This window comes from Gottfriedia sp. NPDC057948, from assembly GCF_042887255.1.
Taxonomy (GTDB): Bacteria; Bacillota; Bacilli; order Bacillales; family Bacillaceae_G; genus Gottfriedia.
This window is the reverse complement of sequence record NZ_JBHVPN010000012.1, coordinates 1-115,343: the sequence shown is the minus strand read 5'-3', so window position 1 is coordinate 115,343 and position 115,343 is coordinate 1. Positions and strand designations below refer to the sequence as shown.

The following is a 115,343-nucleotide window of genomic DNA, read 5'->3' as shown; positions in this document are numbered from 1 at the left end:
TGCGTTCTCGTGATCCAAAAGAAGTAGTAAAACAAGCTACGCAATTAGTTGAATCAGGCTATAAGGAAATTGTTTTAACTGGAATTCACACTGGTGGATACGGTCAAGACATGAAAGATTACAACTTAGCAATGTTATTAAAAGATTTAGAAACAGTTGAAGGATTAAAACGTGTTCGTATTTCTTCAATTGAAGCTAGTCAAATTACAGATGAAGTAATTGAAGTACTTCGTCATTCAAATATTGTAGTTCGTCACTTACACGTACCATTACAATCAGGATCAGATACTGTCCTAAAACGTATGCGTCGTAAATATACAATGGCTGAATTTGCTGAAAGAATTGAAAAATTACGTGAAGTCTTACCAAACTGTTCAATTACATCTGATGTAATCGTAGGTTTCCCAGGTGAATCTGAAGAAGAGTTCATGGAAACGTACAATTTCATTCGCGACAATAAGTTCTCTGAATTACACGTATTCCCATACTCTAAACGCACAGGTACTCCAGCTGCACGTATGGAAGATCAAGTTGACGAAGAAATTAAAAATGAACGTGTACACCGTTTAATTGAATTATCAAATCAGCTTGCAAAAGAATATGCATCAATGTTTGATGGAGATGTTCTAGAAGTTATTCCGGAAGAAAAATATACTGAAGATGGCGCAGAAGGACTATTAATTGGTTACACAGACAATTATCTAAAAGTCGTGTTCGAAGGAACAGAAGACATGATCGGTAAAATTGTAAAAGTTAAAATCGCTGAAGCTGGTTATCCAGTTAATAAAGGTGAATTTGTCCGAGTATTAGAAGATGTAGCTGTTAACTAACGATAAAACAAATAAAAGGATAGATAATCTAGAATTCATCTGGATTATCTATCCTTTTTTGTTCTATTTACTGTTATTTGTCATTTGATAAGAAATTATAAATGTTTGCTTCACCAGAACCAAAAAGTGGATCTTGTCCTTTTTTACCATAATCAAGGGCAGTTTGTCTGATTGCTGCCGCTACTTGAGAAGGATTATATTCAGGGTGAGCTGCCTTAATTACGCCAGCAATACCTGCAACTTTTGGTGCTGCCATAGAAGTTCCATGTAGATATGAATAACCATGCCATTTTCCATCACTAAATTTTGTTGTTGCATTTGTCCCATTGGGATTAGCTGCATTTACACCTACTGGATATGTAGGATAAGTAGATAAAGTACGATATGTATAATCACGTTTATTTAAAAAGTTACCTGTTGGATTTTGACGATATAAACCATCGTATACAGGTCCATTATCTCCACCTGGTGCAGCTACATCAATTACACTTCCATAATTTGAGTAGAAAGCAATACTATCTTTTGACCATTGATTAGACGAAGAAACTGTAATGACACCTGGGATTTGCGCAGGAACAACACGTGAAGGTCCCTTTATATCTAAACCGTAAGTTGTTTTCCAATAATCTTGCATATCGTGTATATTGTTAAAATCTCTTGAGTCATTCCCCGCAGATACAACGACCGTTACACCTTTATTAATTGCATATTGAATCGCTCTGTGATATGCCACCATTGAAGCTGACTCACCTTTTTCATCTAAGTTATGAGCCATCCAGCGCCATCCACCGATTGACATATTAATTACTTCTACTCCATCATTTGCAGCTGAAACAATTGCATCTGTTATCCATGACTGTTCAGCTCCGCCAGTTGCACCGAAAACTCGATAAGCGCGAACTGTTAATTCTGGGCCAACGCCCTTAACTTTTCCATTTGCTGCAATTGAGCCAGCTACGTGAGTTCCATGACCATTTTTATCCCATGCATCGATTGTTCCAGGAACAAATGTTTTTGAACCAGCAAGATCTGCATTAGCTTTTAAATCTGGATGGCTAAAGTCAATTCCAGTATCGATTACAGCGACGACCGTTTTATGGTTTCCTTTATTAATATTATAGGAATCACCATTATGGGTTAAATGCTGCATGTCCCATTGTTTATCCCAGTATGAGTTAGCATTTGCATCAAGAGTTACTTTTTCACCATTCGGAGTTCCTGGCGTAAACTCAATATGATCATCCGGGTCAGCTTCTAAGTATGCTTGAAGCTCTTTACCAGCTGATTGAATGCTAGTATCATTTTTAATATTAGTTAGAAATTCATCATTAGACGATGAAACTTCAACAATTCCTACTTCTGAAATAATTCGTTCAACAGAACCTCCAGCTTTTGAAATTGTATCTGAGAAATTACTTGGTAAATTTCCTTTATAAGCTAAAATATAATGAAGTTCCTCAGATGCAGCATTTGCTTGTTTGGATTGTGTACCAATAAGTAATGAAAAGGATAAAACAGAACAAATCGATAGGGCAGCAATACTTTTTTTCATGAAATCTCTCCAATTTGTATTAATTTACGTATACACGTATTTAACCAAATATTAATAAAACTCCCTAAAAAAACTTGTCGAAATATGAAGTGTAAAATACAAAATTTTTTGACAATTTATCAGGGAATAAATCGATAAAGATCTTCTAACAATACAAATTAAGAGAAAAAACAATATGATATAAACTTTGAACAGGATGTAATAATTCCCTCAAACTACCTGTAATTTAAAGTTACATCTATACACAATATAAGAATAGAGGTGAAATAATCATGTCAAAAGATAATCAATCAAGAAAAACAGATGACAATCATATCCACGTTGCTACCAACTCATACTTAGACACGAGTGAGAGCGATGATTCTAATAAAATTAATTATGACGATGGTGGTAGCCCTTACTTAGATACAAGTGAAGACGCATCTTCAGCAGCCAACACAAGACGAGGAGCTCCATATTTAAATACTTAATGATGAGAGTTTGGGGGAAAGATGGAAAATCTTTTCCCTATACCCTTTTTTAATTAACTCTTTTCTGCAGTCCTATTAATATCTTCAACCCCAATTAATGGTTTATGATAACCAGTTTTTGCAATATTGATCATTGATCGACCAATTTGTTCTGAAGTTGTTATTGAGTTTGGAAAGACTTTTTTTAGCATCGGATAAATAGGTTTCGTTATGTTATAGCCGTATTGATATAGTTTAGTTTTTGATTTTATATCTTTATGTGGAATAATTGCACCTGGTCGAAACATGTATGCAGCTTTAAATGGTAACTTTAACAAGTCATTTTCTGTTTTCCCCTTCACTCTAGCCCACATTATACGACCTTTCTCAGTACGATCGGTACCAGATCCAGTAACATAAATGAAAGTCATTTGAGGATTCAATGTTGATAATGTACGTGCGATGGATAATGTAAGGTCATATGTAATTTTACGATAATCTTCCTCCGTCATTCTAAATGATGAAACACCTAAACAAAAAAAACATGCATCAAACCCAGATAACTGATTTTCAATTGAAGATAAATCAAGCAGATTAGAATGCTTAATTTCATAGAACTTTTCATGTTGAATCCCTGTAATACTACGACCAATCGAGGAAATCGAGCTAACAGAAGGATCTTGTAAGCATTCTCTTAATACACTTTGACCAACCATTCCAGTTGCTCCAAAAAGTAAAACCTTCATATTGTAACCTCCAAAATATATTTTCACCACTTTAGTCTCATGGGCAAATAATAAATGATAAATCATTTTTAAGCAATTTAAAACTGAAAAATAATCGTTCAAAATATGTAAGTGAATAGATAATAAAAACTAATAAAATAGGTCGTTTCTTGAAGGAGGAAATATAGAACGATTACTTACTTTTCAGGTGAAAAATACTTCAAAAAAGTAAAGAGCTAATCAAGTCAACTGATTAGCTCTTCTTTATGACATATTTACAGACTCTTTCTTACTAAAAAATTGGATTGAAAAACCAAAAATAATTATCACAATAGAAAATAATAAACTCAACCAAATACTTTGAAATTCACCTACATACGGCTGAACAATATATGAAAGTATGATGCTGATTACAATACTAATTGGAATGTAATTACCGACTTTACCCTTACTAAAGACAATAACTAAAATTGGAAATAGCAATGCAGAATATACATTTCCTGAGTAAAATAATAGTTCAATAATTTTTTTTGATTGAATAATTGTAGCAATAAAGATGATCGCCCCAATTATCACGGATAGAAGATAAGCAAGCTTTATTTTTCTTTGATCATTTTTTATCGTGTGAAATGGCTCTATTATATTGATAATGATTAAGCTAGCAAGCGAATGTAAAACCGCACCAAATGTTGATGTAATTGCATTAAAAGCACATAAAACAAAAAGTATGAAAAAGAATGGTGTTGTAATTTTATTTGCTAAACCAACTAAAATTGATTGAATATCTGTAAATCCACCTGTGAATATAACGATAATAAAAAGACATGAAAATGAAAGTGGGAAAATACACCATATTAACCCGGAAATTGAGAATGTTAAAGGAAGTTTTTTCGATTCAATCATAAATAATCGGTGCCATGAAGTAATGTCAAAGAAAAACTGACCAAATCCAACTAATAAGCCTGAAAATAAAAAACCCCATAAATCGTAATGATCAATGACTAGCATGTATGGATGGTATAATTTAATCCCATCATATACAGGTTGAACGCCTTCTTTTACGAAAAAATACAACGGAATTAAAATTGCCGCTGCAAACATGGTAATGACTTGGAATCCAGCTAATCCATGTATCATCTTTAATCCACCAAAACCTGCAAAAAGTACACAAAAGCTTATAAAAATGATTATTTCTATGTACAACGGTAAATTAAAAAGAAAATGAAATAACGTAGATGCAGTCATCGACTGTATATATAATATGTGTAAACTAGTTAATATTAAAATACAAATCATAATCCAATAACCAAGTGGGTGTAGTTTCTTCTTCAAATAATCTCCAATTGTTAAACCATCAGGGTACTCTTGTCGAACTTTTTTCCCGATAAAACTAAATACAAATAATGCAATCGCGCCTAAAAATGCATATCCGATTCCACCAAATACGCCATATTTAATCATTGATTCTGGCGAAGATAATATCGTAGTACCTGTTACCCAACGTGCCAAGAGAGAAATAATTCCCATACCCATTCCAATTTGAATAGGACCTTGTACGTATTCTCTAAATGAACGTGAATTCACTGTTTATTTTCCTTTCTCACGATACTCTTTTGGAGTAATGCCCTCAATTTTGCGGAATAAAGTACTGAAATAATGCTGACTATTAAAGCCTGAGTTTTCTGCTACATCGGATATGTTCCAATTTGGATTATTTGTTAAATATCGCTTGGCTGCTTGTATTCTATAGTCTATTAAATATTCTGAAAACGATACTCCGACTTCTTCGTGAAATTTTCTACTTAAATAAGTATGATTTGTATGAACTTCTCGAGCAACGTCAGAAAGAGAAAGTTTTTCAGCGAAATGATCATGTATATATATAAGAGTTTGATGTATTAAACTAGAATATTGGTTTGATGTGTCGGTGTCACTATATTTAGATAAAACTTTATATAATTCACTTTCAATAATTGGCTTAGTTAAATAGTCTAGAACGCCGATTCGGATTGACTGTTGGGCATAATCAAAACTTTGATATGCTGTAACCATAATAATATCTACGTCTTTATTTAGAGCTCTAAGCTCTTCACCAAACTCTAATCCTGAACGTCCAGGTAGATTGATATCTAGAAACGCAATATTAATTTTATGATTTTGATTAATTGTGATTGCTTGGCATGCATCAGCAGCTTTAAAAAACTTCCATAATGGAAACATATTTTTTATCAAATATTCCATCTGTTCAAGCTCTAATGGTTCATCATCTACTAATAATACATTCAATTTATTTTCCCTCCTTTACTCTCATATATAAGTGGCCAAACGACCTTAACGTTTGTTCCTGATTCATTTGAAGTAATCAGTACATGTCCACTGTTGCCAAAATATAGCTGTAATCTCTTTTTTATATTGACTAAACCATGGCCTTCTTCATTAGAAAAAGAATTAGTCATTCCCATTAAACCATTATCAATAACTTCTAAGCAGACTAGCTCGGAATCTTGATAAAATCGAATATGCAGTAAAGCCTCTCCAACTTTTTTTTCTAAACCGTGTTTAAAAGAATTTTCTACTAAGGTTTGCAAAATAAAAGGGGGAACTAGCGCATCATATAAATCTTTTGGACAATCTAACTGTGTTTTAAGACGATCTCCAAACCGTAGATTTTGAATGTCTAAATAATATTGAGTATATTGTATTTCTTGATTTAACGGAATTAAGGGCTCGGATGATTTATATTTAAATTTTAAAAATTGAGAGAACGTTTCTAGGGCACGGATTAATTCCGAAGTTCGATTTAAACGCGCTAAGCTTAATATGACATTAAGTGTATTAAATAAAAAGTGCGGTTGGATTTGCTGATTTAATTTATTGTATTGAGCTTCTTGTAATGCATGTTCTAACCGAATTTCTCTATTTTTATTTTCAAGTAAGTCAATTCTTTTTTCAAAGATAAACAAAAATAATAAAGCAATAGCTCCCATAATAGGAGCTAAAATAAATAGCATAATTAGTAAAGTAAATCCCTCGTAACTAAGCATGAAGAACCTCAAATAGTTTTTTTGATAATATTTTTAATTTTTTTGAAAACTTTGTTTATAAATGGTTGAATTCAAGTAAAGTTGCTCCAATGGAATAGAACGAAAGCTAAAGCATCCTATTGGAGCTTCTTAGAGGAGTCTCTAACCTTCGCGCATTTTACATTGGAGCTTTAGAAAATCTTGATTATCCAATTTTATAAGCAGTTATTATATTGAAGAAAGAAAGAGGATATCTACATGGCAGGGTCAATTCTCTTCATTTTCTTCACATCATGCCTATAAGAATACTATTTAATTAATTATGTGACAAGCAACTTGATGATTTTGCTCAGATATTTTTAATTCAGGTGCTTGTGTTTTGCAAATATCAATCGCGAAAGGGCATCTTGTGTGAAAACGACAGCCACTTGGAGGATTGATTGGAGAGGGTACATCTCCTGTTAACATGATTCTTTCTCTTTGATGTACCGGATTCGGTACTGGAATAGCAGATAATAGTGCACGTGTATAAGGATGCTGCGGATTTTCGAAGATCGATTTTTTATCGGCAATCTCAACAATTTTTCCTAAATACATTACCATTACTCGGTCAGAAATATGTCTTACTACACCTAAATCATGTGAGATAAAAAGAAAGGTAAGTGAGAATTTTTTCTGTAACGATTTTAATAAGTTTAATACTTGAGCTTGGATTGAAACATCTAGCGCAGAAACTGCTTCATCACAAATGATTAGTTTTGGATCAACTGCAAGTGCACGTGCAATTCCGACACGCTGACGTTGACCACCACTAAATTCATGAGGATATCGCTCCATAGCTTCTGGTCTTAACCCGACATGTCCTAATAATTCCTCAATTCTAGCTTTACGTTCTTCTTTTGGAACGACATTTTGAATGGCTAATGCTTCACCTAAAATTTGTCCAATTGTTTGTCTAGGGTTAAGTGAGGCAAACGGATCTTGGAAGATTACTTGTAGATCCTTTCTTATTTTACGCATTTCTTTTTTTCCTAAGCTTAATAAATCTTTTTCCTTAAAATGAATGCTTCCACTTGTAGGCTCGTCCAATCTTAGAATGGCTCTACCAGTAGTAGACTTACCACAACCAGATTCTCCAACTATACTTAAAGTTTCTCCCTCGTAAATGTGGAAGCTAATATCATCTACAGCTTTTACGTGATTAATCGTTCTTCCTAAAATACCACCTTTAATTGGAAAGTATTGTTTTAAATGATCTACATTAAGTAGTATTTTTTTATCCACTAGTTGTAATGCCATTATTCAATCCCTACTTTCTCTTTGATGGTATGATCTGTTTCCCATTGTGATGTGTACATCCAACAACTGACTTCAGTATTTTTGTCGAGTGTTTGTAAATCTGGTACTGATTCATGACACATTGGCTTTGCATGTGCACAGCGTGGTGCAAAACTACAGCCCTTAGGCATATTGAATGGACTAGGTACAGTACCAGGAATTGTTGTTAATTCATCTTGATCCATATCAAGACGTGGAAGAGAGTTTAATAACCCGATTGTGTATGGGTGTTTAGGGCTATTAAAAAGTTCTTTTGCTGAAGTATATTCAACAATTCTTCCAGCGTACATAACAGCCACTCGATCGCAAGTCTCATACACAACGCCTAAATCATGCGTGATTAAGATTACAGCTGTACCTAAATCTTTTTGAAGTGATTTAATTAATTCCAGGATTTGAGCTTGAATTGTCACATCAAGGGCGGTAGTCGGTTCATCTGCGATTAATACTTCTGGGTGACAAGCAAGTGCCATTGCAATCATAACCCTTTGTCTCATTCCACCACTAAGCTCATGTGGCTCTTGCTTTGCACGTTTTTCAGGAGATGGGATCCCTACAAGTCGAAGCATTTCAACTGCTTTCTCCCAAGCTTCCTTTTTGCCTAATTTTTGGTGAAGACGAATCGCCTCTGCAATTTGTTCGCCAGCCGAATAAACAGGATTTAGAGATGTCATCGGCTCTTGAAAGATCATTGAAATTTCATTTCCTCGAATGGAACGCATCTGCTTTTCCGTTTTTGCTAGTAAGTCTTCACCTTTAAAAAGAATACTACCACCAGCTATTTTTCCTGGAGGAGAGGGGATTAATCGTAAAAGGGATAATGATGTAATACTTTTACCACTTCCGGATTCTCCTACTATTCCAAGTGTTTCACCTTTTTTTAATGTAAAGCTAATTCCATTAACTGCTTTACTTGTTCCTTCATCTGTATAAAAGTAGGTTTGTAGATTTTTAACCTCAAGAATTGTTTCATCAAATTGTTTTTTCATAGTAGGACCTCCTTAATTCAAGTCAACTCGTTTATTAAAGTAACGGTAAAGAATATCAACAGCTAGATTCATAAATACAAAGATCACTGAAGCGATTAAAACTCCACCTTGAACCATCGGTAAATCTCTCGTTCTAATTGCATCAACAATTAATCTACCTAGTCCATTAATTGCAAAAACTGACTCTGTTAAAACGGTACCACCAAGTAAAGCACCAAATTGTAGACCAACAACAGTAATAACTGGAATTAATGCATTTTTTAAACCATGTTTGTAAATAATGATATGTTCCTTTAAACCTTTTGCTCTTGCTGTGCGCATATAGTCTTGACGAACAACTTCTAACATACTTGATCTAGTCATTCTAGCTACAATTGCAGCACCACCTGCACCTAATGTTAATGCTGGTAGTACCATATGTTTAAACGTTCCCCAACCAGCAACTGGAAATATATGAAGATTAACTGAAAAGAAGTAGATCAACATTAAACCAAACCAGAAACTTGGTAAAGAGATTCCTAGTAAAGCGACAATCATAATTGAAATATCAGCTGCTGAGTACTGTTTAGTTGCTGATATAATTCCTGCTAGCATACCAAGTACGACTGTAATGAAAATACTAGCTAGTGCAAGTTCAATTGTAATTGGCAAACGAATCATAATCTCATCTAATACTGGACGATTATTTCGAAGCGATTCGCCAAAATCACCTTGTAGTACATGGTATACATAATCGAAATACTGAATCACGACAGGGCGATCTAGTCCAAGTTGATGACGAATCATTTCGATTGTTTGTTTCGTAGCACCTTCACCAGCAAGTAGAGTTGCTGGATCTCCAGGAACCATTTGCATAATTAAAAAAACGACTAAACTTACACCAAGTAAAACTGGAATAGTTTGTATAATTCTTCTGACAATAAATAGAAACATTTACTTTCCTCCTTATTTTTTCATCCTTGGATCAAGAGCATCTCTTAGACCATCACCGAAAATATTAAATCCTAAAACTAATGTTGAAATGGCAATACCCGGAAATAAGGCAATGTGGGGTGCACTAAATAAATAATCACGCCCACTGCTTAACATTGCTCCCCATTCTGGAGATGGAGGCTGAGCACCTAATCCGAGATATGACAAGCCTGCTGCTGAAAGAATAGCTGTAGCAAGTTTTAACGTAGCTTGGACAATTATTGGTGAAAGAATATTAGGGAGAATATGTTTAAAAATAATTGTTGCATCAGTTGCACCTAAAGCGCGAATTGCATCGATATATTCAAGTTTTCTGACGGATAACGTAGATCCTCTAACGATTCGTGCAAACATTGGGACTGAAAAGATACCGACAGCAACCATAACATTAATTAGACTAGGACCTAGTGCACTAATAATCGCAAGTGCTAATAAAATTCCTGGGAATGCAAGTAAAACATCAACAACCCTCATTATGATCGTGTCCATCCATTTTCCGTAATAACCTGCTATCAACCCGAGCGTGATTCCGAAAATTGCTCCAAATAAAACAGATACGAAACCTACAGAAATTGAAAGTCGACTTCCATAAATGATTCTACTTAAAATATCTCTTCCTTTATCATCTGTTCCCATCCAATGTTCTAGTGATGGAGTTTGCAGCTTATGCATTAAATCAATTTCAAAAGGATCCTTTGGCGAAATGAGTGGTGCAAAAATAGCTACTAAAATATAAAAAAGTACAATATAGGCTCCAACTAGTGCTAATTTATTTTTTTTAAACTTCTTATAAAATACTTTCCATCTTTTTAGTTTTTGAGATTCTTTTTTTTCTAATTTGATTTCATTGTTATTCAATACAATCTCTGTTTTCATATTTTTTCCCCCTTTTCTTTGTTTAAATTTATTCAAAATTAGAATTGAAGTAAATATAATGCGGAAAAGCAGTAAAGATAATTAAAAAACGAGTAAAGATTCTGAAAATATAAAATTTTATTTTTTTTTATAATTTGAATAAGCCTACGTACTCAAGAAAAATGGTGAACAAGAGAATCATGGGGGCAAGTATAAGAGGAGGAAGAAAAAAATGAAGAGAAAGACAGCTGGAGTATTATTTGCATCATTATTAACAATTTCTACTGCGCTTGCAGGTTGTACATCAGACCAAACAAGCAGTAGTGCAACAGGAACAAAGGCAAAAGCAGGGGGAACATTGGTCGTTGCTAGACTATCTGATGCTACTACATTAGATCCACATTTTATTACTGATATACCATCAGCAAACGTTGTTTATGAAAAGGTATATGAAACATTAGTTGAACCAGATAAAAATATGGAGCCAAAACCTCTTTTAGCAACAGAATGGAAGCAAATAGATAACGTGACTTGGGAGTTCAAATTACGCAAAGGCGTTAAGTTCCAAGATGGATCACCATTTAATGCAGATGCAGTTAAAACAAATTTTGATCGAGTACTTGACCCAAAAACTGCATCACCTCAGGCTGGTAAATTTGAAATGATAAAAGAAGTTAAAGTGGTAGACGATTCAACTGTTCAATTTATTTTGAAATACCCATATGCTCCACTTTTATCAATTTTAATGAGTAATGAAGGAAGTATTATTAGTCCAAAATCGATTAAAGAAAACAGTGATAAAATTGGGCGGAATCCAGTTGGAACTGGTCCTTATGTATTTAAGTCCTGGAAATCAGGAGAAGAAATAAAAATTGAGAAAAATAAAGATTACTGGGGTAATAAACCTAAAATTGATGGTGTAGTCTTTAAAGTTGTTCCTGAAGATGCTACAAGACTAGCAATGATTGAAACTGGTGAAGCGCATGTAACTGATCAGGTGCCTGTAACAGAAATCGATCGTATTGAAGCTTCTGACACAATGGATTTATACCGTACAGATGGACTAGCTGTTGAATATTTAAGTTTCAATGTTAAGAAAAAACCATTTGATGATGTTCGTGTCCGTCAAGCGATTGCACATGCAATTGAAGTAGATTCAATTATTAAAGGTGTATATAACGATGTTGGAACAAAAGCGAATTCAACAATGAGTCCGAAAGTATTTGGATATGATCCAAATCTTAAAGGCTATAATTACGATATTAATGAATCTAAAAAGCTTTTAAAAGAAGCAGGAATTAAAGATGGCCTATCATTTACACTTACAACTAGTGACCGTAAAGAAAGAATAAATATGGCTGAAGTTATTCAATCTCAATTAAAAGGTATTGGTATTAATGTAAAAATTCAAGTTCTTGAATACGGAGCTTATATTGATGCAATTGCAAAAGGTGAACATCAAGTTTCGATTGGTGGATGGGGAAATGCCACAGGAGATGGTGACTATAACCAATTTAACTTATTTGATAGTAAATCCCAAGGTGCAGCAGGAAATAGTTCTTTCTATAGTAACCCAGAAGTTGATAAATTAATTGAATCAGCTCGTCAAGAAGCAGATGGTGATAAACGTAAAGAACTATATGCTCAAGCACAGGAAATTGAAAACAAAGATGTACCATATGTACCTATTCGTAATTATGAGCATTTAGCAGTTACTGCCTCATCAGTTAAAGGACTTTGGTTAAACCCAGCAAGTTATTTAATGCTTGATGATGTAACAGTGAAATAAAAATTTAGAACTTTGTCCACAAACTGACAGCATAATCGAATTATGCTGTTTTTTTGAGAATATCACAAATTGATGAAAATCAGACTAAAGAATAGGAGGAAAAAAATGATTGATTTGCTTTTAGTTAATGGAACTGTTGTCACAATGGACATAGAAAGAAGAATTATCGAAAATGGCTCCGTAGCTATTCACAATGGGAGAATACTAGATATTGATCTTACCGAAAACTTAAAAACTAAGTATGAGGCGAAAAAAGTTATTGATTGTAGTCATCAGTGTATTTTACCTGGATTAATAGATGTTCATGGTCATGGTGGTCATTCAATGTTTAAAACAATCGCGATGGAGAATATCGATTTTTGGATGCCGATAATGACGAATACGTATAAGCATTATGTGACGGATGATTTTTGGTATTACGAAGGAAAGCTGCCAGCACTTGAACGACTGAAAGCAGGCATAACAACAGGGGTTAGTGTTTTAGGCTCAGTACCAAGATCTGATGATCCAATATTTGCAATAAACCATGCAAAAGCTTACAACGAAGTAGGTGTGCGTGAAGTAGTTTGTACTGGTCCGTGTAACCCACCTTGGCCACATTCATTTAGTAGATGGGTTGATGGGAAGAGAATTGAGAAAGAAGTTACTTATGAAGAAGTGCTAAAAGGAGCAGAAGCAGTTATTGAGGCATTAAATCACGCAAATGATGATCGAACAAGAGCCTTTATTACGCCATTTGTTATTGTAACTTCTGTTGATCCTTCCTATCCGACTTCTCCAGATCGACTATACGGGTTAACAAAACATGATCTTTATCAAGCTAAAAAAATAAGAGAGATTGCTAGGAAATATAATACAAGAATTCATTCGGATGCATTTGGTGGAATGATTCATTTAGCCATTCAAGATAAAGAAAATGCGTTATTAGGTCCTGATGTCCATCTTCAGCATTGTCGAGGAATTTCATTTGATGAAGCCAAAATATTAGCTGAAACTGGTACAAACATAAGTGCTTCTCCAGGTTTTGGACAAGTTAATGCACGTACACCAATTACAGAATTAATTGAAATGGGGGCAACTGTTGCGATTTCTACAGATGGTACCTCACCATCTACAAGCTTTGATTTATTCCAAGCGATGAGGAAGACACAGTTTGTACATCAAGCGGCTCTTAGAGACTACTACTATCTACCACCAGGTAAGCTTTTAGAAATGGTAACAATTGATGCAGCAAAATGTATAGGTTGGGATGATGAAATCGGTTCACTTGAAATTGGGAAAAAAGCAGATGTCATCACAGTTAATCTTCATCAACCACATTTGACTCCAGAGTATATGCATGTTCATCGATTAGTATTTCAAGCTGTAGCAAATGATGTAGACCATGTGATTGTTGATGGAAAACTTATTATGGAAGGCAGAAATGTAAATACCGTTCATGAAAGCACAGTTTTAAATGAAGCAAATGAAGAAGCTTTTGCAACGATAAAACGCGCTGGATTAGAAAAATATATGCAACCTACAAAGTATTTCTGGGGACATGCTCGTGCCTATGTTGACGAGATGAGATATGTTGAAAAATAAAAAAATTTTCAAATTCGAAGGGAGAAAAAATGAAAAAGAAGCTAAAGGGAAGATATGTAATTGGTTTTGACGGAAGTGAACATGTCATATTGGAAAATGCAGAGATTGTATATGAAAAAGATACAATTTTGTTTGTTGGAAAAAACTATACGGAAGAAGTAGATCAAGTAATTGACGTTGGAAATGCGATCCTTAGTCCTGGTTTTATTGATTTAAATGCATTAGGAGACATTGACCATGATATTTTGCATTTAGAAGCGAAATCAAATAGACAAAAAAATCTCCTTTGGTCTGAGGAGTTTGTTAAAAATGGGCATCATGAGCTAATGAGTGAGGAGGAAGAAGCATTTAAATCTCTATATGCATATTCGCAGCTTATTTTAAATGGAATTACTACTGCTATGCCGATTACATCCGTTTTTTACAAAAATTGGGCTGAAACTTTTGAAGAGTTAGAAGCTGCCGCAAATCATGCAGGAAAATTAGGGTTGAGAATTTACCTTGGACCAAGCTATCAGGCTGGAATTAGAGTTGTCGAACCAGATGGAAACATCAAAATTCATTGGGATGAAAAAGCAGGCGAGGAAGGATTAGAAAGAGCAGTAAAGTTTGTTGAAACCTTCGAAGGTGCATTTGATGGATTGGTCAGAGGGATGTTAGCTCCAGAAAGAATCGAATCACAGACTGAAGAAATTTTGATAAAAACAAAATATTATAGTGACAAATTAAACGTTCCAATCAAGCTCCATGCTGCTCAAGGAAGTTTTGAATTTAATACAATTTTAAAAGAACACGGAGTTACACCAATTAAATATTTATATAATCTTGGATTCTTAGGTCCAAATACTGGAATACCACACGCTCATTTTGTATCGGGCTATAGTGGAGCGAATTACAATATTGATAATGACATTTCACTTCTGAAAGAAACAAATACTACTGTTATCCATTGTCCACTTATTATAGGAAGACACGGAGAAGGGCTTGAATCGTATGCAAAATATAGAAAGGAGGGAATTAATATTGCATTAGGTACTGATACTTTTCCTCCAGATATTTTTCAAAACGTACGTACTGGTAGTATGCTTTCAAGACTTGTAGAAAAAGAAGTTGAAGGATCTACATACGCTGATTTCTTTAATTCTATCACTCTAGGAGCAGGGGCATTTCTTAATCGCGAAGATATAGGCCGAATAGCAGTCGGAGCAAAAGCGGATATTATTGCAATTGATTTAGATGGATTCCATATGGGTGTTATTGATGATCCAATTCGAACAATGTTTGTAAGTGGTTCAGGTAGAGATGTAAAACTATCCATTATAAATGGAAGGATTGTGATGAAAGATCAAGTAATTCCTAATCTTGATATGGAGGTATTAAAACAAAAAGGACAAGTGTATTTTAATAAGATGAGAAGAGGATATATGGAAAGAGATTACGAACAACTTCCTGAAAATGAGCTATTTCCCCCATCTTTTAAAAGGCTTGAATCAATTAAAGAACTAGAAGTAAAGTCAAATAATTAAAAAATAAGTAAAGAAACTGAAAAAACAGGTAAAGATATTCAAAAATAATTATCAGAATATTTTATATAATTAGATAAATATTGCAAGACAACTTCAAACAGGGAGGCAGTGCCATTGAAACGAAAATCGGGAATAGGTAAATTTTTTCTAGTACTATTTTCTGCTGTCACAATTACAGGATGTTCATCTAATCAAGACGTAGGTACGAAAGCAAATGGACAAGCAACTGATTCAAAAGGAGGAAGCACGCTAGTAATTGCTCGGTTATCAGATGCCGAAAATTTAGATCAACAATTTATGTCTACAATTAATGCAGCAAGCGTTACCCATCATAAAATTTACGAAGGTCTAGTACAGCGTGATAGTAATAACGAAATTCAACCAATGCTAGCAGAGTCATGGAATCAAATCAATGATAAAACTTGGGAATTTAAACTGCGACATGATGTAAAGTTTCACGATGGTACACCATTTAATGCAGAGGCTGTAAAGAAAACATTTGATCGTTTATTAGATCCTAAAGTTGCTTCACCAAGAGCTGTTGTATTTAAAATGGTAAAAGAAGTTAAAGTAGTCGACGAATATACAGTACAATTTATTTTAAGCGAGCCATTCTCACCACTTCTTTCAGTATTAGCAAATCATGAAGGTGGAATTATAAGTCCTAAAACAATTGATAAATATGGTAAGAACATAATTCAAGAACCAAATGGAACAGGTCCATTTAAATTTAAATCATGGTCTCCAGGACAGGATATTATACTAGTTAAAAATGAAGATTACTGGGGGAAAAAACCAAAGATTGACAAGGTTGATTTCAAGGTTGTTCCAGAAGACTCAACAAGAATTTCAATGATTGAAACAGGAGAAGCTCAAATTGCAGAACCACTTCCAATAGCAGTTATGAATCAAGTTGAATCATCCTCGGCTATGGAAGTATACCGAAGTGAAGGTTACGGAACAGAGTATATCGGATTCAATGTAACAAAAAAACCGTTTAATGACGTACGTGTACGTAAAGCTATCGCTCATGCAGTTGAAATGGATTCGATTATAAAAGGTGTATATAACAATGTTGGTAAAAAAGCGAATTCAGCAATGGGCTCAAAAGTATTCGGATACGATGAGCAATTAAAAGCATACAATTACAATTTAAAAGAAGCGAAGAAACTATTAACAGAAGCTGGATATCCAAATGGATTTGATTCAACGATCCTAACCATGGATAGTAAAGAGAGAGTAAATTTAGCAGAAGTTATTCAATCACAATTAAAAGGAATTGGCATTAATTTAAAAGTACAAGTGATGGAATACGGTTCGTTCGTTGAAAAAGTAAATAAAGGACAATCAGAAATGTTTATCATAAGCTGGAGAAACGCAACAGGAGATGCTGATTACAATCAGTACAACCTATTCCACTCAGACTCACGCGGTGCAGCCGGAAACACATTCTTCTATAGCAATCCAAAAGTTGATGACTTAATTAATGCTGGAAGAAAAGAAAAAGACGAAGCAAAACGTAAAGAAATTTACGCAAAAGCACAAGAAATTGAAATGGATGATTCACCTTATATTCCTGTAAGAGTAATAGAAAATGTCGCTGCAATCTCGAAAAATGTAAAAGGCTTCTCAATCAGCCCTTCAGGCTATTTAGAGATTAACGATGTAACGGTTAAATAATCTGATTTTTCTGCAAGTGAAGGTTCATCCTGATTTAGGGGTGGGCTTTCTTTCTTGTAGACAAAAATACTCATTCAGGTTCATGAGGAAGTAAAACAGCAAAAAAATGAAACTAACTCCTCATAGAGGGTTCATGAGGAAGTAAAACAGGAAAAATGTGAAACTAACTTCCTCATAGAGGGTTCATGAGGAAGTAAAACAGCAAAAAAATGAAACTAACTTCCTCATAAAGGGTTCATGAGGAAGTAAAACAAGAAAAATATGAAACTAACTTCCTCATAGAGGGTTCATGAGGAAGTAAGACAAGAAAAATGTGAAACTAACTTACTCATAAAGGGTTCATGAGGAAGTAAAACAGGAAAAATGTGAAACTAACTTCCTCATAACAGGTTCATGAGGAAGTAAAACAAGAAAAATGTGAAACTAACTTACTCATAAAAGGTTCATGAGGAAGTAAAACAGTGTCTTAAAGATAATCTTTTTCGTGATGAATAAGTTGTTTGGAACGGATGTTGCTCGACTCCTATAGGAGATGCGGGAAACCTGAGACCCCATAGGCTCAAGAATCATGCCCTATGGAAAGCGAGCATCCCGTAGCAACAACACTAGTAATGAAATAGTAATTAGTAAAAATACCTTAAAAATATGTAAACATACTAAAATCAAAATATTTCAAACAGACTTATAATTAATAAAGAATCAAAATTTAATGTGGGATGGAAGGGTGAGTATATTGTCAAAATCGTATTGGTTAACAAATGTGAGTCTGGAAAATGGTTTTACTTATAATGACAATGAAGTAATCAACGGAACTGCAACTGGAAAGTACAATGTTAAAATTGAAAATGGAAAAATTGCTTCGATTCAATTAGTTAGTGATTTAATTACGGATCAATTGCCTCAATATGATGTGCAAGGCCTTCTAATGGTTCCTTCATTTAAAGAAATGCATATTCATATTGATAAAACTTATTATGGTGGACCATGGAAAGCGTGTATGCCAGCAACAAATGGTGTAAAAACACGTATTGAAGAAGAGCAAATTTTATTACCAAAATTATTACCAACTGCTAAAGAAAGAGCAGAAAAGATGCTAGATCTATTATTAAGTTATGGTACGACTCACATTCGTACACATTGTAATATTGATCCAGTTATTGGATTAAAAAACTTAGAAGCAACGCTGCAAGCTTTAGAAGGATATAAAGATAAATTAACTTATGAAATTGTAGCTTTTCCACAACACGGATTATTAAGAAGTCACTCTGTTGAACTAGTAAGAGAAGCGATGAAATATGGTGCAAATCTAGTAGGTGGAGTTGATCCAGCTTCAATTGATGAAAACATCGAACGTTCTCTTGAGACGATTATGGAGATAGCGGTTGAATCTAATTCTGATATCGATGTTCATTTACATGACCCAGATCATCTTGGATTATTTACAATGCAAAGATTAGCAACATTAACTGAAAAAGCAGGATGGCAAGGAAGAGTTACAGTAAGTCATGCAAGTGGATTAGCGGATCTTTCTGTTCCAGATGCTTCTGCGATTGCTGAGAGATTTGCTGATTTAGGAATTTCAATTACTTCTACGGTTCCAATTTTTAGAACAATTCCAATTCCTTTATTAAGTGAAAAAGGTGTAAAAATTGAACTAGGAAATGACAGCATTACAGATCATTGGACGCCATTTGGAATTGGAGATAATCTTGAAAAAGTTGGACGACTTGCTGAAAGATTTAGATATATAGAAGAAAAAACACTCGCTAATAGTCTTGGATTTATTACAGGCGGAGTAACTCCTTTAAATAATGAAGGTGAAAAAGCATGGCCAAATGTAGGAGATGAAGCAAATATCGTACTTGTAGAAGCAACTTGCTCAGCTGAAGCAGTTGCGAGACGAGCAAAGCGAGCTGCAGTTATTTTTAAAGGTAATGTTGTAAGTGGTTCAATTTCAAATCTTGAATCAACAACAGTTTAAGTTTTATTAAAGAGAGTGATGGGATGAATCAATCATATTGGCTTAGGAATGTAAAACTTGATAGCGGATTTGTATTTGAAGATGGAAAAATTGATCGTACTGAGACTACTCTTTACAATTTGCTAATAAATGATGGGAAAATTGAACAATTACAATTGGCTAATGTCCCATTACAAACAGATCTACCAGTTCAGGACGCAAAAAATTTACTGGCTTTACCTGCTTTTAAAGAAATGCATAATCATTTAGATAAGACTTATCTTGGACTTCCATGGAAGGCTTGTATTCCTGCTGCAAATTTAGTAGAGCGATTAAATTTAGAAGCAGCCGAGCTTGTTGAACTAGCTGAAACAGGTCAACATCGTGCTGAACAAATGCTTCATCTATTATTAAAAGGTGGAGCAACCCATGTTCGATCACATGTTAATATTGATCCGTATATTGGCTTGAAAAATTTAGAAGAAATTCAAAAAGCACTTTATACGTATAAAGATAAAATGACCCACGAAATTGTTGCTTTTCCTCAGCATGGATTACTTCGCACAAATAGTAAATCATTTATGAAAACAGCGATGAGAGAGGGAGCAACGATTGTCGGAGGATTAGATCCTGGTGGTATTGATCAAAATATTGAACTTTCATTATTTGAAATGGTTGATCTAGCAGTACAGTTTGATGCTGATATAGATATTCATATTCATGACCCAGGCCATCTTGGTTTTTATACAATACAAAAACTAGTTTCATTTATTGAACAAGCTGGTTGGAATAATCGGGTAGCAGTCAGTCATGCATTTGCGCTAGGTGACGTACCGCAAAATGAATCAGTTGAAATGGCTAGCAAACTAGCAAGCTTAGGCGTATCGATTATGTCGACTGTTCCGATTAACAGAGTAATGCCTCCTGTTGATTTACTCCATGCAAAAGGTGTTCAGGTTGCTTTAGGTTGTGATGGATTCTATGATTCCTGGTCTCCACATGGAACCGGGGATATGTTAGAAAAAGCTGGAAGATTAGCTGAGAAATACAATTGGAAAGATGAATACGGGCTATCTCAAACATTGCAATTTATAACTGGTGGTATAAAGACTCTTGATGAAGAGGGTAATCTGTTATGGCCAAAGGTTGGAGATGACGCAAGTATGGTTTTAGTGGATGCATCATGTTCTGCAGAGGCTGTAGCAAGACGTGCAAAACGTGCTGCTGTAATTGCTAATGGAAATATTGTTTACGGTGGACTGAATTACGAATCAGTTTTGAAATAAAGTAACAATTGATTAAAAGATGGGGTGAAATTCATGAAATCTAGCTATTGGTTAAAAAATGCTCGATTAGAAATTGGGTTTGAAAAAGAAGACGGCAAAGTGGTCGGTACTGCTACTGAATTATTTCATCTTTTTATTGAAAATGGAAAGATCACTCGAATAACAAAAGAAGAAACGGATATTACTAGTGAATTTACTGTTCAAGATGCAGACGGTTTACTAGTTTTACCTTCATTTATTGAAAAGCATGTACATCTTGATAAAACGTTAATGGGTGATGTATGGAGAGCGTGTACTCCAACTTCTAGTGTGATCGAACGATTTGAATATGAAAAAATGGCCTTACCGACGATTGCTTCAAGTACGAAGGAACGTGCAGAAGCATTACTTGATATCCTTTTAGCTTCAGGATCTACACATGTGAGAACGCATGTTGATATTTATCCAGAGGTTGGAATAAAAAATTTAGAGCAAGTCGAACAAGCATTAGCTAACTATTCGAACCGACTTAGCTCCGAAGTTGTAGCATTTGCTCAACATGGATTATTAAGATCAAATGCGTTCAATTATGTGAGAGAAGCATTAAGAAATGGAGCAGGAATTGTTGGCTCAGTTGACCCCGCTATTGTAGACCAAAATATTGAAGAATCACTGTATCAACTTTATAATTTAGCAGTTGAAGCTGATGCAGATATTGATATACATTTACACGATCCTGGTCATTTAGGCTCATTTACGATGAAGCGCATAGTAGAATTTACTAAACAAGCAGGCTGGGAAGGAAGAGTAGCAATCAGTCATGCATTTGGGATAGGAGATATCCCAAGGGAAGAAGCATTTGACCTGGCAAATAGCTTTAGAGACGCTGGAATTTCGATTGTCACAAGTGTACCGATTAATAGACAAATGCCTCCTGTAGATTTACTAAATGAGCGTGGAGTCGAGGTAGCTGTGGGTAATGATAATATTTTTGATGTTTGGTCTCCACTCGGAACAGGGGATATTCTTGAAAGAGCGGGAAGACTAGCTGAACGCTTTAGATGGATTGATGAAGTATCACTAGCGCAAACATTAAAATATATTACAGGTGGAAAAACTCCATTAGATATTGAAGGAAATCAAGTATGGCCAAAAATAGGTGATTCTGCAAATCTAGTTTTAGTTGAAGCAAGCTGTTCGGCAGAGGCTGTTGCTAGACGCGCAAATCGAAAAGCAGTAATTTATAATGGGAAGATCGTTAGTGGTTCCTTAAGTGAAGAAAGATTGATTCGTAAATAAATAGAGCAATTAGAAAGAATAGGATAGGAAAAAGTTAAGTGGGCTTTTAGTAAAACCTACTTAGCTAAGATTAAAAAAGGATGCCAAAAAAGCCTCCCCAAGGAAAATAAACATCCAAACATAGACTTAATACTACCTATCCTGTCCGGAAAAATATGAACAAGGCTTTGTAAAAAGCCTAAAATATTAGAAGAAAAAGGAACTCTAGAATGATCTAGATTTCCTTTTTCATTTTTTCACATTAAGAAAGGTTAAATTGGGAACTAGGAAGATTGTTCGACGTCGTATAAAGAGTCGTCAGTCGACGAGTTTTCTTTAAAATAATTCGAGAAAGCAGGCTGTAAAATGGTTCGTTCTTACCTGTTATTACTTTTTTGTGTAATCTGTTGGGGAAGTAATTTTATTTTTGGCTCAATACTAGTAAAAGAGTTTTCACCAATATTATTGTCAGCGTTAAGATTGTGCTTTATATTACTATTTATGGCTTTCTATGCATTAATGAAGAAAAAGTGGAAAGGGATTAAGAAAAAAGATTGGTTTATGATTATTTTATTAGGATTAATTGGTACTTGTATTAATCAATGGTCATTTTATTCCGCTTTAGAAACAACCCATCCAACAACTTCTGCATTAATACTTGCGCTTGCTCCTCTTACTACATCTTTTTTAGCTTCAATATTTTTAAAGGAAAGACTAACAAAAGGTTTTGTATTAGGTTCAATTATAGCTTTTATAGGTGTCTTTTTTGTCATTACAAACGGACAAAAGCTTCAAATTACAGTTGGCTTGATTTGGATTTTTCTAACGATGCTCACGTTTTCAATTTCAATCATTATGATTAAAAAGCTGACGGAAAACTATGAATCCACCACGATTACGCTTTACTCTAATTTTATCGGTTTTGGAGGTTTATTACCGATTGCGCTTTTTTCAGAAACCACTGCGGCGTTGAGTAAGGAAGTGATGCCTTGGATCCTTTTAATTGTAACAGCAATTGTTATGCATGGGATTTGTACTTTAATTTGGAATCATCAAATTCAAATTGTCGGAGCATCAAAAGCGGCTATGTTTCTAAACTTAGAACCATTTGTTGCAATGCTAGTTGGGTTGATTGTTTTAAAAAATAATATTACTTCATCTCAACTTTTCGGTGGAGCACTCATTATTATTGGTGTTTTTCTTTCAACTTCATTAAAATGGAGAAAGACATTTAATGACCCAGTCTATATAAAAGACACAAAGAATTTTTAAGCAAGAGGAGGAGGAAACTATGAAAAACGTGAGAGTTTCTACTACTCTTTTTTCATCGGTTCAATGGCTATTTTTTATTTTTGCGAATACGATTGTAGTCCCCATATCAATAGGAGCTGCATTTCATTTGCCTTCAGATGTTATTGAAAGTACGATCAGAAGTTCATTAATCTTTACTGGTATTGCATCCGTTTTACAAGGATGGATTGGTCATAAATATCCGGTCATGGAGGGACATTCTGGTTTATTATGGGGAGTTATGCTGAACTTAGGATTATCAGCCTCTGCTTTTGGGTTAAGTTATACAGAAATTGGAGGAGGAATGGCAACAGGATTTATTGCTGCAGGTATTGTTACATTACTTTTATCAGCATTCAATTTGATTTCATTTCTTCAAAAAATCTTTACCCCAATGGTTATGACAGTTTATTTATTTTTACTTTCATTTCAGCTCATATTTGTATTCTTTAAAGGAATGCTTGGAATTACGAGTAAAGGTGAAATCAGTATATCGGTTAGTATACTTTCTTTATGTATCGTATTATTTGTTAGTATTTTAAAATTAAAAGGTTCTCGTATTATCAGCAATTTTTCAATATTAATTGGCATTATCGTAGGGTGGTTATTCTACTCAATATTATTTGGGTCAGATGCAAAAGAAGTAGGGGCAGCAAGTGCGCATTTTTCTTTATTCCCTTTAGGAGCACCAAATTTAGAAATAGGTATAATTGCGATTTCATTTTTTGCTGGAATTATGAATTTAAGTAATACATTTGCATCAATTAAAGCTGCGTCTGATTTATTAAAGGAAGAAGCGAGTACAAAACAATACCGTTTTTCACTATTTTTCACAGGCAGCTTCACAATTATTGCTGCATTATTTGGAATTGTCCCATATACACCATTTACATCTTCACTTGGATTTTTGCAAAGTACACAAATATATGAAAGAAAACCATTTATCTATGGGGGAGCTCTGCTAGCAATAATTGGCGTACTACCACCATTAATTTCATTTTTAGCAACTATGCCTGTAACAGTTGGAAATGCGGTATTATTTGTTGCATATCTTCAATTGTTTGGAACAGCATTTAGTAGTACTAATGGAAAAGTATTTACATCAGATACAATTTTTAGACTGGCAGCCCCAGTATTAGTAGGGGTAAGCTTAATGAATATTGCTCCTGGTACATTTGGAAATCTACCAATGATTGTTCAACCATTTTTAACAAATGGACTGATTATGGGCGTAATTCTTTCAATTTTATTAGAGAAATCAATTAACTGGAATCAGTTTGAGAAGGTAAAAGGATAAAAATGGCTCGAGGAAAATATCCTCGGGCCTATTTAAGTGCGGTATTACTTCTAATCGCTCGTTCCAATTAGATTAAACACCCTTTTGCAACAAACGCATTTGATAATTGAACAAATGATAGACTGTCTTTAATTGGATGGAAAATCGGAGACGTGAGTTATTCACGTCTCTCAGACTTTTGACAAACGCTCGCTTTCTTCATTGCTTCGCCTGTCTGCGGTGCTCATTACCGTCAAAGGTAACTCCGCTCCTCACCAGGCTTCGCGCCTCGAAAGACAAGCGCTTGCAATCAGTCTGAAAATCAATTTTTTTGTATTTTGTCTACACACTGGGAGACGTGAGTTATTCACGTCTCTATTTTTTGTTAAAATAGTTTCACTTCTAAAATCTATTTTATTCTAGGTTTTCCAGTTGAACGTCTAATAATTAAATGAGGTTTAATTGTAGTTGATACAGGATTAATTTGTTTCTCTTTATTTTCAATCAAATTAATTAGATGTTCCATAGCGAGATTTCCTAGAGATTGACTTAAATGAGTTCCCACTGTTGTTAATTGAATAGATGCATGGGCAGAAAACTCGATATTGTCAATTGCACCAATGCTGATATCTTCCGGTATTTTAAATCCTTTACTAAGTAGGAAATCCATACATGTTAAAGCGATTGCATCTGTGGCAGCGACAATGGCTGTTGGATAATCTATACCTGAAAATAACTCTTTACAAGCTTGTACGATGGATTCTACACTTGTATCGGTTGTTTTTATCCAGTCTTCGCGAACCGCTATTTTATGTCTAATAGTCTCCATTTTATATCCTTCTAAGCGACCGTAAAAAGTAGAGGCTTGTAGCGGTCCACCTATATAGGCTATATTCTTATGCCCTATTTCTATCATATGATCTGTAATTAGTTCACCGGCTTTTATGTTATCAATCTCAAAATAGTTTGTTCCACACGAATGCTTTCGATTGAACGTCACATACGGTTTGCCTTCCAAACTTTCTAAGATGGGAAAAATAGAATCATTCAATAAAATAGAGGACATTATGATTCCATCAAAAGGGGCACTTAAAACTTGGTTATAAAGCATATTATCGTTATCTATTTTATGGAAATAAACGAGCACGTTATATCCGTTTTTTGCTGCAATAGTTACAATTCCGCGAGTAGATTCTTCATAAAATGGATCGTGACTATGTCCTGTGATTAACGCAATCATGTTGGTTTTTTTTTTCACGAGATTTCTAGCAATCATATTAGGATGGTAATTTAATTCTTTAATTGCTCTCTCTACTTTCGCTACTGTAGATTGTTTGATATTTTTAGAACCATTTAATACGCGAGAAACAGTAGATTGAGAGACTCCAGCTAACCTCGCAACATCGTGGGATGAAACCAAATAAATCACTCCAAGCTCATAGAATATAAAATTTAAATAATAGTGAATTAATATTAAAAAAGCAATGAATACGGCTGATGTACGAATTCCTCTTACTCCTAAAAACAAAATAAACTGTGGAAGATTTAAGAGACTTTTCCTCATTATAGCAAATAAAAAAGAATTTGATTAGGATTTTCATGAGAATTAACTTGTTTTTTTGACTACGTATTCATAAAAAGGGAATGAATACGGAATGATCATTTAGATTTAATCGCCAAATATATTGATAAAAAAGGATCCGATCAAAGGTGTTCTTACAGAAATCACCATAATTTGCAATGATACTTTGATAATTAGGGAATTTTTTTATGTTTTTTAGTCGGAAGGTAAATATTTATAAAATGCTAAATAGTAAAAATTGTTTGACACTTATTTATTTGGAAGTTTATTATTAATACGTATTCATAAATTAGGAGGGAAACATGAAACAGAATCTTTGGATTAACGGACTACATATGGAAACAGAACATTATTCAGAATTACTTTCTCCCTATTCAAGTGAAAAGATTGCAGACATTTCAATAGGAAATAAAGAGCAAACTCAAGAAGCAATACAAGCAGCTTATGATGCTAAAGAAGTAATGGCTAAAATGCCTGCTCATCAACGAGCTGCCATTTTAGAGAAAGTTTCGCAACTTCTTGAAGAAAATTTAGAAGAAGCGGCGAAAGTAATTGCTCTTGAATCGGCTAAACCGATTATCTTCGCTAAATCAGAAGTAATAAGAACGATTGAAACTTATAAATTTGCATCAGAAGAAGCTAAACGAATTCATGGAGAAACAATCCCCTTTGATGCGGCAGTTAGTGGTGTGGGAAAAATAGGCTACACCGTCCGAAATCCAATTGGTGTTATTGGAGCTATTACTCCATTTAATTTTCCCATGAATTTAGTTGCACATAAAGTGGGACCTGCTATAGCTTCAGGGAATACCGTAGTATTAAAGCCAGCTTCACAAACGCCACTTTCTGCATTTTATGTAGCTGACTTATTTAAAAAGGCAGGTCTCCCTGACGGTGCGTTAAATATTGTCACGGGACCAGGTGGAGTGGTAGGTGACGCTATTGTAGAAAGTGATCAAGTTAGTATGGTGACTTTTACAGGAAGCTCTTCAGTTGGAATTGCACTTCGGGCGAAGGCAGGGCTTAAGAAAACAACTCTTGAACTAGGTTCAAATGCAGCATTAATCATTGATGAGGGCATTGATGTAAAGAAGACTATTGATCGTTGCTTAATGGGTGCATTTTCTAACCAAGGACAAGTATGCATCTCTTTACAGCGTATATATGTACACGAAAAAATCTATGATGAGTTTGTTTCGCAGTTTGCAGAAGCGGCTAGCAAACTTAAACTAGGTGACCCTCTAAATCCTGAAACATATGTTTCATCTCTTATTTCACCGAATGATTTAGATCGTGCTTTAAGTTGGATTGAAGAAGCAAAAGCACAGGGGGCGACTATTGCATCTGGTGGCAAAGCACAGGGTAATATCCTCGAACCGACAGTTATTTTAGATGTAACGAGTAACATGAAAGTATCGTGTAATGAAGTTTTTGCACCAATTGTTTCAATTTGTAAAGTATCATCAGTAAACGAGGCAATCGATGCTGTGAATGATTCCCGATATGGGCTGCAAGCTGGAATATACACAAATAATGTTTCCAATGCACTGAAAGCAGCGGACGAATTGCATGTTGGTGGAGTGGTTATTAATGATGTGCCAACGTTCCGTGTTGATCAAATGCCATATGGTGGCGTAAAAGAAAGTGGAACAGGACGTGAAGGATTGAAATATGCAATTGAAGAGATGACTGAAATGAAACTGGTTATATGGCATAAAGGATAAATCACATGCAACGACTAAAATGAAATTAATTTATTTATCGGTTCTCATACTAAAGTTTGAAATGAGGGTATAGGTAATTATAAATAATGTCATGCTTAAACCCTATTTAAAAAAGATACAGTATTTGAAAAAGCAAATATCAAAGAGAAATTATTATAAAAATGGAGGAATCAAAAGATGGGTAAGCAACTAACCTCAAAAGAATGGCAAGAAAAACGCGATAAATATGTAGTAAAAGGAGTTAGTAATGGAAATCGAGCAATCGCTGTAAAAGGCAAAGGAGCGACACTATACGATTTGGAAGGAAAGAAGTTTATTGACTTCGGTGCGGCGATCGGAACAATTAACGTGGGGCATTCACATCCAAAAGTAGTAGCAGCTATACAAGAACAAGCAGAAAAGGTCATTCATCCTGGTTTCAACGTCATTATGTACCCGTCATACATAGAAATTTGTGAAAAATTGTGTGAAGCATCACCAGGAAATTTTGCGAAAAAAGCAATTTTACTAAACAGTGGTGCTGAAGCAGTTGAGAACGCTGTGAAAATCGCAAGAAAATATACAAAACGCCAAGCAGTTGTCACATTTACTCGCGGATTCCACGGCCGTACATTAATGACGATGACAATGACGAGTAAAGTAAAACCATATAAACTTGGTTTTGGTCCATTTGCACCAGAAGTATATCAAGCACCATATCCATATATGTATCGTAAGCCAGATGGCATGACTGATGAACAATACGAAGCAGATGTGATTGCACAGTTTGATCAATTTTTTGTGGCAACAGTTGCACCAGAGACTGTGGCGTGTATTGTTATGGAGCCGATTCAAGGAGAAGGTGGATTTGTTATACCACCAAAATCATTTGTAAAACATGTGCGTGAATTTTGTTCAAAACATGGTATTTTGATGGTTGCTGATGAAATTCAAACAGGTTTCGCAAGAACAGGAAAATTGTTTGCGATGGAGCATTTTGATATTGCAGCTGATCTTATGACTGCTTCTAAATCTATCGCAGGTGGTATGCCACTAAGTGCTGTTATCGGTAAGGCAGAAATAATGGATATGGCAGATCCTGGTGAATTAGGTGGAACATACTGTGGAAATCCACTTGCTTGTGAAGCAGCATTAGCAGTATTAGAAGTTATTGAAGAAGAACAATTATGTGAAAAAGCAAAATGGATTGGAGAAGTGCTTGAGAGCCAAGTGAGAAAATGGCAAGAAAAGTACAACTTCATTGGAGAATTCCGCGGTCTTGGAGCAATGTGTGCAGTAGAGATTGTAACAGATCAAAAATCAAAAACACCGAATAAAGAACTTACTACAAAAATAGCAAAAGCAGCAAACGAAGCTGGGCTTCTATTACTTACTGCAGGTCTAGATGGAAATATCATTCGTTTTTTAAGCCCATTAGTGATAACAGAAGAGGAGCTTAGCGAAGGTCTTGCCATTTTAGAAAACGTTTTAGAAAACGTATTAGTTTATTGTTAAAATTTTGTTGAAACTAAAACGTTCAATTGTTTTCATATGTTCAAACTTTTAAAGAGTAACTTCCGAATGTGGAGTTTAATAGGACATGCTCGAGTCTTTTAAAAAAAGGTTTTTATAAATAGTTTTATATTAACAAAAAAAGGATAGGGTGAATATGGAGAATCAAAACAAAGGTTTACAACAAAATTTAAAGAACCGCCATATTCAGATGATTTCAATTGGGGGAATCATTGGGGCTGGTTTATTCGTAGGTAGCGGGAATGTTATTCATAGTGCAGGTCCATCAGCAATTGTTGCTTATGTAATAGCGGGAGTATTAGTTGCACTTCTTATGAGAATGTTAGGAGAAATGGCTGCAGAGAACCCAGATAGTGGATCGTTTTCAACGTATGCAAAAGAGTCGATTGGCCCTTGGGCAGGTTACACGATTGGATGGTTGTATTGGTTTTTCTGGTTGATTACAATCGCAATCGAGTCGATTGCAGGTGCAAATATTATGAATTCATGGTTCCCGAGTATTCCATTATGGGGCTGGGCTTTAATTCTTACATTTGTTCTTACACTCACCAATATTTTATCAGTGAAAACATTTGGAGAGTTTGAATATTGGTTTGCCATTACAAAGGTAGTGGCGATTTCAGCATTTATGTTATTAGGTCTAGCGATTTTATTTAAATTTATCCCTACAATTCAATCTCCGGGATTATCAAATTTGACACAGCATGGCGGATTTTTCCCTAAAGGTGTGAGTGCAATATTAGGTGGGTTTATGACGGTTATGTTTGCATTTTTTGGATCTGAAATTGCTGCGATTGCTGCTGGTGAAACAAAAGATCCTCAAAAGTCTGTTGTTACTGCTATTAATTCTGTTGTTTGGCGTGTAGCATTGTTCTACATTGGATCAGTTACTATTTTAGTTCTATTAATGCCTTGGAATGACGCGAAATCGTTAAGTAGCCCATATGTAACGTTGCTTACAAATTTAGGGATTCCTGGGGCTGCAACAATCATGAAGATTGTTGTACTTTTTTCAGTACTTTCTTGTTTGAATTCAGCACTTTACACGAATTCTCGCATGCTATATTCATTAGCGAAGCAAGGAAATGCTCCGAGAATTTTTACAAAAGTAAACAAAGGTGGATCACCATATTGGGCGGTCTGGGCAAGTTCAGCTTTCGCCTTTCTAGCTGCAATTTTTAACTTTATTTCACCAGATAAACTTTTTTCATTTCTACTGAATGCATCAGGTTCAATTGCTCTTCTAGTGTATATTGTTATTGCAGTCTCGCATTTAATAAAGAGAAGAGAAGCTGAGAAAAAAGGTAAAGTATTACGATTAAAAATGTGGGGTTTCCCATATATAACTTACATTTCCATCATCGCAATGGTCGTAATTTATTTCTCGATGTTCTTTATGAGTGGTCTTCGCACACAATTCTATTTAACATCTTTAATTACAGTTTTAGTAATTTCTTCATTCTTCATTTTTAAAGTTGGAAAGAAAGAGAAAGTTGAATCAAAACATGAAGAATTGATTATAAATAATTAATGCATGTGCTAGTTTAATAAGAACGTAAAATGGCTGTCAATATTGACAGCCATTTTTTACATACAAAATATTAACATTTTATTTTAATAGAGCTTTTATACAAAGAAATTAACTATTTTTCGAAGTTCTTTTGTTAATTTAGTGCTAGTAGGACTAAGCCATCTTTTTGGAACAATTAGATGCTTGCAATTCTTACTATTTAAATAACTGTAAATAATTTGAGCTTCGTCGATTTCATCACGACTTACATCTTTAGAAGATTGGTTATGATTATTTTTGAAGTAATCAAGTGAATTTGAATAGATTTGTTCAATCAACTGTTCAACTGAATTTTCTTCAATTTCTACCAATTCACAATGCAATATTTGTGTCCGATAGATTAGAAAGTACTTAAATTTGTTGTTTTCTAATTGTTCAATTGTAATAATATGATGATTTTGTTCAGTAAATTCGATTAGCTTTTCTTTATTAGTTAAAGACTTAACCATTTCAATCCAATCCCTGTATTTTGCCGCAGCCTCAAAATCAAATTGTTCAGATGCTGATAACATAAGCTTTTCCATTTCTTCAAGCAGACTCATGTCAGTACGATTAAGAAATCGAATAACTTTATCAATTATCATATTGTACTCTTCAAGCGCTGGTCCACCTAGACAAACTCCATTACATGTCCCTAATGAATAATTTAAACAAGCGCTATTCTTAACCGCCAGATGGCCACAATTAATTTTAAAGCATTCCTTAATGCCAGTAACTGCTCTTTCAACTGTACTTCTACTTGTAAAAGGACCAAATATTAATACATTTTCACTTTCAATAGGCTCGTAGCTAATTTCAAATGAAGGAACTTTTTTATTTAAGTTGATGACTAAGTAAATAAAAGATTGCGGACTTTTCATCATGCGATTATACATTGGTTTAATTTCTTTAATTAAATGACACTCAAGCATGAAAGCATCGAATTCAGTATCAGTCAATAAATAGTCAAAATCCTTTAAATGGGTTACCAGTTTTTTCACTTTTGGTGAATGTCCCTTTGAATTTTGAAAGTAAGATTGAACTCGTTTTTTTAAGCTTTTTGCTTTTCCGACATAAAGGATTTGACCTTTTGAATCTTTCATTAAATAAACGCCAGGGGATAAAGGTAGATTTTTTACTTTTTCTTGTAGATTAATAGTAGTTCATCCCTTTTCTTGTAAGTATAATCTCATTTTAACATGAGTAATGAATTAAAAGTCAGAACAATTATGCGGAATAACTTCAACAAAACTTTATATAAAAAACATAATTTAAGTCTTTAATACACGCATAAAAGAACGATTACATGCGTAAAAATTGACTACAGATGATTTAAAGGAGAAGTGATCTTTGATGAAAACGATCTATACGACATCCTCTTTCTCCAATTGGATTCTAGCTTGTATTGTTAATGGATTAATAATTTGGTTATGCAGTTTATTTGCTCATCTAGTCGACTGGAAGTATGCTGACATGGGATTCTTCCTATACTTTGTCATTCTAGTATTCTATATTATTTGTTTAAAACTGAATGAAGGATTCCCAGCGCTTTTTCGGAAATTTGTACTCCGCAAAAAATTGGATATAGTTAATGTATCTGCTTATGAAGTAACGATTATTCTAGTAGCTATTTTTCACGTAGTAAGAGCGATTGTGATTTATAAGGATGCTCTTAGTGCCGTATTTTGATTCCATAAAAAACGAGGGAATCCTAACAGTCTAACTAGTTAGGAGAACCCTCTTTTTTTATTTTAATGGGATTTGGAAAGCTATAAAAAAAGAGTGATGAGAAAAGAAGTTTGAGCTGCAAATAAGTCTCTGAGTACAGCAAATAGAGAGCCAATCAGTGCAAATAAACAGCGTGCTGCAAATAACATCTGAGAATCGCAAATAAATTTAATAATTACCTATACTGGTTAGGGTATTTTGATCAGGAAATTGGACGATTGTAGACACCTTTAATATAAAGAGGCTCTTATTCTTACTAAATCGAATAAAAAATTCGTAAAATCCTTTAATTATGGATGGATTATACCAACTACAATAAAAAAAGCAGCTGAGATATCTCAATTTCTGTTTAAGGCAATAATATTTTACTTCCCACAATAAATTTTTAGATAAGGCCATAATTACTATATAATCTTCATAGGTGATGAAAATGTTTTTAAAAAAAATTACACTTTTGCGCGATGATATTCATTCCTTTAGCCAATATCCGTTTTCGATTCCTTCCATTAAATCTTTTGATGAATTGAACTTAAGAAGTAATGTAACCTTTTTTGTAGGTGAAAATGGTTCTGGAAAGTCTACGTTATTGGAAGCTATTGCTGATAAATGTGATTTTAATACGGCAGGTGGGGGGCGTAATAATAATTATGAAGTTTTTGCATCGGAGTCACAGCTTGGAAATTACATAAGACTTTCTTGGTTACCGAAAATTTCGAATGGATTTTTCTTACGAGCGGAATCATTTTATAATTTTGCTACTTACTTAGATGAATTAGAGGATCCAGAAAATGAAAAATATGACAGCTACGGGGGACAGTCTCTCCATCATCAATCACATGGGGAATCATTTTTGTCTTTGTTTTTAAATCGATTTAATGAAACGGCGATCTATTTGTTAGATGAGCCTGAGGCAGCGTTGTCTCCTGCTAGGCAATTATCATTTTTAAAAATAATTCATGATTTAGTAGAAAATGAAAATTCACAGTTCATTATTGCTACGCATTCTCCAATTCTCCTTGGTTATCCAAATGCAGATATTTTAAGCTTTGATCATGGAGAAATTTCTAGAATTGACCTCTAAAAAACTCATTTCACCTATGTGAAACTGAGTTTTTTGTTATTCATGCTCTATTAATTCTTTAGGTAATATAAATTGTCCATTTTCATCAGCGTGAAGATCAACAACTTTAAAGACAGCATCTAAATTTAATGGTCCATAAATATGAGGAAATAATTGCCCGAAGTTTTCAGTATCTTCATAGACGATTTTTGATTTTGTTTTTTCTTCATTAATACAAAGTAAATTTAAATCAGTTGCACCTTTAAAGAATAAGTTTGCGATTTCAACAGTTTGCTGGAGGGTTGAACAATGGATAAAACCCTCGTTGTTTAAACTATCAGGTGAATATGCACCTGAATTCTTTGCATTTTGCCAGTCTTTGTTTCCAATAATATGTAAAATCATTTTGGCTCTCCTTTAATCATCACTCAAAGTATAATTTAATTTTTCTTTTCATCTCTTCTTTATTTTCCGCAAATTGTTTATGTCGATGTCCATTCCCCCCAGATGTATGGGGAAATCCGTATAAAATGGAGTCCGAGTTTAAATAATCATTTGTTGTTAAATAGGTTAAAACTTTTGAAACATTAACTCCTAATGGGATAATGAGGGGACGTTCTAGTCTTATGATTTCCTCTGCAAAGGTATTAACTATATACTTTTTAAGTAAATCAGTTCTTAAAATATTCGGAGTTGAACCATTATAGTTTTTTCCTTTATAGAAAACAGGGTATTTAATCACGGATGTAGTTTGGACTAAATGACTTGCTGTACTAAAAAGTTCGCTAGTTGAATTTAATCCAAGATAATGATGTAATTCTAATTCATCTAACATGGCAATTAAATTTTTTCGCATCGGTCCTTCAAAGCTAGAATTCTTTTTAACTTCATGTAAAATTTCTTCGTCATCCATTTCCTTATCCTTAAGTCTAATCACAGTCGAATAAGATTGTTTCATTTGATGTAAGCCGGGGGTAATCCCAACAATGATGACTTTAGCTCGCTCATTAATGTACTCAAAGGGAGCATAATAAATTTCTAAATTTTTCTTTTCATCTTTATCTACTAGAAATTTTTCACTTTTTAATGCACTAGTTTCAAATGAAGGAGATAAAGAAGATATTAACGTTTTATATTCGTTATATTTTGCGTTAGCTAAGATAGCCATATTTGGTCCTCCATCACAACTATTTATAGTTCATTGTATCGAAAGTTCTCCATGAAATCCAACTATCTACCAACTAGCCTTTCACGTATAAAATAAGTGATTTTTGATAAAACTGATTAGCTGATAGTAAGTTGGAAATTTATGAAAGGCTGGAAGATTAAGTGGATTATTCTAATGAACAAAAGAAGCGTTTAAGAAAATTTAATTTACGTTCTTCCGTTCTTCATACTGAAGGAAATTTAATAGAAAACCTTAACATTATTCAAAGAATCTTTCCTACCTCTGATTTAGTAACAAAAGACTTGATAATTCGAGATAAGAAGGCAGTGCTTTGCTATTTGTCTAGTATAGTCGATGAACAAATAATATCTCAATTTATTAATACAATAAGTTCGAATACAATTGAAATAGAATTATTCATAACGAATAATACTGTTCGTACTAATCAAATCTTAGAAATTGAAACAGCGATATTGGATGGTAAAAGTATTCTATTAGTTGAAGGCGATCCAGTCGCATTTGTATATTCGACGGGAAAATTACCACAAAGAGCTTATACGCCTCCAAGTATTGATAATTCCTTAAGAGGCACAAAAATATCCTTTATTGAAACTGTTCAAGGTAATATTACTTTACTTCGAAGATTTATTAAAAGTCGTGATTTTCAAGTTAAGCAAATTGAAATTGGGAATGAGAATAAAAGTACGGTAGCAATTACGTATATCGATGGATTAGTAGATGAAGATTTATTAACTAGTGTTGAAGAAAGAATATCAAAGATAAAACTTGATTCTATTTTAAATGCAAACCATTTAGCCCAATTAATGGAAAGAAATCCATTTTCGCCATTTCCTCAATATTTAACAACTGAAAGACCGGATGTTGCGGCTACAACTTTACTTGAAGGAAGAGTAGTCCTAATCGTAGACCGTTCCTCTGATGTTATTATTTTACCGATAAATTTTGCAATATTTTTTAAAACGATTGATGATTATTCAGCAAGGGCTATGGTGGCTTCATTTAATCGTTTGCTTAGAGTAGTTGCGTTTTTTTTAACAATCTTTTTGCCGGGAATCTATATTGCAATTATTTCATTCAATTACGAAATTGTTCCTCTAAAATTGCTTCTATCCATCGGGGAATCTAGGGCAAAGGTTCCTTTCGACCCATTATTTGAAGCAATTGTTATGGAGATAACTTTAGAAATGTTAAGAGAAGCAGCGATTAGGCTACCAGCTCCTATTAGTACAACAGTAGGCATTGTAGGCGGGATCGTGATCGGTCAAGCAGCGGTACAAGCAGGAATTGTTAGTAATATTATGGTAATCGTTGTAGCTCTAACTGCTATTTCTTCATTTATTATCCCGCATTATGAAATGGCATCTAGCTTACGAGTCATTCGTTTTCCAATTATGATTATGGCCTCTTTATTTGGTTTAATCGGATTGATTGTAAGTACAATGATTCTCATGATCCATGGTTTGAGCTTATCTAGCTATAACAAACCTTATACATTGCCATTTTCACCAATTAATCTTGATGCATTTAAAGATACAATCATAAGAGTACCTTTAAAGTATCTTTGGAAAAAACAAAATAAACGTAATGAAGAATGAATGTTAGAAGGGATTCTTTCATGATAATTACGAAGTCAAAAATTACACAATTTCAATTTATTTTAATGATTTTTGGTATTCAAGTAGGGATTGGAATGTTGTCACTTCCGAGAGAACTAGCTTTAAAAGGGGGGACAAGTAGTTGGGTTGCAATTCTTTTTGGGGGAATCATTTCAACTTGTATTAGCATTTTATTTGTTAAATTAAGAGAGAAGGCTCCCAATTTAAACTACATAGGTTTTTTTACTTTTTATCTAGGAAAAATTATTGGATCAATCGTAGTTTTGTTACAAGCGAGTTATTTCCTATATGCTGGGTATCTCGTATTATGTAGAGCCATCTTATATATTCAATCCTACATTCTTCAAGAAACAAAAGGCTATATTTTATTAGTGTTATTTCTTTTTCCAACTTATCAGCTGATAATAGGTGGAATTCATCTAATTGGAAAATATATAGAAGCAATTTTTCCAATTGCTTTTTTTACTTTATTCATGCTACTTTTCACGCTTAAAGATGCTGATCTAAATTTTATTTTACCAATTATAAAGAATGGCTGGATGCCGATTTTTAAGACAATTCCATTAACGACAACTTCATTTCTAGGAATTGAGTTAATTCTAGTTTTTTATCCTTATTTAAAGTCGAAAGAAAAGGCAATTAAAGGTGTTATTATTGGAAATGCATTAACAACTTTTACATATATTTTTGTAACAATTATTTGCTTTGTTATTTATAGTCCTTATGAAATCAAAATGACGTTTGAGCCTGTAATCGATATTTTAAGTATAATGGAATTCCAATACGTTGAGCGATTAGATTTCATTTTATTCTCATTATTTTTAATGATTATATCGAAAACATGGGTTACGTATATTTGGGCCGGGATGAATGGATTTTCAGAGTTATTTAAATTTAAACTAAAACCTTTTATTATTATTATTCTTTTTATCGTAATTCTCATACTTACGTTTATTCAAGTACCGACGTTTACAAATACGACTATTCATTTGCATTATATAATGGTGTCTGGTTCATGCATAATAATCGGTATTCCAATCCTCTTATTGGTGGGCGGTTTCATAAAAAATAGGTTAAGTAAGGTGAAAATCAATTGAAATATTTTCAAGTATGTTTGCTTAGTATTTTTTTAGTAATCGGCGTCTCAGGTTGCAGAGGGAAAATTAATATAGAAGATGTCACATTATCGATGATTTTAGGAATCGATGTAAATGATGAAAATAAAGTAGAAGTATATATGGCAAGCCCAGTCTTTAGTGAAGAAACAAAAGAGAAAACTGAACATTTTAGTGTACAAACTCTTTCTATTAAAGAATCAAGAAATTATTTTGATACCCGAGCTAATGGTGTTACTGGTGGTGGTAAAATTCAAGCAATTTTAATTGGATCAAAGGTTCTTGAACATAAAAATTGGTTTTCAATAATGGATATGTTTTATCGAGATCCAAAGTTTCGATTAAATGCCGATCTTATTTTTGTAGATGGTCCACTTTCCGATGTATTTAATTTAAAACCAAAGGATAAACCAGAGTTGCCAATCTATATTCCTCAATTAATACAAACTGCTGATTTTCGAAATGTTGCTTTCAAAACGTCTTTACGAATGTTTCATCAAATGTATTATGAGAAGGGAATAACACCTTTTGCACCTGAACTTACAGTACAAGGTGACCATTTAGTAGTCAATGGAACGACAATATTAACCAAAAATAATTTGTATAATCGAACCCTATCAATGAATGAAACACAAATGTTGAAAATTTTAAAAGATCATTTAGTAGGGCAATTAGTTGTTGCATTGAATCTTAAAAAATTTAAAAGAGATCAAGACGATGTTTTTACTGAAGAAGAAACTAGTTTTTATATTAAAGATGTAAAGCGGAAAATCGATAAAAAATATTCAAATGGTCGCTATACTTTTAATGTAAACTTGACAATGCCGATTATGATTACAGAATCCCCAATAGGATTGACAAATGCAACAGAAAAAGAATTGAAAAATGCAATACAAAAAAAATTACAAAAAGAATTAAATGATTTAGTCCAATCTTTTCAAAAAGATAAAGTTGATCCAGTCGGATTTGGCATTCTTGCTCATTCATTTCAATACTCTGATTGGGAGAAAAATGAGAATCATTGGCTTGATACATACCAAAAATCGAATATAAAGGTAAAAGTAAAAGTTATTGTTATCGATAAAGGAATAACGATGTAAATATAGAAAACCCACCAAAAAAATTGGTGGGTTTAAGCTTATGCGGCTGCATTTTCAATAGCTGTTGCTTTTCTTTGTTTACGATCATGCAATAAATAGTAAATGACAGTCGTTGATAATACAGCAATTGCCGTTATTACGTACATAATATGGAATGATGCTTTCGCAGATACAATTCCAAGTACGTAAGAGCCAATTCCCATACCGGTGTCAAAAAACATAAAAAATGTTGCTGTTGCCATTCCCTTTTTTGCAGGGGCAGCAGTGTTAATCGCTAATGTTTGGAAACTAGGTACGATTGAACCATAGCCTAGACCGATTAAAGCAGCGGAAAATAAAAAGATTGTTGGTACAGTTGAAAAACTCAAGACAACTAGACCAATCGTAAATAAGATGATCCCAGGATAAACAATTATGTTTGCTCCTTTACGATCAAATAGTTTACCAGTGAAAGGTCTTGAACCTAAAATGAAAACTGCATAAACAATAAAAAAGAAACTAGCAATATCTACAAAACCTAAATTCTTTGCGTATAATGTGATAAATGAAATGATACCACTGTAACCAAAAGAGATAATTGCTGAAGTAATTGAGATTGGTAATGCTGAACGCTCAATTAATTGTGATGGTTTAATTCGAGTTTTTGCTTTTAATGTTTGTTTAGGAATCGCAATGAATAGACCGAAAATAAGTGAAATAATTGCGAAGAATCCACAAACAAAAAACAAAATATGGAAGGTGAAATGATTCATTAAATTAATACCAAGATAAGGACCAAATACCATTGCAAGGATCATGGATGAGCTATAATAACTCATACCTTCGCCTCTACGTGATATAGGAACTATTTCAGCAACTATTGTGCCTGTTGCAGTTGTTCCTAGACCAAAAGCAATCCCTTGTGCAAAACGCAATAATAGTAATAATGCAAAATTATTTATAAAAGGATATAAAAATGTTGTTAAAGTAAAGAAAACTAATGAAATGATTAGTATTTTTCTGCGACCAATTGTATCAAGCCAGATACCTGCAAATGGACGAATTGCAACTGAGGCGATAAGAAAGCATGTTACTACAAGACCGACTTTACTATCTTCTTGGCCTAAATTATCAATCACAAAAATCGGCAATGTCGCCATCAACGTATAAAATACTAAAAACACAAAAAATCCACTTAAGCTTACACTTAGAAAATCCTTTGTCCATAAACGCTCGTTTTTCAAACTTATTCCCCCTGTTTAGTAACCTCCGACGCTTTCATATTGTTCATCATTTTTTGAAAAACTTGAAGTGCAATATCAAGCTCTTCATCGGATATATCTTTAATAACATCATTCTCAAATGAGATGATTTGCTCTTTCCAACTATCAAAATGATTTATAGATTTATCAGTTAGATGAATCATTTTTTCTCTTTTATCTGTTCCTTCTTTGCGAACAATTAAGTCTAACGTTTCCATTCTGCGAAGTGTTCGTGTCAGTGTAGGTGGCTCAATATTCAAATTCGAACAAATTGTTCGTTGAGTACATGGTCCATGTAAATGGATGTAGTGAATAACGGACCATTGTGCCAAATACAATCCAGTAGGAACAAGATGCTCATTAAATGATTTCGAAAACTGACGTGTAGTTTGATTTAATAAAAAAAAGAAAGGCTGCTTTTTGCGCATAAAAAAGTCTCCTCGGAAAATTAGTTAGCTAGCTAATTAAAATAGTTGTCTAGCTAATTATATTTGAACAAATTGTGAATGTCCAGTGAATGAACTTAATTAGTATAAATTTAGCATAAGAGCAAATATTAAATGTAGAAAAATTTTACAAAACAGTTAGGACGGTATTTGAGATGGCAGGAGCAATACATGCAACAAACGGTAAATCTCACAAAATGAAGATTGTGCAAAGAGCAATTGCAATGCTAGTTGGTGCTTTACTTGTAGCGACTGGTCTTGAAATTTTTTTAGTTCCAAATGATGTTATCGATGGTGGAATAACAGGAATATCAATTATGTTTTCCCATCTTACAGGACTTCCACTTGGGGTATTTCTATTTGTACTAAACCTACCTTTTTTTTATTTGGGTTATAAACAAATTGGGAAAACATTTGCCATATCAACCATTCTTGGTATTACTGTTCTTTCCTATTTAACAAGTATGTTTCATCATATTCCTGCTTTTACGGAAGATATTCTACTTGCAACAATTTTCGGAGGAATGGTCGTAGGTGTCGGAGTAGGATTAGCCATTCGATTTGGTGGCGCACTAGACGGTATTGAGATTCTTGCGATCATTATAAATAGTAAGGTTCCTTTTTCCGTTGGTGAAATCATTATGGTTTTCAACTTATTTATTTTAGGAGCTGCTGGATTCATTTTTTCTTGGGATCGAGCAATGTACTCAATTATTGCTTATTTAGTTGCATTTAAAACAATTGATATCGTAGTTGAAGGATTAGAACAATCAAAATCAGCATGGATCATTAGTGACAAAAGTGATGATATTGGAGAAGCGATTCTTTTTAGAATGGGCCGTGGTGTTACATATATAAATGGTACTGGAGCATACTCAGGTGAAACTACAAAGGTTATCTATTGTGTTATCACTCGATTAGAAGAAGCGGAATTAAAAACAATTGTCGATGACATTGACTCTACTGCCTTTTTAGCAATTTCAGATATTGCAGAAGTACGCGGTGGAAGATTTAAAAAGAAAAATGTACATTAGGATTGGTTAACAAAAGCATTGAATTAGGAGGAAGGTTCAGGATTGATGGACCTTCTTTCCTTTTATTCTCATGCTATATGCTGTATTATTTAATTGATAACTGAAAATTTAGAAAACTGTTTTTGTAGATAAATTTATAATTTGATAGATTAGAAGGCTTAAAAGGAGGGAGAAGTTGGATGGAGAAGTTCGATGTGATTGTTGTTGGTGCAGGATTGGCTGGTTTAGTTGCAACTGCTGAGATGGCTGATGCTGGGAAAAGTGTATTGTTATTAGACCAGGAACCAAAAGCGTCAATAGGTGGTCAAGCTTGGTGGTCATTTGGTGGGCTATTTTTAGTAGATTCTCCTGAGCAACGTAGGTTAGGAATTAAGGATTCAAGGGAATTAGCTTGGCAGGATTGGCTCGGAACTGCAGGATTTGATCGAGAAGATGATGAGGATTATTGGGGAAAGAAATGGGCAGAGGCATATGTCGAGTTTGCATCAGGTGAGAAGAGGCAATGGCTTTATGACATGGGGGTGAGATTTTTTCCAATCGTCGGTTGGGCTGAACGTGGAGGATATCTTGCAGAAGGTCATGGAAATTCAGTGCCCCGATTTCACGTAGTATGGGGGACAGGTCCTGGAATTGTTGCTCCTTTCGAACGAAGAGTTCGCGAGCATATGAAAAAAGGTTTAGTAGAATTCAGATCCCGACATCGTGTAGATCAACTTCTAACACAAGATGGAGCTGTAGTAGGAGTAAGTGGTTCTTTATTAGAACCAAGTAAATCAGAGAGAGGAGAAGATAGCTCTCGTAAAGTCATTGGTGACTTTCAATATGGGGCAAAGGCCGTTTTAGTATCAAGTGGCGGTATTGGAGCGAACTTTGATTTAATACGCCAAAATTGGCCAAGTCGATTAGGTACTCCGCCGAAAAGGATGATATCTGGTGTACCAGCACATGTTGATGGTCGGATGCTTGCCATTACTGAAAATGCTGGTGGTCGAATTGTTAATCGTGATCGAATGTGGCACTACACTGAAGGCATAAAAAATTGGAATCCGGTATGGAGCAATCATGGTATCCGAATTCTTCCTGGACCATCTTCAATTTGGTTGGATGCCCGAGGACAACGATTTCCTGCACCAAATTTTCCTGGTTTTGATACTTTAGGTACATTACAAGCCATTCAAGAAACTGGTTATGATTACTCCTGGTTTATTTTAACGAAAAAAATTATTCAGAAAGAGTTTGCCCTTTCAGGTTCAGAACAAAATCCTGATTTAACCGGAAAAAGCATAAAACAAGTGATGAAAAGAGCAACTTCAGGGATACCGGCACCGGTAAAAGCTTTTATGGAAAAAGGAGAGGACTTTGTCGTTGCAGACACGTTAGAAGAGCTTGTTGAAGGCATGAACAAGATAACCGGGGAAAATTTACTAAACTATGATGAAATCGAACGTCAACTGATTTCACGTGATCGTGAAATGGATAATAAATTTACGAAAGACTTACAAATTACTGCCTTAAGAGGAGCGCGAAATTATATTGGTGATAAATTAATTCGTGTTGCATCTCCTCATAAAATTTTAGACCCAAAAAACGGTCCGTTAATTGCTGTTCGTTTAAATATTGTAAGTCGTAAAACACTTGGTGGACTTCAAACAAATTTAGATGGGAATGTATTAAATTCTTCGGGTGATGCGATTCCTGGACTATACGCTGCAGGTGAAGTTGCTGGGTTTGGTGGCGGTGGTGTACATGGTTATCGCTCGATGGAAGGAACATTTTTAGGCGGTTGTTTATTTTCAGGTAGACAAGCAGGAAGAGCGATTAGTAGAGATTTAGAATAAACAATTGGAGAACTCCGGGTCATCAACTCAAATAGTTTTAAATGATAAATTGATTAAGGTAGGGAAAGGCTGGAATTTTAATTAGGCTTCTTGTTTTTCCTTATTTATTTTTTCTTGTTGACCTAAACCATAGTTTAGGTCTTATGATATTCATGTCGAGGTAAAAATAAACAGTAAAAGAGGAATTAAAATGAAACTTACAGGAAATACGATCCTTATAACAGGTGGAAGTACTGGAATCGGATTAGCTTTCGCAGAACGTTTTATTAAATTGGGAAATAAAGTCATTGTTACTGGACGACGTGAAAATGTACTTAAAAATGCTAAAGAAAAATTTCCAGATCTTATTACACATGTGAGTGACTTGAGCTCTGAATCAGATCGTGTGTCATTATTTAATTGGGTAACAAAGAATTATCCAGAAGTGAATGTGCTAGTGAACAATGCAGGGATTCAACAACGTTTTAATGTTTTAAATTCAGATGCTCAGAACGATTGGCAGTATTTCAATAAAGAAATCACAACCAACATTGAAGCGCCTTTCCATCTGTCTATGCTGTTTGCTCCATATTTTGCTACAAAAGAAACGGCAACGATTATGAATGTTTCATCGGGATTAGCTTTTACTCCTTTGGTCATTGCGCCAATCTATTCAGCTACAAAAGCAGCACTTCATTCCTTTACAATGAGTTTGCGTCATCAACTTTCTGATACATCTGTGGAAGTAATTGAAATTGCTCCTCCGGCAGTGAATACAGACTTAGGCGGAGCAGGATTGCATACCCACGGTGAACCTTTAGATGAATTCGCCGATGGGATTTTCATGGGATTAAAAGAAGGGAAACAAGAAATTGGATATGGAACTTCAGTTGAACGACTTCGTATGTCACGAGATCAAGTCGATGAGCATGTTACAAATATGTATAATATGTTGAAAAATACAATTCAATAACCATCTATTTAAGCAGTTTAAATTCCAAAAAATATTAAAATTCACTTTGTTTGTTGAGCATAACATTTGAAGGGGAATAAAAATAACAAAAGGGCAAATTCGTTAATTCGAATTTGTCCTTTTGTTGCTTGTATGGGTTTTACATTATTCCTTACTCCAAACAACCGTATAGCCTGTTCGATGAAAGGGTACGAATAAAAAGGGTACTTTAAAAATGAACAAGCTATAAATAGTAGAAAAGGAGAAAGTGTGTAATGGATAAAATGAAGAATACAGTCAGTCCCGACACACATGCTGGTATGACACAAAAAACAGTTGGGCAGTTTTTGTTTGATTGCTTGAAGCAAGAGGGGATTACAGAAATTTTCGGCGTCGCTGGGGACTATAATTTTTCACTACTTGATACTTTGGAGCGATATAACGGAATCCAGTTTATTGAAGGACGGAACGAACTAAACGCGGGTTACGCTTCAGATGGCTATGCAAGAATAAAGGGGATTTCTGCTCTTATTACAACGTTTGGTGTTGGGGAGTTGAATGCATGTAATCCAATAGCCGGAGCCTATAGCGAACATGTTTCAATAATCCACATTGTTGGTTCGCCAAAAGAAAAAGATCAAAAAGAGCACAAGCTAATGCACCACACTCTAATGGATGGGGATTTTAATGTATTTCGTAATATGTATAAACAGATAACGGCCTATAGTGCGGTACTTACACCTGAAAACGCCAAGATTGAAATTCCTGCTGCTATTCGCATTGCAAAAGAAAAGAAACAACCTGTTTACCTCGTTGTGGCTGATGATTTAGTCGATCAGCCGATTATGGAACGGATAGAGCCAACACAACAACTAAAAACGTCAAACTTAAAATCTCTTCAGGCTGCGACAGAGCATGTCCGTCAACTACTAGAAAATGCAAAGCGGCCTGTTATTCTAGTGGATGTAAAAACAATGCGTTTTGGCCTTCAGGCTGCTGTACTAAATTTAGCAGACGCCATGAAGATACCTGTTGCGTCCATGATGTTCGGTAAAGGGGCATTTGATGAAACCCATCCAAGTTATATTGGGATGTACCTAGGCTCGTTTGGATGTTCTGAAGTTCAAAGTACGGTAGAAAATGCAGACTGTATCATTGCGATTGGTTTGGTACCAGCGGACACCAACACAGGGAATTTTACAGCAAAACTGAATTCAATGGTGACTATTAATATCCAATCGGACCTAGTGAAGATTGCTGAGGCGGTATATCCGAACGTTCTTGCTAATGACATGCTTCAAGCAGTACAAAATGTGGGTTATACAGGTCAAGTATTGCATAAAAAAGTGTCATTTCCATACGATCAATACAATGTAAGTAATGAAGAACCACTTAAGGCAGCCGGCTATTATCCACTTTTCCAACGTATGCTGAAACAGGACGACATTATAATTGTTGAGATTGGTACACTCTTCAATGGCATGGCAGAGGTGAGACTGCCTAGTAATATTACATATATTGGGCAAGGAGGCTGGGGCTCCATCGGATATGCAACACCCTCGACGTTTGGTGCCTGTATCGCAGCCCCAGAACGTCGGGTGTTACTTTTTACAGGTGATGGTTCACTACAGTTAACTGCACAAGAAATCAGCTCTATGATATATTATGGCTGTAAACCGATAATTTTCGTCTTAAATAATGACGGTTATACCATCGAAAAATATTTAAATGTAAAAACCAAAAATCAAACATACAACAAAATCCCTAGATGGTCTTACACTAAGCTAGCTGAAGCTTTTGGAGGCAATGCGTTTACTGCTATTGTTCGTACTTATGGAGAGCTTGAACAGGCAATAAACGAAGCTGAAATTGAATGTTCCGAAAGAGTCAGTATTATTGAAATCATTATAAAAGACCCATTGGACGCACCAGAAAATATGAAAAAGATGTACAAGTATTTGGAGAAACAGGCAATGCAACGCAGTCAAAAATAGTCAGTATAAACAAAAAAGTTGGAGTCAATGATCCCAACTTTTTTTGATGTTCATCGCTCTATTATTTGTTCAATATACCGAGTAATGAAAACGTTGATTTGCCTTCTTATAGCTGGCCTGAAATTTAGTTTGATTTTTTCTCTTGACTTGAAATCCATTTCATAAATTAGATTGAAAGTAAGCTGATTTTCAACGGAGGGAGAAAAAATGAACAGAAAAGTTAACTTTCAACATGATGAAAATGTAGTGTCTACCGTTACAGGCTTATTGGAAATCTTTGATGGAACACTAAATATTTACTTTGGAGATTTGTTTTTAACCAATAAAAGATTATATATTGTAAGCACTAAACTAATAAATATGGAAAAATCATTCTGGTTTGAAGGAGAAAAGAAAGATATTGAACATTCTACACTCATTGTAGGAGAACACAGGATTACGGTAAGATGGGCATACAGTGGAAACCTCCTTTACTTTTTAAACGCTTTTTCCGAAAATGAATGGTAATGCATAAAAATCCTTGATAATTCATATATGTTGGAGGTGTGCAATGGCAAATATTAACGATATTGCAAGATTAGCAGGTGTATCAGTCTCTACTGTTTCTAGAGTACTAAACAATTATCAGTATGTTGCTAGTGATAAACGTGAGGCAGTTCTTAAAGTTATTGAAGAAATGAACTATACACCAAATAAAAATGCAATTGATTTAATTCGAGGAGAAACACGGACAATAGGGGTTATTCTCCCATATAACAACAATCCAGCATTTGATCAAATATTAAACGGTATACTGAACAAGGCATTAGAGAAAGATTTTTTGATAACGGTGCTTCCTTCAAATTATCGTAAAGAAAAAGAAATGGAGTATTTGCAAAAATTAAAAAGCAAGCTGTATGATGGCATCATTATCACTTCACGAGCAAATGATTGGGAAACAATCATTCCGTTTAGCGAATATGGTGCAATCGTAGCTTGTGAATATACACAACACAAAGAAATCGGCTGTTCCTATATGGACCGCTATTCTTCTTATCTAGATGCCTTTCAACTATTAAAAAACAAAGGGCATGATGTGGTAGCATTCACAACTGCTAGGCTAGAAAGCAACAGCACGAAGCAAATGATTGCTGCCTATATTGAAATATTTGGTGAACTACAACCTGAATACCATCACACAGATTGTCATTGCTTAGAAGACGGATATGAAGCAGCAAAGAAATTTCTACAATTACAAAAAAAGCCGACTGCTATCTATGCAAATGGGGATGAAGTGGCTGGTGGAATGTATTTATACGCAAAGTCGCAACAATTGAATATCCCTACTGATTTAGCAATCATTGGCCAAGAAAATCAACCAATTGGAATCGGTATGGGAATTTCTACAGTGGATCATCAATTAACAAAAATCGGTGAACAAGCTTGTAGCCTTGTAATAGCGAAATCTAGAGAAAAAGTAAAAATACCATATCGAATTATAGATAGAGATTCTATTTAAAGCATAATGAAAGATAAAAAAATAGAGAAAAATGTGGGGAAAGAAAATGAGTAAAAAATTTATTGTTTTTGATATTGATGGAACATTACTAACGACTGAAATGAAGTTTTTAGACAGTACGAAACAAGCTTTGGTTTCTCTAAAAGAAAATGGACATGAAATCGTAATCGCGACAGGAAGAGACTACACTTCTGCAATATCCATCGTCGACGAACTCGAAATTGATACGTATGTTTTATGCAATGGATCAGTAGGGTTTGTCCGTCATGAAATAGCTCATGAAGAAATATTTTCAAAAGAATCTATAATGGAACTAATTGAAATTGCGATGGAAAACAATGATCAGATTGTGTTCCAAACATTAAAAGGTGTAAAAAGACATTTTGAAGAACCTGGAGAGCCATTAACTAAGTCCTATAAAAGTCTAGGATTGATTATACCTGACTTTGATGAGATGTATTGGAAAGAAAATTCTATTATTCAAGCTATGTTGTTTTGCAAGACTGAAGATCTTCACAAATATGATATCAACGAATTCCGCTATGTTAGTTGGCATCAATTTGGCTCAGATGTCATTCCTAGAGAAGGTTCGAAAGCAAAAACAATTTTGAAAATCGCTAAAGAAAATGGATTTAAGCGTGAAGATATCGTCTTTTTCGGAGACGGAATGAACGACATCGAACTAATGGAACATTCAGGAGTTGGCGTTGCAATGGGAAATGCTGAAATAGCGGTTAAAGAGAAAGCCGATTTAATCACAGATAGTTGCAATGAACATGGAATTTACAATGCTCTTAAGAAAATGTTATTAATCTAATATGTGAACGAATTCTGTCTTTATGTATGATATTTTTTGGAAAATGGAATAATAAGCTTCAGTTAGCTCTTTATCTGGAGGACAAATATGAAGCGCACATTTATAATAATTGGAATATTTTTACTCTTAATGATCATAATTGGTGTTGGATCGATATTTCTATCCCCAAGACCTGTAACCTGGTTTCTGAAAAAGTCTTTTGCCGGTGGTATGGAAGTAGAGGCCGCTGATTATAGTATAGCAAAACAAAAAACTACAATGGATACTGATATTGAATACTCTTCAAAATATAAAAGCAGTACGTTTGATCTGATTAAATATAAAGGTAACCAAAAATACGTTCCAACCATTTTTTGGATTCATGGTGGTGCTTTTGTAGCGGGAGATAAAAATGATGTTCGAAAATATGCTACATATATAGCGAGTCATGGGTATAATATAGTGAATATAAATTACCCTTTAGCGCCGAGTGTTGCTTATCCAATACCTTTACAACAAATTGATCAAGCTTACAAGTTTGTAAAAAAAAATGCTGATAAATATGGACTGGATTTAAACAATATTTATATAGCTGGAGATTCAGCTGGAGCTCAACTTACAGCACAATTTGTAAGCATTCAAATGAATAAACACTATTCTGATACAGCTAAAATAGGTCAGAGCGTTGATCCAAATACAATTCGTGGTGCGATTCTTCTTTGTGGTCCTTATGATATGAAAGAAGTTCGGACACATGCTTCGTCAAAGTTGACGAAATTTGTATTTAAACGAGTTGGATGGGCCTATTTTGGAAAATACAATTGGGAAGATGAAAAGATGACAAAGGAAACATCCCTTTTAAGAAATGTACCGGAAAAATTTGTTTCAACTTTTATAACTGACGGAAATACAGGTTCCTTTGAATCACAAGGTAAAAAATTTGCAGCTTTACTAGAAAAAAGAACAGGTGTTAAACAAGTCTTTTATAGTAAATCAGATGGAAAACTAGGTCATGAATACCAGTTCCAAATGAACACGAAAGCCGCTCAAAATACATTTAATGAATTACTCAATTTTTTAAATGGTACGAAAGTTTCTCAATAAAAAAGCGATGGGATTCATACGATTGCTGCCCATTTATAAAAAAAGAGTCTCATAAGTACTTTCACTTATGAGACTTCTTTTACTTTATAAATTTTTAATTATTTTACACCAACTGCATCAAATGCATTATTAACAGTTGTTACTTCAGCAGAGCCTGCACCATATAAGTCAGCAGCAGATTGTACAAGTGCTGCACGTGCTTGACTAAATGTTGCTGAAGAAGTTAAGTAAACTGTATTTGCGCGATAGAAAATTTTAGCAAGTTTATCATTACCAATGCCTGTTACAGATACACCGTAATGAGTTCCACCAACTGCAATTAAGTAAGCAGCTTTGTTAATGATACTGCTATTTGTATGAACGCCTCCATTATCAGAAGTTCCAGTGTAACGTTTTGAGTAGTGATCTGGATCACCATATTTAGTTGGATCACTCATAGAACGAAGTGAGTCACCAGCAATACCTGGTGTGTAGATATCCTCACCAATCTCGTAATCTGGATTGTTATTATTATAGAACTCAATAACAGTTCCAAAAATATCCGAAATAGCTTCGTTTAATGCACCAGATTCATTTTGATAGATTAAGTTCGAACTTCTTTCTGTAACAGCGTGAGTTAACTCATGCGCTACTACGTCAAGTCCACCTGATAGGTAAGTGAATGTTGTTCCATCACCATCACCATAAACCATTTGAGAACCGTTCCAAAATGCATTGTTATAACTACGGCTATAATGGACAGTTGATTTTAAAGCAGCACCATTACCATCAAATGAATTACGTCCAAATACTGTTTTATAATAGTCGTATGTTTTTCCAGCATAGTAATGTGCATCAACTGCTGCAGCTTCACTTGTGCTATTTAGTAGTGTGTCAGTGCTTGACAAAAGAGTACCAGGAAGAGTAGTACGATTAGCCCCATTATATGTGAAAATACCGTTTCCTCTTGTATTGTCTTGTAAATAATAAGTTGAACCAGATAAAGTCATATTTAATGTTTTTGTATCACCAAGTACACCTTTTCCTGTTGCAGTTACATTTGTACCAGAAACTGTTGGTTTAGCAACTGATGCTCCAGCTGATTTACTAGCAGCATGGATGCTGTCCATTGTATCAATACTATTATATTTATTTAAAATTTTTCCTGTTGAAGCTTCAATGAAATAATTAAAGTTTCCAGGTTTAGGAGAAAGGAAGTTTAAGTTTACAACATAAGCATACGTAGCATTATCACCATTTGTATAAACTACTAGTTGAGCTGTTGGGTCTTTTTCATAGACAGGGGTATATCCAAGGTCTGCTTCTGCGATTTTGATAGATTTATTAGCGTTAACTTTTTTAGTAGATTTTAACCCTTTTTTAGTATCTAAGTTTGGAATAACTGTACCAGAGAAAACATTTAGAGTACCATTATCTCCAACTACAGCCGTTTGAGTAGATCCCCATACAGGAACACCGTTATAAACTTGTTGTAGTCGAAGTGCGGTACCATAAGTATCTTTTTTGCTAGACTCAACAATGAACGACTCTTCTGCGGATTTTGAACCAAGTTTGAACTTATCTTTGTTAGCATTTACATACCCTTTTACAACACTTTCAGCGCTCTTAGCTGATGGTTTTGTCAGGTGTCCAGAAACGAATTCAGGAGATCCTATTGATTTGTTGTACTTGTATTTAGATAATACATTTTTTGGTGCAGCATATGTATTAGTTACTCCTAAACTACTTGCCGCCAAACCTACAGATAATCCAACCGCTAAAACTTTTTTGTTCATTAAAAATTCCTCCCCTTGGTTAACAATGTGGTATTGAGGAATTCATCGTATCATTTCAAAAACTGGTTTATCAAACGACGAAAATCGTCAATTCTTGCATTTTGTTAGGCAAAAATAAGCGAAAATATCGACGAAAAATAAATTCTGAATCTTTAAAATAGTTAAAAAGTAATGAATTTAGTTAAAAAATGGTAAATAAAAAATCGAATTTTATTAAGAATATGTATGATTTTGGTTAAAATTAACTCAAGAAAATGGAGCTTAAAGAGAAAAAAAGCATTGGAATTATTATATTAGAAAATGATTATTTATTATTTTTATAAGAAGGTAAAGTCAGAAATACAAAAAAGCAGAAATTGTGGTGAATTCCTGCTTTCCTGCTTTTAATATTCATTGGATTTTTTTGCGTTATCTTTGCTACATCGAAAGGCCTTTATCAACAATTACAATCTTTGTATTTACATGTATCTTTGAGTCTTTTAAAGCCTCTGGCCATTTTGATTTTACTTTTTTCCATTGTTTATGTTCGTAAGAGCTTGCTAAGATTCCTAGGCCAATCGGATCAACTTCATCAGTTTGTAAATTATGGACAAATTTATTTAAATCCTTTTCCATTGACGAGCTAATGTCCTTACTTAATTTATTAACCATTTTGTCACTTAACGGATAAGGTGATTGGGTAATCATGATAGGGATTGTTAATGATATTTTAAAATCAAAATGGTTGTGAGCAAATTTACAATCTACTTTTCTTTTAATATCCTTTACATTAAAGCTTGTTTGTCTTAGGTTAATTAACTGGTTATTTCCTTGTCCTTTCTTACTACCAGCAGTAGTAATCATTGGGGCCAACTGACCAGTTTTTTTTCCTTGCAGCATGCGTAATAGTTGCGTTTCTTGTATGGAAAGAGTTCTTTTTGTTAAAAAATGTCGATCTAGTAGCGCTACACCGCTAACTTCAAGTTCCCCGTCTTTAACTGACATTTTTGGTATATAGGGCGTTATTCCGCTTTCGAATTCCATCAGATGAAACATTCGAATTGATGTTCGAATGGTAATATTTCGAAAATCAGCAGTCTCGATTAACTGTGGGATAAAAATTGATAATCTCGGTTTATCTTTTTGTTTTATATCAATAAGTTCAGAAACAGATCCATCAAAATAGACAAGATCAGCATTTTGTCTTAATTTTGGATCACGATAGAATAAATCTAATAGGGCTGTCCAAGTTTTGTTTTCAGTCAATCTATTGCTAATTAAAAAAGCTTGTAGCTTTCCTGCTGTAGATACACCAGTTACTCTTGAATCAAATAAGTTACGAGCTTCTCGGACTGATGAAGCATCTACCATAATCTGTTCATTTTTTTCTTCTGCATCTTTACTAAAAACAGGACTGGACATAAAAACTTTGAGTTGTTTGTTTTGTTCATCGGTGTCGATTCCTAATATTAGTCCCATCGTAATATCTTCAATATTTACGGTTTTTTTGCAACCTGTTAAAAGCACAAGAATTAACAAGCTGATCGTTGCGATTTTTAGACTTTTCATCCAATCACCTTATTTCCTAATGAACGAACCCAAATGAATATTAAAATTGTTAACATACCGATCGAACCATATGTAGATAAGAGCTGCATGTAAAGATTATTTTGTTTAAATGTTGGGATGAAAAAACTTGTAAGAAATAAAAAGACACAAGATAGGCCTATGAATAAATAATCAATCCGTTTTTGTTGAAACACCTCCGCCAAATTAGTAACACCAATCCACATATACATAATCCAAGTTTTAGAAATAACCATTAGAAAAAGTGAAAAAAGAACGAAGTCTAATCTTTCAACGTATTGAAATTCAATGACACTTAAAATATCTAATACTGGTTCAAAGATCAACTTGATCTCATCAGGGCTGTATACGACAAAACAAATAATTGAAACGTATAAATAGAGAAAAGTTATCATACCATTTGCAATCATAACACCTTTTAGTGCTTTTTCTTTTTCTTCTAAATAAGGATAGAGTATGAAAATAATTTCTATTCCTAAAAAAGCTGTAACTGTTGAAGGGACAGCTTTAAAAATTGGGCTCCATCCATCTTTTATAATCGGTAAAATAAAATGTATATTACTTTGCTTTAATGTGAAGAGTAGCATAATTAAAAAAAAGATTACGATTGGAAAAATAATCTCAACATATTTTCCAATAATTTGAATGCCACCTGTCACGAATTGATAAGTCGGAATTAAAAACAATACTAAAATAATAAATAACGATGAATCTTGTAAAATATATGATTGGATAAATAGTACAGATCGCAAAAAAACGACAAACCCCATTCCAAGAAAGAAAAGAGTAAAGAAAATGGAAAATATCGTACCGATTACTTTCCCAAAACAATGAGTAAAGTAAGTGTTAAATGAACAGTTGGGGTCTTTTTCACGTAGTTTTACAATCGCAATACTAATGAGTAAAGAGAGTAAACCTCCTATTAATAAAGAAATCCATCCGTCAGTTCCAGCTTTTTCTTCTAATACCCGGGGTAAAGAAATCACCCCAATTCCAACTTGTACACCAAATATTAATAAAATAAATTGAACAAAAGTTATTCTAGGCGTGATCTGTCTCAATGTTATTTCCTCTTTTTTTGATTCGTTATTTGTTGGTTGAAAAGAATTGATAAAGCGCTGTTTTGATATTTTTTCTTTAATTGTTTAAAGCTCATAGGAGAAAACGGTTGACTAAAGGATTCATGATAGCTAGATAATTTCAACCCGTGACCTAAAATAATCATTGTACTTGCAATGATCCCAATAATTCCAAATAATGAAGCCATAATCATTATTGGAAATCGTAAAATACGTAAGCTTGAAGCCATATCATAATTAGGAATAATAAAAGATGAAATAGCAGTTAGCGATACGACAATAACCATAATATTACTCACAATTCCAGCTTGAACTGCGGCTTGACCAATAACAATTCCTCCAACAACCCCTACTGTTGTACTAATTGGAGTCGGAAGTCGAATAGCTGCTTCTCTTAACATTTCAAGGGTTATTTCCATAATGATTGCTTCTACAAGCGGATCAAAGGGAACATTAGCACGGGATTGACCAATCGATATAATTAATTTTAATGGAACTACATCATAATTGAATGACACGATTGAAATATAAATTCCGGGTAAATAAAGCGTAATGAAAAGAGCGATTGCTCGTAGAAAAAAAATAAATAATGAAATAATCGGTCTTGTTGATGAGTCATCAATACTTTTAAAAAAAGAAATAAATGATCCAGGCAAGATAATTACTTCAGACGATCGATCTAAGACGATCACAACTTTACCTTTTTGGATTGATTCAACTGCAATATCGGGTCTTTCTGTAGTGACAAGCTGAGGGAAAAGTGAAAGCGGGTACTTTTCCATCAATTGAGCTAATTGACTTGCATTTAGAATTGAGTCAAATTTAATTGTAGAAAGTTTTGATTCAATCTCTGTAACTAGTTCTGGCTTAACTACACTATTTAAATAAGCGAGAGAAACAGTGGTTTTATTTTCGGAACCAATTTTAGTTTCCTTGAATAGTAAATCGCGATTTTGAATATAACGTCGAAGTAGCCCCAAATTAGTTTCGATCGTTTCCACAAATGAAATTTTTATACCCTTAATCGAATTATCGATACTTGGTGGAGAAAAGTCACGTTTAGGAAAATCCTCAACAGAATATAGAAATGCTTTCACTTCTCCATCAATTAAAATGACACTATTTCCCGCAATTAATGACTGTTCAATATCATCTATTTTTCTTGTAGCAGTTGTATGATTGAAAAAAAATTGAAAGAGATCTTCCTTATATTCAAGAACATTCGTCGCAAACTGTTCAATTTTTTCTTTATTTATTAAGCTATTAAAATAAATGATTACACCTTTTTTCTCCATTAAAGCTATATTTTTTACTTCTAAATCAGAGGTAGGAAATAAAGATTGAAGTAAATCAATATTTGATTTTAAATTACCCTCTTGGTCAATAAAGTTAGAGTGGCGTTCTGTAGTTTCTTTCAATGTATCCACCTCATTCAAAGTTACATTTGTTACCAGTCTTAATTTGCACATTGTAGGCGAATACTATTCTGATATGATAGTTTGCGTAATTTTTTTACTTAAGGATCAAAGCCACTTTTAGAAATGACATCAATTGAAGAATCAGATGCTTCTGTTTGGCGGTATTTTAGAAAGAGGTTGCACGATGAGTACGGGCTATAGAAATATTACGAATGTTATGATCATCTACAGACAAGTATAAAATCACCCTAAAATTACCAAAATAAATAATAAAAACTAGTAAAAGGGTGATAAATTTGAGTATCGAATTCCCGGTCAGAAAAGATTACGAAAATGGTTCAATTAAAGACGTTTTACAAGATTTAGGTTTTCAAGAAGATGGTAGAGAGTTTAAAAAAGACGGAAAGAGATTTAGGTATGAAGGCTGCGATAAGTATCAAAGCTATATCTTTTCTGTGAGGATGAATCAATTAAGTTAAAGTTTTATAGACCTAATTTAGTTTTAATTAGCTATTTATTTAATTCCTATTGAAATGTAAATTTCAATAGGATTTTTTTATTTCAATGACTTTATCTCCAAACTTACACAAATTTTTGCACATTTTTCTATCGAATATAGTCGAAAGTAGTCTTTTTTTATTAAAAGTGTTGATGTTACTACACTAAAATAACCCGTTTGACCTCCGATTGAATTTTCAGAATAATTGATAACGTAGTCAGAAAATAGGAGGAAGAAGATGGGGAGTAATTTACACAAAGGCGATTTTCTAAAAGGTATAACAGTCGTAGCGCTATCATCAAGCTTAATTTTGGCCTCTTTAGGAAATGTTGGTCATATTTCAAAAGCAAATAGTTATTCAAAAGCTGAAGATATTCTTGCAAAATTAACACCAACGCAAAGGGCAGCTTTAATTGAGCTATCAACAAATGAGTCGAAAGGTCTACAAATAACAGATATGGATTTAAATTCCAATGAACAAACAAATGTAATCGTTGAGTTTACTAATAAACCGGCAAAGATTGCTCAAATTGAAGCAAGTTCAGAAGGAAAGCAGCTTTCTAAAACGGAAGCTTTTAAATTAGTAGATCAAGATCATGAAAATTTCCAGGTAGATGTAAATAAGGTTTTAATTGATGGAAAAAAATCAAAAGTAAATTTTAGAATTAATCGTTCATATAAGCATGCGTTCAATGGGGTAGCGATGAGCTTACCAGCAAATCAAATTAAAAACCTTTTAAAATCAAAAGCGGTTAAAGCTGTTTGGAAGAATGAAAAATTTTCAATTGATCCACCTAAACAAGCAGAAAAAAATGAACAGTTAAAGTCTGATGAGAATAATGTAGGTAATTATACACCTTATGATGGATTGGACCGTTTACATGAAGAGGGTTTTACAGGAAAAGGAATCAAAATCGGAATACTTGATACAGGAATTGATTATAACCATCCTGATTTAAAAGACGCTTATAAAGGTGGATATGATTTCGTTAACAATGATAATGATCCGATGGAAACAACGTATGCGGATTGGAAAAAATCTGGGCAACCAGAGCTTTCAGGCTCAAATACATATTACACAGAACACGGTACACATGTTGCTGGAATCATCGGTGGTCGTGGAGTAGCAAGTAGTGAATATAAAACTCTTGGAGCAGCACCTGAAGCAGATCTTTATTCCTACCGAGTTTTAGGACCATATGGTAGTGGGACAACTGCTAATATTATAGCAGCATTAGATAAAGCTGTTGCAGATGGAATGGATATTATAAACATGTCGTTAGGAGCATCAATTAATGATCCTCTTTATGCTACATCAGTTGCTGTTAACAATGCAGTTTTAAGTGGTGTAACGACTGTAGTAGCTGCAGGTAATAGTGGAGATCAAATGTATACACTTGGCTCTCCAGGTTCATCTGCTTTAGCATTAACTGTTGGAGCTTCCTCAACTGCGATTAATATGTTTCAGTTTACTGGATTACAACCTGGTAAAAAATATGCTGTAAGAGAAATGGCAAGAAATTATACAGATGATTTAACTTCTTTAAAAGGAAAAACATTTAAATTAGTAGACGTTGGGCTAGGTAAAGCAACAGATTATAACGGTAAAGACGTAAATGGAAAAATAGCTTTTATCTCTCGTGGAGACACTGCATTCGTAGATAAAATTAAACTAGCGAAAAGTAAAGGCGCAGCTGGCGTAATTATTTATAACAATGAAGTGAATAAAGCAGAAGGACTAATCCAAGCATATTTAGGGGAATCGGTCAATTCAATTCCTAGTTTTTCAGTTTCATATGAAGACGGATTGGCAATTTTAACAGCGATGAAAGCCGGTGATACTGATTTTACATTCGGTGATTTTACAAAAGTAAAAACGGCAGATGATGAATTAGCGGTTTTTAGCTCAAGAGGCCCTTCAAGAGTAAATTATGATATTAAACCAGAGATTACCGGACCTGGTGTTGCTGTACTTTCAACCGTCCCATTTTATGTTAATAATAAAACAGCAGATGGAACTAGACCGGAAGACTATAAAATAGCTTATGAACGCTTATCTGGTACATCGATGGCAACTCCTTTTGTTGCAGGGGTCTCAGCATTATTACTCCAATCTAATAAAGATCTACAACCAGCAGACGTAAAATCAATTTTAATGAATACTGCAGATTCATTATCGAAAGATTATAGTGTTTATGAGATTGGTAGTGGAAGAGTAGATGCTTATGAAGCTATTCATTCAACTGTTGAAATTAGTGTTGTTGATAAAACGCCAATGATTATCGATGGAAAAGAAAAATCTATTAGCGAGTCAACAGGTGCAATGAGCTTTGGTTCAATTAGTTTTAATGATTTAGATCATTCTTCAATACGAAATATTACTTTGAAAAATAGAAGTGAAAAAGCGGAAATCTTTAGTATTGAAGCCAAATTTCAAACTGGACTGAGAGGTTCAAAAGATGCTGCAAAAAATAATGTAACAATTTCAGGTCCTACATCCGTTAAGTTAAATGGCATTAGTTCAAAAACAATAAAAATGAATTTAAACATTCCGAAATCTGCGCAAAAAGGAATTTACGAAGGCTATATTGTTTTTACAAATAATGCCGATCCAACTGAAAAATATCAGATCCCATTTGGAGTACATTATGTAGAAGAAGGCTTTAATTCAATGGCAACATACAATAAGATGCAGACTTCAGACTACAATAATTATTATCCTTTACTAAATTACGCGACAGGTGTAGTTTTTAATACTAGATCGAGTATGAGTACAATTGATTTTGTTTTATTGGACAGTGAAACTGAAAAAGAAATTGGCTATTTAGGAAAACTAAATACGTCTCAGTACAATGAAAATACAGATTATTATATTGATGGTGCTTTTACAGGATACTATTTACCGTTCACTGGAAATCCAAAGCAACCAATTTCAACTACAAAGGTTAAGGTACCGTATGGTCCAGGGCATTATAAAGTAAAAATAATTGGTACAAATCGAGAAGGTAAAACATTTACGATGATCGATCATACAATGATGGATATTACAGGTCCTAAATTTACAACAGATGTAGAAGAAGGTGTTATTGAGTACAAAGCAGGAACGACATCATATCCAATTTCAGGTAGAGTGTTTGATAAAACGCAAGATGACTATCGAAAACAAGGAATTTCTATCGATGAATCTGGTAACTTCGTAATGGAGAAGAATAATAGTTCAATATTTACAAACGGATTTTATGTCGATGCTAACGGTAGCTTCACATACAATATTCCAATAAATACGAAAAGCTTTAATGTAGAACTTGCAGGATATAACTCAGCAGCGATCGGTGACCGTTACAAATACTATACTTTTATTCAAGAAGGCACTCCAATTTTATATGGTAGTGTAAATAAAAAAATTGTGAATCAAGGTGAAGAAGTTAAAGTTACTTTAAAAGCTAGTAATCTAACAGATGCGAAAAAACTAATAACAAGCTTCGGTTTTACGTCTAGCCAACTAGAGTTAGTAGATGTAAAATTGAATCCAGCTATTGAAAAATTCGGAACTGCCAAACTTACAACAACTTCAGTTCCATCGGGTTCTCTAAAAGTAAATGTAGAAATGACAGAAGGTAAAGTGAATGGTGATGTACCTTTTGCAGAAGTCACATTAAAAGTAAAAAATGACTCATATAATATGCTTTCGACTTTCAAATCACCAACAGCTTCTTATGAAAATGATGCAAACCAAACGATCTCGATGTTTTCAGCGATTACTCCAATTTGGAGCCAACCAACCTATTCCAAAATTACTGGAGGTATTGGGGTTCCAGAATCATTGAAAAGAGAAGGGAGAGCTGGTTGGAGGGTAGATCCATCTAAAATCGGTGTAGTGCTTTCTGTAAAAGACCAAAGTGGAAATATATATCCAGGGGTAATCTCTTCATATGGCTCACCAACTGTAGAAAAACTACCAGTTACTATTGAAGAATTGGAAGCGTCACTTGATCTACCTGGTCATTTTACAATGTATGTACCATTCCACGTGGGCTTTTTAAATGACGAAGGAATGCCAACCGCACATTGGAATCCTGATATAAACTTTAAAGCCCCAATTGCAGGAGATGTAAATAAAGACAATGTAATCGACATAAAGGATGCATTATCCATCCAAACATATTGGGGTACGGATAAACGAAGCGCAGACATTAATTTTGATAATATCGTTGATGCAAAAGATTTTTCTTTCTTTGAGAAAAATTACTTAATGCAAAATCCAACGATTGGGGATGCACCAAAACCGGTTAAAAAATATAAGGGTAAAACGATTGATGATATAAAGCTAGAGTTAGGGATCAATTAATTAATTAAATCAGACAAACCCTTCTGTTAGAGGTTATAGATCGGGGGAGTGAATTTTGCTCTCCTTTTTTCCTAATATTTTCCCATAGTACTAATGAATCTTGAAGGTTCAAACAAATAAAACTTTAGAGGTATAATTAGTAGACATGCTAAATAGAATGATACAAAGAACTAGTCCTAAGTAGGTTTTAATAATAGGACTAGTTCTTTTTACGAAAAATCGTTGTTCTATACAAGTAGGAGGGGCAATTATGAACTTTACAGATTATCTAATAAATGTAAAAAAACTCAATGAAGTCAAAGCGAGTCAATATAATCATAGACTTTCAACTTTAAAAAAATATAGAATTTATAACAATGAAAAAGTATTAAGTGTTCATATGTTAAAGAGGATTAAAAGTCTTTCCAAAGATACAACAAAACAATATTTAAGGACGATTAATTATCATATTGAATTTTTGAATGATAACTATAGGATGTAACAAATGTTTTTTACTTCTAAACTAAATAATGTTTGAAAGGGCACTCTAAAGGATAAAATCCAGATAGATTGTCTTTTTTTATTAAACAGTTTTTGAAGGGGATGTAGTAAAAATGAAGAATTTTTATAGAGGAAGTATTTTATTTGTTTTAATGCTTTTTATGATGAGCGGATGTAATGGGAATACACTTAATACAACTAAAATTTCAGATGAGACAAAGGTGGCGAATGTTACAATGAACCCTTCATTTTTTGTAGATCCATCAATCGATTTTTCAACTAATCAAATGACTTCGATTATTATTGAATTCAAAACAAAGCCTGCTGTGGTAGCTGTAAAGGAAGCAGAGGCAGCTGGAAAACAACTAACTTTGGAAGAGGCAACGAAGCAAGTAGAAGAAAGTCATGCAAAATTTCAAGAAGAATTAAAAACTCTGCTAGAGGATCAACATGTACCGTATACGATTAGGCATGTTTATAAGACTGCATTGAATGGTGTATCAATGGAGTTACCTGGTAAGGATATTAAACGTTTATCACAATCAACAGTGATTGCAAGAATCTATCCAAATAAAAAAGTACATATTATGCCTCCTGTTACACCGTATAATCAGAAATAATAATGCATTTGTGAGTGCCTCAAAAGTATATACACTTTTGAGGCACTTTTTTTAGAATGGAAACTATTTCATTAAAAACGATTAATTAATTGTTTTTATTCTACAAAAACAAAATAAATTTGCTATTATGATATAAAAAAGCTAGAAGTGAAGGTGAAAAACACGATGGAAATTCATTTAGTTGCAAAAGATGAGTTAGAAGCTTCAGGGATTAGGTGGGTCGTGGAATCGCACTTTACTGGTATTAACCTTGTTTCTTGGAAAACGATGGGAGAATTTGAAAAGGCTATTCAAAAGCAGCAGCCCGACCTCGTCATATTTGATATGGATCACTGGAAAAATGAGAGTGAAAGATTTGGTGATTTAATCCAAAAATTTTCAATTCGTTGGTTAGGTATTTCATCCGAGCGAATTTTTCAAACTGCTTATCTTGCATTACAATATCGAGCGGAGGATGTATTGTTTCGCCCATTTTCTCCTACTGATTTAATTAAGCATATTCAACAATTACGCTATCAAATTCGTAATAAAGAACGATTCTTTACTAGAAACATTAATGAAGAAATAAGCCCATTTAATATAGATTATCCTGACCTTTTTTTGAATGAACGAATGTATGATGGTCCGATTACGATGGTTGCATTTTTGACACCGAATTCAAGTACACTTCCACTTGTCTATAAAGCATTAGAACGAAATCCCTTTACCGGGAAAAATCGTTTATTCGTAGGATCTGACTTTATTTTAAGTGTACATGAAGTTGATGAAGTATTATTACAGGACGAATATAATGCATTTCTTGCTCGTTGGAAAGAAATGATGGATGAGCCTCTTGCAATCGTAATGAAAGTTGGTGCACAGGAAGAAACATTAAAAGATATATTCGAGCAAACACTTCAGTTAACACGGAGAATCTTCTTTGAAGGTTATGATATTATTTTGGCTGAAAACGATCCAATGCCATTTCAAGAGAAGGATCCCTTCCTTACACCTCTAGAGCAACGCCACTGGATTGAAATGCTAGAAAAAAGAGATGCAAAAGCGATTCGAGACTGGATGGAACTAGAATTTTTAACTTTTCAGCAGCCTTACCCAGATCCAGAAATTGTTCGAATCCGATTAACAAGTGTACTTGCACAAATAAGAAGATATATGAAATCAAATAATCTTCAAAATGCATCATGGGAAGGTACTTATTATGACATTTTCCAAAAAATTGTACATGGACCAATCATCTATCAAATTGTTCAAGAATTGCTTGATTTTACAACAAGTCTATTGCTACAAGGGCATGATTCAACCCAAGAAGGCCATCGTACATTAGTTGAGAAAACAAGGGAGTTAATTGAATCGAATTATTGGGATGCCGGATGGAGTTTAACGGATTGCGCTGATGCACTCCGGATTAATAAAAGTACACTAAGCCGTCGCTTTGCGGCCGAATCAAATCAATCGTTTAGAGAGACGCTCCATGAAGTGCGCATTAGAGAGGCAAAACGATTATTAGATGAAACTGACCTACCACTAGATGAAATTTCAAGATTAATTGGCTATTCTCACCAATCATATTTTAATGCAAAGTTCAAACAACTTGAGGGATGTACTCCTTTAGTTTATCGATCAGGATTATAGGAAGTGGTTTAAAACAATATAGTAATCCCAAAATTGACTGCTATTGCTATAGTAGTCTTTTTTTGTCATATTAGTATAATGTAACCGTAATAAAATTAAGATTGTTAAATAACAGAGAATAGGCGGTAAAACTAAGTGAATCTACCAATTTTTAAATACAATCCTAATCCAATAAAATTAGGTATCATAGTTGAAGAAGAGACAGTTTGTCCTGTTTGTGAGCAGAAACGGAATTTTGTTTATGAAGGTCCATTTTACTCAGAAGAGGATGTTGAAGGAATCTGTCCATGGTGTATCGCGGATGGTTCGGCAGCCAAGAAATATGATGGTGAGTTTCAAGATTTCGATTCTTGTGATGAAGTTGACAGTGATGAATTTATAGATGAATTGATTTATCGAAATCCTGGCTATACAGGATGGCAACAAGAATACTGGCTTAGTCATTGTGGAGATTTTTGTTCGATTATTGATTATGTTGGATGGGAGGAAGTTAAGCATATAGAAAATGAATTAGAGGCTGATCTAAACAGGTTATGTGAAGAGTATGGTTTATCCACTCAGGAGTTTAAAGATGCTTTAAAAAATGATGGTAATTTACAAGGTTATTTATTTCAGTGTAATTGCTGTAAAAAGCATCGTCTTCATGCTGATGCATCATAATTAACTTTTTTCCATTGATTACTTATTATAAAATTAAATTTTATGTAGAAAAATGAAAGGGGTTGCAACTATGTACGAATGGAACAAATTACTATTAGTTGGAGAGCAAGATGGCGTAAAAGGGGATTTTAATACATTAACTTCTATGATGAATTATGTAAGATATACAACTTTGGAAGCTATTAAAGATATTACAATGGGGGAGTTAGATTTTTTGCACACCCCAACAGGTAATACGATTGGGATGTTATTAACTCATATGGCCGGAGTTGAGTATTGGTATCAGCTTAATACATTTGAAAATCGAGATTTAAATTCGGAAGAAGAAGAGAAATGGTTACCTGGTTTAGATTTAGATGATCATGCTAGAAAGACGATTAAAGGAAATGATGCAGACTATTATATTAATCTTTTAAACTCGGTTCGAGAAGAAACCTATGCAAAATTTAATACACTTTCAGATGAGTGGTTATATGATCAGACAGAGTTTGGTAGAGAAAAAGCTACAAATTATTTTAAATGGTTTCATGTATTTGAGGACGAAATCAATCACCGTGGCCAAATCAGAATGATCCGTAAATTATTTAAAAATGCTTAAAAATAGCCTGTGTCGTCGAATAATATTAATCGATGATACAGGCTTATTTTTTAGATTTTCCTCGATTATTCTCTCATATTAACTAGTACAAATCATTAATACATTCCCATCTAAATCTTCAAAGTTAAAATAAGCAAATTCTCCGATACGTTCAATTTCTTTTACGATTGCAATATTATTTTCTTTCATAAAGTTATAAGCCGCGTCTATGTCATCGGAGTAGAAATTAAATAACACATGTTTTGAAGGTTCGAACTTAAAATTATGATCAAAAGTATGATCATCTAATGTAAGTCCAGTAGTACCTGTTACTGGTAGGTTGAAAACTGGAGATTCAATCTGGCTACTATCGAGCGTAATACCAAGGAGTTTACAATACCAATTAACTGATTTATTTAAATCCTTAACATGGATAAAAACATTGTTAACTTTACTAGCAATTGGGGAAACAGTTGATTTCATGACGATACCACCTTTTGATTTAATCAAATAATGAATTCTACATCACTTATTTTAAACCTTTTTTATATTCCATAGTTTTCTTTTAAAATAGACTAATTAATTAATAGAAAATGAGATAATTTATAAAAAAACAAATTAAAGTTAAGTAATTTGAAATAAATTATAAAATAATCATTATTTTATAATAAAATATCGGAAAATTCGTGTTAGACTGAAAATATCACATCAAGGGGGTATTAAATTATGAATACGGTTACAGTCGATAAAGTAGTTAGATATAGAGGTACGGAATTAAATACAAAAGGTTGGCAACAAGAAGCAGTTCTTCGTATGTTAATGAATAATTTAGATCCAGATGTAGCAGAGCGTCCAGAGGATCTTGTTGTATATGGTGGAATTGGTAAAGCAGCTCGAAACTGGGAGTGCTTCGATGCAATTGTTGATTCCTTAAAGAATTTAGAAAATGATGAAACATTATTAGTTCAATCTGGTAAACCAGTAGCGATTTTTAAATCTCATGCTGATGCGCCACGTGTTTTAATTGCTAACTCAAATCTAGTACCTGCTTTTGCTAATTGGGATACTTTCCACGAATTAGATAAAAAAGGTTTAATGATGTACGGTCAAATGACAGCAGGTAGCTGGATTTATATTGGTTCTCAAGGTATTGTTCAAGGAACTTACGAAACATTTGCTGAATTAGCAAAACAACATTTCAATGGCACACTTGCAGGTACAATTACTGTTACTGCTGGTCTTGGCGGAATGGGTGGAGCTCAACCACTTGCTGTTACAATGAATGGCGGAGTTTGTATCGGAATCGATGTAGATGAAACTAGAATCGATCGTCGTATCGAAACAAGATATACAGATGTAAAAACAGATTCATTAGATGAGGCAATTCGTCTTGCTGAAGAAGCGAAAAAAGAAGGAAAAGCATTATCAATCGGTCTTGTAGGAAATGCTGCTGATATTTTACCAGAAATGATTGCTAGAAACTTTATTCCAGAAGTATTAACTGACCAAACGTCAGCACATGATCCATTAAACGGTTATACACCATCAGGAATGTCATTAGAAGAAGCTGCAGAATTAAGAGCTTCAAACCCAGAACATTATGTTGCTCGTTCAAAAGCTTCAATGGCAACTCATGTAAAAGCAATGCTTGAAATGATGGAAAAAGGATCTGTGACATTTGATTACGGTAATAACATCCGTCAAGTTGCGAAGGATGAAGGAGTAGAAAATGCATTTGATTTCCCAGGATTCGTTCCAGCTTATATCCGTCCACAATTCTGTGAAGGTAAAGGACCTTTCCGTTGGGTAGCATTATCAGGTGATCCTGAAGATATTTACAAAACTGACCAAGCTATTTTACGTGAATTTGCTGATAATGAACATTTATGTAATTGGATTCGTATGGCTCAGGAAAAAGTTCAATTCCAAGGCCTACCTTCTCGTATTTGCTGGTTAGGTTATGGAGAGCGCGCTCGTTTCGGTAAAATCTTAAATGACATGGTTGCAAGTGGCGAATTAAAAGCTCCAATCGTAATTGGACGTGACCACTTAGATTCAGGTTCTGTAGCATCTCCAAATCGTGAAACTGAAAGCATGATGGATGGATCAGATGCAGTAGCAGACTGGCCAATCCTAAATGCAATGATTAATGCAGTTGGTGGAGCTACTTGGGTATCAGTTCACCACGGTGGTGGAGTAGGAATGGGTTACTCTTTACACGCTGGTGTTGTAATTGTTGCAGATGGTACGAAAGAAGCAGAAGCACGTATTGAGCGCGTATTAACAACAGACCCTGGAATGGGTGTAGTTCGTCACGCTGATGCAGGATATGAGCTAGCTAAACAAACTGCTCGTGAAAGAGGAGTAAATATTCCAATGCTTGATAAAGGGACTGATAAGTAATGACAAAACCAATTTGGATTAAAAATGCAGCTCAATTAGCAACGCTTGCTTCTGAAATGAAAGGACCTCGCTCAAAGGAAGCAATGTCAGAGATTGGGTTAATTGAAGACGGTAGCTTATGGATTGAAGATGGAGTAATCCAAGCTGTTGGTACAACAAAAGAAATTCAAGATCGTTATGCAGAAAAAATTCATGAAGCAGAAGTAGTTGATGCATCAAACCATCTTGTTACTCCTGGTCTAGTAGATCCACATACACATGTTGTGTATGGTGGAAGCCGTGAGCGTGAATTTGAAATGCGTCTTGAAGGTGCAACATATATGGATATTATGAATGCGGGTGGCGGAATTCATGCGACTGCCCGCATGACTCGTGAAGCGACTGAAGAAGAATTGATGGCACAAACGATGCGTCGTCTAGATTCATTCATTACACATGGCGTTACTACTGTAGAGAGTAAGAGCGGTTATGGTATGGATTTAGAAACCGAGTTAAAGCAGTTAAGGGTTATGAAAAAATTAAAATATATGCATGCAGTTGAATTAGTTCCTACTTTTATGGGTGCTCATGCAGTGCCGAAAGAGTTTAAAGGACGAGAAGACGAATTTGTTGATCACTTAATTAACGACATGCTACCAATCATAGCAGAAGAAAAACTAGCTGAATTTAATGATGTATTCTGCGAAAAAGGTGTATTTACACCAGAACAATCAGAGCGAATTTTAGAAGCAGGTAAGAAATATGATCTAATTCCAAAAATTCATGCTGATGAAATTGAACCGTATGGCGGAGCGGAATTAGCTGCAAAAGTTGGTGCTATTTCAGCGGAGCATTTATTAAAAGCTTCTGATGAAGGTATTGCTGCAATGGCTAAATCAGGAACAATTGCTTGTCTATTACCTGCAACAGCACTTTATTTACGTGAAGATGCTGCTAAAGGAAGAAAAATGGTTGATGAAGGGGTAGCTGTAGCTATTTCAACCGACTGCAATCCAGGTTCTTCACCAACAACTTCCATGCCACTTGTAATGAACTTAGCTTGTATTTCAATGAGACTTACTCCAGCTGAAAGCTTAACAGCAGCAACATACAACGCTGCGTGTGCTATTAATCGCCAAGATCAAATCGGCTCACTTGAAGTTGGAAAACAAGCTGACATTGTATTATGGAATGTTAAAAACTATCAAGAATTACAATATTTATTTGGTGTTAACCATGTGAAATCTGTTTGGAAAAAAGGCGTAAAGATTGTGTAATTAGTAGAAGAAAATGAGAAACCTAGCCTAGTAGCAAAAAAAGGATATAGTGCAATGTTTATCGCAGCATCAATTGCAGTAACAAAAGGAATGGTAGCCATGATCTTTGTTAAACCAGGGAAACTAGAACAAACTGCTAGACCTTCGAATGATCTTGTAGGTTCATAATGATTTTTTAAAGAGAAATTGTTTCGGCAATTTCTCTTTTTTGCATTTTAGAGCAATACTAAAAATCAACTAATTCAAATGTAGAAATAAAAAAGCAAGTTGCTTTAAAGATTCTTCCAAAAATTGGCATACGAATTAAAGCTTAGATTAAGAGCTATAAGTTCTAATAATTACTATAAATTATTAAAATAGTAATACCTTAAAATAGGGGGGACTAACAATGAAAAAAAGAAGGCGTAATACTCCATATTTTACGTTTTTAGCTTGGGCATCTTTCTCTATTTTTAGCGTTTTAACATTTATTGGACTTTATCATTTAGAAGAACCATTGTATGTGAAAGGGTATTATTTAATGGGTGCAATTGGTATTATTGTTTCCTCCTTTATGGTCGCAAAAGTAACTCGTGATAACCAGGAAGATATGGAAGATGATCAAGTTGAAGAAATAAAAAAAGGAAAAAATGTAAAATTAGATAGTTAAAGGATCAAATTTCAGTCGTTTATACGGCTGTTTTTTTGTTTAGAATTTGTTCAATAGAGATAAAAAAAATTTAGAACTTCTGTGGAGTTTACTAATCAATCAACTTGACATGCAACTATTTAGTTGCTTATTATATAAGTATTGAGGAGGGTGAATGAAATCGATAAGGTTTTTAAAGCACTTGCCGATTCAAGTCGTAGAAAACTGCTTGACGAGCTTTTTATGAATAACGGCCAAACATTAAGTGAACTATGTCAACTTCTTGAAATGAGTAGACAAGCAGTTACAAAACACCTAATGATACTAGAAGAAGCAAATCTAGTTGTCGTAGAGTGGAATGGTAGAAATAAACTTCACTATCTTAATCCTGTACCAATCAACGAAATTTCTAAACGATGGATTGACAAGTACGAACAAAGTCGAGTAGATGCATTGACTGAATTAAAATTAAAGCTTGAGGAGGAAGAGAGTAAGTGAATAAACCACATTTTGTTTATGTTACATACATTGCAACAACACCTGGAAAACTATGGGAAGCTTTAACAAGCACTCAATTTACTGAAAAATACTTTTTTGGAACTGCAATTGAATCTGATTGGCAAATAGGGTCAACTGTTTCTTATCTGCGAAATGGAGAGGTTACAGACTACGGAACAATATTAAAATGTGAACCAAATCGTTTACTTTCTTTCACATGGAATCACACAAATGATCCGGCTAATCGCAAAGAACCATCAGTTGTCACTTTTAAGTTGAAAGAATTGGAGTCAACAGTTAGATTAACGCTAAAACATGAAAATTTAGAACCTACTGATTTAGTAGATCGTGATGATACGTTTGAAGGATTAAACAATGGCTGGCCTGCAATTTTAAGTAACTTAAAAAGCTTGCTTGAAACAGGAAATACATTGCCACCTATTTCAATATAAGAAAGATAGTTTATATGGATTTTGAAAGGGACTGTCCCATAACGACGTCCCCTTTTTTCTTGAGAAGTGGGGTAACTATAACAGTGAGTTGATTTGATTGCTCTTTTTTATAGTAGTTTTTATCAATTTTTTTCTAAAATGAAAAGAATGCAACCTTATTTGCTAGTTTTTTTATTTGAAAGTAACTGTTATCGTACAATTTTTAGGTCATAATACTTTAACTGGTATGGGTAATCCATTGATTTAATTGCGTTTCTTTGGGATTTAATTGCAGTTTTGCTATTTTTAATTGCGATTCTCAAAATTTAATTGCAGTCCATTGTATTTTCCTAGAATTTCCTTAATCCTATATTTTACTTATATCGTATTATAAGATATAATCTACAAATAAGAATTAATCGTATTATACGATATAAGGAGAATCAACATGGATAAAGAAATAAAACAACTGAATCAATTATGGACTGATGTTTACTATCTTTTACGGTATAAGCATAAAGAAAATATTACGCACCAAAGCGTTCGGATTTTACAAATTATCGATAAAGAAGATGAAGTTGGGATAAAGGATATTGCTGAAGGAATTAAAGTCTCTCACAATACAGCGTCTGAACATGTTAAACGGTTACTAGAAAAAGAATATGTTTATAAAACTCGTGGTGAGATTGATCAACGAAAAGTAATTCTAATGCTTACTGATTTAGGGAAAGAAGTTTTGTTACAAAATTCAAGTTTAAATGAAGAAAAGCTTCAACAGCTTCTTTTTGAACAGATGACAGAACAAGAAAGAGAAACGATATTAAAAGCATTTAATTTAATGAAAGAGAGAGCTCAAAATGTACGCGATTATTAAAATATTTACTTCCGCAATTATTATCGGAGTTATTACTGAAATAGCACGCCGATTCCCTACACAAGGTGGATTGATTGCGGCATTGCCTATCGTAAGTCTTTTAAGTTTAATTTGGCTAAATGTTCAGGGCGAACAAGTACAAACATTAAGTAAATTTGCATATGGAGTCGTACTTGGGATTCCAGGAACGGTAGTTATGTTATTGATTATCGGAGTAGCGCTTCAGCACTCAATGCACTTAGTTGCTTCAATCGGACTAGGCATTATAGGTTGGCTTGTTTATATTTTTGGACAAGACTTAGTGGTAAAACATTTGTTTTAATTTTCGCGCCTCTTTCATTTAAAGCTTTGATGTAATGAGCTAAAACGCAAATATAGGAGAAAAAATGCTTAAAAAATTAAAATTATGGGCGAAGAAATTAAAGCGACAAGTCTTCACACTTTATTTTGCATGCAAGGATGAACGTGTTCCGTTGTATGCAAAAGTATTCATAGTTTGTGTAGTAGCATATGCTTTTAGTCCAATTGATTTAATCCCTGATTTCATTCCAATTTTAGGCTATTTAGATGATGTTATTCTCATTCCTTTAGGTATTTATATCTCTTTAAAGCTAATACCAGATAATGTAATAGCTGACTGTGAAATGAAAGCAGAAGAAATGATGAAACAAGGTAAACCTAAAAATTGGATAGTCGGATCATTAATTTTGCTGATTTGGTTAGTGATTTTTATTTGGGTATTTTTCAAGGTTTATCAATTAATAAGTTAGTATTTTTAGACGAATGAAAAAAGGGCTGTCCCATTGTGAGGTAGTCGTTTTAACCCAACCGTAACAGATGCTACAAAACCAGTTAAAAAGTATTAGGGAAAAACCATTAATCTTGTTAAAGCTCAATTAGGATTAAACTATAATTTATTTTTAGAGACAATCAAAAGGGAGTAATCCTAGGTGATTGTCTTTTTTTGCTGTCTACAGAACACTGAATTCGATATTCAAAAAAGTTTACAAGGATTTCTACTTACTCCAATTCTCTACAAAATATAAAAATATTGAAAAAAAGAATTAGTTATGAAATAAAAGCTTACTTGAATATAAATTTAATAAAACCTGTCTATGGAGGACTATTTATGGCTTTTGTTGCAATCTATACAGTTGGTAGGCTAAAACACCCATATGACCACTCTGCCTCTCGTCAATTTTTTTCTGTAGGAAATGATGTCTTTCGTCAGGCTACAAAATCAGGACACATGATTGATGCGTTTTCATCTGATAGAATCGCTCTCCCTGAAGAAGCTAGTAAGGGAGACGGCTATCCTATCCTTACACTAACAGTATGGAAGAATTTAGAATCCTTATATCGCTTTACGTACTCTGGACACCATAAACAAGCGTTGAAAGATCGAAGTAAATGGATGGAATCTTATAAAGAGAAACATCTTTCATATGTTGTTTGGTGGACCGAGAAACAAAGCGATATATCGTGGGAAGTGGCCTTTAAAAGATATGACTACTACATTCAAAATGGACCAACTCCTGCTGCTTTTGATTTTAAGCATGCCTTTGATGAACATGGTGAAACGCTCTTAATTAGGTAGAAATAGATAAATTGTGTCTAAATGATAAAAAAGTAGGAATTTTACAAAATATTAATAAATCCTACTTGATTTATAGGAATACTTGTATTAATATTTTCGTAAATTATATTATTAAAAGAAAAGGGGGAGAAAAATGAATACATTTCTTATCTGCGTAAATGTTGTTATCTTATTAGTACTTATGTATGGATTGTATTTTATGCAAAAAAAGCATGTATCTTTTTCGAAGCGTGTATTCACTGGTTTAGGTTTAGGTCTTATTTTTGGTTATATTATTCATTTAATCTATGGAACTGAACATGACGTTACAGTCGGAACAATCGACTGGTTTAGCATTGTTGGTAGCGGTTATGTAAAACTATTACAAATGATTGTCATGCCGCTTGTATTCGTTTCGATTGTCGGAGCGTTTACAAAATTAAAGTTAACTAAGAATATCGGTAAAATTAGTGTCCTTGTTATTGGGATTCTTCTTGGTACAACAGCTATTTCAGCAGCTATTGGAATAGGATCCGCTTTAGGATTTGGACTTGATGGAATCAAAATATCAGAAGGTGCTGCAGAGACTGCTAGAATTACAGAATTACAAGGCCGTGTGCCAACTGTAGAAGCGATGACAATTCCTAAACAAATCCTTGAATTAATTCCAAGTAATCCATTTTTAGATTTAACTGGTGCACGTGCAACTTCTACAATAGCAGTTGTAATTTTTGCAGCAATTGTGGGGATTGCATACTTAGGAGTAAAACGTAAAGAGCCTGAAACTGCAGAGTTTTTTGCTAAAATAATTGATACACTATATTCAGTTACGATGAGAGTTGTATCGTTAATTCTTCGTTTAACACCTTATGGAATCTTAGCAATCATTACAAAAGTAGCAGCAACAAGTGATTATGATGCAATCGTAAAATTAGGTAAGTTTGTAATAGCGTCTTATGTGGCTTTAATCGTAATGTTTATTGTGCATTTATTATTATTATCATTTGCAAAACTAAGCCCAGTAAGATATGTGAAAAAAGCTTTACCAACTTTATCATTTGCATTTACATCACGTACAAGTGCTGGAACATTACCAATGACAATCAAAACACAAACAAAAGACTTTGGAGTTTCAGAAGGAATTGCAAACTTTGCAGGTTCGTTTGGACTTTCAATCGGTCAAAATGGATGTGCTGGTATCTACCCAGCAATGTTAGCTGTAATGGTAGCTCCATCAGCTGGTGTTGATCCAACAAGTGCATCATTTATTATCTCTTTAATTTTAATCGTAGCAATCAGTTCATTTGGTGTAGCTGGTGTAGGTGGAGGAGCAACATTTGCAGCTCTTATCGTACTTTCAGTTATGAATCTTCCAATCGCAATCGTTGGATTACTTATCTCAGTTGAACCTCTAATTGACATGGGCCGTACAGCTCTAAACGTTAGTGGCGCAATGACATCGGGTATCCTTACAAGTAAGGCTACAGGGGAATTCGAAAAAGAAGTTTATCAGCAAGCTAATGTTGTAGATGTTGTAGAAGCATAAATGAAAAACAAAATAACAAAAAAGAGTCCCAAGGAAAATGGCTTTTACTTGGGGCTCTTTTTTTATAGAATTATCATTCGATTAATTGGTAGAAAATAAAAATGTATCTTCCAGTGCAACTATTATTAGCACATTGTGTATACAGCCCTATTCACTTGATTTATACATTAAAAAATAATTAAACACTATTAAGAATTTCTTAATAGTGTTTATTGGTAGACATAAAAATTAAGTTTACTTTACATAAGTTCAATAATTAAGAGGTATAATAAATGGCTAATTTTTACTAATTATATAACAATTTTTTTAATCTAGTAGGATCTATGATAGATAGGACACCAAAAAATATAGCTAGCAGACATGAGTTCAAATTCATCTACTTAAGTTCAAGAACGTAATTTTTCTTGAACTTTTTCGTATTTATTTAGACGTTGAAAATCAATTTTGGCTTAAGGTTAGGAGAATGAAGGGTATATAGTTTTAAGGACTTTGGTATTTCTTATTTGATTTACTTTATGAGGAAAGTATTTAATGTTAATAGTTTTTATCATTACGGATTACTTAACACAAATGGTTGTATTAATAATTGATAATTTAGAATTAATGTTCAATTTACATAGTGCTTATATAATTGTCCATGTGATATTTTTCACCATCTCACTGAAAAAATAAATTGAAATTCTAAAGCGTGGCTGACTTCACTAGGAGAAGAAGTCGTAAGGAAGTTAAGTTCATTTAGGAAAAGGAGGAACAATATTCTATTGATATTTAACTATTTTTCAAAGTTTATTAATTGTTGTAATCTGCTTTGCTATATTGAATTCACTTAATACTCGGAAAATGTTCAGTGAGTTGATCTGTTAAATTGGGTGGAAACCTTGTAGCAAGAGTTGTAAAGATCAATGCTTGTGAATTTAGCTCAAAAACTGTCCAACAAGGGAGGGACAAAATTCGATTTACCGGGCAAACGTTAATATGTATCCATAGATCTCTGTTCATTCGGATGGAAATAAACACGATTTAGTTTTCCCTGTTATAAGTGATATTCATATTCAGTCTATAAGTAATAATTTCTTAGAAAAGTTGGTCTCTACTTTAGAACAATTCGCAGTAATCGTAGAAAATTAGAATTCCTGGAGGTTTTCTGTAATGAAAAGAATTTTATCCATTTCTCTTGTATTAACGATGATATTCGTTATGTTATCAACCACCAAAGATGCACTTGCAAACGAATCCGGTACCAAACTCGTTAAAATCGACAATATGCAGCCGGTTTACGGTCAAACGATCACCGCCAATGTAATCATGGGTCATGGTTCAATGGGCAAAAACCTAACATTTCAATGGCAAGTACAGAAATCACGTATAAGCGATCAATATATTAATGTAAAATCGGGTGGTACATCCAAAAGCTACACCGTAACGTTAAATGATATTGGTAAAAAATTGCGCGTTGTTGTTGCTTTACCATCAAATGGTGACAGAAAAACTTCATTGCCCACAAATGCAGTATTAAATGCTAACCCTCTTATTGCATCAATGAATTTCGATAATAATTTAATGGACGATACAAATCAAGAGAAATTGGAAGGGAAAGGAAATTATAGTTATGTAGATGGTGTATTACCCGGGACCAAAGCTCTGCACTTAGAAAGCGGAGACGGTAATTATGTCGGTACGAAGCATAGCTTGAATTTTGGTAATGAAAGTTTTACCACATCCTTCTGGTATAAGGGTGACATTAACAATAATCAGGTAATATTATCAAACAAGGATTTTACTAAGAGCACTAACGAAGGCTGGGCGATTTATACATCAGCCAATTCGGTCAATATGAATTTAGGATTCCCGACCTCATCAGTGAAATTTGGGCGTGACACGTTTAATGCTTCCCATTGGCGTTACGTGACATTTGTTGTAGACAGAGATAAAATGCTCGGATCGTTATATATTGATGGGTACAAAATGACTGAAACATCGCTGGGGGTTGGAACTTTAGATACATCGAACCCATTAAATATAGGTAGCGACGGATCGGGCAAAAATGGAGGTAATTCATTCGATATAGCTGATCTGAATGTTTGGAAAGGTACATTTAGCAGTGAGTTGGTTCAAGCTAATTATAATAGTTACGCTGTAAATAAAGTAGATTTAAAAGCACTTAACGACAAAATAACAGAAGCAAATATAATATTAGCAGACGGTCTCGGTAACGGCTTCAGCCAAACCGATTTTGATTATTTGAAGAAAGTTTTTAATACGGCAACTAAGGTTGCAACAACGCAAAAAGTAAAATTTTATACACAGGAAACCATCAATTATTACGAACGTGAACTAAACAACGCCATATTCATCTATCAAAAAAGCAATAAAACATTAACTCCCGCCGGTTTAAATATGATTGTGGACAGCGATCCGGAAGTAAGTGCTAATTCCGCAACAATCGCGCGCATTGAAAAAGATTACAGAACAGAACTGAGACTATTCCCACAAGCCGACGTACTCTTTATTCCTGGCGACGTTACCGGTGGTAACAACGCCAATGAATACGTGTGGATGAAAAATCTGACAGACATTTACAATAAACTTAAAGGTGAGGGTCTGTTTGACAATACGAAGCTTTATATGGTACGAGGCAACCATGATATGGGCGGCGCCGAAAAATTTATACCTGTCGGTTCGGCGGGAGCGTGGAACGCCTCAACGAATTCATACGATAACAATTTCTTTAATAGTGCTTATAGGGTAAAGGTAAAAGGATATAATATTGTAGGTTTTGACGGAAATTATAACAACGACAATACAGTGGGAAAAACCAAAGATTTACTCAACCAAATTAAAACAGAAGCGGATTACGATCCAACCAAACCCATATTTGTATCTTCTCACTACCCTATAAGTGGAACAGTGTGGTCAGGGAGATGGAGCAGCGCAGCAAGTAATAATGTTGGTAAATATATTGCCGACAATGACTTGTCGCAGGTGGTATATATGTCAGGTCATACGCAATACGACCCGACTGATGAACGTTCTCACTATCAAGGTTCGGCTACGTTCCTCGACAGCGGTGCGAGTTCATATTCAAGTTATATTGATGATGGTCCTTACGGTGGATATCTAGAAGGCTCATATATCAACTATAAAATCACACCTCGCATTGTAAATTTTTTAGAGGTGTACGGTTCAAAAATTATCATTAAACAGTATAACTTAAGTACAGATGAATATGTAGGCATACCTTCTGTAAAAATCGTTGGTGAAGGTAAAGAGGCCTTTACCTATAGCAGGAGCGATATAAGAGAACTCATAGCACCGGAGTTTGAAGAGGGTATTACGGCCGATTCCTACAAAAACAACGAACTTGCTTTTACAATAAAGCAAGCAAATGACAATGTGCGCGTTTTGGAATATAATATTCAGCTTATCAACAAGCTCACGGGGAAAGTGGACAAATCGTTTAACAGCCTTTCACTTCCACTAGACAAGCCGTTCGATGAATACAGGCATTATAAGTTTACAAATTTGTCGCCGACTACTCCATATATACTCAGGGTATTTGCTGACGATTCCATGTACAATCGTTCGTCGCAGGACATTGAAATTGAGGCTCAAAGAGTTAATTTAAACAGCATAACTGCGCCTGAATCGGTATCTGCGAATAACGGAACGGCAAAGACAGCGGAAGCTCTTGGATTGCCTATAGAAGTAATTCTTGCAACCGATAAAGGAAATGTGGACGCAAGTGTGACTTGGAAATTAAGCGAAGTTAGCTACGATCCGGCAATCAAGACGGTGCAGACCTTCTCGGTGCCAGGGACTGTAACTCTGCCTTCCGGAGTTGAAAACCCGAACAGCGTTCCATTGACAACAAGCATTAACGTAACTGTTCAAGCAGTTGGAGTAGCTACAGGCCCAATAACACTAGACAAAACCCAGTACATCCAAGAGGAAGCTATTACCCTATCCTATACTGGGGCAGCGTTAAACGGGAAAGATTGGGTCGGCATCTACAGAACAGGAGCTGTTCCTCCAGGTGCGGGTGCATCTCTGCGATGGAGTTATTTAAAACCTGGATCTGGAAAAGTTAGTTTAAACAATGGACTGGCCCCTGGTACTTATGATGTACTCTTTTTGCTCAATGATGGTTATACGGTAGTGGATCGCAAGACATTCCAAGTCGTTCAATAGTGACGTTAAATAGCATAACAGTGCCCGCAGCCATTCTGGGATTGTGCAACGGAACAGCAAAGAAAAGTGCACACGCAGGTGTCATCACATTAACGAAATTTAGGATGGATCGGTTATGAAACTGGGGGAGATCAATTTTCTCCCCCTCATCGATTTAGACGATTAATGGTACCAAAGGTGTACTAAAGCTACACGCTCTGCAAAGGGATAACGGCTCATATATCATATGTAATGTAAAAATACTCTTGAACAGCTCGAAAAAAGTCGAGAATATGTTCAGGTTGCAAAAAGAACGTTCGTAACAGGATAAACTGTATTGCAGATTGTAACACTAACATTTCATGAAAAGAGGTCCCACTATGAAAATGCGTTCATTAATGTCCATGTTCATCATCATGTTCTTATTATTTTTTGGGACTACAACAACTTCACTTGCGCATTCCATAGATATGAGTTACTCAGATTTAAACATTGAAGGAAACGAGATTCTCTATGATCTTTTTATTGATCAAAAAGACTTGTTTCCACATTTCGGTACTGACTTGGATAATCTGGTGAACGATGAACTGGCCTCGCAAAAAATCGAAGCCTATTTACAAAAAGGTCTTCGCATAGATGCTGATTCGAAGCGGCCCTTAAAGTTGGAATTAGTTTCGATGAACATGGCTCAAAAGGGTGTCGTAAGAGGTGTGGAATTTCAACTGAGGTTTATCGCCGATGAAGAAATCAAACAATTTAACCTTCATTACGATCTGATATTTGACGATGTGCCTACTCATACGAGTGTACTTATGGTCCATGCAGGTGATTATTTTCAGCAGGATATGATTGATAGCACTAATAAAGATATTCTGATCAACCTACTTAAGGGCCTTCCAAAAGACCCTCCCAAGGACCTTCCAAAGGCTAAGATTGGTGCTGTTTTGTGGAAATACTTTAAGCTTGGCATCGAACACATTTTGACAGGTTATGATCATCTACTGTTTTTGTTATCTTTAGTATTAATCGCAACTAGATTCAAGGATGCGTTGAAAATTGTTACTGCCTTTACTATCGCCCACAGCGTTACACTGTTCTTGGTAGCGACAGGTCGTATTCACATCATCCCGTACTGGGTCGAATCCTTGATTGCCCTGACAATCTGTTATGTAGCAGTGGAAAACATATTTGTTAAAAAGGCGAAATGGCGGTGGCTATTGACGGCCTTATTTGGTCTAATTCATGGGATGGGCTTTGCCGGGGCCATGGCTGAAACTGGACTTCCAAAGAGTAATCAACTTGGCTCACTCCTGACGTTTAATTTAGGTGTGGAAGCAGGACAACTCATGATCCTATGCCTATTACTTCCTTTCTTGCTATTGATGATACGTTTCCCATGGTATCGTAAAATGATGGTCTCAACGTCTTGCCTTATTTTTGCGGTGGCATTTTATTGGTTATTTCAAAGACTACAATAAGTCCATGATGATTCCTATTTTTTCAATAAGACTGTTGAACATGCTATTTTGGATCATATTCGAGAAACTAGAAATGCTTAATATGAAAAAAAGGGTAAAAAAAATTTATCAAACCTAATTTTATAGTTTATATGACTAATATGTAATGTCCTTTCTTATACATGAATAAGTTAAAGATCGAGTAGGCTACTTCGGTAGTCTATTTTCTTGTTAATTGACAATGAGAAAATTCAATCATAGCAATCTATCCCGAGATAAAACCACAATTTTTAGCTGCTCATAGATTTTATGAAAAAAATGGATTTACGAGTATAAAACGTACAGATTTACCTGAGAAATTTCCAGTGGTACATGTCGATAAAATATTCTATAAGTATTTGGTAGATTAGATACAAAAATCGTTTTAACTAATGGTTGCAAAAATTGAACAACTTGGACTGCTTAAGAGTCTATTATTTCTTGTTCTATAATAAGGGTAGTTTTGGATTCCTATTGTTTTTTATTGATATATTTGTAAATAAAAGAAATAAACGTAATGTTTATGAGATAGTGGCTTGCTTTCTTTTTTTTGTTGAAGATCTGGAATTTTTATGTTCCAATATGTATTAAAAAGTCATTACTTTTAGCGACCTAGTAAATACTTAGAAAAAAAAATATTTTGCCAAAGATGATATTCATAGGAAACTTCAGAAAAGAAAGTATATTTGAAATATTAATATTCTTTAGTACCCATTACATAGAAAAAAATTAGCGATTTATGTTTTCGACCATTTTAATATTTTCAGATTCTTAATAATTGAGATCGTGTAGAGTAATTGCCAAGTAGTGTTGGAATTTTAGAGATGTTGTACCTCACAAGCAAATTTAAATGTGGAGAGACTAGTAGTTATATTGTCTTTACAAATCTTTAGAGGATTTGTTAGAATAGTCAGACTTTACAATTCGCGAATCTCGCCTTTATACTAAAAGTAATTGGAATTTTCTTTCAATTATGAGTGATGTAATTTTGAATTTAATTTTCAAAAATCATAACGATTATGCCTATGAAAGTTTGGACATTTTATCTTAATGGGAGGAGATTTAAATTGGCTCGAATGACTCGTCGTATTGTAACGTCAACGCTATCGCTTGCTTTGGTTACTACAACAGGTTCTGTCAGCTATGCTCAAACAAATATAGAGGTAACCTCAAACCAGGCAGAGGTGAATGGAATGAAACAAATCAAACATAGTGATAACTTTCCTGTGTTGAGCAAAGTAAAACGTCCTGAGGAGGTTGGATTCTCATCTGATAAATTAAAACAAGTAGATGAATTGATCCAGCAGGATGTAAACAATGGTTTTCCGGGTGCAGTTCTAATGATTATTAAAGATGGAAAAATTGTAAAAAACACTGCTTATGGGTACTCGAAAAAATATGATGGGCTATCACCACTGAAACATCCTCAGAAAATGAAGACTAATACAATGTTTGATTTGGCATCAAATACTAAAATGTATGCAGTTAACTTCGCTTTGCAACATCTTGTTAGTATCGGAAAAATAGACTTGAATTCAACTGTACAATCATACTTTCCAAATTTTAAAGACAAATCAACTGATATGATTAAAGGGAAGGATACCCTGCGCTTAATCGATATATTACACCACACTGCTGGTTTTCCAGCTGATCCGCAATACCACAATCCTACTGTAGCAGGTTCCTTGTATACACAAGACCGTAATAAAACATTTGAAAAAATCGCTGAAACACCATTAGAATACGTACCTGGTACGAAAAACATTTATAGTGACGTGGACTATATGATCCTTGGTTTTATTATTGAGAAGGTAACTGGAAAACGACTAGACGACTATGTAGAAAATACGATTTATAAGCCGTTAGGTCTAAAACACACAATGTTCAACCCCTTGCAAAAAGGATTCAAAATGAAAGATTTTGCGGCAACCGAGTTAATGGGGAATTCACGTGACGGTATCATTTCTTTCCCAAACATTCGTACATACACAATACAGGGAGAAGTGCACGATGAGAAGGCGTACTACTCTATGGGTGGCGTATCAGGTCATGCGGGGCTTTTCTCGACAACAAGCGATTTAGCCGTTCTTTTGCAGGTAATGTTAAACGGAGGTGGATATGGCAAAGTAAAACTATTTGATCATAAAACGATTGATCAGTTTTCAGCACCTTCCGAATTAAATCCAACATATGGCTTAGGCTGGAGAAGAAATGGCTCTCCAAGTATGTCCTCTACGTTTGGATTGTATGCAAGCCCAAATGCGATTGGACATACCGGTTGGGTAGGCACTCTGACCATTATAGATCCAGATAATAATTTAGGGATTGTCTTGTTGACCAATAAAAAACATTCACCTGTAATTGATCCATTAATAAATCCGAACAAATTTAAAGGTGATGACTTTGCTACGGGACAATATAAAGCTGTAGCAACTGCTGTGTATGAAGCATTAATTAAGTAATTGTTCTTGAATTAGGAAAGAGAAAAATCTTCTAGATTGAATGATTTTTCTCTTTTTTATTGCTAAGTGAAATACATTGGTTAATAGTAAGCTTCCTCGTAAGTCCTAATATAAATTTTATTGTAAATGCAACAATATTAAGGTAGATTTAAAGTATGGTATTTTTTATTGCATTTGCAACAAAAATGATTAAGGAGGTAATAACAAGAATGTATATTCCAAAATATTATATAGTCACAAATCCTGATGAAATTTGGGGTTTCGTTCAAAAAAACTCGTTTGGCACGATTATCACAACAAAACAGAGTAGACCAATTGCTACACATTTACCTTTAAGTCTAACTAAAAAAGGTGAAGATTATTATATTACTGGGCATTTTGCATATGGAAATCCACAATGGAGAACATTTGAGAATAGTGAAGAAGTGCTTGTTATGTTTCAAGGACCTCACGCTTATATTTCATCTTCTTGGTATGAAGTTGAGGAAGTTCCAACTTGGAATTATCAAGCCGTGCATGTTTACGGAAAAGCAAGCATTTTAGAGAGAGATGAATTAGTAGAAGAATTAACAATCATGCTAGAAAAATATGAAAAAAATCGTGAAAACCCAGTACTGTGGGATAAACTTTCTCCACAACTTTTAGAAAGTGAACTAAAAGGTATAGTTGGATTTAAGATTAAAGTGGAAGAAATTCAGGCCTCATATAAATTAAGCCAGAATCGAAGCGAAAAGGATTATCATCATATCATTGATAATTTACAAAAAGAAGAAGATCCTCATTCAAAACAAATGGCTGAACTGATGGGAAAGAGATTAGAGCATTTATCTTTTAAGGAAAGTAAGAAGTAAAGTTTGTAAAAAAAAATGAAATTGAACTAGTACATTTCATTATCCGCATATAAATTATGAAAAGCTGTCTTTTTAGATAGCTTTTTTTGCTTCATAAAGAATTAAGTATGACATAGGAATCTTAGTAAAAGGATGTGAAGATAGTTGTTGGTTGTGTTACTAGCGGTACCAATCTTATTATTAGCATTATTTTGTTTATGGGTCTCAATTTTCAATAAAAATAGCTTTTATTAAAGAAGATACTATACTTCTTAATAGGAGTAACCATGTTGATGTTCGCGATATATCTATTTGATTTCTATTTATTTTTTCGTCTTTAGTGGCATCTTCGTTTTGTTAAGGGGAAAAAGTTTTTGTTCAAGTTACAAAATTATTTTAGCTGATTAAAAATATTTTTGTAGAAGAGACAAAAGAATAATCAGAACCTATGTTAAAATTAAATTACATATCTTTCCAAATGAGTAAAAAATGAACTGTTGTTACTTCGAATTTTATGAACTTTCCCTGGTTAGCTAATAAAAAATATAAAAATACATAATATAAAAATACTAGTGAAGAGGAGTATAGAATGAAAGAATTTTTACAGCTTTTAAAAAAGGGTAATAAATCTGCATTATTAGCAGCGATTGTTAACGCTGTAATTGCAATAATAAAAGGAATAGGGTTTAGTATGACAGGAAGTGTTGCACTCTTTGCTGAGATGATGCATAGTGCTGCCGATACTGCAAACCAACTTTTTGTATTTAGCGGTTCAGCTTTAAGTAAAAAGGCACCAACAGATCGGTTTCCAAATGGATTTGGTCGACTTGTTAATTTAGTTTTACTTGGAGCAGTATTAATTGTAGGAATTATGGCATTTGAAACGATTGTCGAAGGAATTCAGCATATTGTACATCCAACCCACTCTTCAGGTCTGGCTATTACCCTAACTATTTTAGGTGCTTCGGTTGTGCTTGAAGCCTTTGTACTTTACAAAGCAATGAAAGAAATTAGTCATGAATTAGGAATAACAACAAGTGGTTTTGGAGTGGTTACTGAGGCAATTTCTAATTTAGGAAAAGCAAAACCAGCTACAAAATTAGTTTTCTTAGAAGATACAGTCGCAACACTAGGTGGATTATTAGCGATGATTGCTGTAATCATTGCTTATTTTTCACCATTTCATCAAGCGGAAGGTGTTGTTTCTGTCATCATCGGTATTTTGATGTTCCTTGTTGTTGGAAAAGTATTTCTTGATAATGCTGCAGGTGTAATTGGTGAATCAGATGAAGAAATGGAAGACAAAATTGGTGAAATCGTAATGGAAGATCCAGATGTCAAAGATATTCAAGCTCTTACGGTTGTCAAAGAGGGGGAAGATTTACATGTCGAATTAGAAATTGAACTAGACCCTAATTTAACAGTAGCTCAAGCTGATGACATAAAAGACCGATTAGAAGAAAAAATTATGAAAGAAAAAGGTGTAACAGACGTTATTATTGAATTGGACGAAGATGACGGGATTCAAAATTGGACTGAAGAAAATAAAACAGAAATAATCAAAAAATAGTAAAGATTGAAACGACAAATATTAGTTTTGTCGTTTCTTTTTAGTGATGGAGAGTTTTATTTACCTTCTGTATTAGTGAAAGGACTTGGTTGTTTCAAATACCTCTTTATAATTTGAAACATTATAAAATTAGATTTCAAGTTGCTTATTTAATTCTGTAACAGCATTATTTATTCTCAATTCTGTTTCATCTATTTCTTTAGTTATATTTTGAGGGGTACCGCGAAAATATTTACTAGAGTTATTGTCTAGAATAAATTTGCCTTTATATGCCCCATATATTTCATATAACTTGGTTTCTAAATTTGTAGACTCATTTACATCTATTAAAAAAGCAATATTACTTTGTCCTACTTTAGAATTAAATATTCCTTCAAATTTTAAATTTTCATCTCCCATTTCTAAAATTGAGATAGTTTTTCCATTCAACCGCTTTTCACCTGAAATAACTTTACTTATTTTAAATGTTAATTTTGTATATGGTCTACGATGACTGCCCTCATTAATTGGAACATATGGTTCAGTTGCAATAACAGTCCCTTTAGCGACTAGCTCAGAGGCTTTCATTAAGTCTTCAAGACGATCAAAGTTTCCAAAAAGGCAAATAGTTGCTTTAGCAATTTCTTTTTTTGAATTTGATTGATATTGTGTCAGATTAGAAGAGAAAGTAGATTTATCTGCATCTGTATCACTATCAATTCTTTTAATATCTTCTTTTATTACTCTAGTAGATATATCTTCTTTATTAATGAATAATTTTGAGAATTAAAGATGAATAAGCTAATTAAGAGACAGATTATAACAAATAAACTTTTAAATAATATTTTCATGATTTCTCCGATTCATATTTATTTATTTATTAAGAAAATCCTAATATATGAATATTTTACCAATAGGAAATTTGTAGGGATTATAATTTATTGGATAATTTGTAAACAGTATCACAAATTATCATATATTAGGTTTTGATTTCTTTGGATCTGATAAAGATTCTTAAAGGATTCAACCAAAAAGGAAAGAATTATATTAATTGTACAAACTTTTTGATGAAAGTTTGTTACGAAGTTGATAGAGATATTACATTAAGATGTTAAAATACATGTTTTAGTTAAAGGTATATTAAGGAAAAATTATCAAAAAGATAATAGGTAGTTTTCTTGTATAGTAGTGTTAGGGGAATTAGGACAATTCTATGTCTTAAAGTGAATTGGATAATTCTAATCTACTAAAACGTACATAAAAAGATAAATCTTAGAATGAAATGAATGGTTCTTAGAAAAACGTGAAATTATGTAATCGGTATGACGAGGAGGAATGATCATGTTTGAATTTGAAAATATAGAACAGTTTGCAAGAATAAAAGTTATTGGTGTTGGTGGTGGCGGAAATAACGCCGTTAACCGAATGATTGAAGACGGAGTAGAAGGCGTTGAGTTCATTGCTTTTAATACGGATGCCCAAGCACTAAAACAATCAAAAGCTGAAATTACTATGCAAATTGGTGCAACGTTGACACGTGGTTTAGGAGCAGGAGCGAATCCTGAAATTGGAAAAAGAGCTGTTGAAGAAAGTAAGTCGCAAATTGAGGAAGTACTACAAGGAGCAGACATGGTTTTCGTTACAGCTGGAATGGGTGGCGGAACAGGTACTGGTGCAGCACCTGAAGTTGCGAAAATTGCTCGAAAGCTTGGTGCTTTAACAATTGGAGTAGTAACTCGTCCTTTCAAATTTGAAGGGAAAAAACGTGCAACAAACGCTGAAGGTGGAATTAAAGAACTTAGGGAAGCTGTTGATACATTAATAATCATTCCAAACGATCGATTATTAGAGCTAGTTGACAAAAAAACACCGATGCTCGAAGCATTCCGTGAAGCGGATAATGTACTAAGACAAGGTGTTCAAGGGATTTCCGACTTAATTGCAGTACCAGGATTAATCAATCTTGACTTTGCTGATGTTAAAACGGTCATGTCTCATAAAGGGACAGCCCTTATGGGGATCGGTATTGCAAAAGGTAAAGATCGCGCTACAATCGCTGCTCAGAAGGCATTAAATTCTCCGTTACTAGAAACTTCTATTAATGGAGCTCATGGTGTAATTATGAATATTACAGGTGGACGTAACTTAAGTCTATTTGAAGTACAAGAAGCCGCTGATATCGTTGCTTCTGCATCTCATGAAGAATTAAATATGATTTTCGGTTCGGTAATCGACGAAAACTTAAAAGATGAAATTATTGTAACAGTTATTGCTACAGGATTTGCGGATAAAGAAGAGAAAATGGTAAGAACTCCTTCTAGACCAATAGAAGAAGCACCTAGCTTATACAATAGAGAGCAACGCTTCCAACAAGATCAAAGATATCGAGTAGACCAACAGCAAGATTTTGGTCGCTATAATGATCAACAAGACACTGGTCGATACACAGAACAGCAAAATTATGGACGTTACAATGAACCAAAAGATTATAATCGCTATAATGAGCAACAAGATTATGGGCGTTATAATGAACAAAATGATTACGATCGATATAATGAACAGCAGGAATATAACCGTTACTCAGAACGACAAGATCAAAATCGATACACAGAACAAAAAGATTACGGCCGCCATAATGAGCAACAAGAATATGGCCGATTTAATGAGAAGGAAGATTCTACTTCATATATTCCGGCTTTCTTACGTAATCGAAAAAACAGAAATAGATAGATTTATAGATGTAGTGAAGGACATGAGTGTTGATGCTCATGTCTTTTTTTTGATTCTTTTAAAAATTGTATGTCTTTTATATAAGCTGCGACTATTTAAATTCTAATTCAACTCCATGAATCTACTAACGTAAATTTCCATTTCATTCCGATTTACCGTTGATTTCAGGCTTATCTTTATTTCTTTTTTTCTTCCAATCTATAATTATTAATAATAATGGACCTGTACAAAAAAATAGTATCTGTAACAAAAGTACATATAATTTATACTTACGAAACTCCGGTCCAACTATAATCAATACCGTAAACATTATGTAGGAAAATATAATTAATATATTTCTTGCTAATTTCATAATATTATCTCCTGTTTCAAATTGGTTTTTGCTCAGTTAAAAATATACCTTAGAAGTTAAAATTGAATTAATCTTTTTCAAAACTGTCTCTAATTTTTTAATGAACGTTTACGAAATTATGTTAACATTTATAAAGGTAAAATTAACCAATATTTATTGTCATTATTGTTACATATTTTTTTTATAGCTCATTACACCTTTTGGAATTTATGAAAAATCTACAAAACTATTATTTGTATGGGTTTTTTGATTTTTTAAAAATTAGCAATCAAATTCTGTAGATGGAAGCTTAATAAAAAATGCATTATGAAATTGATTCAAAAAAATTAAAATTATTAAAACTTTTTTAGCTCTCAGGAGTCTAATGTATAGAACATCGAGATGGAGGGATTGAGATTGCGGGATCATAGTCTAGTGAAAAGGGCTATCAAAGGAGATGAGCAAGCATTTTTGTCAATTATGCATGAGCATAAAATATCATTATATAAAACTGCATTAGCCTACTTAAAGAATAAAGATGAGGCAATTGAAGCAATTCAAGAAGTAACGTTTAGAGCTTATCAAAACATACAAACATTGAGAGAACCAAGTTATGTAAAAACATGGCTTATTCGGATTATGATTAATTACTGTCAGGATTCTATAAAGAAGAATAATAGAGTAACCTTCGACGATGAATATATTTCACAGCTAGGTACGAACGAAGACTATAACTATATTGAAATAGAAGAAGCAATGTCACAGCTTGATGATACACAGCGACAGCTATTACATTTAAAATATTTTCACGATGTCAAAATCAAAGATATTGCAATTATGTGGAATCGTCCAGAAGGTACAGTAAAGACTTGGTTGAATAAAGCATTGAGATCATTAAGAGGAATTCTTGAAGAGAAAGGAGAAAATGGCAATGTTTGAAAAAGAAGAAAGAGAATTAAAAAATTTGAAAGAAAAATACGAAAACGTCGATATACCTCTTGATGATATTGATGAGGCTATTCAAATTGGTTTTCAAAATGCAAAAGAAGTTAAGATGATCAAAAAACCGAAACGGAAATTTAGAATTTGGTCAATAGTTGCAGCTGCCGTTTTTCTTTTTGGAATTCTAGCAAGTATACGTGTATCACCAACCTTTGCTGATTATTTAACAAATATTCCAGGTATGGAGAAAATCGTTAAGCTTATTCGTGATGATAAGGGACTAATATCAGCTGTAGAAAATAAATATGCTCAAGAAATTAATATTTCACAAGAGAAAAGCGGAATTAAGGTAACGATTGATTCAGTAATTGCTGATGAGCAAGGAATATTGATTTTTTACACGATTGATGCAAAAGAGACACAGCATAATTTTACTTTAAAAGAAGTGAGTCTCAAACCAAGTAATGGTGAAGAATTGCCAGAACATACTTCATCATTTGATCTTCCAGTAGAAGATGAGTTAAATACTTATACTAGTAAGATTGAATATTTATTTCAGGAAACAAACGAGCAAAAAGATTTTAACTTAGATTTAAAGATAAAGAGTAAGGAGGTTTCAGAGCAATTTTCTATTCCATTCTCTTTAAAAAAGCTAGAAAAAACAAAACAAATATACGAACTAAATAAAACAGTAATGATTGATGGGCAAAAAATAACAATTAAAAAAGTTACAGTTTATCCTCTCCGTGTAGCTGTACAAGTAAAAATGGATCCAAATAATACTAAGAAAATACTAGATTTTACTGATTTTGAACTTCTTGATCAAAATGGCGAAGTATGGTCTAAAATAACAAATGGAACTACTGCCAATATACTTAGCGATAATGAACGAATTATCTATTTACAGAGTAATTACTTTAAAGATCCAAAAGAATTATATTTTGTCATAAATAAACTTCAGGCAATTGATAAGGAAGATGAGTACCTTGTAATTGATACTGAGAAACAAAAAATTCTGAAACAGCCAAGAGGTAATTATTTATCTGACCTAAAAAAAGAGGGAGATACTATATTTTTTACTTTGAATACAAAAAAGGAATTTAATTACGACATGATTGGATCAATCACTGATGCAAACGGAAAAGAAATTGAAATGAATGAATCCTATATGGAAGGCAATGTTAATAATAAGCAAATAATAGGTTTTAAGATTTCATCTCGACAAAAGTATATGAATCCGATAAAAATTGATCTTGTATCTTTTCCTTCGTATATCGAAGGAGATGCGAAAGTAAGGGTTAAATGAATTAACCTAACGGTCCTAAATAGGAAAAACAAAAACGTAATCTTTTCTATGAATATCAAGAAAAGATTGCGTTTTTTAAGTTACTACAGACTATTCACCTTATGACAGTAAGGTTCAGGTGGATAGTTGTGTTTAAACTTTTCAAAATCCCAAGTTCTAAGAAATTTTTTTGCGGCTTGGTATCCATTTGTGAAAAGTGCTTCTTTTTCTTTTTTATTTAAATTGAAATCTGTGCTTGATATATCACCAGTTGGGATTTTTATAGTTCGTTCATTTACTTCTGTTGTTAGATGACGAATGTCGTGTGCTTGTCTCATCGTAATAAATATTGATTTGTAAAATGAGATTGGGTTATGACCATCCAGCGGTTTCGCAATAATTTCTTCATCTATTAAGCGAAAACCAAAAGTCGGCCATTCTTGATGGTCATCGAATATCCAAATTGGAAAATTACTTAGAATTCCACCATCGACAATTAATATTGGATAATTATAATTAGGAGTTTTTAGTTTAATTGGTTGAAAGAAAAAGGGGATTGTACCACTCATTCTAACTGCTTGAGAAATTGTTATATCTTTTGCTGATAAGCCGTAGTTTGGTAAATCATCAGGTAAAACGACCATTTTACCATTACTAATATCTGAAATAATGATTTTTAATTTCCCTTCTTCTAAATCGTCGAAATAGCGAATTCCTTTTTTGGATAATAAAGATTCTAACCATTCTTCTTCAAAGTCATTTTTATATAACCCATTTTTAAATAAGATATTTAATCCTAGTCCGATTAAAGGAATAAAGTGCAACCATGTTTTTGTAATAAATTTCTTATAATCTAGATGATCCATAATTTCCTTTAATTCTTTCCCTGTATAGCCACATGCTAGAAGAGTAGCAACAATAGCGCCAGCAGAAGTGCCAGCCAAACGTGCCCATTCATAACCATCTTCTTCTAAAGCACAAATAGCACCAACATGTCCGATTCCTCGAACTCCTCCTCCTTCAAAGATACCATCTACTTTCATTTTGTTACACCTACCTTTCAGAAAATGGAATTATATCAATATAATATATGGGAGTTCTGTTTAAGTGTGATTAACTACTGGTTCAATCATATTTATCAATTAATTTATTTTTTGGGAAATATTCTGACAATCTTTGCAGATAAATTAAATTTATGGAATCCTTTATTTACTATAAAAAATTTCAGATGAAACATTCAAAAAGTTGCAGAAATATTTATTTGATGAATATTTTAAATTCATTATGAAATACTAACAGCAATCTGATAGTTTATATCAGAAAATTTTATTAAAAGGGGCTACATATCATGGCAAACAGATCTTCAAATCAATATGTTTCACCAAATGCTGAATCTGCAATCGATCAGATGAAGTATGAAATTGCAACAGAATTTGGAGTACATTTAGGTCCAGATTCAACGTCTCGTGCAAATGGTTCTGTAGGTGGAGAGATTACAAAACGTTTAGTTCAAATGGCTGAACAAAGTCTCGGTGGCTATTCAAGATAAAAGATTTATTATGAGAGATGAGTTAATTAAAGGTAATTCGTTACCGAATGATTAACTCATCTCTTTTTGAATCTTTTAAGAAACTTTACATAAATTTACCAAAACAAAAGATTAAATAAAAGGTAGTTAATTATAAAATATCAAGCAAATTATTTTAATTTGTATTAATATTAGTAAAAATGAGTCGATTTAAGTAGAGAGAAAATTAAAATAATTTGGTATTATTAAACTAAACTCAATGTAACAAAATAGAGAGAATTATATTGAGTATATAAAGAGATAGAAATAAATGGGGAGTTGCAAGTATGAAATCAACTGGAATTATTAGAAAACTAGACGATCTTGGAAGAATTGTTCTACCGAAAGAACTAAGAAATACAATGAATTTAGAGAACAATGCTCCATTTGAAATTCATTTTGAAGAAGGTATGATTATTCTTACAAAATATGATGAAAATTCCGGTTTAAGTGGAATTGTCAGAAGACTAGATGACTTAGGAAGAATTGTTTTACCAAAGGAATTAAGAAAAATGTTAAATCTTAATAAATATGAACCATTTGAAGTATTTATTGAGGAACAAAAGATTATCCTTAAACAATTTGTTTCGAGTAATGCTTGTATGGTAACAGGAGTTATTGATGAAAAAAATTTCACGTTTGAAAGTGGAAAGATTGTAGTAAGTAAATACGGCGCAGAAATTCTTATTAAGGAATTGCAGGAATACATAGCTAAATAATAAATCTAAAGTGCTCTTTTTCTTTAGGAGAAGAGCACTTTTTTGTTTGAATTTAGTTTAAAAAAATAAGAGAGTTTATCCTTTCTAAAGTAATATAAAGAATCTTTTTCAGTGCTTTCAACGGTTTACTACAAATTTGTTAAAACCCTCTAAAATACACCAAGATAATAAGACACTACATAGAATGATAATTTCCATTTTTTACATCTCCTTTTTTTGTTCTACTTTTAAGTTCTCTTAGGCTTTAATTGTCTCGAATTTTAAGATTGTATGTTCTGTTTTGTTTGGATGTTTTTATTATACACGAACATCTATTCTAATGTAAGTAGTTTTTTTAGAAAATAGATAGATTTTTGCGAACATATATTCAAAGTAGGTCATTTGTTCGATTCTCTAATAATAAGATTGGTAAAAAAATAGATCAGCCATTAATCCTGGCAAAAAAAATATGCCTTTAATACAAAAAATACGAATGTTTTTTTGTACTCAATTTCTGTTCTGTAAAAGTATGTTTCTTCCAGAAATATGGTAGGATATGGTTATGGAATTGTTAGAAGGAGATAACGTATGGGCCTAATAGAGAATCAAAAGTATTTCTTTGAAAAATATAAAATCGATGAACAGGATTTTGAAAAGTACTGTTTAGACTGGTCAAAATATATTGAAATTTATAATGAATACATATCAGAAATACCGAATCTTGAAACAGTAGCTACATTTATTTCGGAGATACTCCGTAAAAATCCTGAAATTCATACTGTGAAATCAAGAATTAAATATCCTGACCATTTAATTGAAAAGATTATTCGAAAGACGATAAAAGGTAAAAAAGCAGACTCATCATATGAAATCAATGTTTCGAATTATAAATCTGAAATCACAGATTTAATTGGAATAAGAGCATTACATTTATATAAATACCAGGCTGCAGATATAGACAAAACAATTAGACAAAATTGGAATTTACATGAAAAAGCGACTATTTACCATCGCTTAGGAGATATGACAAGCGAACAGCATATTGAAGAGGAAAAGTTCCAGTTTTTAGTTCATGATGCCGGATATCGATCATGGCATTATGTGATTAAGTCGCAAATGACAAAAGTAAATTATTTAGCCGAAATTCAAGTAAGAACGATTTTTGAAGAAGGCTGGAGCGAAATAGATCATCAACTAAGGTATCCTTATGATTTAGATAATGAGATATTAAATGAACAGCTTTTAATCTTAAATAGACTTTCGGGTGGGGCCGACGAATTGGTCAATTCAATTCTTCATACTAAGATGACTATTTATCAACAAAACGAAGAAAAAGAATTTCGTGATGAAAAGATTCAGGAATTATTAAATGAAATTTCTAGTTTGTCAGAGGATGGAAAACTAACTAATGAGGATAAGAAGTCATTAGAAGAGAAAATTAAACAATTAGAAGTTAAAAAGATTAAAGTAAATTATAGTAATCTGTTTAATAATCGCTCAGTTGAATATCACTTTAAACGTAGAATATTTCCTAGCGATTTTTAAATAATTGTTATTAGCCAAGGCAATATGCTTTGGCTTTTTGCACATTAAGAAAGTATAAATTTGCAGCAGGGAAGGATTATCGACGTGGTGGGAACGAGTTTTCTTTATATTTTTTATCAGAAAAATTTCTACAATATTTAGGTGCCATTTCTTTTCTCTTAACATTAAATGTAATAACAGATCTAGTTTAGATTTTAAAAAATATGAAACTAGGTGGAATGATGGTTAAAAGGCCGATTTATAAGCAGGAATTTCTAAATACTTTTAATTATGCAGATAAGAATTTTGATATTGCTTCTCTTAAAAATCTGATTGAACAATCTTTTGGAGAAAATAATGCATTGGATTTTAAAGAAACATTCGTTAGAGAGGACCAAATTGCAAAATTAATAATTGCAATGGCGAATTCTGGAGGAGGATCAATTATTTTTGGTGTAAATGATGATAATCACCCAGTAGGAATCCTTAAAGAAGAGCTAAAGGATCCAACCGATTTTCAAAGAAAATTAAATGGTTATTTACCTTCTATGCTAATTTATCATCTTCAACAAATTGATTACGATGAGAATGAAATGTACGGATATTTTAGTGGTAAAACCTTCTTCATCATTTATATCCCCGAGCAAAATCGATTTATCCCGTTTATTGCTAAAAGAGGCTCCGATAAATTATTTACAGATAAAATTTATATTCGGAAAAATACTTCAAACGAAACCGCCACAAACGATGACTTAGAAATTATATTTAGAAAAAGGCTCATTGAACAATATGAGGACTTATCTAATATGAGTCTAAATGAGCATATGGAACAATTAAAGATTCTTTATCGTATAGCTGCAATTAGTGGTGATACAAATAAAAACCAAAAAAGCCAAAAAGATGATTTTAGTGAATTTATTGCCAGAATGATTGAGAAAAAGAAGCGGAAGATTGAGATTGTTTTGGAGGTTAGTAATATTGAGTGAATGGTAGTGAGGATAGAATAAAATGAAGAAATTATAGGAATGAAGATAAAACTGGGAGTATCGGTTTATCTTACATTCCATTTTTTATTTAATATTTAAAATTACTTGTAATAAGTATTTTCTATATAATCAGCATGTCTTAAGTCCTTCTCTACTTTTTCAATTTCTTTATCAGTATTCAAGTATCGAATATATTTTGAATCTTTCGTTTTTATATAAAAGCAATCTATTTTATTAGAAGAATTATTTAGATCATAAGATAGATTGATATAATCACCATTTTTATAGACTGCAATAACAATACTAGAGCGTTTAATTTTTTCAGTATTTTTTTCCTTCATTTTATTTTTTATATAATCTTTTTCAAGTTTTATAACCTGATTTATTTGATTATCAAATTTATTTTTATTATTACAAGCAGAAAGTGTAACTATAAAAAGTATTGTAGCGAATAAAACCAGTATTTTCATCCTCATAAATATCTCTCCTTATCAAATTGTAAAAGATTCAGTAAATGAGAAACCGAAGTGGAACATTTTTATTTCTTTATTATAAACTTCAAATTTTCTAATAAAGTAATTGTAACTGCACCCATTAAAGGCACAAGTGAAAAGTAGGGATTAATTATTAATTTGGGTAAAAGTAATAGAATAATTGATGAAATGAAACTGGATAAGTAAATATCTAGTAGGATGCTTTTCTTTTTAATAAGATTTTTAATAATTGAACTGAATATGTATGACAACAGTGAAACAATTAAAGCGAATGGAAATGATCTTAAGGTAAAGAATAGGGGGATAGAAATTACTTTTTCAAAAGTAGAGAATACTACTGTTACAGGTTGATTTGGTTCGAATTGAATTAATATGGATGAGGTAATAGACATCACTAGGGAACTCAGAAAAATATGCCTTGCTTTTCATTTAATTATTTCCCTTTCTAGTGTCGTTAACATCTCAACTAGGATTATCTTTTATTATAGTTGAATTATTAGAGAGTAAGATTTATGAATGTTATTATTTTGTGAAAGAATTATTTATCGTATAAAAAAGCTATAAACAACTGCTTAACCGCTTGTTTATAGCTTTTTTCATATAAAATTCATAATTTGTTACTCTACTGGAATATATTTCATTTTATGATTAGTTATAATAAGACTTAAGTTTGGAGGTAAAGTGTCATTGACTTTATTTTTATTGTTCGTTTTTATTGTAGTTTCCATCATTCTATTTAAAAGAGATAAAGTCTCATTCATGCTATGTGAAAATAATAAACTTGTTTTTAAATTGAAAAATACTAGTTGGTTTCAAAATCATTTGATGTCAGGATTTTTCTTGTTTATTATGAATGCAACGTTGTTTTTGACTACTTGTCTGGTAATTTATCTATTAACGTATCTACTAATTCCATTTCTCCATTTGTTGGTAATGATATTGGCCATCTTTGGAAGTTTCTTTTTGTGGATAATCGTGAATAAGGCATGGCAAGGTACGAACGCAAACCGAATTAAAATGAGTATTTTAGGAAGTAGTTTTTATATTTTATTATCTATTTTGTTTCTATATTGGTTTTTAAATCTTGAACCTTCTTATCCAGGTGAAGATCTGTTTATGAATTCAATAGGATTGATGTTTGGGATAATGGTTTCAATCGTTGCATTTCTTACTTGCTTGATAACGACAGGATTTAGTTTTAAAAGCAAGTAATCTGTAAGAAACTCTATGAATAACCTGGGTTTTTCACATACTCATAATAGGTTAGACCCTTAGAAAAAAAGAGGAAGGGCACTTAACATTACAAATTGTTAAGTGCTTTTAAAAATAGCAATTAACCCTGTTTTTTAGCCAAAAAGTAATAGGTATATATTTTTACTTTTCATATTTTATAAGAATTTTTATAGGTTTATTTAACTAGATGTAAATTTGAAAAGTAAATAACTAGTCATTTACTTTGTGTAAATAAGTGGGTTAATATCATTCGAAAATGATTAGAAATATTAGTGTATTTTAAGGAAACGCTGATAAACCAAGGGCTGAATAACCCAATTGACCAATAATTGAATATTCTTTATATTTTGATATTGTAGAGTGCTTTTTAAGAAGTGGTTTGGATATGAACGATTAAAATCGATTTTAATAGATTCATATGAGAAGTCGCTTTTTTTTATTTTATCAGAATAGGGGAGTGTAAGATGACAGGAAAGCCTAGGTTAAATAAGTATGTTACTGCGATGATGACGACAGCTCTTATTGCTGTTCCAACCTTTCAAGCGTTAGCTGCTGGGACAAGCAATAATGTTTCAAACTTAACAAATAGTAGTGCTGTAGAAACGAATCTTCAAGGAATTAACGCAAAAGCAAGTACAGGGAAGCATGTGATTACTCTTATTACAGGTGATGTAGTTACTGTAACAGAGTTTGCAGATGGACAAAGTGTAATCAGTGTTGAACCAGCGGATAAAGCAGATGGTGGTTCACATATCATGACGGTTAATAAGGATACATATGTTATTCCGAAACAAGCGATGCCTTACTTAGCTTCTGGTGCATTAGATCGAAATCTATTCAATATTACTGCACTAATAGCGGATGGATACGATGATGCGTCTCAAAAGACATTACCTGTTATCGTACAATATTCAGAGTCAAAAACTCGCTCAAGCTTGAAGCCAGCATTAAAAGCTTCAACGAAAACACATGAACTAGAAAGTATTAATGGAGCAGCGCTTTCTGCAGAGAAGAAGGATTCAAAAGAATTTTGGCAAGATGTTAAGAAAAATATAAAATCTGCGGATTCTACAAAATCTACAAAGTCATTCGTTACACCTGGAATTGAAAAAATTTGGTTAGATGGACGTGTTAAGGCAACGCTTGAGCAAAGTATTCCACAAATTGGGGCACCTACTGCTTGGAATGCTGGTTACAACGGAAGTGGTGTGAAAGTAGCGGTTCTTGACACAGGGATCGATGCACAGCATCCAGATGTAGCTGGTCAAATAAAAGAAACAAAAAGCTTTGTTCCAGACCAAGATGTACGTGATTTCCATGCACATGGTACTCATGTTGCCTCTACTGTACTTGGAACGGGGGCAGCATCAGGTGGAAAATATAAAGGTGTAGCACCAGGAGCAAGCCTAATTGTTGGAAAAGTGTTAAGCAATGAAGGCTTTGGACTTGATTCATGGATTATTGATGGTATGGAGTGGGCTGCACATAATGCCAAAATTGTCAGCATGAGTTTAGGAAGCGATGAGTCAAGTGATGGCACGGATCCGATGGCACAAGCAGTTAATAATTTAAGTGCTGAGACAGGCTCTCTATTCGTTATAGCGGCTGGTAATACAGGTCGTGAAGGAATCGGTTCTCCTGGAGCAGCAGATGCGGCACTTACCGTTGGGGCAGTTGATAAATCAGATAATCTTGCTTATTTCTCATCTAAAGGTCCTCGTTTTGGTAGTGAAGGATTAAAGCCTGATCTGACAGCACCAGGTGTAAATATTACTGCTGCGCGATCCCAATATTCAACTCAAGGAAGCGGATCTTATCTTTCGATGAGTGGTACATCGATGGCTACGCCACATGTGGCAGGAGCGGCTGCAATTCTTTCACAACGCCATCCTGATTGGACTGGCGCACAGCTGAAAGATGCATTAATGAGTACAACTAAAAAATTAGATGATATTAAGCCGTTAGAAGGTGGAACTGGACGTCTTGATGTTGCAGCAGCGACTCTTGGTGATTTGCGTGCAACAGGTTCACTTGATTTTGGTTTCTATGCTTGGCCTCATGAAAATGATGGATTGAAAGAGAAAACAATTACGTACACTAACGACAGTGAGAAGGCTGTGACGTTAGATCTATCAGCAAAAATTACTGATAATAGCGATGCAGATGCACCTGCTGGTTTATTTAAACTTTCAACGAACAAGGTAACTGTACCGGCAAAAGGTAGTGCAAAAGTTACTGTTACACTTGATCCAAACGTAGGTGCTAATGGACAACGTTATCAAGGTCAGATTTCAGCAAATGTTGATGGTAAAACAGTTGTGCATACTGCATTGGCTATGATTAAAGAAGAGGAAAGATATCCATTAACGTTAAATGCAATTGGACGCGACGGTAACCCAGCTTTGGCGTATATTAATCTACTTGGCCCAGATGGTGTTCCGGATTTTATTGCAGTTAACGGTACGACAGAATTACGTTTAAAACCAGGAACTTATTCTGCAATGTCAATGATGGATGTTGATACTGACACTGACCACGCTGGCGTTGCACTTGTAGGGAATCCTGAAATTAATTTAGATGGTCCTCAAACTGTTACATTGGATGCACGTAAAGCGAATGAAATTACAGCAAACGTACCAAATAAAACAGAAGCAAGTTTTAGAAAAATGGAATATTACCGTGAAATTGATGGCAGCAATGTTAGTGACATCTATGTGATGCCGGTTACAGTAGATAAGATGTATGCTGAGCCAACTAAGAAAGTTAAAAATGGGAAATTTACATTTAACACGCGCTGGAGATTGATTGAACCATACATGACAATCAATTTCAAAGGCAATGAATTAGATGATATTCCACAAGCTGGAAGTACATTACTAGATGGAAAATACAACTTAGACGCTGTTTATGTAGGTAAAGGGGCTCCAGCCGATTATAAGGGATTAAATGTTAAAGGTAAGGCTGTTATCGTTGATCGAAGTGATGAAGTAACTGGTATGGAGCGCTCTGCAGCAGCATATGCAGCAGGTGCAAAACTAGTTATTACTGTAAACGATGGACCAGAAGAAATTAGTGAATATGTTGGAGTTGAAAATGAAGATTGGTCACTTTCAGATTCTCCAATTTCGGTTGTAGCAATCAGTCAAACTGAAGGTAAAAAACTGATTGATGCTGCGAAGTCCAAAAAAGTAACACTAGACGTAAAAGGTACTCCTAATACGAAATACGTTTATGATCTTGTTGACAACCATGATAATGCAATTCCAAATGACATAACTTATTCACCTAAAGCGAACGACCTTGTAAAAATTAATGCTGAGTACAAATCAGATGAAGCTACAGCAGGTGGTGAATTCCGTTGGGATATTCCATCTTACCGACCAAATGGAGTAGGTTACCAAATGAAATTAAATCTACCATCAGTTCGAACTGAATGGGTTTCTGCACAAAAAGGAACTTCTTGGTATCATCAAGCTAGTGTGTTAGATGCTGCTTGGGAAGTACGACAACCATTAGCAACATACAAACCAGGACAAACATTAGATGAAGAGTGGTTCTCACCAGTTGCTCGTCCTCGTTTAGGTGATGGCTTCTGGAAGCCTTATCGTACAGGAAACAACTTAGTCATCAACATTCCTGCTTGGGCTGATTCTGGAGTAGGAAGTACAGGTTCAGAGTCTAATTATCCAGGTTCACAAACATTAAAACTATACCAAGGATCAAAACTAGTAAAAGAAGCGAAAGGACAAGCAATCTACTCATTTAACGAATACCCAACTGCGAATACTCAATATAAAGTAGTTAGTGATGCTTGGCGTGATCCAGCACGCTTTGATAATTCTGTAAAAACACATACAGAGTGGACGTTCTGGTCTAAGGAACAAGAAGAATATAAAACAGAACTTCCATTAATCTCGCTTGATTACAATGTAGAAACTGACATGAACGGTAATGCAAAATCAGGCCGTTGGATCGATTTAGAAATGAAAGCGATCCAAGTAGATGGTGCACCAGGAAACGGTAAAATGAAAGGTGCAACATTAGAAGTTTCATATGATGAAGGTAAGACTTGGGAACTAGTTGATTTAAATCGTGAAAAAGATAGCTGGAAAGCAAGAATCGAAAACCGTAAGAATGCATCTTCTGTATCATTAAGAGCAAGTGCTTGGGATGATGCAGGTAATAGTATTAATCAAGATATTATTAAGGCTTTTGGATTGAAGTAAATAAAGATTGAGAGGGGCACCTTCCTTTTGGGAGGTGCCTTTTAATGGGCCAATATTAGTGCCCTTTAGATAAAAAGGAAGCTTTTATTTATCAGTGATCGTGGAAGTACTACAGTTAAGTATGCTGCAAGTATGGAACTGAATTCTTTGCAAACTGCACAAAGTTACGTAAAAAGTATCCATCAGGTGTTCCAAAGAGTCATCCAGTATATCAAGCAAAAATGGTAGAGATCATGATCATTACGCTTGTGAGCGATAAATTAAATGAAAATTATCAATTCTCAACATCAAAAAAGGCACCTTCCACTTAGAAGGCACCTCTTAATGATTAACTATTTTGATCAGCTTTTTCAGCGTCCAATAATTCTTGCATGAATTTAAGATTATATGTATGGCTTTCTTTCAGTCTGCTATGTCTTGTTAGTTTGATTAAGTTTTGGTAGTGAGCGATTTCTTCCTCTAGTGATGAAATGACATTTGTACGATATTCTTTTAATTCTTGTTCGTTCATTTTTCATTCCTCCTATAATAGGGATTTAATAATTTAAGTATATCACTAATATGGAAAAATAAATCAAATTTCATTGTGAAAAGAAGTAAGATTACACAAAATTTACAAAAAATATTATGATTGATTAATTCGTGAGTAGTTAACAATGTGCCTAAATTGGAATGTAAGATCACTAGTGAACTTTCTGTGGTTAGTTGCATAAGGAAACAAATTTTCAACATAAAAAACCCCCTCCATAAGACAGAACAAACTTGACTGTCTTATGGAGGGAATCATAACTCTATAAAAATTCTTTTATATCAATATCTTTAATGCTTTTGCTTAAGTAAATCTCTAATCTCTGCTAATTGACTTTCTATATTGGTTAGACGACTTTGCATGTCGCCAATTTCTTGTTCTGCTTTATAATTAATTGCGAAATCGATAACGGATTCATGTTTATCGCGTGCTGCTTGACGGTTTTGACTCATCATAATGACTGGTGCTTGAAATGCTGCAATAAAAGATAGACATAAGTTTAACAAGATAAAAGGCGCAGAGTCAAAATGAAAAGCTTTTGTGAATGATAAGCTATTCCAAATCATCCAGACAGCAAGTGTACAACTAAACCAAATAATAAATTTCCAGCTACCACCAAATTGCGCGATTTTATCCGCGATTCTCTCAGACAATTTTGTTCGTTGGGTGTAATCACTATTTAAATGTTGCAGAATTTCTGACTCATAACGATCCACTAATCGGTCAATTCGTGATAAATTTTCTTGGTTTAAATCAATATCAAACCCTTGAATTTTTTTTGGTTTCTCAACTTGTTTTTTAAAGTTAATTTGCTTCCAAATGTTGTGTACCATATTTCCAACCTCCTCTTTTCTAGAGGAAGCCTTCAAAAGCTTATAAAAGTTGGACTACATTTTTATGATGTAATCCTCCTCGGATATTCAATTGTATGACTTCCTCTGATGTCGGTAAATTATCCGACTCACCTATACTGGGACTACCCATAAAAATGTTCCACCTCACTTTTTTCGTATAAATAATACCTTTACTATTATATGATGACTTATCTGATAGGACTATACTATTTTTAAATAATTTCTTATTCCATAAAAAAAAGCCGCGTCTGCGACAAGGAATTTTGATTAATAGAAGGGACGGAAATACCGTCCCGTTTAGCAAGATTATATTTTCTCTTTTGTATTAAATGTTTCTTCATATCGCTTAGATAATATGTAATAATGATAGCCTCTTGAATTTGAAATCAAACGAGATAATAATGTTTTCGCTTCTTCACGTTTGTTTTCCTTAAGTAATAGTTCGAACTCAAGTACGTTTTTAAATTTTTTTGAACGCATTGAATCCTTTGTTGCTTTTGCTCTTTCTAATTCATTTTCTTCAATAAATAGAAGTGTTTTGTAATATGAATTCCACTCAGGTACTTTAATGAAATCAATTCGTTCCTTAATAAATGACAAATCTTTATTTGAAAAGCCGTATACAACCTGATAAACGGCTTTTTTTGAGGGGTTAATTCGTTTCTTCATAACGTATTGATACGACTGTTCGATCTCATCGTGCAAATGGTTTGTAACAGAATAAAGAAAATAAAGGATTGATTTTTTTGATTGTTTACTTAGAAACCGTTCGATACGCGTTAGGTTTTTTGAAAAATAAAATGGATAAAACATCGTCCAAAAAAATAAGAAAAGAACTGCAACATAAAATATTCCAAATACATAAGATGGTGCATCATATAGACCTAAACAAAAAGCACCGATAAATAAAGAGATAATAAATAAAATTTTTTTCATAAAGCCTCCGTGATTAACTTCTAGTTGTAAATTATATCATCATTATCCATTTTTAGGTCTTTTATGTTTGTTTGGTAAACAATTCAATTTTATTTTGAAGCAGATAAAATGATTAGAGTAAATGAATTTGTCTCGGATTACTTAGAAATTGCTAAGATCTTTACAATTTTTAGGCTTGATACTTGATGATTAAAGTTAACTAAGTCATTTGCATCATTTGTAAGTACAATCGATGCTCCTTTATAATTGGCATCGGTAAATAAAGTGACTTGATAACCAGGTGAAATATGGATGGAAGAAATGGTGTCATTGCCAATACCTTTTACAAGTTGATCGTAATCATAATTACCTGCTCCTAATATTTCTGATGCACCGTCAAAAGCATTTTCCGTATATACCGTCACAGGCATTTCTACACCGTTTACACGAAAAAACATATCTATGAATCCAGCAGTCTCTCGTTCTGCTTGATTCAACTGAACAAGAGTCGGATTTTTTACCTCGTTCTTCCACATGGCAGAATAATAATTACTGTATGCTGCTTGCCAGAAGTAATTAATGATCGTATCATTCCAAACTTGAGGTAAAACGGATTTTGCTTGTACCGCAGCTTGATGAATCCATGCTTCAGGATCAGTCGAAGAAATCCAATTGTATAAACCTGAATCTGGCACCGTCATTTGACTTTGAATACTTTCCGCGTAATTTTCAAACTTCGAATGATAGCCCGGTGCGTTATGATCTAGGTTGGAAATATTCGAAGCATGTAGAGGCTGTGTTACATCTGTAAAATAGTGCAAAGAAACTCCCAAGTAGTAGAATGCATTGTTAAAATCGCCTTTTTTATAGTAATCCGATGCTAGATTAAAATACTTCGCTCCAGATTGACGAGCTGTTGGATAAGAAGTCCCCGTATAATTTGTTTGTGTGTCTGGATCATAAAAGTGAGACATAAATGTGCCCGTATCATAAAAAGGATTAATATGATCCGCATCGTATAAGCCTTGTTCCCAACGATCGCGAAACTGATTAAGCAATGTTGTAGGCTTGTTGATTGCAGGATTCGTATTATCGGCTATAAGTTTGACACTGCCATTTACGATAAAATGATGTGTACTATGATCTTGATTGTGAACATCCTCGTCAGACCATGCGAATGCTTTCTGATCATTGCTGAATAATGAAGTGATTGCAAGTGCACTTCCAGCAACTAATGTTAATAGCTTTTTTGATTGAATACGATTTTTCATGATACACCTTCTTTTTTGTATTTTGTTGTCTTACAAGCAACAATGTTTAAGTATAATCGTTTTTTGTTAATGAGATGTTTCTGTTATGTGAAAATTTGTTAAATTTTGGAAACTCATTACCAGTTATGGAAGTACTTACTCCTACACAGCTTTTTTAACAGTGCCAAATTTTAAAGAATTCAAATAGAAAAAGTACATAATCCATTTTGTGTTCCATATTAATTTAAAGACCTGCAAATTCATTCGTGAATCTTTTCGGGGGTGATAAAAATATGGAGATTAATGCTAGTGCTAGAGTATCCCTATCAAAAAAAGTGTCCGAGGATGCAATGGTAGTAAACAACGAAATAAATGTATACGGGGTTTTTGATGGAGCAACACCAATTACTCCATTTAAGAATGCTGATGGCATGAATGGTGCATATATTGCTTCGAATTTATTTAGAAAGTATTTTGAAAATCATTTTAGAGCTGAAATGACTTTATCAGAAGGAATTATTCAAGCAAATAGAAGACTGATGGAAGAAATGAAGTTAAATAACATAGACATAAACCGTCCAGAGGAACTGTGGTCTACATGTGTTGCTATTATAAAATTGGATAATCAAAAGGTATCATTTGCTCAACTTGGGGATTGTATGATTTTAGCAGAAAACCATAATGGCCAAATAAATATCTTAACTAAAGATACAGTAAAGGATATTAGTAGAAGGGCAAAAATGAGACGGGAAAAGGAGCGGAAACAAGGGCTGATTTTACCAGATGAATCATACTACCAGTCTATTAAAAATCAACTTATTTATAATCGAAGCATGGCTAATACAGTTGATGGTTACTCAGTTGCAAATGGAACTGAAGTTGTCGCAAACTACATTCAATTGGGATCGATTGATACAAAAAATTTAAAGTCAATTTTACTAATCAGTGATGGATTATTTCATCCGACGTTTGATTTGATCCATTCTTTTAAAGTAATCAAGGAGATTGGATTGGAAGAATATTCAAAACGATTAGAAATGGAAGAGTTGAAAAGTAAGATTCATTCGGATGATAAGACGGGGATAATGTTTCGGTTTTAATTTTAGATGCCATATAGGGTATCTTTTTTTATGTTTAAATATTGTAACAAATATAAAAGCAATACTTATTAAACTAATGTTAGTATACAGGTGATTCGTTTTTTGAATTGTACTACTTTTTCGTGCTAGAATGAATACAACTTCAATTGAAAAAAATATAAGTGTGTATACTCTTATTCGAGGAGAATTTATGAATTTCGAGCAAATGGAATATATCGTAAAAGTTGCAAGCGAGAAATCAATTATTAAGGCTGCAGAAAAATTGCATATTACAAGTTCAGGTCTAAGTCAATCGATCTCCCAATTAGAGCATGAAATGGGAATAAGTATTTTTAACCGTTCAAGAAAAGGAACATTTCCAACAGAAGAAGGAAAGATTTTAATAAATAGAGCTAGTGAAGTCTTAGAAATTATTAGTAAGCTAAATGAAGAGCTGTATGATTATAAAAATAATAAAAAGATTCATTTGAAAATAGTAGCTGCTCCTACTTTTGCAGCAGTACTTCTACGAGCAATGAACAGAATTAAAGATGAACATCACAATGCAACGATTGAAATCGAGGAAAAAGATCCACCACTAATTATGGAAACAATTAAACACACTGAATATGATTTTTGCTTTTTCCCTCAAGATTTAGAGATATTAGAGAGTGAAAAAAATATTAACTATGAATTAATTCGGACTGATCATGTTCACGTTATTGTAGGAAAAAACTCCCCACTTTATCATCTTGACTACGTAACAAAAGCTGATGTACTAGAAATGGATACTGCTTGCTATTCAATCTATTCTGATTATTATTATTCTAAGTTAATTAAGGAAAATAAAAATAAAATAAGAGTAACAACAAACAGTATGAATATTCTTACAGAGGCTGTTAGAGAACATAATGTGTTTGTGTATTCTCATGAGTCAGGCGCTAAATTTCATCCGTACATACTAAGTGGAAACTTAAAATCGATTCCTTATAAAGAAAATAATGAATACGTTGTGAAGGATTTATGGGTAATCTATCCAAAAAATAAAAAGCTTTCTAATATAGGTAAAAAATTTATCGAAATCGTTAAAGAAATATCCACTCAATGATGAGCGGTTATTTTTTTGTTTATACTTTTCTTTTTGAAAAACGTAAAGAGGGATAGCAATTAAGCTATCCCTTAAATTCTAAATGTTGTCTGTTTTTATTGAGTGTTTTCGTCCATTTTATACTCCAAAATATCACCTGGCTGACAATCCAATGTCTTACAGATCGCTTCTAATGTTGAAAAACGAACAGCTTTTGCTTTACCATTTTTCAGAATGGAAAGATTCGCCAATGTAATTCCAACTCTTTCTGAAAGCTCCGTTACGCTCATTTTTCGTTTTGCTAACATCACATCAATATTAATAATTATTGCCATACCATCCACCTCAGACCGTTAAATCATTTTCTGATTTTATGTTAATCGCTTCTTGTAGAAGCTGTTGGAGGATAGCAGCAAAAACGGCGATAACTAACGAAGCAAATATGATGATCAGTCCTAAAAATCCAATAGGAGGGTCAACTTTCTTCGCTATAAAACGAACGAGCGGAGTAGCTAATACATATATACCACTGATTGCAATCGCACAGTACTTTATGTTCTTTAATGCTTTTACAGATAATTCCGAGAAAGCAGTGTTGTCGTCAATGTACCTTAAAAGATTGAAAGCCTGATAAAGAGCAAAATAAAAAGGCAAGGCAGCCCCATACATCACGATGAAAACGAGATATTTCATTGCGGCAATATTTGGATACATATTTGAAGAGAAATTCGCAAATTTTGGTACCAAAAATATACATAAAGCAAGCACTGCAATTCCAACGAGAAAAATAATTGCCTTTAAGAACGTAGTTGAACCTCTTTTAACATTCATATTAAATACCTCACTTATTTAATGACAATATGAATTTAACATATTATTTATCGTTTTACAATAAAATTATGTTGTTTTTTATTTAATTATTATTGTTATTGAATATCCTCTTAATTTTGACAATAAGAAAAAGCACTTCTCATACAAGAAATGCTTTTTCTTATTGTTAAATGTATTTTACTTATTTGCAGCGTTTATTACTTTAAGAGATTGATTAAGTGCCGATGTGCATTTATTCGCATCTGGAGTTGATGTACGAGCTGTTGCTAATACAACGTCAATCGTACCATCAATTTTAGTCCAAGAAGTACTATCTATTTTTCTAAGTTTAGCCTCTGATGTATCCCAATTGTGTTCTAAACTGTCAGCATCTTTTTTTGCTAAATTAAAGTTCTTTGAATTCACATCCGACAACATTTTATTTTCTATTGTTGCAAAATCTGTTAATTGACCAGATAATGTTGTTTCAGTAGAAGCTACATTTGATGATAATTTAATATAACCACCAATACCAACTGCTAAGAAAATACACAGTGCTAATATAGTTTGTGTCATTATATTATTTTTACTGCTATTTTCATCTATTTTTTCAACAGATAATGAAATATCAATTTTTGTAACAGCAAGGAAAACAATGATCGCTAAAATTGCGACTAGAAAAATGATACTTGTACTTGTTGTTCCTAAACCTAAACCACCATTCACTTTTGGTTGTGATAAATAATCTCCTAGCGATGCCCCAAGTGGACGTGTAAGAATGTACGCAATCCAGAACCCTAACATTCCATCAAGTTTTAAAAACTTCCAAGCTAAGAATACACATAGTATGATCACAATAACCGTTACACCAGTTTTAAAATACCCTAGTCCAAGTTGCTCAGAATATAAATCCCCAACAGCAGTACCTAGTGCAAATGTAAAAAGAATCGCTAACCAATAAAATGTTTCTCTTTTTCTTGTGAAAATTGAATGGATCGAAAGAGTTTTTTCACTAAGGAACCAAAAAAGAAACGTTAATGCAAGCAACACTGAGAATACAATCGTACTTGTTTCAAGCGGTACGCCAATAGCGTCAGTCAAATTATCAGTTACCAATGTTCCGAATACACTTATTAGAACAACAGTAATCCAATAAATACTTGGAACATATTTCTTTGCTTTGAATTGGAAAAATAAAGAGATAAAAAATGCTACACCCATAAGCACAGTAGTAAGTCCTAATCCCAAACCTAGGTTGAAATTTAAAAAATCAGCAAATGTTTCACCAACAGTTGTACATAGAACTTTAATAATCCAGAAAAAGATTGTAACTTCCGGTACCTTGTTAAGCAGAGTAGTTATTTTATTTTGTTTTGTCTCCATAAATGAATTCCTTTCAATGTGATATTTAAAGTACATTTTTATATTCACACATAATAATGAAAGGAAAATGAAAAACAGTAGAATTGTACAATTTATTTTTTTAAAATGATAACTTCTTTAGATGATTGATTGTGGTTTAGTTGCAATTTGTTCTATTTCGGTAGACCATTATTTGTTGTTCAAACTTGTATTGGAATAAAAAGGAATAAATTAATGCATATCGAATGTATTAATGAATTGCCTTCAAAAAAATCTATTTAAAGTAATATGAGAAACCATAAAAAGGTGGAATGAATTTGAGGAATCTTGTGTGTGCTTTATATATTTTAGTTGGACTTTTATTTGTCTATATGACATATTTTAATACTTTTACTGGTCCTCATTTTTTTAGGGTTTTAGGATGGGGATTATTTAGTGTAGGTTTGCTATATCAATTATTTCCTAATTTTTATAAAAATTTTATTACATTTATTGACTCATTTAATATTGATGAGAGTGAAGAAAAAGGGGAAGAGAAACCTGTTACTAAAAATTAATTAACAATAGTTGTTTTAATCGCTAATTGGTGTTTAGACTCATTTTTTAAAATGTACGAACACTTGAAGATTAACGAATGTAGGTGATTTTTTTTCTTGAAAAAGGTCATTGTTTCTTGCATACTTCTCGTTTTTTTAGTCGCTATTGGTTTTGGTGTTTATTATTACATTCCAAAGACTGTAAATGAGTCAATAAAGGGTGTTGAATATCAATTAGGTTCAGGTCATGATCAAGTAAATTCTGTGACGATAAAAATAAAGGGCAAACTTCATCATTCTTTATTAGGAAAAAGAAAGTTTGTAGGGCTAATCGATGTAAAAGGTGCTAATTATCCTAATCCAAATAAAGATCGTAAATTAGAGATAGCATTTGATCAAAATGGCATGGGGACAATTGTATATGCTTACTTTAAAAATGGACAACCAAAAATCGATAGCTATGGTATTCTCTTTGTTAACAAAGATTTTAACAAAGTGACGATCGAGGAACTAAGAAAAGATCATAATGGGAAAGGTTGGTCAGGTAAAGACGGATGGATGGTTACAGGTCCAGCGAATAATAAAAGTGAAGCTTTAATCATTACGAATGAGTTAATGAAAAAAAATTTACGTAACAAATTAAAATAATTACATCAAAGATTCAAATTATTATTCTTTAATTGAAGATTCACGCATGCGTTAGTTAAATATCAAGAGCAGCCATTGGCTACCCTTTTATTTATATATTTGGCAGGATTGTTATATTGTAAAGGATGTAGTTTAGTATTAATAGCGGAGAACTATATCACAAGTAAATGAGCTCTTTATTCTATACAAAAAAATAAAGGACACCTAGACCATATTATGTCTAGGTGTCCCTTTTTTGTGTCATGAGAAGTATCCGAAGTCTAAAGAAACGGTGTTAGGAATTTTGTTCCTTGCAAAGAGCTTCACTCAAGTTAGTTCCATTGTTTTGGTCACTTGATTTGGATTTATAAAAATCTTGTTTATCCAAGAATACGGTGGCCAAGGCACCCCCAACCAGACCCCAGAATGGCGCACCGATATGGAGAATAGAGATCCCAGAGATTGTGATTATAAAGGAAAAGAGTGCGCCTGATCTGAATAGACCAGAGAAACTCATTTTCAAAGAGTCAACCAGTACACTAATCATGGCGACGCCACCTAGTAATTGAATTAAAGAGGCAGGAATGACATGTGGAATTTGCGAAGCTATTGGAGAAAATAGAGCTAATAGACAGGATAATACTCCTAATACAATAGCAGCGACATACCTATGTTCAAGTTTGCCTGATTCTTTATTAACAAGTAAGCCCGTCATTGGACCTGCAATACAGGCTGGATGGCCCCCAAAAAAAGCATTTATAATGGTACCGATTCCGCTCCAATTGGTCATGGCATTGATCGGTGGACGATAGCCATGGGTTTCTAACATAGCAATCCCTTGGGCATTTTGAATGGCAATAACCGTTAAGAGTAATGGAATGACAAGTTCCCCTACAACGGAAAAACTAAATGATGGGATGATAAAATGGGGAATGCCCATTGTTATATGGAGAGGCTGTGCAGAAACATTCGGTAAAAATTTAAGACAAAGAATTGCTGCAATGATCGCCCCTAATATAGGTGGAAACTTTTTTGAAAATCGTAAGAAAAAAGAAAGAGTAAGAAAGACAAGTAACGGGATTCCGTTGAGTAAAGGATTTTTTACAACCGAGCCGATCATTTCAGTTCCGAAAGGGAGTAAGACGCCTGATACCATCCCCATCATAACCGGCATAGGTAAAAACTTCATCAATTTTGTAACAAGGCCAGATAATCCTAAAAGAAAAATAAGGATTCCGGTTATAATATAAGCACCAACCACTTGGTTGAAAGAATAATGGGTTAAGCTTGAGCCGACAAGAATGGCTCCAGGTATTGAAAAGGCATAGCCTATGGGTTGCCCATAATATAAGGAGACGATGAGTGTTAGGAGTCCCCCCATTCCATAAATGGCGAAAATCCATGAGCTGGTTATGCTACCAGACAAATGACCTTTTGCAGCAGCTTGTAAAACAATTAATAATGGTCCTGCTGAACCAAAGAGCCAGGCCACAAATCCATTCGATATATTCCCAACCGATAAAAGCTTTGGAAATTGTATGATATTTTTTTTGAACAACAAAGTCACACTCCTTCAACTTATGAATTACACTACATCTTAGTGTATACTCAATTTATCAATACTTAAAATATCTGTTTTATCTTATTACTATATCTTTTGGGTATGATAAAGGAGGATTCATCTTGGATATTCGACAGTTAAAATACTTTGTCACTATAGCAGAAGAAGGTAAGATCACGACCGCTGCAAAGAAATTAAATATTGCCCAACCGCCTTTGAGCAAACAACTCAAACAAATGGAAGAAGAGCTAGGCGTCGTTTTATTTGATCGAGATAACAAAAGTCTTAATCTAACCCTGGAGGGGGAAAGACTACTTCTTCGAGCAAAAGAACTTTTAAATAAACTTGATGAAACAATGGTTGAAGTTCAAGAATTGAGGAAAGGCGCCAGTGGGATTTTATCTGTTGGATCCAATCTTTATTGTGCATCTTTAATTCTTTCTAAGGTGGTAGATATTCGAGAGAAAAATCCTGGTCTTACTTTTAAAGTATGGGAAGGTGAAACGATTCATCTCATAAAAATGTTATCTAAACGTCAGATTGAGATTGCGATAACAAATAGTCCAATAACAGAAAAAAGTATCTCTCAAATGACACTGGAAAGTGACCCGTATGTGCTTGTTTTGCCTGAAAAATGGACGTGGAGTGGATCAGAACAATGCAGGTTAGATGAAATAATCAATTTGCCATTGATTCTTCTGCGACCAAACTATGGTTTAGGTGCGTATGGACAAATTGTCAATGAATTTCAACGGTTAGATTTAACCCCCAATATACTGTGCGAATGCCAGGATTTAATTATGCTACTTGGTCTCGTTTCATCGGGATTTGGTGCAACAATCCTACCACTCTCGTTATTATCTCTCCATTCATTGGGAGGATTGAGAGTCATTAAGCTAAAGGATCAGACCTTAATATCTGAACCCAAAGTAATTTGGAGGAAGAATAGTTACTTATCAAAAGCAGCAAAAGAATTTTTAAAACTTTTTTAGACACAAAACTTATTTACTCAAAAGTAAAAGACTTCAACGTTGAAAAATGAAAAATAATATGAAACAAGTTTTAGTTTTGACTGTGACAAGCATCATTTAGACTCGTTACGGAGAAACGTATCATAAGTATCTATTAAATGGAACACGCATGTAGAATAATTCTTTTTCTGCTTCTTCTTTTAAAGGATAATCGAAGAAGTAACGTGATCGACAGTATAGTCGGTCTTTTTGGTGCTAACTGGGAGTTTAGTTAAATAAAGGTTTTTTCCAATTCTTGTTGAAATTTAAATAAAAAGATGAGGATAGGTATTTCACATGGATTTAAAAAAACAAATACATAGTTCATTAAAGGTTTTGCTTGTATCTAATTTAGAAAAATCAAAAGAGTTTTATCAGGAAGTATTAGGTTGTGAAGTTACAGAATGGTGGTAATAAGAGATGGATTTTCTGGTTTAGGAATAAAACTACTACAAGCAAATTCTCCTGAAGATGTTCTGCCAAATAAACCTGCAAAAGACTCTAATGTTGCCTTCGATTTATATTGTTATGTTGAAGATTGGTCATCACTTGATGAACTATATGAAGAGTTTAGGGGAAAGGGAGCAGAAATTTCAATTGAACCTTGGATTGATTATAATGCTGGTCCTTGGAAAGAATTCGCAATTAAAGACATTGATAACTATTGTATAGGGTTTGGTGGAACAGATAAAAATTAAGATTTTTTTAAAAAATTCCTTGTTCAACTAAAGCAGTGCATTAGTTCAATAAGATCACGGTCGTTATTTCGGCTTTTTATATTGAATAAATAGCAGGGTAATTAAATAAGAATGGAAAATTTATGGATTTAGTAGTCAATTATTTTTGGCTAAAATTACATTAAAGATAGAATGTTGATGGTGCTATTCATCGTGCGGCAGGAAAAGGCTTATACGAAGAATGCGTTGCTATAAGAAACAAACAAGGCGGTTGTCAAACAGGGGCGGCTGTGATTACAACCGGTGGGAACTTGCAGGCAAAGTATGTAATTCATACAGTTGGCCCCGTGTGGAACGGAGGAAATAATAACGAAGATGTTCTATTACGGAGTTGTTATCTAAATTCGCTTGATTTGGCACTTGCAAATGGAATTGAAACAATTGCCTTTCCAAACATCAGCACTGGTATTTATGGATACCCGAAAATACCTGCGGCTCAAATTGCAGTAAAAACAGTAAACGAATACCTTGAAAACAATGAAGGAATTAAAGAAGTTGTTTTTGTATGTTTTGATGAAGAAAATTATAAAATTTACACTAATATAAATTAATTCCTTATTGTACTAACGCAGTGCTTTAGTTAAACAACACAATCGGCTGAGAAGTCGTTTTTTTATGGGGCTAAACGGCAGGTTTTTTGAAGAAGGATATTTTCTATTTTAAGCGAATTGTAATTTCAAACAAACCTTACACTAATACATGTATTGAACATAACAGGAACATAGGAGGTATATGATTTGAAGATCAATAGAATAGATCATGTGAGTATTAACGTAAATAATCTTTCAGAGGCAAAGGCGTTTTTTCTTGATCTTGGACTTGAAGTGAAAGCGGAATGGGAATTGGATGGAGAACTGTTGGACAAAATAGTTGGGCTTAATGATGTTAAAACGGCATGTGTAGGATTGGGGATGCCAGATGGTCAGGCATGGATCGAGCTAGTCAAATTTTATACGCCGACAGATGAAAGAGATATTCAGCAACCTTTTGCGAATACGCTGGGTATTCGACATATTTGTTTTGCAGTTGAAGATATTGAAGCTATTATTGCAAAACTGAAAAAAAAGGGCACGGAAATCTTTAGTGAAATACAGCAATATGAAGATAGTTATAAGTTATGCTACGTTCGTGGCCCAGAGGGAATTATTTTAGAGTTGGCAGAGAAAATCAAATAAATATTAAAAAACTATCGGGTAAAATATAAGAAAAGGAATAAAGAAGAAAAATATCTTCTAGACCATAAAAACAGTTAGTAATTCCTTGTTTATATAAATATAAGAAAACAACTATAAATTAGTACATAGGAGGATTTTATGAGAAATGTGATTTTATTTTTACATTCGTCTTTAGATGGCTTTGTAGAAGGACCAAAGGGTGAAATGGATATTGGATGGGTATCTTATAATGAAGAATTAGAAAAGCATGCTAGAGAAATTTTAAGTTCTGTAGACACCGTGTTATGGGGAAGAGGAACATATCAAATGATGGAAAATTATTGGACATCAGTACCTTCAGACCCAGAAGCAACACAATATGAAATTGAACATGCTAAATGGATAGAAGAGACATCAAAGGTTGTATTTTCTACGACACTTGAAAAAGCTGAATGGAATAATACAAAATTAGTAAAAGAAAATATTGAGGAAGAAATTAGAAACATAAAAAAACAGCCAGGTAAAGATATTATTATTTTAGGTAGCCCAAGGTTTGCACATGCACTTATGGAACTTGATTTAATTGATGTAATTAAAATTACAATTTCACCTGTAATTATAGGAAATGGTTTACCTTTATTTAAGGCATCGGAAAATAAACGCAATCTCTCACTTGTCGAAAACAAAACATTTAATTCTGGTGCAATTGGCCTTACGTATAATATATTAAAATCGTAAGTTTAAACAATGAAAACTGTGCAACTAATGTAATCATTAGTTGTTTTTTTTATACAAATTCGTAGTAAATATGCTTCTATGTCTTTTATAAAAAATGTTTAGACTCTAATAAAATAAAAACTATATAAATAAATGGAAATGTTAAACTCAAAAATAACATAGATATTTGTAGTTATCGCATAATCCAAGATGAAATATAATGATTTAAAATGTGTAAATTAAAAAATCTCCCCTACCCTTAAAATCTTTAAGGGCAAATGAAAATAACCTCGATTAATTTCTTTCTATTTTCTTTTTTAACCAAAACGGACTATACAAAATGTAAAAGCTCACAATCATCACCAATTCTGCCGATAGAAGATACCACGGCCAAGGTCCCAGATAATCTAATAGAGAAGTGTTTTCGGGCTTTTTCATGAGATACATGAAGTTAGTTTTCAACGACTTATTAATGAAAAATACGCAAGCTGCATAAAGGTTAACTATGAGAACGGTCACCCACATGGATGGTATGGTCGGGCGATACTTGCTGGCCACCACCATAATCAAGCAGGCAAGTACCACTCCTCCATGAGAAACAAAAAACTCGAAATATCGAAAATGCGGAAAAGAATAATGGCCAAGATCAGGTGTCATAATAGCTTGAATCGAACTCGCTAAACCAGCAAAATACATGAATTGAAACACTCTATAGTTATTTGTTAGAAGCATTATAATTCCCAGAATGACAGTAAGATCACTAAGTTCAAGTGGCAATGCAGTTTTAAGTGACCAAGCATTCTCATACACAAGCCATATATGATAAAAAATCTCAGAAGCCAATAGGAGAAATGCTAAAGAAAAACGAAAAAGCCTTTTTTTCCCCGAGTCCTGAATCTGCTTTCTAAAGATAAATAGAAGAATACCGAGAATCAAAATAATTCCGATTGTTATTAGATGATCTAATGAAAAAAGGCGAAACGGACCCAATTTTGAATGAAATTGAAAAAATCTTTCCAACATAATACCCCATTAATTGATTTGATTTTATGAGCGAGTATTATTAGTTTGGGGCAAATATTGCTAGTTCTATACAAACGTTATCGTTTCATATGCCAAAGTAGGACCACAAAAAGTTCATAGTTTCGCCTTTAATTTTAATAAAGTAAAAAAACATCATTTAAGTGATGTTTTTTTCAGAGTGTTGAAAAATAACTTAGTCAATAGATCTAAGCATATAATTTTAGAAAAAATCCCCTTTGTAGGAAAATTATTACTACAAGGGGGATTT

Annotated in this window: 100 protein-coding genes and 2 pseudogenes (1 of these 102 running past the window's edge); 69 read left to right on the top strand and 33 right to left on the bottom strand. The window is 33.6% G+C overall.

Going from position 1 to position 115,343, the window contains the following annotated elements; all coding sequences use genetic code 11:
* A protein-coding gene (gene mtaB, locus ACFVRR_RS17050; protein WP_129688152.1) for a tRNA (N(6)-L-threonylcarbamoyladenosine(37)-C(2))-methylthiotransferase MtaB crosses the window boundary here: on the top strand, positions 1 to 830 show its 3' portion. The gene continues 505 nt to the left of window position 1, outside the view; only the last 830 of its 1,335 coding nucleotides appear in the window; its start codon lies beyond the left edge, outside the window; it ends in the stop codon at positions 828 to 830.
* A gap of 73 nt (positions 831 to 903) precedes the next feature.
* Here the strand turns inward: mtaB and ACFVRR_RS17045 are convergent, their stop codons facing one another.
* The gene (locus tag ACFVRR_RS17045) at positions 904 to 2,382 is read right to left on the bottom strand and encodes a S8 family serine peptidase (RefSeq protein ID WP_387330982.1); all 1,479 of its coding nucleotides are present in this window, start codon (positions 2,380 to 2,382) and stop codon (positions 904 to 906) included.
* A 272-nt stretch (positions 2,383 to 2,654) separates the two neighbouring features.
* Between ACFVRR_RS17045 and ACFVRR_RS17040 the strand changes: the two genes are divergently transcribed.
* Positions 2,655 to 2,852, top strand: a complete 198-nt coding sequence (locus tag ACFVRR_RS17040) for a hypothetical protein (RefSeq protein ID WP_387330979.1) — start codon at positions 2,655 to 2,657, stop codon at positions 2,850 to 2,852.
* Positions 2,853 to 2,905: 53 nt separating this feature from the next.
* On the opposite strand, the gene ACFVRR_RS17035 is transcribed toward ACFVRR_RS17040, so the two are convergent.
* The 8 genes from ACFVRR_RS17035 to nikC form a co-directional block, all read right to left on the bottom strand.
* The gene (locus ACFVRR_RS17035; protein WP_387330976.1) at positions 2,906 to 3,577 is read right to left on the bottom strand and encodes a Rossmann-fold NAD(P)-binding domain-containing protein; all 672 of its coding nucleotides are present in this window, start codon (positions 3,575 to 3,577) and stop codon (positions 2,906 to 2,908) included.
* 243 nt (positions 3,578 to 3,820) lie between these two features.
* The gene (locus ACFVRR_RS17030) at positions 3,821 to 5,140 is read right to left on the bottom strand and encodes a transporter (RefSeq protein WP_387330973.1); all 1,320 of its coding nucleotides are present in this window, start codon (positions 5,138 to 5,140) and stop codon (positions 3,821 to 3,823) included.
* Positions 5,141 to 5,143: 3 nt separating this feature from the next.
* Positions 5,144 to 5,842, bottom strand: coding sequence for a response regulator transcription factor (locus ACFVRR_RS17025; RefSeq protein WP_387330970.1), 699 nt, complete (start codon positions 5,840 to 5,842; stop codon positions 5,144 to 5,146).
* The gene (locus ACFVRR_RS17020; protein WP_387330967.1) at positions 5,839 to 6,600 is read right to left on the bottom strand and encodes a sensor histidine kinase; all 762 of its coding nucleotides are present in this window, start codon (positions 6,598 to 6,600) and stop codon (positions 5,839 to 5,841) included. Before ACFVRR_RS17020 ends, ACFVRR_RS17025 begins: the two co-directional genes overlap by 4 nt.
* A gap of 291 nt (positions 6,601 to 6,891) precedes the next feature.
* Positions 6,892 to 7,878 carry an ABC transporter ATP-binding protein gene (locus tag ACFVRR_RS17015; protein ID WP_387330964.1) on the bottom strand — a complete coding sequence of 329 codons (987 nt, stop codon included), beginning with the start codon at positions 7,876 to 7,878 and terminating at the stop codon, positions 6,892 to 6,894.
* Positions 7,878 to 8,906 carry an ABC transporter ATP-binding protein gene (locus ACFVRR_RS17010; protein WP_387330961.1) on the bottom strand — a complete coding sequence of 343 codons (1,029 nt, stop codon included), beginning with the start codon at positions 8,904 to 8,906 and terminating at the stop codon, positions 7,878 to 7,880. The genes ACFVRR_RS17015 and ACFVRR_RS17010 overlap by 1 nt, the downstream gene beginning before the upstream one ends.
* A gap of 12 nt (positions 8,907 to 8,918) precedes the next feature.
* A complete protein-coding gene (locus ACFVRR_RS17005; RefSeq protein WP_248268396.1) occupies positions 8,919 to 9,839 on the bottom strand; it encodes an ABC transporter permease in 921 nt (306 codons plus the stop codon).
* A 12-nt stretch (positions 9,840 to 9,851) separates the two neighbouring features.
* Positions 9,852 to 10,754, bottom strand: a complete 903-nt coding sequence (gene nikC, locus ACFVRR_RS17000) for a nickel transporter permease (RefSeq protein WP_387330957.1) — start codon at positions 10,752 to 10,754, stop codon at positions 9,852 to 9,854.
* A gap of 211 nt (positions 10,755 to 10,965) precedes the next feature.
* On the opposite strand from nikC, the gene ACFVRR_RS16995 reads away from it, so the two are divergent.
* The 9 genes from ACFVRR_RS16995 to ACFVRR_RS16955 all read left to right on the top strand — a co-directional run bounded on the left by ACFVRR_RS16995 (position 10,966) and on the right by ACFVRR_RS16955 (position 24,402).
* The gene (locus ACFVRR_RS16995; RefSeq protein ID WP_387330954.1) at positions 10,966 to 12,522 is read left to right on the top strand and encodes a glutathione ABC transporter substrate-binding protein; all 1,557 of its coding nucleotides are present in this window, start codon (positions 10,966 to 10,968) and stop codon (positions 12,520 to 12,522) included.
* Positions 12,523 to 12,627: 105 nt separating this feature from the next.
* Positions 12,628 to 14,106, top strand: a complete 1,479-nt coding sequence (locus ACFVRR_RS16990; RefSeq protein WP_387330951.1) for an amidohydrolase family protein — start codon at positions 12,628 to 12,630, stop codon at positions 14,104 to 14,106.
* A gap of 29 nt (positions 14,107 to 14,135) precedes the next feature.
* Positions 14,136 to 15,632, top strand: a complete 1,497-nt coding sequence (locus ACFVRR_RS16985) for an amidohydrolase family protein (protein ID WP_387330948.1) — start codon at positions 14,136 to 14,138, stop codon at positions 15,630 to 15,632.
* Positions 15,633 to 15,746: 114 nt separating this feature from the next.
* Entirely contained in the window at positions 15,747 to 17,312 is a 1,566-nt protein-coding gene (locus ACFVRR_RS16980; protein WP_387330945.1) for a glutathione ABC transporter substrate-binding protein, read from the top strand.
* A gap of 709 nt (positions 17,313 to 18,021) precedes the next feature.
* The gene (locus ACFVRR_RS16975) at positions 18,022 to 19,293 is read left to right on the top strand and encodes an amidohydrolase family protein (RefSeq protein WP_387330942.1); all 1,272 of its coding nucleotides are present in this window, start codon (positions 18,022 to 18,024) and stop codon (positions 19,291 to 19,293) included.
* A gap of 23 nt (positions 19,294 to 19,316) precedes the next feature.
* On the top strand, positions 19,317 to 20,558 hold the full coding sequence (locus tag ACFVRR_RS16970; RefSeq protein WP_387330939.1) for an amidohydrolase: 1,242 nt from the start codon (positions 19,317 to 19,319) through the stop codon (positions 20,556 to 20,558).
* Between the two features lie 33 nt (positions 20,559 to 20,591).
* Complete coding sequence (locus ACFVRR_RS16965; protein ID WP_387330936.1) at positions 20,592 to 21,836, top strand: amidohydrolase; 1,245 nt, start codon at positions 20,592 to 20,594, stop codon at positions 21,834 to 21,836.
* Between the two features lie 345 nt (positions 21,837 to 22,181).
* Positions 22,182 to 23,087, top strand: coding sequence for a DMT family transporter (locus ACFVRR_RS16960; RefSeq protein ID WP_387330933.1), 906 nt, complete (start codon positions 22,182 to 22,184; stop codon positions 23,085 to 23,087).
* A 19-nt stretch (positions 23,088 to 23,106) separates the two neighbouring features.
* Positions 23,107 to 24,402, top strand: a complete 1,296-nt coding sequence (locus ACFVRR_RS16955) for a uracil/xanthine transporter (protein WP_387330930.1) — start codon at positions 23,107 to 23,109, stop codon at positions 24,400 to 24,402.
* 388 nt (positions 24,403 to 24,790) lie between these two features.
* Here the strand turns inward: ACFVRR_RS16955 and ACFVRR_RS16950 are convergent, their stop codons facing one another.
* Entirely contained in the window at positions 24,791 to 25,801 is a 1,011-nt protein-coding gene (locus ACFVRR_RS16950; RefSeq protein ID WP_387330927.1) for a LacI family DNA-binding transcriptional regulator, read from the bottom strand.
* A gap of 464 nt (positions 25,802 to 26,265) precedes the next feature.
* On the opposite strand from ACFVRR_RS16950, the gene ACFVRR_RS16945 reads away from it, so the two are divergent.
* From ACFVRR_RS16945 to ACFVRR_RS16935, 3 genes are all read left to right on the top strand, one after another.
* Positions 26,266 to 27,687, top strand: a complete 1,422-nt coding sequence (locus ACFVRR_RS16945; RefSeq protein WP_387330924.1) for an aldehyde dehydrogenase family protein — start codon at positions 26,266 to 26,268, stop codon at positions 27,685 to 27,687.
* A 177-nt stretch (positions 27,688 to 27,864) separates the two neighbouring features.
* Positions 27,865 to 29,181: a 4-aminobutyrate--2-oxoglutarate transaminase gene (gene gabT, locus ACFVRR_RS16940; RefSeq protein ID WP_387330921.1), complete on the top strand. Its 1,317-nt coding sequence runs from the start codon at positions 27,865 to 27,867 to the stop codon at positions 29,179 to 29,181.
* 154 nt (positions 29,182 to 29,335) lie between these two features.
* Positions 29,336 to 30,730, top strand: a complete 1,395-nt coding sequence (locus ACFVRR_RS16935; RefSeq protein WP_387330919.1) for an amino acid permease — start codon at positions 29,336 to 29,338, stop codon at positions 30,728 to 30,730.
* A gap of 95 nt (positions 30,731 to 30,825) precedes the next feature.
* Here the strand turns inward: ACFVRR_RS16935 and ACFVRR_RS16930 are convergent, their stop codons facing one another.
* Positions 30,826 to 31,905, bottom strand: a complete 1,080-nt coding sequence (locus ACFVRR_RS16930) for a GIY-YIG nuclease family protein (RefSeq protein ID WP_387331058.1) — start codon at positions 31,903 to 31,905, stop codon at positions 30,826 to 30,828.
* A 193-nt stretch (positions 31,906 to 32,098) separates the two neighbouring features.
* Between ACFVRR_RS16930 and ACFVRR_RS16925 the strand changes: the two genes are divergently transcribed.
* Together ACFVRR_RS16925 and ACFVRR_RS16920 are read left to right on the top strand one after the other, a co-directional pair.
* Entirely contained in the window at positions 32,099 to 32,437 is a 339-nt protein-coding gene (locus ACFVRR_RS16925; RefSeq protein ID WP_387330916.1) for a hypothetical protein, read from the top strand.
* A gap of 469 nt (positions 32,438 to 32,906) precedes the next feature.
* Positions 32,907 to 33,557, top strand: a complete 651-nt coding sequence (locus ACFVRR_RS16920) for an AAA family ATPase (RefSeq protein WP_387330913.1) — start codon at positions 32,907 to 32,909, stop codon at positions 33,555 to 33,557.
* Positions 33,558 to 33,593: 36 nt separating this feature from the next.
* Here the strand turns inward: ACFVRR_RS16920 and ACFVRR_RS16915 are convergent, their stop codons facing one another.
* The gene (locus tag ACFVRR_RS16915; protein ID WP_387330910.1) at positions 33,594 to 33,941 is read right to left on the bottom strand and encodes a DUF952 domain-containing protein; all 348 of its coding nucleotides are present in this window, start codon (positions 33,939 to 33,941) and stop codon (positions 33,594 to 33,596) included.
* 19 nt (positions 33,942 to 33,960) lie between these two features.
* On the bottom strand, positions 33,961 to 34,704 hold the full coding sequence (locus ACFVRR_RS16910; RefSeq protein ID WP_387330907.1) for a hypothetical protein: 744 nt from the start codon (positions 34,702 to 34,704) through the stop codon (positions 33,961 to 33,963).
* Between the two features lie 161 nt (positions 34,705 to 34,865).
* Between ACFVRR_RS16910 and ACFVRR_RS16905 the strand changes: the two genes are divergently transcribed.
* The 3 genes from ACFVRR_RS16905 to ACFVRR_RS16895 are packed head-to-tail and all read left to right on the top strand — an operon-like array spanning position 34,866 to position 38,556.
* Positions 34,866 to 36,320, top strand: coding sequence for a spore germination protein (locus tag ACFVRR_RS16905; protein WP_387330904.1), 1,455 nt, complete (start codon positions 34,866 to 34,868; stop codon positions 36,318 to 36,320).
* 20 nt (positions 36,321 to 36,340) lie between these two features.
* Positions 36,341 to 37,438, top strand: coding sequence for a GerAB/ArcD/ProY family transporter (locus ACFVRR_RS16900; protein ID WP_387330902.1), 1,098 nt, complete (start codon positions 36,341 to 36,343; stop codon positions 37,436 to 37,438).
* Positions 37,435 to 38,556, top strand: a complete 1,122-nt coding sequence (locus ACFVRR_RS16895) for a Ger(x)C family spore germination protein (RefSeq protein ID WP_387330899.1) — start codon at positions 37,435 to 37,437, stop codon at positions 38,554 to 38,556. The genes ACFVRR_RS16900 and ACFVRR_RS16895 overlap by 4 nt, the downstream gene beginning before the upstream one ends.
* 38 nt (positions 38,557 to 38,594) lie before the next feature.
* Here the strand turns inward: ACFVRR_RS16895 and ACFVRR_RS16890 are convergent, their stop codons facing one another.
* Together ACFVRR_RS16890 and ACFVRR_RS16885 are read right to left on the bottom strand one after the other, a co-directional pair.
* Positions 38,595 to 39,779, bottom strand: a complete 1,185-nt coding sequence (locus ACFVRR_RS16890) for an MFS transporter (RefSeq protein ID WP_387330897.1) — start codon at positions 39,777 to 39,779, stop codon at positions 38,595 to 38,597.
* Between the two features lie 2 nt (positions 39,780 to 39,781).
* A complete protein-coding gene (locus tag ACFVRR_RS16885) occupies positions 39,782 to 40,225 on the bottom strand; it encodes a MarR family winged helix-turn-helix transcriptional regulator (protein WP_387330894.1) in 444 nt (147 codons plus the stop codon).
* Positions 40,226 to 40,398: 173 nt separating this feature from the next.
* On the opposite strand from ACFVRR_RS16885, the gene ACFVRR_RS16880 reads away from it, so the two are divergent.
* The 8 genes from ACFVRR_RS16880 to ACFVRR_RS16845 all read left to right on the top strand — a co-directional run bounded on the left by ACFVRR_RS16880 (position 40,399) and on the right by ACFVRR_RS16845 (position 49,438).
* On the top strand, positions 40,399 to 41,277 hold the full coding sequence (locus tag ACFVRR_RS16880) for a YitT family protein (RefSeq protein ID WP_387330892.1): 879 nt from the start codon (positions 40,399 to 40,401) through the stop codon (positions 41,275 to 41,277).
* 179 nt (positions 41,278 to 41,456) lie between these two features.
* The gene (locus tag ACFVRR_RS16875; protein ID WP_387330889.1) at positions 41,457 to 43,115 is read left to right on the top strand and encodes an FAD-binding dehydrogenase; all 1,659 of its coding nucleotides are present in this window, start codon (positions 41,457 to 41,459) and stop codon (positions 43,113 to 43,115) included.
* A gap of 190 nt (positions 43,116 to 43,305) precedes the next feature.
* Positions 43,306 to 44,067, top strand: coding sequence for an SDR family oxidoreductase (locus tag ACFVRR_RS16870; RefSeq protein WP_387330887.1), 762 nt, complete (start codon positions 43,306 to 43,308; stop codon positions 44,065 to 44,067).
* A 254-nt stretch (positions 44,068 to 44,321) separates the two neighbouring features.
* Positions 44,322 to 46,040, top strand: a complete 1,719-nt coding sequence (locus ACFVRR_RS16865) for an alpha-keto acid decarboxylase family protein (protein WP_387330884.1) — start codon at positions 44,322 to 44,324, stop codon at positions 46,038 to 46,040.
* Between the two features lie 207 nt (positions 46,041 to 46,247).
* The gene (locus ACFVRR_RS16860) at positions 46,248 to 46,547 is read left to right on the top strand and encodes a hypothetical protein (RefSeq protein WP_387330881.1); all 300 of its coding nucleotides are present in this window, start codon (positions 46,248 to 46,250) and stop codon (positions 46,545 to 46,547) included.
* A gap of 43 nt (positions 46,548 to 46,590) precedes the next feature.
* Positions 46,591 to 47,538 (top strand): LacI family DNA-binding transcriptional regulator, encoded by a 948-nt coding sequence (locus ACFVRR_RS16855; RefSeq protein ID WP_387330878.1) that lies wholly within the window; start codon positions 46,591 to 46,593, stop codon positions 47,536 to 47,538.
* A gap of 46 nt (positions 47,539 to 47,584) precedes the next feature.
* Positions 47,585 to 48,355: a Cof-type HAD-IIB family hydrolase gene (locus tag ACFVRR_RS16850; protein WP_387330875.1), complete on the top strand. Its 771-nt coding sequence runs from the start codon at positions 47,585 to 47,587 to the stop codon at positions 48,353 to 48,355.
* Positions 48,356 to 48,442: 87 nt separating this feature from the next.
* Positions 48,443 to 49,438: an alpha/beta hydrolase gene (locus ACFVRR_RS16845; RefSeq protein ID WP_387330873.1), complete on the top strand. Its 996-nt coding sequence runs from the start codon at positions 48,443 to 48,445 to the stop codon at positions 49,436 to 49,438.
* Between the two features lie 98 nt (positions 49,439 to 49,536).
* Here ACFVRR_RS16845 and ACFVRR_RS16840 read toward each other — a convergent pair whose 3' ends face one another.
* The 4 genes from ACFVRR_RS16840 to ACFVRR_RS16825 all read right to left on the bottom strand — a co-directional run bounded on the left by ACFVRR_RS16840 (position 49,537) and on the right by ACFVRR_RS16825 (position 55,276).
* Positions 49,537 to 51,213, bottom strand: a complete 1,677-nt coding sequence (locus tag ACFVRR_RS16840; protein ID WP_387330870.1) for a M4 family metallopeptidase — start codon at positions 51,211 to 51,213, stop codon at positions 49,537 to 49,539.
* Between the two features lie 417 nt (positions 51,214 to 51,630).
* Positions 51,631 to 52,761, bottom strand: a complete 1,131-nt coding sequence (locus ACFVRR_RS16835) for a Ger(x)C family spore germination protein (protein ID WP_387330867.1) — start codon at positions 52,759 to 52,761, stop codon at positions 51,631 to 51,633.
* On the bottom strand, positions 52,758 to 53,840 hold the full coding sequence (locus ACFVRR_RS16830; protein WP_387330864.1) for a GerAB/ArcD/ProY family transporter: 1,083 nt from the start codon (positions 53,838 to 53,840) through the stop codon (positions 52,758 to 52,760). The genes ACFVRR_RS16835 and ACFVRR_RS16830 overlap by 4 nt, the downstream gene beginning before the upstream one ends.
* A 2-nt stretch (positions 53,841 to 53,842) precedes the next feature.
* Entirely contained in the window at positions 53,843 to 55,276 is a 1,434-nt protein-coding gene (locus ACFVRR_RS16825; RefSeq protein ID WP_387330861.1) for a spore germination protein, read from the bottom strand.
* Positions 55,277 to 55,572: 296 nt separating this feature from the next.
* Between ACFVRR_RS16825 and ACFVRR_RS16820 the strand changes: the two genes are divergently transcribed.
* The 7 genes from ACFVRR_RS16820 (at position 55,573) to ACFVRR_RS16790 (ending at position 64,113) form a co-directional block, all read left to right on the top strand.
* Positions 55,573 to 55,755: a hypothetical protein gene (locus ACFVRR_RS16820; RefSeq protein WP_387330858.1), complete on the top strand. Its 183-nt coding sequence runs from the start codon at positions 55,573 to 55,575 to the stop codon at positions 55,753 to 55,755.
* Between the two features lie 258 nt (positions 55,756 to 56,013).
* Positions 56,014 to 60,123 carry a S8 family serine peptidase gene (locus ACFVRR_RS16815; RefSeq protein ID WP_387330855.1) on the top strand — a complete coding sequence of 1,370 codons (4,110 nt, stop codon included), beginning with the start codon at positions 56,014 to 56,016 and terminating at the stop codon, positions 60,121 to 60,123.
* Positions 60,124 to 60,373: 250 nt separating this feature from the next.
* The gene (locus tag ACFVRR_RS16810; protein WP_069035062.1) at positions 60,374 to 60,604 is read left to right on the top strand and encodes a hypothetical protein; all 231 of its coding nucleotides are present in this window, start codon (positions 60,374 to 60,376) and stop codon (positions 60,602 to 60,604) included.
* A 112-nt stretch (positions 60,605 to 60,716) separates the two neighbouring features.
* Complete coding sequence (locus tag ACFVRR_RS16805; protein ID WP_387330851.1) at positions 60,717 to 61,223, top strand: protease inhibitor I9 family protein; 507 nt, start codon at positions 60,717 to 60,719, stop codon at positions 61,221 to 61,223.
* Between the two features lie 165 nt (positions 61,224 to 61,388).
* A complete protein-coding gene (locus ACFVRR_RS16800) occupies positions 61,389 to 62,855 on the top strand; it encodes a response regulator transcription factor (RefSeq protein WP_387330848.1) in 1,467 nt (488 codons plus the stop codon).
* Positions 62,856 to 62,990: 135 nt separating this feature from the next.
* A complete protein-coding gene (locus ACFVRR_RS16795) occupies positions 62,991 to 63,515 on the top strand; it encodes a CbrC family protein (RefSeq protein ID WP_387330845.1) in 525 nt (174 codons plus the stop codon).
* A gap of 70 nt (positions 63,516 to 63,585) precedes the next feature.
* Positions 63,586 to 64,113: a DinB family protein gene (locus ACFVRR_RS16790; protein WP_387330842.1), complete on the top strand. Its 528-nt coding sequence runs from the start codon at positions 63,586 to 63,588 to the stop codon at positions 64,111 to 64,113.
* Positions 64,114 to 64,191: 78 nt separating this feature from the next.
* Here the strand turns inward: ACFVRR_RS16790 and ACFVRR_RS16785 are convergent, their stop codons facing one another.
* Positions 64,192 to 64,575: a VOC family protein gene (locus ACFVRR_RS16785; protein ID WP_387330839.1), complete on the bottom strand. Its 384-nt coding sequence runs from the start codon at positions 64,573 to 64,575 to the stop codon at positions 64,192 to 64,194.
* A gap of 243 nt (positions 64,576 to 64,818) precedes the next feature.
* Here ACFVRR_RS16785 and hutU point away from each other — a divergent pair, with 243 nt between their 5' ends.
* The 15 genes from hutU (at position 64,819) to ACFVRR_RS16710 (ending at position 83,829) form a co-directional block, all read left to right on the top strand.
* Positions 64,819 to 66,495, top strand: a complete 1,677-nt coding sequence (gene hutU, locus ACFVRR_RS16780) for a urocanate hydratase (RefSeq protein ID WP_387330836.1) — start codon at positions 64,819 to 64,821, stop codon at positions 66,493 to 66,495.
* Positions 66,495 to 67,751: an imidazolonepropionase gene (gene hutI / locus ACFVRR_RS16775; RefSeq protein ID WP_387330833.1), complete on the top strand. Its 1,257-nt coding sequence runs from the start codon at positions 66,495 to 66,497 to the stop codon at positions 67,749 to 67,751. Before hutU ends, hutI begins: the two co-directional genes overlap by 1 nt.
* Positions 67,752 to 68,139: 388 nt before the next feature.
* Positions 68,140 to 68,400: a YiaA/YiaB family inner membrane protein gene (locus tag ACFVRR_RS16770; RefSeq protein WP_387330830.1), complete on the top strand. Its 261-nt coding sequence runs from the start codon at positions 68,140 to 68,142 to the stop codon at positions 68,398 to 68,400.
* Positions 68,401 to 68,550: 150 nt separating this feature from the next.
* Positions 68,551 to 68,877 carry an ArsR/SmtB family transcription factor gene (locus ACFVRR_RS16765; protein WP_387330827.1) on the top strand — a complete coding sequence of 109 codons (327 nt, stop codon included), beginning with the start codon at positions 68,551 to 68,553 and terminating at the stop codon, positions 68,875 to 68,877.
* Positions 68,874 to 69,329 (top strand): SRPBCC family protein, encoded by a 456-nt coding sequence (locus ACFVRR_RS16760; RefSeq protein ID WP_387330824.1) that lies wholly within the window; start codon positions 68,874 to 68,876, stop codon positions 69,327 to 69,329. Before ACFVRR_RS16765 ends, ACFVRR_RS16760 begins: the two co-directional genes overlap by 4 nt.
* Before the next feature lie 427 nt (positions 69,330 to 69,756).
* Complete coding sequence (locus ACFVRR_RS16755) at positions 69,757 to 70,182, top strand: MarR family winged helix-turn-helix transcriptional regulator (RefSeq protein ID WP_387330821.1); 426 nt, start codon at positions 69,757 to 69,759, stop codon at positions 70,180 to 70,182.
* The gene (locus ACFVRR_RS16750) at positions 70,166 to 70,504 is read left to right on the top strand and encodes a DUF3147 family protein (RefSeq protein ID WP_335481784.1); all 339 of its coding nucleotides are present in this window, start codon (positions 70,166 to 70,168) and stop codon (positions 70,502 to 70,504) included. The genes ACFVRR_RS16755 and ACFVRR_RS16750 overlap by 17 nt, the downstream gene beginning before the upstream one ends.
* Positions 70,505 to 70,568: 64 nt before the next feature.
* On the top strand, positions 70,569 to 70,952 hold the full coding sequence (locus ACFVRR_RS16745) for a YkvA family protein (RefSeq protein ID WP_387330817.1): 384 nt from the start codon (positions 70,569 to 70,571) through the stop codon (positions 70,950 to 70,952).
* 359 nt (positions 70,953 to 71,311) lie between these two features.
* The gene (locus tag ACFVRR_RS16740; RefSeq protein WP_387330814.1) at positions 71,312 to 71,779 is read left to right on the top strand and encodes a DUF3291 domain-containing protein; all 468 of its coding nucleotides are present in this window, start codon (positions 71,312 to 71,314) and stop codon (positions 71,777 to 71,779) included.
* Between the two features lie 133 nt (positions 71,780 to 71,912).
* On the top strand, positions 71,913 to 73,304 hold the full coding sequence (locus tag ACFVRR_RS16735; RefSeq protein WP_387330811.1) for an L-cystine transporter: 1,392 nt from the start codon (positions 71,913 to 71,915) through the stop codon (positions 73,302 to 73,304).
* Positions 73,305 to 74,453: 1,149 nt separating this feature from the next.
* Positions 74,454 to 77,492 (top strand): LamG-like jellyroll fold domain-containing protein, encoded by a 3,039-nt coding sequence (locus ACFVRR_RS16730; protein WP_387330808.1) that lies wholly within the window; start codon positions 74,454 to 74,456, stop codon positions 77,490 to 77,492.
* A gap of 359 nt (positions 77,493 to 77,851) precedes the next feature.
* Positions 77,852 to 78,949: a HupE/UreJ family protein gene (locus ACFVRR_RS16725; protein WP_387330805.1), complete on the top strand. Its 1,098-nt coding sequence runs from the start codon at positions 77,852 to 77,854 to the stop codon at positions 78,947 to 78,949.
* A gap of 1,211 nt (positions 78,950 to 80,160) precedes the next feature.
* Positions 80,161 to 81,429, top strand: coding sequence for a penicillin binding protein PBP4B (pbp4b, locus tag ACFVRR_RS16720; protein WP_387331055.1), 1,269 nt, complete (start codon positions 80,161 to 80,163; stop codon positions 81,427 to 81,429).
* A 209-nt stretch (positions 81,430 to 81,638) separates the two neighbouring features.
* The gene (locus ACFVRR_RS16715; RefSeq protein WP_387330802.1) at positions 81,639 to 82,280 is read left to right on the top strand and encodes an FMN-binding negative transcriptional regulator; all 642 of its coding nucleotides are present in this window, start codon (positions 81,639 to 81,641) and stop codon (positions 82,278 to 82,280) included.
* Positions 82,281 to 82,848: 568 nt separating this feature from the next.
* Complete coding sequence (locus ACFVRR_RS16710) at positions 82,849 to 83,829, top strand: cation diffusion facilitator family transporter (RefSeq protein WP_387330799.1); 981 nt, start codon at positions 82,849 to 82,851, stop codon at positions 83,827 to 83,829.
* A gap of 129 nt (positions 83,830 to 83,958) precedes the next feature.
* Here the strand turns inward: ACFVRR_RS16710 and ACFVRR_RS16705 are convergent, their stop codons facing one another.
* Positions 83,959 to 84,396 carry a hypothetical protein gene (locus ACFVRR_RS16705; RefSeq protein WP_387330797.1) on the bottom strand — a complete coding sequence of 146 codons (438 nt, stop codon included), beginning with the start codon at positions 84,394 to 84,396 and terminating at the stop codon, positions 83,959 to 83,961.
* Between the two features lie 753 nt (positions 84,397 to 85,149).
* Here ACFVRR_RS16705 and ftsZ point away from each other — a divergent pair.
* A pseudogene (gene ftsZ / locus ACFVRR_RS16700) lies at positions 85,150 to 86,214 on the top strand (cell division protein FtsZ); the annotation flags it as partial.
* 466 nt (positions 86,215 to 86,680) lie between these two features.
* Here ftsZ and ACFVRR_RS16695 read toward each other — a convergent pair.
* Positions 86,681 to 86,890, bottom strand: a complete 210-nt coding sequence (locus ACFVRR_RS16695; protein ID WP_387330794.1) for a hypothetical protein — start codon at positions 86,888 to 86,890, stop codon at positions 86,681 to 86,683.
* Between the two features lie 396 nt (positions 86,891 to 87,286).
* Between ACFVRR_RS16695 and ACFVRR_RS16690 the strand changes: the two genes are divergently transcribed.
* Together ACFVRR_RS16690 and ACFVRR_RS16685 are read left to right on the top strand one after the other, a co-directional pair.
* The gene (locus ACFVRR_RS16690) at positions 87,287 to 87,808 is read left to right on the top strand and encodes a sigma-70 family RNA polymerase sigma factor (RefSeq protein ID WP_387330791.1); all 522 of its coding nucleotides are present in this window, start codon (positions 87,287 to 87,289) and stop codon (positions 87,806 to 87,808) included.
* Complete coding sequence (locus tag ACFVRR_RS16685; protein WP_387330788.1) at positions 87,801 to 89,117, top strand: DUF4179 domain-containing protein; 1,317 nt, start codon at positions 87,801 to 87,803, stop codon at positions 89,115 to 89,117. Before ACFVRR_RS16690 ends, ACFVRR_RS16685 begins: the two co-directional genes overlap by 8 nt.
* A gap of 83 nt (positions 89,118 to 89,200) precedes the next feature.
* Here the strand turns inward: ACFVRR_RS16685 and ACFVRR_RS16680 are convergent, their stop codons facing one another.
* On the bottom strand, positions 89,201 to 90,139 hold the full coding sequence (locus ACFVRR_RS16680) for a patatin-like phospholipase family protein (protein WP_387330786.1): 939 nt from the start codon (positions 90,137 to 90,139) through the stop codon (positions 89,201 to 89,203).
* Between the two features lie 305 nt (positions 90,140 to 90,444).
* Here ACFVRR_RS16680 and ACFVRR_RS16675 point away from each other — a divergent pair, with 305 nt between their 5' ends.
* From ACFVRR_RS16675 to ACFVRR_RS16660, 4 genes are all read left to right on the top strand, one after another.
* A complete protein-coding gene (locus ACFVRR_RS16675) occupies positions 90,445 to 90,645 on the top strand; it encodes an alpha/beta-type small acid-soluble spore protein (RefSeq protein ID WP_056474362.1) in 201 nt (66 codons plus the stop codon).
* 305 nt (positions 90,646 to 90,950) lie between these two features.
* A complete protein-coding gene (locus tag ACFVRR_RS16670) occupies positions 90,951 to 91,382 on the top strand; it encodes an AbrB/MazE/SpoVT family DNA-binding domain-containing protein (protein ID WP_387330782.1) in 432 nt (143 codons plus the stop codon).
* A gap of 567 nt (positions 91,383 to 91,949) precedes the next feature.
* Positions 91,950 to 92,906, top strand: a complete 957-nt coding sequence (locus ACFVRR_RS16665; protein ID WP_097978083.1) for a nucleotidyltransferase family protein — start codon at positions 91,950 to 91,952, stop codon at positions 92,904 to 92,906.
* 221 nt (positions 92,907 to 93,127) lie between these two features.
* Positions 93,128 to 93,871, top strand: coding sequence for an AlbA family DNA-binding domain-containing protein (locus tag ACFVRR_RS16660; RefSeq protein ID WP_387330779.1), 744 nt, complete (start codon positions 93,128 to 93,130; stop codon positions 93,869 to 93,871).
* A gap of 101 nt (positions 93,872 to 93,972) precedes the next feature.
* Here ACFVRR_RS16660 and ACFVRR_RS16655 read toward each other — a convergent pair whose 3' ends face one another.
* Entirely contained in the window at positions 93,973 to 94,347 is a 375-nt protein-coding gene (locus ACFVRR_RS16655; RefSeq protein ID WP_387330776.1) for a hypothetical protein, read from the bottom strand.
* A gap of 993 nt (positions 94,348 to 95,340) precedes the next feature.
* Here ACFVRR_RS16655 and ACFVRR_RS16650 point away from each other — a divergent pair.
* The 3 genes and pseudogenes from ACFVRR_RS16650 to ACFVRR_RS16640 all read left to right on the top strand — a co-directional run.
* Positions 95,341 to 95,577: a hypothetical protein gene (locus ACFVRR_RS16650; RefSeq protein ID WP_387330773.1), complete on the top strand. Its 237-nt coding sequence runs from the start codon at positions 95,341 to 95,343 to the stop codon at positions 95,575 to 95,577.
* Positions 95,578 to 96,062: 485 nt separating this feature from the next.
* Positions 96,063 to 99,824 carry a S8 family serine peptidase gene (locus ACFVRR_RS16645; RefSeq protein ID WP_387330770.1) on the top strand — a complete coding sequence of 1,254 codons (3,762 nt, stop codon included), beginning with the start codon at positions 96,063 to 96,065 and terminating at the stop codon, positions 99,822 to 99,824.
* A 134-nt stretch (positions 99,825 to 99,958) separates the two neighbouring features.
* Positions 99,959 to 100,083: pseudogene (locus ACFVRR_RS16640) on the top strand (excalibur calcium-binding domain-containing protein); the annotation flags it as partial.
* Positions 100,084 to 100,152: 69 nt separating this feature from the next.
* Here ACFVRR_RS16640 and ACFVRR_RS16635 read toward each other — a convergent pair.
* From ACFVRR_RS16635 to ACFVRR_RS16620, 4 genes are all read right to left on the bottom strand, one after another.
* Positions 100,153 to 100,335: a hypothetical protein gene (locus ACFVRR_RS16635; protein ID WP_387330767.1), complete on the bottom strand. Its 183-nt coding sequence runs from the start codon at positions 100,333 to 100,335 to the stop codon at positions 100,153 to 100,155.
* Between the two features lie 308 nt (positions 100,336 to 100,643).
* Positions 100,644 to 101,186, bottom strand: coding sequence for a DUF1003 domain-containing protein (locus ACFVRR_RS16630; RefSeq protein ID WP_387330764.1), 543 nt, complete (start codon positions 101,184 to 101,186; stop codon positions 100,644 to 100,646).
* 327 nt (positions 101,187 to 101,513) lie between these two features.
* On the bottom strand, positions 101,514 to 102,143 hold the full coding sequence (locus tag ACFVRR_RS16625; protein ID WP_387330761.1) for a hypothetical protein: 630 nt from the start codon (positions 102,141 to 102,143) through the stop codon (positions 101,514 to 101,516).
* A gap of 137 nt (positions 102,144 to 102,280) precedes the next feature.
* The gene (locus ACFVRR_RS16620) at positions 102,281 to 103,393 is read right to left on the bottom strand and encodes a zinc dependent phospholipase C family protein (RefSeq protein WP_387330758.1); all 1,113 of its coding nucleotides are present in this window, start codon (positions 103,391 to 103,393) and stop codon (positions 102,281 to 102,283) included.
* A gap of 272 nt (positions 103,394 to 103,665) precedes the next feature.
* Between ACFVRR_RS16620 and ACFVRR_RS16615 the strand changes: the two genes are divergently transcribed.
* Positions 103,666 to 104,472 (top strand): protein phosphatase 2C domain-containing protein, encoded by an 807-nt coding sequence (locus ACFVRR_RS16615; protein ID WP_387330755.1) that lies wholly within the window; start codon positions 103,666 to 103,668, stop codon positions 104,470 to 104,472.
* A 190-nt stretch (positions 104,473 to 104,662) separates the two neighbouring features.
* Positions 104,663 to 105,559: a LysR family transcriptional regulator gene (locus ACFVRR_RS16610; protein ID WP_387330752.1), complete on the top strand. Its 897-nt coding sequence runs from the start codon at positions 104,663 to 104,665 to the stop codon at positions 105,557 to 105,559.
* Positions 105,560 to 105,654: 95 nt separating this feature from the next.
* On the opposite strand, the gene ACFVRR_RS16605 is transcribed toward ACFVRR_RS16610, so the two are convergent.
* The 3 genes from ACFVRR_RS16605 to ACFVRR_RS16595 all read right to left on the bottom strand — a co-directional run bounded on the left by ACFVRR_RS16605 (position 105,655) and on the right by ACFVRR_RS16595 (position 107,731).
* Positions 105,655 to 105,873 (bottom strand): helix-turn-helix domain-containing protein, encoded by a 219-nt coding sequence (locus tag ACFVRR_RS16605; protein ID WP_387330750.1) that lies wholly within the window; start codon positions 105,871 to 105,873, stop codon positions 105,655 to 105,657.
* A gap of 10 nt (positions 105,874 to 105,883) precedes the next feature.
* Entirely contained in the window at positions 105,884 to 106,369 is a 486-nt protein-coding gene (locus ACFVRR_RS16600) for a DUF2975 domain-containing protein (RefSeq protein ID WP_387330747.1), read from the bottom strand.
* 177 nt (positions 106,370 to 106,546) lie between these two features.
* The gene (locus tag ACFVRR_RS16595; protein ID WP_387330744.1) at positions 106,547 to 107,731 is read right to left on the bottom strand and encodes a COG4705 family protein; all 1,185 of its coding nucleotides are present in this window, start codon (positions 107,729 to 107,731) and stop codon (positions 106,547 to 106,549) included.
* 296 nt (positions 107,732 to 108,027) lie between these two features.
* Here ACFVRR_RS16595 and ACFVRR_RS16590 point away from each other — a divergent pair, with 296 nt between their 5' ends.
* Both ACFVRR_RS16590 and ACFVRR_RS16585 read left to right on the top strand, forming a co-directional pair.
* Complete coding sequence (locus ACFVRR_RS16590; protein WP_387330741.1) at positions 108,028 to 108,267, top strand: hypothetical protein; 240 nt, start codon at positions 108,028 to 108,030, stop codon at positions 108,265 to 108,267.
* Between the two features lie 96 nt (positions 108,268 to 108,363).
* Positions 108,364 to 108,894 (top strand): hypothetical protein, encoded by a 531-nt coding sequence (locus ACFVRR_RS16585; RefSeq protein ID WP_387330738.1) that lies wholly within the window; start codon positions 108,364 to 108,366, stop codon positions 108,892 to 108,894.
* Positions 108,895 to 109,168: 274 nt separating this feature from the next.
* Here ACFVRR_RS16585 and ACFVRR_RS16580 read toward each other — a convergent pair whose 3' ends face one another.
* The gene (locus ACFVRR_RS16580) at positions 109,169 to 110,431 is read right to left on the bottom strand and encodes a benzoate/H(+) symporter BenE family transporter (RefSeq protein WP_387330735.1); all 1,263 of its coding nucleotides are present in this window, start codon (positions 110,429 to 110,431) and stop codon (positions 109,169 to 109,171) included.
* A gap of 125 nt (positions 110,432 to 110,556) precedes the next feature.
* Between ACFVRR_RS16580 and ACFVRR_RS16575 the strand changes: the two genes are divergently transcribed.
* The 6 genes from ACFVRR_RS16575 to ACFVRR_RS16550 all read left to right on the top strand — a co-directional run bounded on the left by ACFVRR_RS16575 (position 110,557) and on the right by ACFVRR_RS16550 (position 114,073).
* On the top strand, positions 110,557 to 111,426 hold the full coding sequence (locus ACFVRR_RS16575; protein WP_387330732.1) for a LysR family transcriptional regulator: 870 nt from the start codon (positions 110,557 to 110,559) through the stop codon (positions 111,424 to 111,426).
* Between the two features lie 315 nt (positions 111,427 to 111,741).
* Positions 111,742 to 111,858, top strand: coding sequence for a VOC family protein (locus ACFVRR_RS16570; protein WP_387330729.1), 117 nt, complete (start codon positions 111,742 to 111,744; stop codon positions 111,856 to 111,858).
* On the top strand, positions 111,849 to 112,142 hold the full coding sequence (locus ACFVRR_RS16565; RefSeq protein WP_387330726.1) for a VOC family protein: 294 nt from the start codon (positions 111,849 to 111,851) through the stop codon (positions 112,140 to 112,142). The genes ACFVRR_RS16570 and ACFVRR_RS16565 overlap by 10 nt, the downstream gene beginning before the upstream one ends.
* 185 nt (positions 112,143 to 112,327) lie before the next feature.
* Positions 112,328 to 112,732, top strand: coding sequence for a macro domain-containing protein (locus ACFVRR_RS16560; protein WP_387331054.1), 405 nt, complete (start codon positions 112,328 to 112,330; stop codon positions 112,730 to 112,732).
* A gap of 186 nt (positions 112,733 to 112,918) precedes the next feature.
* The gene (locus ACFVRR_RS16555; protein ID WP_387330723.1) at positions 112,919 to 113,356 is read left to right on the top strand and encodes a VOC family protein; all 438 of its coding nucleotides are present in this window, start codon (positions 112,919 to 112,921) and stop codon (positions 113,354 to 113,356) included.
* 138 nt (positions 113,357 to 113,494) lie between these two features.
* The gene (locus tag ACFVRR_RS16550) at positions 113,495 to 114,073 is read left to right on the top strand and encodes a dihydrofolate reductase family protein (protein WP_387330720.1); all 579 of its coding nucleotides are present in this window, start codon (positions 113,495 to 113,497) and stop codon (positions 114,071 to 114,073) included.
* 273 nt (positions 114,074 to 114,346) lie between these two features.
* On the opposite strand, the gene ACFVRR_RS16545 is transcribed toward ACFVRR_RS16550, so the two are convergent.
* Positions 114,347 to 115,072 carry a YwaF family protein gene (locus ACFVRR_RS16545; RefSeq protein ID WP_387330717.1) on the bottom strand — a complete coding sequence of 242 codons (726 nt, stop codon included), beginning with the start codon at positions 115,070 to 115,072 and terminating at the stop codon, positions 114,347 to 114,349.
* Between the last annotated feature and the right edge of the window lie 271 nt (positions 115,073 to 115,343).

Excerpts from the sequence above, each read along its gene's own strand:
- ACFVRR_RS16685 (WP_387330788.1), top strand. The coding sequence starts at position 87,801 with ATGTTTGAAAAAGAAGAAAGAGAATTAAAAAATTTGAAAGAAAAATAC.
- ACFVRR_RS16805 (WP_387330851.1), top strand. The coding sequence starts at position 60,717 with ATGAAGAATTTTTATAGAGGAAGTATTTTATTTGTTTTAATGCTTTTT.
- ACFVRR_RS16715 (WP_387330802.1), top strand. The coding sequence starts at position 81,639 with ATGTATATTCCAAAATATTATATAGTCACAAATCCTGATGAAATTTGG.
- ACFVRR_RS16915 (WP_387330910.1), bottom strand. The coding sequence starts at position 33,941 with ATGATTTTACATATTATTGGAAACAAAGACTGGCAAAATGCAAAGAAT.
- ACFVRR_RS16970 (WP_387330939.1), top strand. The coding sequence starts at position 19,317 with ATGAATCAATCATATTGGCTTAGGAATGTAAAACTTGATAGCGGATTT.
- ACFVRR_RS17020 (WP_387330967.1), bottom strand. The coding sequence starts at position 6,600 with ATGCTTAGTTACGAGGGATTTACTTTACTAATTATGCTATTTATTTTA.
- ACFVRR_RS17005 (WP_248268396.1), bottom strand. The coding sequence starts at position 9,839 with ATGTTTCTATTTATTGTCAGAAGAATTATACAAACTATTCCAGTTTTA.
- ACFVRR_RS16570 (WP_387330729.1), top strand. The coding sequence starts at position 111,742 with ATGGATTTAAAAAAACAAATACATAGTTCATTAAAGGTTTTGCTTGTA.
- ACFVRR_RS16615 (WP_387330755.1), top strand. The coding sequence starts at position 103,666 with ATGGAGATTAATGCTAGTGCTAGAGTATCCCTATCAAAAAAAGTGTCC.
- ACFVRR_RS16945 (WP_387330924.1), top strand. The coding sequence starts at position 26,266 with ATGAAACAGAATCTTTGGATTAACGGACTACATATGGAAACAGAACAT.
- ACFVRR_RS17040 (WP_387330979.1), top strand. The coding sequence starts at position 2,655 with ATGTCAAAAGATAATCAATCAAGAAAAACAGATGACAATCATATCCAC.
- ACFVRR_RS16630 (WP_387330764.1), bottom strand. The coding sequence starts at position 101,186 with ATGGTACACAACATTTGGAAGCAAATTAACTTTAAAAAACAAGTTGAG.
- ACFVRR_RS16810 (WP_069035062.1), top strand. The coding sequence starts at position 60,374 with ATGAACTTTACAGATTATCTAATAAATGTAAAAAAACTCAATGAAGTC.
- ACFVRR_RS17045 (WP_387330982.1), bottom strand. The coding sequence starts at position 2,382 with ATGAAAAAAAGTATTGCTGCCCTATCGATTTGTTCTGTTTTATCCTTT.
- ACFVRR_RS16800 (WP_387330848.1), top strand. The coding sequence starts at position 61,389 with ATGGAAATTCATTTAGTTGCAAAAGATGAGTTAGAAGCTTCAGGGATT.
- ACFVRR_RS16920 (WP_387330913.1), top strand. The coding sequence starts at position 32,907 with ATGTTTTTAAAAAAAATTACACTTTTGCGCGATGATATTCATTCCTTT.
- ACFVRR_RS16875 (WP_387330889.1), top strand. The coding sequence starts at position 41,457 with ATGGAGAAGTTCGATGTGATTGTTGTTGGTGCAGGATTGGCTGGTTTA.
- ACFVRR_RS16840 (WP_387330870.1), bottom strand. The coding sequence starts at position 51,213 with ATGAACAAAAAAGTTTTAGCGGTTGGATTATCTGTAGGTTTGGCGGCA.
- ACFVRR_RS16855 (WP_387330878.1), top strand. The coding sequence starts at position 46,591 with ATGGCAAATATTAACGATATTGCAAGATTAGCAGGTGTATCAGTCTCT.
- ACFVRR_RS16605 (WP_387330750.1), bottom strand. The coding sequence starts at position 105,873 with ATGGCAATAATTATTAATATTGATGTGATGTTAGCAAAACGAAAAATG.
- ACFVRR_RS16705 (WP_387330797.1), bottom strand. The coding sequence starts at position 84,396 with ATGAAAGCCTCTGAGCTAGTCGCTAAAGGGACTGTTATTGCAACTGAA.
- ACFVRR_RS16935 (WP_387330919.1), top strand. The coding sequence starts at position 29,336 with ATGGAGAATCAAAACAAAGGTTTACAACAAAATTTAAAGAACCGCCAT.
- ACFVRR_RS16740 (WP_387330814.1), top strand. The coding sequence starts at position 71,312 with ATGGCTTTTGTTGCAATCTATACAGTTGGTAGGCTAAAACACCCATAT.
- ACFVRR_RS16870 (WP_387330887.1), top strand. The coding sequence starts at position 43,306 with ATGAAACTTACAGGAAATACGATCCTTATAACAGGTGGAAGTACTGGA.
- ACFVRR_RS16665 (WP_097978083.1), top strand. The coding sequence starts at position 91,950 with ATGGGCCTAATAGAGAATCAAAAGTATTTCTTTGAAAAATATAAAATC.
- ACFVRR_RS16885 (WP_387330894.1), bottom strand. The coding sequence starts at position 40,225 with ATGCGCAAAAAGCAGCCTTTCTTTTTTTTATTAAATCAAACTACACGT.
- ACFVRR_RS16975 (WP_387330942.1), top strand. The coding sequence starts at position 18,022 with ATGTGGGATGGAAGGGTGAGTATATTGTCAAAATCGTATTGGTTAACA.
- ACFVRR_RS16645 (WP_387330770.1), top strand. The coding sequence starts at position 96,063 with ATGACAGGAAAGCCTAGGTTAAATAAGTATGTTACTGCGATGATGACG.
- ACFVRR_RS17035 (WP_387330976.1), bottom strand. The coding sequence starts at position 3,577 with ATGAAGGTTTTACTTTTTGGAGCAACTGGAATGGTTGGTCAAAGTGTA.
- ACFVRR_RS16900 (WP_387330902.1), top strand. The coding sequence starts at position 36,341 with ATGATAATTACGAAGTCAAAAATTACACAATTTCAATTTATTTTAATG.
- ACFVRR_RS16565 (WP_387330726.1), top strand. The coding sequence starts at position 111,849 with ATGGTGGTAATAAGAGATGGATTTTCTGGTTTAGGAATAAAACTACTA.
- ACFVRR_RS16955 (WP_387330930.1), top strand. The coding sequence starts at position 23,107 with ATGAAAAACGTGAGAGTTTCTACTACTCTTTTTTCATCGGTTCAATGG.
- ACFVRR_RS16815 (WP_387330855.1), top strand. The coding sequence starts at position 56,014 with ATGGGGAGTAATTTACACAAAGGCGATTTTCTAAAAGGTATAACAGTC.
- ACFVRR_RS16625 (WP_387330761.1), bottom strand. The coding sequence starts at position 102,143 with ATGAAAAAAATTTTATTTATTATCTCTTTATTTATCGGTGCTTTTTGT.
- ACFVRR_RS16745 (WP_387330817.1), top strand. The coding sequence starts at position 70,569 with ATGCTTAAAAAATTAAAATTATGGGCGAAGAAATTAAAGCGACAAGTC.
- ACFVRR_RS16865 (WP_387330884.1), top strand. The coding sequence starts at position 44,322 with ATGGATAAAATGAAGAATACAGTCAGTCCCGACACACATGCTGGTATG.
- ACFVRR_RS16860 (WP_387330881.1), top strand. The coding sequence starts at position 46,248 with ATGAACAGAAAAGTTAACTTTCAACATGATGAAAATGTAGTGTCTACC.
- ACFVRR_RS16725 (WP_387330805.1), top strand. The coding sequence starts at position 77,852 with ATGAAAATGCGTTCATTAATGTCCATGTTCATCATCATGTTCTTATTA.
- ACFVRR_RS16670 (WP_387330782.1), top strand. The coding sequence starts at position 90,951 with ATGAAATCAACTGGAATTATTAGAAAACTAGACGATCTTGGAAGAATT.
- ACFVRR_RS16850 (WP_387330875.1), top strand. The coding sequence starts at position 47,585 with ATGAGTAAAAAATTTATTGTTTTTGATATTGATGGAACATTACTAACG.
- ACFVRR_RS16965 (WP_387330936.1), top strand. The coding sequence starts at position 20,592 with ATGAAATCTAGCTATTGGTTAAAAAATGCTCGATTAGAAATTGGGTTT.
- ACFVRR_RS16910 (WP_387330907.1), bottom strand. The coding sequence starts at position 34,704 with ATGGCTATCTTAGCTAACGCAAAATATAACGAATATAAAACGTTAATA.
- ACFVRR_RS16770 (WP_387330830.1), top strand. The coding sequence starts at position 68,140 with ATGAAAAAAAGAAGGCGTAATACTCCATATTTTACGTTTTTAGCTTGG.
- ACFVRR_RS16880 (WP_387330892.1), top strand. The coding sequence starts at position 40,399 with ATGGCAGGAGCAATACATGCAACAAACGGTAAATCTCACAAAATGAAG.
- ACFVRR_RS17010 (WP_387330961.1), bottom strand. The coding sequence starts at position 8,906 with ATGAAAAAACAATTTGATGAAACAATTCTTGAGGTTAAAAATCTACAA.
- ACFVRR_RS16655 (WP_387330776.1), bottom strand. The coding sequence starts at position 94,347 with ATGAGGATGAAAATACTGGTTTTATTCGCTACAATACTTTTTATAGTT.
- ACFVRR_RS16790 (WP_387330842.1), top strand. The coding sequence starts at position 63,586 with ATGTACGAATGGAACAAATTACTATTAGTTGGAGAGCAAGATGGCGTA.
- ACFVRR_RS16755 (WP_387330821.1), top strand. The coding sequence starts at position 69,757 with ATGGATAAAGAAATAAAACAACTGAATCAATTATGGACTGATGTTTAC.
- ACFVRR_RS16550 (WP_387330720.1), top strand. The coding sequence starts at position 113,495 with ATGAGAAATGTGATTTTATTTTTACATTCGTCTTTAGATGGCTTTGTA.
- ACFVRR_RS16610 (WP_387330752.1), top strand. The coding sequence starts at position 104,663 with ATGAATTTCGAGCAAATGGAATATATCGTAAAAGTTGCAAGCGAGAAA.
- ACFVRR_RS16785 (WP_387330839.1), bottom strand. The coding sequence starts at position 64,575 with ATGAAATCAACTGTTTCCCCAATTGCTAGTAAAGTTAACAATGTTTTT.
- nikC (WP_387330957.1), bottom strand. The coding sequence starts at position 10,754 with ATGAAAACAGAGATTGTATTGAATAACAATGAAATCAAATTAGAAAAA.
- ACFVRR_RS16710 (WP_387330799.1), top strand. The coding sequence starts at position 82,849 with ATGAAAGAATTTTTACAGCTTTTAAAAAAGGGTAATAAATCTGCATTA.
- ACFVRR_RS16675 (WP_056474362.1), top strand. The coding sequence starts at position 90,445 with ATGGCAAACAGATCTTCAAATCAATATGTTTCACCAAATGCTGAATCT.
- ACFVRR_RS16985 (WP_387330948.1), top strand. The coding sequence starts at position 14,136 with ATGAAAAAGAAGCTAAAGGGAAGATATGTAATTGGTTTTGACGGAAGT.
- gabT (WP_387330921.1), top strand. The coding sequence starts at position 27,865 with ATGGGTAAGCAACTAACCTCAAAAGAATGGCAAGAAAAACGCGATAAA.
- hutI (WP_387330833.1), top strand. The coding sequence starts at position 66,495 with ATGACAAAACCAATTTGGATTAAAAATGCAGCTCAATTAGCAACGCTT.
- ACFVRR_RS16835 (WP_387330867.1), bottom strand. The coding sequence starts at position 52,761 with ATGAAAAGTCTAAAAATCGCAACGATCAGCTTGTTAATTCTTGTGCTT.
- ACFVRR_RS17015 (WP_387330964.1), bottom strand. The coding sequence starts at position 7,878 with ATGGCATTACAACTAGTGGATAAAAAAATACTACTTAATGTAGATCAT.
- pbp4b (WP_387331055.1), top strand. The coding sequence starts at position 80,161 with ATGAAACAAATCAAACATAGTGATAACTTTCCTGTGTTGAGCAAAGTA.
- ACFVRR_RS16680 (WP_387330786.1), bottom strand. The coding sequence starts at position 90,139 with ATGAAAGTAGATGGTATCTTTGAAGGAGGAGGAGTTCGAGGAATCGGA.
- ACFVRR_RS16730 (WP_387330808.1), top strand. The coding sequence starts at position 74,454 with ATGAAAAGAATTTTATCCATTTCTCTTGTATTAACGATGATATTCGTT.
- ACFVRR_RS16960 (WP_387330933.1), top strand. The coding sequence starts at position 22,182 with ATGGTTCGTTCTTACCTGTTATTACTTTTTTGTGTAATCTGTTGGGGA.
- hutU (WP_387330836.1), top strand. The coding sequence starts at position 64,819 with ATGAATACGGTTACAGTCGATAAAGTAGTTAGATATAGAGGTACGGAA.
- ACFVRR_RS16845 (WP_387330873.1), top strand. The coding sequence starts at position 48,443 with ATGAAGCGCACATTTATAATAATTGGAATATTTTTACTCTTAATGATC.
- ACFVRR_RS16595 (WP_387330744.1), bottom strand. The coding sequence starts at position 107,731 with ATGGAGACAAAACAAAATAAAATAACTACTCTGCTTAACAAGGTACCG.
- ACFVRR_RS16660 (WP_387330779.1), top strand. The coding sequence starts at position 93,128 with ATGGTTAAAAGGCCGATTTATAAGCAGGAATTTCTAAATACTTTTAAT.
- ACFVRR_RS16635 (WP_387330767.1), bottom strand. The coding sequence starts at position 100,335 with ATGAACGAACAAGAATTAAAAGAATATCGTACAAATGTCATTTCATCA.
- ACFVRR_RS16600 (WP_387330747.1), bottom strand. The coding sequence starts at position 106,369 with ATGAATGTTAAAAGAGGTTCAACTACGTTCTTAAAGGCAATTATTTTT.
- ACFVRR_RS16695 (WP_387330794.1), bottom strand. The coding sequence starts at position 86,890 with ATGAAATTAGCAAGAAATATATTAATTATATTTTCCTACATAATGTTT.
- ACFVRR_RS16990 (WP_387330951.1), top strand. The coding sequence starts at position 12,628 with ATGATTGATTTGCTTTTAGTTAATGGAACTGTTGTCACAATGGACATA.
- ACFVRR_RS16620 (WP_387330758.1), bottom strand. The coding sequence starts at position 103,393 with ATGAAAAATCGTATTCAATCAAAAAAGCTATTAACATTAGTTGCTGGA.
- ACFVRR_RS16735 (WP_387330811.1), top strand. The coding sequence starts at position 71,913 with ATGAATACATTTCTTATCTGCGTAAATGTTGTTATCTTATTAGTACTT.
- ACFVRR_RS16995 (WP_387330954.1), top strand. The coding sequence starts at position 10,966 with ATGAAGAGAAAGACAGCTGGAGTATTATTTGCATCATTATTAACAATT.
- ACFVRR_RS16750 (WP_335481784.1), top strand. The coding sequence starts at position 70,166 with ATGTACGCGATTATTAAAATATTTACTTCCGCAATTATTATCGGAGTT.